Annotated in this window: 111 protein-coding genes, 1 tRNA gene, 1 pseudogene and 1 other annotated feature (1 of these 114 only partly in view); of the genes and pseudogenes, 47 read left to right on the top strand and 66 right to left on the bottom strand. The window is 50.8% G+C overall.

The genetic code is table 11. The features are described 5' to 3' along the window. Window positions 1–56, top strand: partial view of a pantetheine-phosphate adenylyltransferase gene (gene coaD, locus FEK46_RS07310; RefSeq protein WP_001171866.1) — the 3' portion only. The gene continues 424 nt to the left of window position 1, outside the view; only the last 56 of its 480 coding nucleotides appear in the window; its start codon lies beyond the left edge, outside the window; its stop codon occupies window positions 54–56. A 38-nt stretch (window positions 57–94) separates the two neighbouring features. On the opposite strand, the gene mutM is transcribed toward coaD, so the two are convergent. The 4 genes from mutM to radC form a co-directional block, all read right to left on the bottom strand. Continuing rightward, window positions 95–904 carry a bifunctional DNA-formamidopyrimidine glycosylase/DNA-(apurinic or apyrimidinic site) lyase gene (mutM, locus tag FEK46_RS07305; RefSeq protein WP_135560315.1) on the bottom strand — a complete coding sequence of 270 codons (810 nt, stop codon included), beginning with the start codon at window positions 902–904 and terminating at the stop codon, window positions 95–97. Window positions 905–1,001: 97 nt separating this feature from the next. Next, window positions 1,002–1,169 carry a 50S ribosomal protein L33 gene (gene rpmG / locus FEK46_RS07300; RefSeq protein ID WP_001051798.1) on the bottom strand — a complete coding sequence of 56 codons (168 nt, stop codon included), beginning with the start codon at window positions 1,167–1,169 and terminating at the stop codon, window positions 1,002–1,004. A 20-nt stretch (window positions 1,170–1,189) separates the two neighbouring features. Then, window positions 1,190–1,426 (bottom strand): 50S ribosomal protein L28, encoded by a 237-nt coding sequence (rpmB, locus tag FEK46_RS07295; protein ID WP_000091955.1) that lies wholly within the window; start codon window positions 1,424–1,426, stop codon window positions 1,190–1,192. Between the two features lie 216 nt (window positions 1,427–1,642). Next, on the bottom strand, window positions 1,643–2,311 hold the full coding sequence (radC, locus tag FEK46_RS07290; RefSeq protein ID WP_130215158.1) for a DNA repair protein RadC: 669 nt from the start codon (window positions 2,309–2,311) through the stop codon (window positions 1,643–1,645). 171 nt (window positions 2,312–2,482) lie between these two features. Here radC and coaBC point away from each other — a divergent pair, with 171 nt between their 5' ends. The 3 genes from coaBC (at window position 2,483) to slmA (ending at window position 4,842) form a co-directional block, all read left to right on the top strand. Next, window positions 2,483–3,703, top strand: a complete 1,221-nt coding sequence (coaBC, locus tag FEK46_RS07285; protein ID WP_130215156.1) for a bifunctional phosphopantothenoylcysteine decarboxylase/phosphopantothenate--cysteine ligase CoaBC — start codon at window positions 2,483–2,485, stop codon at window positions 3,701–3,703. After that, window positions 3,681–4,139: a dUTP diphosphatase gene (gene dut, locus FEK46_RS07280; RefSeq protein WP_000976070.1), complete on the top strand. Its 459-nt coding sequence runs from the start codon at window positions 3,681–3,683 to the stop codon at window positions 4,137–4,139. The genes coaBC and dut overlap by 23 nt, the downstream gene beginning before the upstream one ends. A gap of 106 nt (window positions 4,140–4,245) precedes the next feature. Next, window positions 4,246–4,842, top strand: a complete 597-nt coding sequence (gene slmA / locus FEK46_RS07275; protein ID WP_130206731.1) for a nucleoid occlusion factor SlmA — start codon at window positions 4,246–4,248, stop codon at window positions 4,840–4,842. A 45-nt stretch (window positions 4,843–4,887) separates the two neighbouring features. Here the strand turns inward: slmA and FEK46_RS07270 are convergent, their stop codons facing one another. The 3 genes from FEK46_RS07270 to rph form a co-directional block, all read right to left on the bottom strand. Then, on the bottom strand, window positions 4,888–5,850 hold the full coding sequence (locus tag FEK46_RS07270) for a reverse transcriptase family protein (RefSeq protein ID WP_135560316.1): 963 nt from the start codon (window positions 5,848–5,850) through the stop codon (window positions 4,888–4,890). A gap of 295 nt (window positions 5,851–6,145) precedes the next feature. Next, window positions 6,146–6,787: an orotate phosphoribosyltransferase gene (gene pyrE / locus FEK46_RS07265; RefSeq protein WP_000806177.1), complete on the bottom strand. Its 642-nt coding sequence runs from the start codon at window positions 6,785–6,787 to the stop codon at window positions 6,146–6,148. Between the two features lie 65 nt (window positions 6,788–6,852). Next, a complete protein-coding gene (gene rph / locus FEK46_RS07260; RefSeq protein ID WP_130206735.1) occupies window positions 6,853–7,569 on the bottom strand; it encodes a ribonuclease PH in 717 nt (238 codons plus the stop codon). A 126-nt stretch (window positions 7,570–7,695) separates the two neighbouring features. Between rph and FEK46_RS07255 the strand changes: the two genes are divergently transcribed. Then, a complete protein-coding gene (locus tag FEK46_RS07255) occupies window positions 7,696–8,559 on the top strand; it encodes a YicC/YloC family endoribonuclease (protein ID WP_135560317.1) in 864 nt (287 codons plus the stop codon). Between the two features lie 251 nt (window positions 8,560–8,810). After that, window positions 8,811–9,428, top strand: coding sequence for a trimeric intracellular cation channel family protein (locus FEK46_RS07250; RefSeq protein ID WP_064526048.1), 618 nt, complete (start codon window positions 8,811–8,813; stop codon window positions 9,426–9,428). Here the strand turns inward: FEK46_RS07250 and ligB are convergent. Beyond that, window positions 9,425–11,110 (bottom strand): NAD-dependent DNA ligase LigB, encoded by a 1,686-nt coding sequence (gene ligB / locus FEK46_RS07245; RefSeq protein ID WP_135560318.1) that lies wholly within the window; start codon window positions 11,108–11,110, stop codon window positions 9,425–9,427. The two genes, FEK46_RS07250 and ligB, sit on opposite strands and share 4 nt — an antisense overlap. Window positions 11,111–11,367: 257 nt before the next feature. On the opposite strand from ligB, the gene gmk reads away from it, so the two are divergent. The 5 genes from gmk to recG are packed head-to-tail and all read left to right on the top strand — an operon-like array spanning window position 11,368 to window position 17,231. Beyond that, on the top strand, window positions 11,368–11,991 hold the full coding sequence (gmk, locus tag FEK46_RS07240) for a guanylate kinase (protein WP_010344504.1): 624 nt from the start codon (window positions 11,368–11,370) through the stop codon (window positions 11,989–11,991). A 54-nt stretch (window positions 11,992–12,045) separates the two neighbouring features. After that, window positions 12,046–12,321, top strand: a complete 276-nt coding sequence (rpoZ, locus tag FEK46_RS07235; RefSeq protein ID WP_000135058.1) for a DNA-directed RNA polymerase subunit omega — start codon at window positions 12,046–12,048, stop codon at window positions 12,319–12,321. A gap of 18 nt (window positions 12,322–12,339) precedes the next feature. Further along, on the top strand, window positions 12,340–14,448 hold the full coding sequence (spoT, locus tag FEK46_RS07230) for a bifunctional GTP diphosphokinase/guanosine-3',5'-bis pyrophosphate 3'-pyrophosphohydrolase (protein WP_130206741.1): 2,109 nt from the start codon (window positions 12,340–12,342) through the stop codon (window positions 14,446–14,448). 6 nt (window positions 14,449–14,454) lie between these two features. Then, the gene (gene trmH / locus FEK46_RS07225) at window positions 14,455–15,144 is read left to right on the top strand and encodes a tRNA (guanosine(18)-2'-O)-methyltransferase TrmH (RefSeq protein WP_001070177.1); all 690 of its coding nucleotides are present in this window, start codon (window positions 14,455–14,457) and stop codon (window positions 15,142–15,144) included. A 5-nt stretch (window positions 15,145–15,149) separates the two neighbouring features. Continuing rightward, entirely contained in the window at window positions 15,150–17,231 is a 2,082-nt protein-coding gene (gene recG / locus FEK46_RS07220) for an ATP-dependent DNA helicase RecG (protein WP_135560319.1), read from the top strand. Window positions 17,232–17,418: 187 nt separating this feature from the next. Here recG and gltS read toward each other — a convergent pair whose 3' ends face one another. Further along, window positions 17,419–18,624, bottom strand: coding sequence for a sodium/glutamate symporter (gene gltS, locus FEK46_RS07215; protein WP_130206745.1), 1,206 nt, complete (start codon window positions 18,622–18,624; stop codon window positions 17,419–17,421). Window positions 18,625–18,903: 279 nt separating this feature from the next. Between gltS and xanP the strand changes: the two genes are divergently transcribed. The 3 genes from xanP (at window position 18,904) to FEK46_RS07200 (ending at window position 22,552) form a co-directional block, all read left to right on the top strand. Beyond that, entirely contained in the window at window positions 18,904–20,295 is a 1,392-nt protein-coding gene (gene xanP / locus FEK46_RS07210; RefSeq protein WP_130261160.1) for a xanthine/proton symporter XanP, read from the top strand. Between the two features lie 121 nt (window positions 20,296–20,416). Then, the gene (locus FEK46_RS07205; RefSeq protein ID WP_130261159.1) at window positions 20,417–22,126 is read left to right on the top strand and encodes an AsmA family protein; all 1,710 of its coding nucleotides are present in this window, start codon (window positions 20,417–20,419) and stop codon (window positions 22,124–22,126) included. A 331-nt stretch (window positions 22,127–22,457) separates the two neighbouring features. Further along, window positions 22,458–22,552 (top strand) — tRNA-Sec (locus FEK46_RS07200). A gap of 162 nt (window positions 22,553–22,714) precedes the next feature. Here the strand turns inward: FEK46_RS07200 and fliB are convergent. Next, a complete protein-coding gene (gene fliB, locus FEK46_RS07195) occupies window positions 22,715–23,929 on the bottom strand; it encodes a flagellin lysine-N-methylase (RefSeq protein ID WP_135560320.1) in 1,215 nt (404 codons plus the stop codon). 205 nt (window positions 23,930–24,134) lie between these two features. Here fliB and FEK46_RS07190 point away from each other — a divergent pair. After that, window positions 24,135–25,059: pseudogene (locus tag FEK46_RS07190) on the top strand (carboxylate/amino acid/amine transporter). A 3-nt stretch (window positions 25,060–25,062) separates the two neighbouring features. Here FEK46_RS07190 and nlpA read toward each other — a convergent pair. Beyond that, window positions 25,063–25,881: a lipoprotein NlpA gene (gene nlpA, locus FEK46_RS07185; RefSeq protein ID WP_130261096.1), complete on the bottom strand. Its 819-nt coding sequence runs from the start codon at window positions 25,879–25,881 to the stop codon at window positions 25,063–25,065. Window positions 25,882–26,102: 221 nt separating this feature from the next. Between nlpA and yicS the strand changes: the two genes are divergently transcribed. Beyond that, window positions 26,103–26,396 (top strand): protein YicS, encoded by a 294-nt coding sequence (gene yicS / locus FEK46_RS07180; RefSeq protein WP_064526021.1) that lies wholly within the window; start codon window positions 26,103–26,105, stop codon window positions 26,394–26,396. A gap of 40 nt (window positions 26,397–26,436) precedes the next feature. On the opposite strand, the gene nepI is transcribed toward yicS, so the two are convergent. Then, window positions 26,437–27,627 (bottom strand): purine ribonucleoside efflux pump NepI, encoded by a 1,191-nt coding sequence (nepI, locus tag FEK46_RS07175; protein ID WP_130206755.1) that lies wholly within the window; start codon window positions 27,625–27,627, stop codon window positions 26,437–26,439. Between the two features lie 233 nt (window positions 27,628–27,860). Here nepI and FEK46_RS07165 point away from each other — a divergent pair, with 233 nt between their 5' ends. Next, on the top strand, window positions 27,861–28,214 hold the full coding sequence (locus tag FEK46_RS07165; RefSeq protein ID WP_130206759.1) for a type II toxin-antitoxin system RelE/ParE family toxin: 354 nt from the start codon (window positions 27,861–27,863) through the stop codon (window positions 28,212–28,214). Continuing rightward, complete coding sequence (locus FEK46_RS07160; protein ID WP_135560321.1) at window positions 28,198–28,521, top strand: DNA-binding transcriptional regulator; 324 nt, start codon at window positions 28,198–28,200, stop codon at window positions 28,519–28,521. Before FEK46_RS07165 ends, FEK46_RS07160 begins: the two co-directional genes overlap by 17 nt. A 122-nt stretch (window positions 28,522–28,643) precedes the next feature. On the opposite strand, the gene FEK46_RS07155 is transcribed toward FEK46_RS07160, so the two are convergent. Both FEK46_RS07155 and adeQ read right to left on the bottom strand, forming a co-directional pair. Continuing rightward, window positions 28,644–29,096 (bottom strand): DUF1198 domain-containing protein, encoded by a 453-nt coding sequence (locus tag FEK46_RS07155; RefSeq protein WP_131161525.1) that lies wholly within the window; start codon window positions 29,094–29,096, stop codon window positions 28,644–28,646. A gap of 52 nt (window positions 29,097–29,148) precedes the next feature. After that, window positions 29,149–30,483, bottom strand: a complete 1,335-nt coding sequence (gene adeQ, locus FEK46_RS07150; RefSeq protein ID WP_016159934.1) for an adenine permease AdeQ — start codon at window positions 30,481–30,483, stop codon at window positions 29,149–29,151. A gap of 174 nt (window positions 30,484–30,657) precedes the next feature. Between adeQ and adeD the strand changes: the two genes are divergently transcribed. Further along, complete coding sequence (adeD, locus tag FEK46_RS07145; protein ID WP_135560322.1) at window positions 30,658–32,424, top strand: adenine deaminase; 1,767 nt, start codon at window positions 30,658–30,660, stop codon at window positions 32,422–32,424. A 46-nt stretch (window positions 32,425–32,470) separates the two neighbouring features. On the opposite strand, the gene uhpT is transcribed toward adeD, so the two are convergent. The 7 genes from uhpT to ivbL form a co-directional block, all read right to left on the bottom strand. After that, window positions 32,471–33,862, bottom strand: a complete 1,392-nt coding sequence (uhpT, locus tag FEK46_RS07140) for a hexose-6-phosphate:phosphate antiporter (protein ID WP_130206773.1) — start codon at window positions 33,860–33,862, stop codon at window positions 32,471–32,473. A 202-nt stretch (window positions 33,863–34,064) separates the two neighbouring features. Then, window positions 34,065–35,384, bottom strand: coding sequence for an MFS transporter family glucose-6-phosphate receptor UhpC (gene uhpC, locus FEK46_RS07135; protein WP_135560339.1), 1,320 nt, complete (start codon window positions 35,382–35,384; stop codon window positions 34,065–34,067). A 9-nt stretch (window positions 35,385–35,393) separates the two neighbouring features. Beyond that, complete coding sequence (gene uhpB, locus FEK46_RS07130) at window positions 35,394–36,902, bottom strand: signal transduction histidine-protein kinase/phosphatase UhpB (protein ID WP_131161589.1); 1,509 nt, start codon at window positions 36,900–36,902, stop codon at window positions 35,394–35,396. Further along, window positions 36,902–37,492 (bottom strand): transcriptional regulator UhpA, encoded by a 591-nt coding sequence (gene uhpA / locus FEK46_RS07125; protein ID WP_000633668.1) that lies wholly within the window; start codon window positions 37,490–37,492, stop codon window positions 36,902–36,904. Before uhpA ends, uhpB begins: the two co-directional genes overlap by 1 nt. Before the next feature lie 72 nt (window positions 37,493–37,564). Beyond that, window positions 37,565–37,855: an acetolactate synthase small subunit gene (ilvN, locus tag FEK46_RS07120; protein ID WP_104920000.1), complete on the bottom strand. Its 291-nt coding sequence runs from the start codon at window positions 37,853–37,855 to the stop codon at window positions 37,565–37,567. Window positions 37,856–37,858: 3 nt separating this feature from the next. Further along, entirely contained in the window at window positions 37,859–39,547 is a 1,689-nt protein-coding gene (gene ilvB / locus FEK46_RS07115) for an acetolactate synthase large subunit (RefSeq protein WP_135560323.1), read from the bottom strand. A gap of 105 nt (window positions 39,548–39,652) precedes the next feature. Next, window positions 39,653–39,751: an ilvB operon leader peptide IvbL gene (ivbL, locus tag FEK46_RS07110; protein WP_001300753.1), complete on the bottom strand. Its 99-nt coding sequence runs from the start codon at window positions 39,749–39,751 to the stop codon at window positions 39,653–39,655. A gap of 564 nt (window positions 39,752–40,315) precedes the next feature. Here ivbL and tisB point away from each other — a divergent pair. Both tisB and emrD read left to right on the top strand, forming a co-directional pair. Continuing rightward, window positions 40,316–40,405: a type I toxin-antitoxin system toxin TisB gene (tisB, locus tag FEK46_RS07105; protein WP_135408417.1), complete on the top strand. Its 90-nt coding sequence runs from the start codon at window positions 40,316–40,318 to the stop codon at window positions 40,403–40,405. 296 nt (window positions 40,406–40,701) lie between these two features. After that, window positions 40,702–41,886, top strand: coding sequence for a multidrug efflux MFS transporter EmrD (emrD, locus tag FEK46_RS07100; RefSeq protein WP_130206777.1), 1,185 nt, complete (start codon window positions 40,702–40,704; stop codon window positions 41,884–41,886). Window positions 41,887–41,893: 7 nt separating this feature from the next. Here emrD and FEK46_RS07095 read toward each other — a convergent pair whose 3' ends face one another. From FEK46_RS07095 to FEK46_RS07085, 3 genes are read right to left on the bottom strand one after another with little or no spacing between them, the layout of a single operon-like run. Continuing rightward, window positions 41,894–42,391, bottom strand: a complete 498-nt coding sequence (locus tag FEK46_RS07095) for a radical SAM protein (RefSeq protein WP_130261105.1) — start codon at window positions 42,389–42,391, stop codon at window positions 41,894–41,896. Continuing rightward, window positions 42,388–42,750 carry a DUF202 domain-containing protein gene (locus tag FEK46_RS07090; RefSeq protein WP_130206779.1) on the bottom strand — a complete coding sequence of 121 codons (363 nt, stop codon included), beginning with the start codon at window positions 42,748–42,750 and terminating at the stop codon, window positions 42,388–42,390. Before FEK46_RS07090 ends, FEK46_RS07095 begins: the two co-directional genes overlap by 4 nt. Then, complete coding sequence (locus FEK46_RS07085) at window positions 42,740–43,087, bottom strand: YidH family protein (protein ID WP_000703955.1); 348 nt, start codon at window positions 43,085–43,087, stop codon at window positions 42,740–42,742. Before FEK46_RS07085 ends, FEK46_RS07090 begins: the two co-directional genes overlap by 11 nt. Window positions 43,088–43,195: 108 nt before the next feature. On the opposite strand from FEK46_RS07085, the gene yidI reads away from it, so the two are divergent. Beyond that, window positions 43,196–43,645 (top strand): protein YidI, encoded by a 450-nt coding sequence (yidI, locus tag FEK46_RS07080; RefSeq protein WP_130206780.1) that lies wholly within the window; start codon window positions 43,196–43,198, stop codon window positions 43,643–43,645. Window positions 43,646–43,722: 77 nt separating this feature from the next. On the opposite strand, the gene FEK46_RS07075 is transcribed toward yidI, so the two are convergent. The 3 genes from FEK46_RS07075 to ibpA form a co-directional block, all read right to left on the bottom strand. Then, on the bottom strand, window positions 43,723–45,384 hold the full coding sequence (locus tag FEK46_RS07075; protein ID WP_130206782.1) for a putative transporter: 1,662 nt from the start codon (window positions 45,382–45,384) through the stop codon (window positions 43,723–43,725). A gap of 195 nt (window positions 45,385–45,579) precedes the next feature. After that, entirely contained in the window at window positions 45,580–46,008 is a 429-nt protein-coding gene (gene ibpB, locus FEK46_RS07070) for a small heat shock chaperone IbpB (RefSeq protein WP_001243426.1), read from the bottom strand. 110 nt (window positions 46,009–46,118) lie between these two features. Next, window positions 46,119–46,532, bottom strand: a complete 414-nt coding sequence (gene ibpA, locus FEK46_RS07065) for a small heat shock chaperone IbpA (protein WP_001243437.1) — start codon at window positions 46,530–46,532, stop codon at window positions 46,119–46,121. Continuing rightward, window positions 46,526–46,598: a sequence feature (ROSE (Repression Of Heat Shock gene Expression) occurs in the 5'-region of heat shock genes and acts as an RNA thermometer to modulate expression.), on the bottom strand. It overlaps the preceding gene by 7 nt. Before the next feature lie 238 nt (window positions 46,599–46,836). Between ibpA and FEK46_RS07060 the strand changes: the two genes are divergently transcribed. Then, the gene (locus tag FEK46_RS07060) at window positions 46,837–47,169 is read left to right on the top strand and encodes a YceK/YidQ family lipoprotein (RefSeq protein WP_130206784.1); all 333 of its coding nucleotides are present in this window, start codon (window positions 46,837–46,839) and stop codon (window positions 47,167–47,169) included. A 1-nt stretch (window position 47,170) separates the two neighbouring features. Here the strand turns inward: FEK46_RS07060 and FEK46_RS07055 are convergent, their stop codons facing one another. After that, window positions 47,171–48,385, bottom strand: a complete 1,215-nt coding sequence (locus FEK46_RS07055) for a DUF3748 domain-containing protein (RefSeq protein ID WP_205714088.1) — start codon at window positions 48,383–48,385, stop codon at window positions 47,171–47,173. Window positions 48,386–48,485: 100 nt separating this feature from the next. On the opposite strand from FEK46_RS07055, the gene cbrA reads away from it, so the two are divergent. Beyond that, window positions 48,486–49,556 carry a colicin M resistance lipid reductase CbrA gene (gene cbrA / locus FEK46_RS07050; protein WP_135490535.1) on the top strand — a complete coding sequence of 357 codons (1,071 nt, stop codon included), beginning with the start codon at window positions 48,486–48,488 and terminating at the stop codon, window positions 49,554–49,556. A gap of 2 nt (window positions 49,557–49,558) precedes the next feature. Here the strand turns inward: cbrA and FEK46_RS07045 are convergent, their stop codons facing one another. The 7 genes from FEK46_RS07045 to dgoR all read right to left on the bottom strand — a co-directional run bounded on the left by FEK46_RS07045 (window position 49,559) and on the right by dgoR (window position 56,501). Next, the gene (locus FEK46_RS07045; protein WP_135560324.1) at window positions 49,559–50,839 is read right to left on the bottom strand and encodes a TRAP transporter large permease subunit; all 1,281 of its coding nucleotides are present in this window, start codon (window positions 50,837–50,839) and stop codon (window positions 49,559–49,561) included. A 177-nt stretch (window positions 50,840–51,016) separates the two neighbouring features. Next, window positions 51,017–51,523 carry a TRAP transporter small permease gene (locus tag FEK46_RS07040; protein ID WP_135560325.1) on the bottom strand — a complete coding sequence of 169 codons (507 nt, stop codon included), beginning with the start codon at window positions 51,521–51,523 and terminating at the stop codon, window positions 51,017–51,019. Between the two features lie 89 nt (window positions 51,524–51,612). Next, a complete protein-coding gene (locus tag FEK46_RS07035) occupies window positions 51,613–52,632 on the bottom strand; it encodes a TRAP transporter substrate-binding protein (protein WP_135560326.1) in 1,020 nt (339 codons plus the stop codon). 64 nt (window positions 52,633–52,696) lie between these two features. Next, complete coding sequence (gene idnO, locus FEK46_RS07030; RefSeq protein ID WP_135560327.1) at window positions 52,697–53,464, bottom strand: gluconate 5-dehydrogenase; 768 nt, start codon at window positions 53,462–53,464, stop codon at window positions 52,697–52,699. A gap of 10 nt (window positions 53,465–53,474) precedes the next feature. Beyond that, window positions 53,475–54,530: an alcohol dehydrogenase catalytic domain-containing protein gene (locus tag FEK46_RS07025; RefSeq protein ID WP_135560328.1), complete on the bottom strand. Its 1,056-nt coding sequence runs from the start codon at window positions 54,528–54,530 to the stop codon at window positions 53,475–53,477. 57 nt (window positions 54,531–54,587) lie between these two features. Continuing rightward, window positions 54,588–55,736, bottom strand: a complete 1,149-nt coding sequence (gene dgoD / locus FEK46_RS07020; RefSeq protein ID WP_135560329.1) for a galactonate dehydratase — start codon at window positions 55,734–55,736, stop codon at window positions 54,588–54,590. A gap of 75 nt (window positions 55,737–55,811) precedes the next feature. Next, a complete protein-coding gene (dgoR, locus tag FEK46_RS07015; protein WP_130261114.1) occupies window positions 55,812–56,501 on the bottom strand; it encodes a D-galactonate utilization transcriptional regulator DgoR in 690 nt (229 codons plus the stop codon). Between the two features lie 277 nt (window positions 56,502–56,778). Between dgoR and FEK46_RS07010 the strand changes: the two genes are divergently transcribed. Beyond that, window positions 56,779–57,435 (top strand): hypothetical protein, encoded by a 657-nt coding sequence (locus tag FEK46_RS07010; RefSeq protein WP_130261134.1) that lies wholly within the window; start codon window positions 56,779–56,781, stop codon window positions 57,433–57,435. A 43-nt stretch (window positions 57,436–57,478) separates the two neighbouring features. Here the strand turns inward: FEK46_RS07010 and yidA are convergent, their stop codons facing one another. The 6 genes from yidA to dnaA form a co-directional block, all read right to left on the bottom strand. Next, the gene (gene yidA, locus FEK46_RS07005) at window positions 57,479–58,291 is read right to left on the bottom strand and encodes a sugar-phosphatase (RefSeq protein WP_130215106.1); all 813 of its coding nucleotides are present in this window, start codon (window positions 58,289–58,291) and stop codon (window positions 57,479–57,481) included. Between the two features lie 114 nt (window positions 58,292–58,405). Beyond that, window positions 58,406–58,804, bottom strand: coding sequence for a YidB family protein (locus tag FEK46_RS07000; RefSeq protein ID WP_205712815.1), 399 nt, complete (start codon window positions 58,802–58,804; stop codon window positions 58,406–58,408). A 239-nt stretch (window positions 58,805–59,043) separates the two neighbouring features. Further along, window positions 59,044–61,458, bottom strand: a complete 2,415-nt coding sequence (gene gyrB / locus FEK46_RS06995) for a DNA topoisomerase (ATP-hydrolyzing) subunit B (protein WP_000072052.1) — start codon at window positions 61,456–61,458, stop codon at window positions 59,044–59,046. A 28-nt stretch (window positions 61,459–61,486) separates the two neighbouring features. After that, window positions 61,487–62,560, bottom strand: coding sequence for a DNA replication/repair protein RecF (recF, locus tag FEK46_RS06990; protein WP_130261115.1), 1,074 nt, complete (start codon window positions 62,558–62,560; stop codon window positions 61,487–61,489). Continuing rightward, window positions 62,560–63,660: a DNA polymerase III subunit beta gene (gene dnaN / locus FEK46_RS06985; protein ID WP_000673464.1), complete on the bottom strand. Its 1,101-nt coding sequence runs from the start codon at window positions 63,658–63,660 to the stop codon at window positions 62,560–62,562. The genes recF and dnaN overlap by 1 nt, the downstream gene beginning before the upstream one ends. A gap of 4 nt (window positions 63,661–63,664) precedes the next feature. After that, a complete protein-coding gene (gene dnaA / locus FEK46_RS06980; protein WP_000059100.1) occupies window positions 63,665–65,065 on the bottom strand; it encodes a chromosomal replication initiator protein DnaA in 1,401 nt (466 codons plus the stop codon). A 606-nt stretch (window positions 65,066–65,671) separates the two neighbouring features. On the opposite strand from dnaA, the gene rpmH reads away from it, so the two are divergent. The 12 genes from rpmH (at window position 65,672) to yieF (ending at window position 76,733) form a co-directional block, all read left to right on the top strand. Further along, the gene (gene rpmH, locus FEK46_RS06970) at window positions 65,672–65,812 is read left to right on the top strand and encodes a 50S ribosomal protein L34 (protein WP_000831330.1); all 141 of its coding nucleotides are present in this window, start codon (window positions 65,672–65,674) and stop codon (window positions 65,810–65,812) included. A 16-nt stretch (window positions 65,813–65,828) separates the two neighbouring features. Further along, window positions 65,829–66,188, top strand: a complete 360-nt coding sequence (gene rnpA / locus FEK46_RS06965) for a ribonuclease P protein component (protein ID WP_000239730.1) — start codon at window positions 65,829–65,831, stop codon at window positions 66,186–66,188. Next, a complete protein-coding gene (gene yidD / locus FEK46_RS06960; protein ID WP_001307474.1) occupies window positions 66,152–66,409 on the top strand; it encodes a membrane protein insertion efficiency factor YidD in 258 nt (85 codons plus the stop codon). Before rnpA ends, yidD begins: the two co-directional genes overlap by 37 nt. A 2-nt stretch (window positions 66,410–66,411) precedes the next feature. Further along, on the top strand, window positions 66,412–68,058 hold the full coding sequence (yidC, locus tag FEK46_RS06955) for a membrane protein insertase YidC (protein ID WP_064525945.1): 1,647 nt from the start codon (window positions 66,412–66,414) through the stop codon (window positions 68,056–68,058). Window positions 68,059–68,163: 105 nt separating this feature from the next. Next, window positions 68,164–69,528: a tRNA uridine-5-carboxymethylaminomethyl(34) synthesis GTPase MnmE gene (mnmE, locus tag FEK46_RS06950; RefSeq protein WP_001282361.1), complete on the top strand. Its 1,365-nt coding sequence runs from the start codon at window positions 68,164–68,166 to the stop codon at window positions 69,526–69,528. Between the two features lie 243 nt (window positions 69,529–69,771). Next, entirely contained in the window at window positions 69,772–69,846 is a 75-nt protein-coding gene (tnaC, locus tag FEK46_RS06945; protein WP_001364348.1) for a tryptophanase leader peptide, read from the top strand. A 222-nt stretch (window positions 69,847–70,068) separates the two neighbouring features. Further along, complete coding sequence (gene tnaA, locus FEK46_RS06940; RefSeq protein WP_130206804.1) at window positions 70,069–71,484, top strand: tryptophanase; 1,416 nt, start codon at window positions 70,069–70,071, stop codon at window positions 71,482–71,484. Window positions 71,485–71,575: 91 nt separating this feature from the next. Further along, window positions 71,576–72,823, top strand: a complete 1,248-nt coding sequence (tnaB, locus tag FEK46_RS06935) for a low affinity tryptophan permease TnaB (protein WP_135560330.1) — start codon at window positions 71,576–71,578, stop codon at window positions 72,821–72,823. 307 nt (window positions 72,824–73,130) lie between these two features. Further along, a complete protein-coding gene (gene mdtL, locus FEK46_RS06930) occupies window positions 73,131–74,306 on the top strand; it encodes a multidrug efflux MFS transporter MdtL (RefSeq protein WP_131161519.1) in 1,176 nt (391 codons plus the stop codon). Beyond that, complete coding sequence (yidZ, locus tag FEK46_RS06925) at window positions 74,281–75,240, top strand: HTH-type transcriptional regulator YidZ (protein ID WP_135560331.1); 960 nt, start codon at window positions 74,281–74,283, stop codon at window positions 75,238–75,240. The genes mdtL and yidZ overlap by 26 nt, the downstream gene beginning before the upstream one ends. Before the next feature lie 155 nt (window positions 75,241–75,395). Next, window positions 75,396–76,145, top strand: coding sequence for a 4'-phosphopantetheinyl transferase superfamily protein (locus FEK46_RS06920; protein ID WP_135560332.1), 750 nt, complete (start codon window positions 75,396–75,398; stop codon window positions 76,143–76,145). 21 nt (window positions 76,146–76,166) lie between these two features. Beyond that, the gene (gene yieF / locus FEK46_RS06915) at window positions 76,167–76,733 is read left to right on the top strand and encodes a class I chromate reductase YieF (RefSeq protein ID WP_130235770.1); all 567 of its coding nucleotides are present in this window, start codon (window positions 76,167–76,169) and stop codon (window positions 76,731–76,733) included. Window positions 76,734–76,786: 53 nt separating this feature from the next. Here the strand turns inward: yieF and adeP are convergent, their stop codons facing one another. Continuing rightward, window positions 76,787–78,124: an adenine permease AdeP gene (gene adeP, locus FEK46_RS06910; protein ID WP_064525932.1), complete on the bottom strand. Its 1,338-nt coding sequence runs from the start codon at window positions 78,122–78,124 to the stop codon at window positions 76,787–76,789. A 166-nt stretch (window positions 78,125–78,290) separates the two neighbouring features. On the opposite strand from adeP, the gene yieH reads away from it, so the two are divergent. Then, a complete protein-coding gene (yieH, locus tag FEK46_RS06905; RefSeq protein WP_135560333.1) occupies window positions 78,291–78,956 on the top strand; it encodes a 6-phosphogluconate phosphatase in 666 nt (221 codons plus the stop codon). Window positions 78,957–79,152: 196 nt separating this feature from the next. Further along, on the top strand, window positions 79,153–79,740 hold the full coding sequence (gene cbrC / locus FEK46_RS06900; protein ID WP_131161516.1) for a PF03691 family colicin E2 tolerance protein CbrC: 588 nt from the start codon (window positions 79,153–79,155) through the stop codon (window positions 79,738–79,740). Window positions 79,741–79,799: 59 nt separating this feature from the next. Here the strand turns inward: cbrC and phoU are convergent, their stop codons facing one another. The 20 genes from phoU to asnC form a co-directional block, all read right to left on the bottom strand. Beyond that, the gene (gene phoU, locus FEK46_RS06895) at window positions 79,800–80,525 is read right to left on the bottom strand and encodes a phosphate signaling complex protein PhoU (RefSeq protein WP_130206818.1); all 726 of its coding nucleotides are present in this window, start codon (window positions 80,523–80,525) and stop codon (window positions 79,800–79,802) included. Between the two features lie 14 nt (window positions 80,526–80,539). Then, entirely contained in the window at window positions 80,540–81,313 is a 774-nt protein-coding gene (pstB, locus tag FEK46_RS06890) for a phosphate ABC transporter ATP-binding protein PstB (protein ID WP_000063126.1), read from the bottom strand. Between the two features lie 90 nt (window positions 81,314–81,403). Then, window positions 81,404–82,294, bottom strand: a complete 891-nt coding sequence (pstA, locus tag FEK46_RS06885) for a phosphate ABC transporter permease PstA (protein ID WP_001251991.1) — start codon at window positions 82,292–82,294, stop codon at window positions 81,404–81,406. Continuing rightward, window positions 82,294–83,253 (bottom strand): phosphate ABC transporter permease PstC, encoded by a 960-nt coding sequence (gene pstC / locus FEK46_RS06880; protein WP_000741620.1) that lies wholly within the window; start codon window positions 83,251–83,253, stop codon window positions 82,294–82,296. Before pstC ends, pstA begins: the two co-directional genes overlap by 1 nt. An 85-nt stretch (window positions 83,254–83,338) precedes the next feature. Further along, the gene (gene pstS, locus FEK46_RS06875; protein WP_130206820.1) at window positions 83,339–84,379 is read right to left on the bottom strand and encodes a phosphate ABC transporter substrate-binding protein PstS; all 1,041 of its coding nucleotides are present in this window, start codon (window positions 84,377–84,379) and stop codon (window positions 83,339–83,341) included. A gap of 444 nt (window positions 84,380–84,823) precedes the next feature. Beyond that, window positions 84,824–86,653: a glutamine--fructose-6-phosphate transaminase (isomerizing) gene (gene glmS, locus FEK46_RS06870; RefSeq protein ID WP_135560334.1), complete on the bottom strand. Its 1,830-nt coding sequence runs from the start codon at window positions 86,651–86,653 to the stop codon at window positions 84,824–84,826. A 162-nt stretch (window positions 86,654–86,815) separates the two neighbouring features. After that, the gene (glmU, locus tag FEK46_RS06865) at window positions 86,816–88,186 is read right to left on the bottom strand and encodes a bifunctional UDP-N-acetylglucosamine diphosphorylase/glucosamine-1-phosphate N-acetyltransferase GlmU (protein WP_130261122.1); all 1,371 of its coding nucleotides are present in this window, start codon (window positions 88,184–88,186) and stop codon (window positions 86,816–86,818) included. A gap of 388 nt (window positions 88,187–88,574) precedes the next feature. Then, on the bottom strand, window positions 88,575–88,994 hold the full coding sequence (locus FEK46_RS06860) for a F0F1 ATP synthase subunit epsilon (RefSeq protein ID WP_001251965.1): 420 nt from the start codon (window positions 88,992–88,994) through the stop codon (window positions 88,575–88,577). Between the two features lie 20 nt (window positions 88,995–89,014). Then, entirely contained in the window at window positions 89,015–90,397 is a 1,383-nt protein-coding gene (gene atpD, locus FEK46_RS06855; protein ID WP_000190506.1) for a F0F1 ATP synthase subunit beta, read from the bottom strand. 26 nt (window positions 90,398–90,423) lie between these two features. After that, complete coding sequence (gene atpG / locus FEK46_RS06850; RefSeq protein ID WP_000896501.1) at window positions 90,424–91,287, bottom strand: F0F1 ATP synthase subunit gamma; 864 nt, start codon at window positions 91,285–91,287, stop codon at window positions 90,424–90,426. Between the two features lie 50 nt (window positions 91,288–91,337). Beyond that, window positions 91,338–92,879, bottom strand: a complete 1,542-nt coding sequence (atpA, locus tag FEK46_RS06845; RefSeq protein WP_001176745.1) for a F0F1 ATP synthase subunit alpha — start codon at window positions 92,877–92,879, stop codon at window positions 91,338–91,340. A 12-nt stretch (window positions 92,880–92,891) separates the two neighbouring features. Further along, on the bottom strand, window positions 92,892–93,425 hold the full coding sequence (atpH, locus tag FEK46_RS06840) for a F0F1 ATP synthase subunit delta (RefSeq protein ID WP_001288587.1): 534 nt from the start codon (window positions 93,423–93,425) through the stop codon (window positions 92,892–92,894). A 14-nt stretch (window positions 93,426–93,439) separates the two neighbouring features. Continuing rightward, window positions 93,440–93,910: a F0F1 ATP synthase subunit B gene (gene atpF, locus FEK46_RS06835; protein ID WP_001052219.1), complete on the bottom strand. Its 471-nt coding sequence runs from the start codon at window positions 93,908–93,910 to the stop codon at window positions 93,440–93,442. Window positions 93,911–93,971: 61 nt separating this feature from the next. Continuing rightward, complete coding sequence (gene atpE, locus FEK46_RS06830; RefSeq protein WP_000429386.1) at window positions 93,972–94,211, bottom strand: F0F1 ATP synthase subunit C; 240 nt, start codon at window positions 94,209–94,211, stop codon at window positions 93,972–93,974. 46 nt (window positions 94,212–94,257) lie between these two features. Beyond that, on the bottom strand, window positions 94,258–95,073 hold the full coding sequence (atpB, locus tag FEK46_RS06825; protein ID WP_000135618.1) for a F0F1 ATP synthase subunit A: 816 nt from the start codon (window positions 95,071–95,073) through the stop codon (window positions 94,258–94,260). A gap of 8 nt (window positions 95,074–95,081) precedes the next feature. After that, entirely contained in the window at window positions 95,082–95,462 is a 381-nt protein-coding gene (atpI, locus tag FEK46_RS06820; protein ID WP_130206826.1) for a F0F1 ATP synthase subunit I, read from the bottom strand. A 616-nt stretch (window positions 95,463–96,078) separates the two neighbouring features. Continuing rightward, window positions 96,079–96,702, bottom strand: coding sequence for a 16S rRNA (guanine(527)-N(7))-methyltransferase RsmG (gene rsmG / locus FEK46_RS06815; protein ID WP_130206828.1), 624 nt, complete (start codon window positions 96,700–96,702; stop codon window positions 96,079–96,081). A gap of 63 nt (window positions 96,703–96,765) precedes the next feature. Beyond that, the gene (gene mnmG, locus FEK46_RS06810) at window positions 96,766–98,655 is read right to left on the bottom strand and encodes a tRNA uridine-5-carboxymethylaminomethyl(34) synthesis enzyme MnmG (RefSeq protein WP_130206830.1); all 1,890 of its coding nucleotides are present in this window, start codon (window positions 98,653–98,655) and stop codon (window positions 96,766–96,768) included. 378 nt (window positions 98,656–99,033) lie between these two features. After that, window positions 99,034–99,477 (bottom strand): FMN-binding protein MioC, encoded by a 444-nt coding sequence (gene mioC / locus FEK46_RS06805; protein WP_130206832.1) that lies wholly within the window; start codon window positions 99,475–99,477, stop codon window positions 99,034–99,036. Between the two features lie 89 nt (window positions 99,478–99,566). Next, window positions 99,567–100,025: a transcriptional regulator AsnC gene (gene asnC, locus FEK46_RS06800; RefSeq protein WP_000432970.1), complete on the bottom strand. Its 459-nt coding sequence runs from the start codon at window positions 100,023–100,025 to the stop codon at window positions 99,567–99,569. Window positions 100,026–100,176: 151 nt separating this feature from the next. Between asnC and asnA the strand changes: the two genes are divergently transcribed. Beyond that, window positions 100,177–101,169, top strand: coding sequence for an aspartate--ammonia ligase (asnA, locus tag FEK46_RS06795; RefSeq protein ID WP_135560335.1), 993 nt, complete (start codon window positions 100,177–100,179; stop codon window positions 101,167–101,169). A 4-nt stretch (window positions 101,170–101,173) separates the two neighbouring features. On the opposite strand, the gene viaA is transcribed toward asnA, so the two are convergent. Both viaA and ravA read right to left on the bottom strand, forming a co-directional pair. After that, window positions 101,174–102,625: an ATPase RavA stimulator ViaA gene (gene viaA / locus FEK46_RS06790; protein WP_135560336.1), complete on the bottom strand. Its 1,452-nt coding sequence runs from the start codon at window positions 102,623–102,625 to the stop codon at window positions 101,174–101,176. Continuing rightward, entirely contained in the window at window positions 102,619–104,115 is a 1,497-nt protein-coding gene (gene ravA, locus FEK46_RS06785) for an ATPase RavA (protein WP_130206836.1), read from the bottom strand. The genes viaA and ravA overlap by 7 nt, the downstream gene beginning before the upstream one ends. Before the next feature lie 222 nt (window positions 104,116–104,337). Between ravA and kup the strand changes: the two genes are divergently transcribed. From kup to rbsR, 7 genes are all read left to right on the top strand, one after another. After that, window positions 104,338–106,206, top strand: coding sequence for a low affinity potassium transporter Kup (kup, locus tag FEK46_RS06780; protein WP_130206838.1), 1,869 nt, complete (start codon window positions 104,338–104,340; stop codon window positions 106,204–106,206). A 168-nt stretch (window positions 106,207–106,374) separates the two neighbouring features. Beyond that, window positions 106,375–106,794 carry a D-ribose pyranase gene (gene rbsD, locus FEK46_RS06775; RefSeq protein WP_130206840.1) on the top strand — a complete coding sequence of 140 codons (420 nt, stop codon included), beginning with the start codon at window positions 106,375–106,377 and terminating at the stop codon, window positions 106,792–106,794. A gap of 7 nt (window positions 106,795–106,801) precedes the next feature. Next, the gene (rbsA, locus tag FEK46_RS06770) at window positions 106,802–108,307 is read left to right on the top strand and encodes a ribose ABC transporter ATP-binding protein RbsA (protein ID WP_130206842.1); all 1,506 of its coding nucleotides are present in this window, start codon (window positions 106,802–106,804) and stop codon (window positions 108,305–108,307) included. A 4-nt stretch (window positions 108,308–108,311) separates the two neighbouring features. Beyond that, a complete protein-coding gene (gene rbsC / locus FEK46_RS06765; RefSeq protein WP_000211858.1) occupies window positions 108,312–109,277 on the top strand; it encodes a ribose ABC transporter permease in 966 nt (321 codons plus the stop codon). Between the two features lie 24 nt (window positions 109,278–109,301). After that, on the top strand, window positions 109,302–110,192 hold the full coding sequence (gene rbsB / locus FEK46_RS06760) for a ribose ABC transporter substrate-binding protein RbsB (protein WP_001056273.1): 891 nt from the start codon (window positions 109,302–109,304) through the stop codon (window positions 110,190–110,192). A gap of 125 nt (window positions 110,193–110,317) precedes the next feature. Next, the gene (gene rbsK, locus FEK46_RS06755; protein WP_135560341.1) at window positions 110,318–111,247 is read left to right on the top strand and encodes a ribokinase; all 930 of its coding nucleotides are present in this window, start codon (window positions 110,318–110,320) and stop codon (window positions 111,245–111,247) included. A 3-nt stretch (window positions 111,248–111,250) separates the two neighbouring features. Next, on the top strand, window positions 111,251–112,243 hold the full coding sequence (gene rbsR, locus FEK46_RS06750; protein ID WP_135560337.1) for a ribose operon transcriptional repressor RbsR: 993 nt from the start codon (window positions 111,251–111,253) through the stop codon (window positions 112,241–112,243). Here the strand turns inward: rbsR and mdtD are convergent. Beyond that, the gene (gene mdtD, locus FEK46_RS06745) at window positions 112,209–113,636 is read right to left on the bottom strand and encodes a multidrug transporter subunit MdtD (protein WP_135560338.1); all 1,428 of its coding nucleotides are present in this window, start codon (window positions 113,634–113,636) and stop codon (window positions 112,209–112,211) included. The two genes, rbsR and mdtD, sit on opposite strands and share 35 nt — an antisense overlap. 22 nt (window positions 113,637–113,658) lie before the next feature. Continuing rightward, the gene (locus FEK46_RS06740; RefSeq protein WP_130222537.1) at window positions 113,659–114,351 is read right to left on the bottom strand and encodes a FadR/GntR family transcriptional regulator; all 693 of its coding nucleotides are present in this window, start codon (window positions 114,349–114,351) and stop codon (window positions 113,659–113,661) included. Window positions 114,352–114,705: the final 354 nt, after the last annotated feature.

Genomic DNA, 114,705 nt, shown 5'->3' with positions numbered 1-114,705 from the left:
TCACCCATTTCCTGCCGGAGAATGTCCATCAGGCGCTGATGGCGAAGTTAGCGTAGCGTTTATGCCGGATGGTATGCCATCCGGCAAGCATCAATTATTTCTGGCAGTGCTTGCAATAAAACGTTGCCCGCTGCGCATGTTTAGACGCCACAATCGGCGTACCGCACACCCGACACGGCTCACCTTTTCGCCCGTAAACCTGCAATTCCTGCGCGAAATAGCCCGGTTTACCATCACTTTGCAGAAAATCTTTCAGCGTTGTACCACCCTGCTCAATCGAGCGCAGCAACACCGCTTTAATCACCCGAGCTAACAATTCACACTCTGCCAGCGACAGTGATGACGCCAGCCGATCCGGATGGATCCCCGCCGCAAACAGAGATTCGCTGGCATAGATATTCCCTACGCCTACCACCAGTTTGTTATCCATCAGCCAGGGCTTAATCGCCGTCTTTTTCTTCGCGCACTTCTGATGCAGGTACTCACCGTTGAAATCGTCGCTAAGCGGCTCCGGTCCAAGATGGACCAGCACGTTGTGCCCTTCCAGCTCTTTGGTCCACAGCCAGGCACCAAAGCGGCGCGGATCGGTGTAGCGCAGCACTTTACCGTTGCTCATCACCAAATCAACATGGTCATGCTTTTCAGGGGGAAGGGCTTCCGTAAGTATGCGCAAACTGCCAGACATGCCCAGATGAATGATAATCCAGCCCTCAGGCAGCTCCAGCAGCAGATATTTAGCACGCCGCTGCACACTTAGCACTGGTTGGTCGCTTAAACGGTAGATCTCTTCCGAAACCGGCCAGCGCAAGCGTCCGTTGCGCACCACCGCATGAAGAATGGTTGCACCAACGAGATGCGGTTCTATGCCGCGACGGCTGGTTTCAACTTCGGGTAATTCAGGCATAGCATCTCCAGGAATGAACAGATGCAGTCAATATGGGGGCAGGCAGATAACAAAAAACCCCGCCGTAGCGAGGTTTTTCGTTACATCAAAGCGAAAATTATTTGATTTTCGCTTCTTTGTAGATCACGTGCTGGCGAACAACTGGATCGAATTTTTTCAGTTCCAGTTTTTCCGGCTTAGTACGTTTGTTCTTCGTAGTGGTATAGAAGTGACCAGTACCAGCAGAAGAAACCAGCTTGATTTTCTCACGAATACCTTTAGCCATGATTTATTTCCTCTAAGTACTTAGTACTTTTCGCCACGGGCACGCAGTTCAGCCAGAACTGTATCGATGCCTTTTTTATCGATTACACGCATACCTTTAGCAGATACGCGCAGGGTGACAAAACGCTTCTCGCTCTCAACCCAGAAACGGTGAGAGTGCAGGTTCGGCAGGAAACGGCGTTTAGTCGCGTTCAGTGCGTGGGAACGGTTGTTACCGGTCACCGGACGCTTGCCAGTAACTTGGCAGACTCGGGACATGTCTATTCTCCAAAAATCAAATTAGCTCGAGCTTCGTATGGGGTATTGGCGCCTCGTCAGGCTTTACAGCCCGGTCATCGCAGTTCTATGTGAACTCTCGATTGCCAGGCCCAAATGCCAAACCCGAGATTCTCAAAGGTGGCGTAGTATACGCTGACTCGGCGATGTGCTCAAGTCCCGAACAGACAAAGATCCCGAAGGATCGCGCATAGCGGATTAAATCCAGCCGCGTTCGGCAAAAGAAACATATTCTCCACGCCCAATCACGATATGGTCGAGCACGCGTAAATCCATGAACTGACAACTTTTTATTATCCGTTCGGTAATGAGTTTATCCGCTTTACTGGGTTCAGCACAACCAGAAGGGTGATTATGGGCAAGGATCAGCGCCGAGGCGTTTATTTTTATCGCTTCACGAATAATTTCTCGTGGATGGACTTCCACATGATTTAACGTGCCGGAAAAGAGTCGGCTGTGAGTAAGGACCCGGTGTTGGGAATCGAGAAAGATCACCATAAAGATCTCTCGCTCCTCTCCCGTAAGTTGGCTTTGTAAAAACTCCCTCGTCATCTCCGGGCTGAGCAACGGGCTTTCTTCGCGCATCCGCACGTTGTAGTAACGCCGCGCCAGTTCCGCAACTCCCTTTAACTGGGCGAATTTCGCCACACCAATTCCATGAACGCCACTAAATTGTTCATATTCAGAGGATAACAAGCCGTAAAGCGACCCAAAATTCTCCAGCATCTCTTTCGCCAGGGTTAACACATCCTTACCGCGCGTACCCGTACGCAGAAATAACGCCAGCAGTTCAACATCCGTTAACGCGCCAATGCCCAACTTCAGCATTTTTTCGCGTGGCATCAACAATTCTACATTGCTTTTCACCTTCACCTCCTTTGTGGAAGGCGCATGCTGTCATAGTCGTTTGGTTAAATCGACGGCCAGTTTTCAATCCTGGAAAGCGCCTCGCAAAGTGATTCTCAGGTGAAAGCACGACAACAAAAGTATTGTGATAAAATCGCCAACTTCTGGTGTCCCCCTACAGGAAAAATCATCATGAGCCTGGCCGGTAAAAAAATCGTTCTCGGCGTCAGCGGCGGTATTGCTGCCTATAAAACCCCTGAGCTGGTGCGTCGTTTGCGCGATCGCGGAGCAGACGTCCGCGTAGCCATGACCGAAGCGGCAAAAGCCTTTATCACCCCACTTAGCTTGCAGGCGGTTTCTGGGTATCCCGTTTCCGATAGTCTGCTGGATCCAGCAGCCGAGGCGGCTATGGGTCATATTGAGCTGGGTAAATGGGCTGATTTAGTAATTCTCGCCCCAGCCACCGCTGATTTGATTGCCCGCGTAGCTGCCGGGATGGCGAATGATCTGGTGTCAACGATTTGCCTGGCCACGCCTGCGCCTGTTGCCGTACTGCCAGCCATGAACCAGCAGATGTATCGTGCTGCGGCTACCCAACATAATTTAGAGGTACTTGCCTCACGTGGTTTACTGATCTGGGGGCCAGATAGCGGCAGTCAGGCCTGTGGTGATATCGGCCCTGGGCGAATGCTCGATCCATTAACCATTGTGGATATGGCTGTCGCACATTTTTCGCCCGTCAACGACCTGAAACATCTGAATATTATGATTACCGCCGGCCCGACGCGTGAACCGCTCGATCCCGTGCGTTATATCTCTAATCACAGCTCCGGCAAGATGGGCTTTGCTATCGCCGCAGCCGCTGCCCGTCGCGGAGCGAACGTTACACTGGTTTCCGGACCGGTTTCGCTACCGACACCGCCGTTTGTTAAACGTGTGGATGTGATGACCGCACTGGAGATGGAAGCCGCTGTGAAGGCCTCTGTACAGCAGCAAAATATTTTTATCGGTTGTGCCGCCGTGGCTGATTATCGCGCAGCCGCTGTCGCCAGTGAAAAAATCAAAAAGCAGGCGACTCAGGGGGATGAATTAACAATAAAAATGGTCAAAAACCCTGATATCGTCGCTGGAGTTGCCGCACTAAAAGACCAAAGGCCTTATGTTGTTGGATTTGCGGCCGAAACAAATAATGTGGAAGAATACGCCCGGCAAAAACGTATTCGTAAAAACCTTGATCTGATCTGCGCGAACGATGTTTCCCGGCCAACTCAAGGATTTAACAGCGACAGCAATGCATTACACCTTTTCTGGCAAGACGGAGATAAAGTCTTACCGCTTGAGCGCAAAGAGCTCCTTGGCCAATTATTACTCGACGAGATCGTGACCCGTTATGATGAAAAAAATCGACGTTAAGATTCTGGACCCGCGCGTTGGGAAGGAATTTCCGCTCCCGACTTATGCCACTTCTGGTTCTGCCGGACTTGACCTGCGCGCCTGTCTCGACGACGCCGTAGAACTGGCGCCGGGCGACACCACCCTGGTACCTACCGGGTTGGCGATTCATATTGCCGACCCTTCACTGGCGGCGATGATGCTGCCGCGCTCCGGATTGGGACATAAGCACGGTATCGTGCTCGGCAACCTGGTAGGATTGATCGATTCTGACTATCAGGGCCAGTTGATGATTTCCGTGTGGAACCGTGGCCAGGACAGCTTCACCATTCAACCAGGCGAACGTATCGCGCAGATGATTTTTGTTCCGGTGGTACAGGCCGAATTTAATCTGGTGGAAGATTTTGACGCCACCGACCGCGGTGAAGGCGGCTTTGGTCACTCTGGTCGTCAGTAACACATACGCATCCGAATAACGTCATAACATTGCCGCAAACATTTCGTTTGCGGTCATAGCGTGGGTGCCGCCTGGCAAGTGCTTATTTTCAGGGGTATTTTGTAACATGGCAGAAAAACAAACTGCGAAAAGGAACCGTCGCGAAGAAATACTTCAGTCTCTGGCGCTGATGCTGGAATCCAGCGATGGAAGCCAACGTATCACGACAGCGAAACTGGCCGCCTCCGTCGGCGTTTCCGAAGCGGCTCTGTATCGCCACTTCCCCAGTAAAACCCGCATGTTCGATAGCCTGATTGAGTTTATCGAAGATAGCCTGATTACTCGCATCAATCTGATTCTGAAAGATGAGAAGGACACCACAACGCGCCTACGTCTGATTGTGTTGTTGCTCCTCGGTTTTGGTGAGCGTAATCCTGGCCTGACCCGCATCCTTACAGGGCATGCGCTGATGTTTGAACAAGACCGCCTGCAAGGGCGCATCAACCAACTGTTCGAGCGTATTGAAGCGCAGTTGCGTCAGGTATTGCGTGAAAAGAGAATGCGTGAGGGTGAAGGTTACACCACCGATGAAACGCTGCTGGCAAGCCAGTTGCTGGCATTTTGTGAAGGTATGCTGTCACGCTTTGTCCGCAGCGAGTTTAAATACCGCCCGACGGATGATTTTGACGCCCGCTGGCCACTGATTGCTGCGCAGTTGCAGTAATTCTCCCCTAAACGTTCAGGCAGAAACGTCTGCCTGACGCTTTTCTTACCATGCCACCAACATTCGCTTTACACTTTCCCTCGCCTGTTTAAAGGCCTCATCCTCAGGGTTGATTTGCAATAACCAGTTTATTCTTCCCTGCAAAGCATACAGATACGCCGTTGCCTGTGCGTGGAGATCGCAAGAAGGATCAAGTTCACCACGATGACTAAGATGCGAAATAACGCCATATTTTTGGCACAAATGCACCTCCTGACGCAGCGCCCGGCGCGCTTCACGGGCAAGCTGTGGTTTGTGATTAACAACAATCCCGGTTACCTGCTGGCGCTTACAGGCCGCGACCAGGCAGCTTTTGCGTTGATTGAGGCTCAGGCCCAGCAGCTCCGCTAACAATCCGCACACTTTATTTTTAACCTGGCGGGCATTGAAGTGACCTGAAAAGGTCATGTCATCGCAGTAGCGGGTATAGATAATTCCTCGTGTCTGGCACCATGCCCCAATGCACTCATCAAAACGGCGCATCACAAGGTTGGAAATGGCAGGCGAAGTTGGCGCCCCCTGCGGTAACGCGTCGTTATAGCAACAAAGCCAGGTCAGTATGGTTACCACATTGCGTGGCAACTGGGCCTGGCTAAACACACGCCAGACCTGTAACCAGCTAATGCTATCGAAAAAGTTTTCGATATCGAGTTTCAGGATCTGCGACTGTTGGCAGTGAGGCTGCGCGTTGCTGACGATTGGGCAACCTGGCCGGTAGGCGGTAGCAAAAGGGGAAAGCGGAAATCGTGAAAGTACGTTCTTAAGAATGTTGCGCTGTACGGTTTTGAGCAAGTAATCAGGGGCTAGCACCATCCGCTGACCACCGTGGCGCTTAGAAAGAATAATGCGTCGGTAATGGCGTCCGACATGATTACTGAGCGCATACAGCCGCTGTATTTCTTTATCGGCACTCCAGCCCGGCGAGCCGAACAAATCGAGCGCCAGAAGGGTTATCCGGGTAGCATCCATTCCACTCTCCACATCACGGCGGCCAAAAGAGGCGCCAACAGCGGCAATACCATCAAACCATCCCGAAGGCGCGTAACTGTACTGAGCGCGTCAGCGCGACGTACGCGAGGCGTACTTAAGTACAATGAAGCGGCTTTGGGTATATGGACATACTACTGGCGTTAAGTCGGCGACTCGCCGACCCTCCCGGACAAAAGGCCGGAAACGCTATTGCCACTGCTGGCGAAAGCAGATTAACACGATATCTTAAAGCGCATCACGCTGCGCACAGCAAAAACCTGCGCAGCGCATATTTTTAAACGCCAAACTCTTCGCGATAGGCCTTAACCGCCGCCAGATGTTCCGCCATTTCTGGCTTCTCTTCCAGGTAGGCAATCAAGTCTTTCAGGGTGATGATAGAGATCACCTTGCAGTTGTAATCACGCTCAACTTCCTGAATCGCCGAAATCTCGCCGCGACCCCGTTCCTGACGATCGAGCGAAATCAGCACGCCAGCAAGCGTCGCGCCATTGGCCTGAATAATTTCCATCGACTCGCGAATCGCCGTCCCGGCGGTGATCACATCATCCACCAGCATCACACGCCCTTGTAACGCGCTACCAACCAGATTGCCGCCTTCACCGTGATCTTTTGCTTCTTTGCGGTTAAAGCAGTACGGCAGGTCCAGGTCATGATGCTCCGCCAGCGCCACGGCGGTTGTGGTGGCAATCGGGATCCCTTTGTAAGCAGGGCCAAACAGCAGATCGAACTCAATGCCGGAATCCACCAATGCTTCAGCGTAAAAACGGCCTAACAGTGCCAGGTCGCGCCCGGTATTAAACAGCCCGGCGTTGAAGAAATAGGGGCTTTTGCGCCCGGATTTCAGCGTAAACTCGCCAAACTTTAACACCTGCTTGCTAAGCGCAAATTCAATAAACTGGCGCTGATATGGTTTCATGCCTTCGCTCCTCATCTTACTTTTCTACAGACAAAAAAAAGGCGACTCATCAGTCGCCTTAAAAATCAGTTTTCCAGCGCCGCCTTCTGCGTCGCTACAATGGATTCGATTCCCCCTCGAGCCAAGGCCAACAAGGTGAGTAGCTCTTCGTGGGTGAACGGTTCACCTTCTGCCGTTCCCTGCACTTCAATGATGCGCCCGTCTTCGGTCATCACCACGTTCATGTCCGTTTCAGCCGCTGAGTCTTCAACGTATTCCAGATCGCAAATCGCTTCGCCGTTAACAATACCGACAGAAACCGCGGCTACCATCCCTTTCATTGGATTGGTTTTCAGCTTGCCATTTTCAACCAGTTTATTCAGGGCATCGGCTAGTGCAACACAAGCACCGGTGATAGAAGCAGTGCGGGTGCCGCCATCGGCCTGAAGTACGTCGCAATCCAGCGTAATAGTAAACTCACCGAGGGCTTTCAAATCTACTGCGGCGCGCAATGCACGAGCGATCAGACGCTGGATTTCCATCGTGCGGCCGCCCTGCTTACCTTTCGCCGCTTCACGGGCATTACGGGTATGAGTAGAACGCGGCAGCATACCGTATTCTGCGGTGATCCAGCCCTGGCCCTGACCTTTCAGGAAGCGCGGCACGCCTTCTTCAATAGAGGCGGTACACAACACTTTGGTATCGCCAAATTCGACCAGCACCGAGCCTTCTGCATGTTTTGTATAGTTACGAGTCAGGGTAACGGGACGCACCTGATTATTGCTACGGCCTGCTGGACGCATATTGAAATCTCCGGCTTGAAACAAATGTGGCTGCGCATTATACGGACTTCCGGCGGTTATTCCTATCCTGACAAGGCATCGATGGCTATAATCCTTCCACCTCTCCTTTTATAAACAGGAACGTCTATGATCCGCAGTATGACCGCCTACGCCCGGCGTGAAATCAAGGGTGAATGGGGGAGCGCAACCTGGGAAATGCGCTCGGTAAACCAGCGTTATCTGGAAACTTACTTTCGTCTGCCGGAGCAGTTCCGTAGCCTTGAACCTGTCGTTCGCGAGCGTATTCGTTCTCGCCTGACGCGCGGTAAAGTGGAATGTACCCTGCGCTATGAGCCAGATGTCAGCGCGCAAGGTGAGCTGATCCTCAACGAAAAACTGGCTAAACAGCTGGTAACTGCTGCGAACTGGGTAAAAATGCAGAGCGACGAAGGGGAAATCAACCCGGTTGATATTCTGCGCTGGCCAGGCGTGATGGCAGCTCAGGAGCAGGATCTCGACGCCATTGCTGCTGAAATTCTTGCGGCGTTGGATGGCACCCTGGACGACTTTATCATCGTGCGTGAAACCGAAGGTCAGGCGCTGAAAGCATTGATCGAGCAGCGTCTGGAAGGCGTCACCGCCGAAGTGGTCAAAGTCCGCGCCCATATGCCGGAAATCCTGCAATGGCAGCGTGAGCGTCTGGTAGCGAAGCTGGAAGACGCCCAGGTGCAACTGGAAAACAACCGTCTGGAGCAGGAGTTGGTTCTGCTGGCACAACGAATTGACGTTGCCGAAGAGCTGGACCGCCTCGAAGCGCATGTTAAAGAGACGTACAACATTCTGAAGAAAAAAGAAGCGGTTGGCCGTCGTCTGGACTTTATGATGCAGGAGTTCAACCGCGAGTCGAACACTCTTGCGTCGAAATCTATCAATGCCGAAGTGACAAACTCCGCCATCGAGCTGAAAGTGTTGATCGAGCAAATGCGCGAGCAGATTCAGAACATCGAGTAAGCGACATATCTCCGTAGGCCGTTGTTAATTACAGCGGCGCTACGCATATAGTTTCGTCCTCATATTTATTTACTCCATACTTTTTCTAATGCATTTTACTTATCACAAAATCAGAAAAATGCATTCCTGCTACAGAAAATAGCAATTTCACATAACTACAAATTATCAATCCATTCTCTCCTTAAAAAATCTCAATCGTGACAATGCACACAAGTCGCTACCCTGCCAGGCAGATTTTTAGGGGGAAAACCATGCTGTTACACATTTTGTATTTGGTTGGCATTACTGCCGAAGCCATGACAGGGGCGCTGGCGGCCGGACGGCGGCGCATGGATACATTTGGCGTAATTATCATTGCGACCGCCACCGCAATTGGCGGAGGGTCAGTGCGCGATATTCTGCTGGGCCACTATCCGCTTGGCTGGGTCAAACACCCGGAGTATGTGATTATCGTCGCCACCGCCGCCGTGTTCACCACTATCGTTGCTCCCGTGATGCCTTACCTGCGTAAAGTCTTTCTAGTGCTCGATGCACTCGGACTGGTGGTTTTTTCTATCATTGGCGCACAGGTTGCACTGGATATGGGGCACGGCCCAATTATTGCCGTTGTCGCGGCAGTAACCACCGGCGTGTTTGGCGGCGTTTTACGCGATATGTTCTGTAAACGCATCCCACTAGTCTTTCAGAAAGAGCTGTACGCCGGGGTTTCCTTTGCTTCCGCCGTGCTGTATATCGCGCTGCAACACTATGTTTCCAACCATGATGTGGTGATTATTTCCACCCTGGTATTCGGCTTTTTCGCTCGCTTGCTGGCGCTGCGTCTTAAACTGGGATTACCGGTTTTTTATTACAGCCACGAAGGTCACTAAGGCACAAAACCTGTGATCTGCTGGGCAGCCAGCCAGTTGCCCAGCATCTTGATTTGCGCATTATCCTTCCATTCCATAACCTGACTTGCACGACGCAGCCCTGTCCCCGGTAGTTGCTGCCAATACTGTTCGCTTCTCTGCAAAAGTTGCGCCCAGGAGCTGAAGTCGTTGGCATTAAGCGCCGTTTGGGTTAACGGTATTCCCATTGCCATCACCCAGCGAGTAAAAGGCTGCTGACGTGCCAGGTTAAACTGATGCCATAACTGCTCACCTTTACTCTTCGCGATCCCCGGCGTGTGCTGCAATTGCTCTGGCGTTAATGAAAGCCAGGAAAAAATATGCTCAAAGCGATGCGTCTGATGTAGCGAGCGCCAACCAGATACACCGATGCCCTCCAGCCCCAAAACCTGTTTTGATCCCAGCCAAACTAATCGCGATATGAATTGTTCCTGACAAACATCAGAAGCAAAGTAGCAGGTCAACGCGTTAAAACGGTTTTCTGGCGGCGTCGGTTTTGTGCGTTCAGCACCGCGCCAGACCACTTCATCAATGCGTGGAATACCCTGACCGGCAAGACTCACAAGGATTTGATCGCCAGGTGCAATGTCCCACTCCTGCCAACGTCTGACGGAACCAATGTTCACCCGCTGGACTTTTTTATCATCCAGCATGACAGGCGCGAGTGACGCCACCACCGAGATTTTTCCGCTCTTACCGACAGCAAACTGTATCGCGTTTACTTCAGTAACCTGGGCCACAGGCTGATATTTCCACGCTATCAGCCAGTCCGCCTGGCCCGGTAGCCAATGACGGGATTCGGCTTCCTTAGCCGCTCGCACCACCACGCCATCGGTGACGAAGGGCAATTTCGCTTTCCACCAATCATTACGTGCTCGCTCAACCTCGTCTGCGCTTTTCACCGCAAGGGTATACTTCTGCGTCAAAGTAAAGCCCGCAGTAGCAAGCTGCTGTAATCGCTCGGCCATCAACTGTGGTCCATCCGGCCACGCCCAGATAAACACGCCCAGTGAATGCAGCGTGTCGCTATTGTCCTGGCGCATCAAAATGCCAGCGACCTTTGAACGGGCATTCATTCCTCCCATTTGTTGTTGGATATGCCCCTCACGCTGGAGAAATATCTCACCCTGCAGGGTGCTGTTGGCCAAAGCTCCGCTAACAGATTGCGGTACAGAAGGAATCAAGCGTATTTTCTGCGTCCAGTCCTCACCTTTAAGCCCATTGCCACGACTGATCGCTTTAATCAGTTTTCCATCACGGTAGACCAGTGTTACCGCAACGCCATCAACTTTTGGCTGTACCCAAAGATCGCTGTGCTCATGCATCCACAGACGTAGCGCATTTTTATCCGCTAACTTACGTACCCCCGTATGCGCAACCGGATGGATAACCGTGCCACTCAACGGCGGCGGCATAGCGTCACCCGTTGTCTCTTCGCCAAAACAGCGTTGCCACTGTGCAAGGCGGGCGCTTAACTGATCGTAAACCCCATCTTCCACGTCACTTTTCCCTTTTTTCCAGTAATCATCGTCCCACTGTTTTACTTGCTGTTGTAGGCGGGAGATTTCTTCATGCGCTCTGGCTGGCGACCAGGCCGGACAGACCGCCTTCGCTGATGATTGCCAGCATAAAATACTCATTAACACTGCAATCCATACTTTCATCGTCACCTCCGCTGTAGTCAGGCGGGCAGATATACAACGAGATGAATGCAAAGCCGAGTGGCAAAAACGGAGTCTACGAGGACGCTTCCAGAGAATCGTTCTTGTTGCAGTAAATGACCGGGAATTGCGGAAACAGGTACGCAAAACGCAACAACTTTGCGCAAAAAGTGTGAGCAAGGGCTACGTCACATGGCCGCGCCGTGTATAATAAGCTCGTATGTAGGCTTTATTTCGCTAATCACATACGAAAGATACTCATGGCTCAAGGCACGCTTTATATTGTTTCAGCCCCCAGTGGCGCGGGTAAATCCAGCCTGATTCAGGCTTTATTAAAAACCCAACCGTTGTACGACACTCAGGTTTCTGTTTCACACACCACGCGCGCACCGCGTCCGGGTGAAGTCCATGGTGAACACTACTTCTTTGTTAATCATGATGAATTTAAAGAGATGATTAGCAGAGATGCATTCCTTGAGCACGCGGAAGTGTTCGGTAATTACTATGGCACTTCACGCGAGGCCATTGAGCAAGTACTGGCGAGCGGCGTGGATGTTTTTCTGGATATTGACTGGCAGGGCGCACAGCAAATTCGCCAGAAAATGCCGCATGCGCGGAGTATCTTTATTCTACCGCCGTCAAAAATTGAGTTAGACCGTCGTTTACGGGGTCGAGGTCAGGACAGCGAAGAGGTCATTGCAAAGCGTATGGCGCAAGCAGTTGCAGAAATGAGCCATTACGCCGAATATGATTATTTAATAGTGAATGATGATTTCGACACCGCTCTGGGTGATCTAAAGACTATCATTCGCGCCGAACGCTTGCGCATGAGCCGCCAAAAGCAGCGTCATGACGCTTTAATCAGCAAATTGTTGGCAGACTGAACCTTCTTTCAGTATCATGCCCAGTCATTTCTTCACCTGTGGAGCTTTTTAAGTATGGCACGCGTAACTGTTCAGGACGCTGTAGAGAAAATTGGTAACCGTTTTGACCTGGTACTGGTCGCCGCGCGTCGCGCTCGTCAGATGCAGGTAGGCGGAAAGGATCCGCTGGTACCGGAAGAAAACGATAAAACCACAGTAATCGCGTTGCGCGAAATCGAAGAAGGTCTGATCAACAACCAGATCCTCGACGTGCGCGAACGCCAGGAACAGCAAGAGCAGGAAGCCGCTGAATTACAAGCCGTTACCGCTATTGCTGAAGGTCGTCGTTAATCACAAAGCGGGTCGCCCTTGTATCTGTTTGAAAGCCTGAATCAACTGATTCAAAACTACCTGCCGGAAGACCAAATCAAACGTCTGCGGCAGGCGTATCTCGTTGCACGTGATGCTCACGAGGGGCAAACACGTTCAAGCGGTGAACCCTATATCACGCACCCGGTAGCGGTTGCCTGCATTCTGGCCGAGATGAAACTCGACTATGAAACGCTAATGGCAGCGCTGCTGCATGACGTGATTGAAGATACTCCCGCCACCTACCAGGACATGGAACAGCTTTTTGGTAAAAGCGTCGCCGAACTGGTAGAGGGAGTATCAAAGCTTGATAAGCTCAAGTTCCGCGATAAGAAAGAGGCGCAGGCCGAAAACTTTCGCAAGATGATTATGGCGATGGTGCAGGATATCCGCGTCATTCTCATCAAACTCGCAGACCGTACCCACAACATGCGCACGCTGGGCTCACTTCGCCCGGACAAACGTCGCCGCATCGCCCGTGAAACTCTCGAAATTTACAGCCCGCTGGCGCACCGTTTAGGTATCCACCACATTAAAACCGAACTCGAAGAGCTGGGTTTTGAGGCGCTGTATCCCAACCGTTATCGCGTAATCAAAGAAGTGGTGAAAGCCGCGCGCGGCAACCGTAAAGAGATGATCCAAAAAATCCTCTCGGAAATCGAAGGGCGTTTGCAGGAAGCGGGAATACCGTGCCGCGTCAGTGGTCGCGAAAAGCATCTTTATTCGATCTACTGCAAAATGGTGCTCAAAGAGCAGCGTTTTCACTCGATCATGGACATCTACGCCTTCCGCGTGATCGTCAATGATTCCGACACCTGTTATCGCGTGCTCGGCCAGATGCACAGCCTGTACAAGCCGCGTCCGGGTCGCGTGAAAGACTATATCGCCATTCCCAAAGCGAACGGCTATCAGTCTTTGCACACCTCGATGATTGGCCCGCACGGCGTGCCGGTTGAAGTCCAGATCCGCACCGAAGATATGGATCAGATGGCGGAAATGGGTGTTGCCGCGCACTGGGCTTATAAAGAGCACGGCGAAACCAGTACTACCGCGCAAATCCGCGCCCAGCGCTGGATGCAAAGCCTGCTGGAGCTGCAACAGAGCGCCGGTAGCTCGTTTGAATTTATCGAGAGCGTTAAATCCGATCTCTTCCCGGATGAGATTTACGTTTTCACACCGGAAGGGCGCATTGTCGAACTGCCTGCCGGTGCAACGCCCGTCGACTTCGCTTATGCGGTGCATACCGATATCGGTCATGCCTGCGTGGGCGCGCGCGTCGACCGTCAGCCTTACCCGCTGTCGCAGCCGCTCTCCAGCGGCCAGACCGTTGAAATCATTACCGCACCTGGCGCTCGCCCGAATGCCGCATGGCTGAATTTTGTCGTCAGCTCGAAAGCGCGCGCCAAAATTCGTCAGTTGCTGAAAAACCTCAAGCGTGATGATTCTGTAAGCCTGGGCCGCCGCCTGCTCAACCATGCGTTGGGTGGTAGCCGTAAGCTCAATGAAATCCCGCAGGAAAATATTCAGCGTGAACTGGACCGCATGAAGCTGGCTACGCTTGACGATCTGCTGGCGGAAATTGGTCTTGGCAACGCGATGAGCGTGGTGGTCGCGAAGAATCTGCAACATGGGGACGCTTCCATTCCACCGGCGACCCAAAGTCACGGACATCTGCCAATTAAAGGTGCCGATGGTGTGCTGATCACCTTTGCGAAATGCTGCCGCCCAATTCCTGGCGACCCGATTATCGCTCACGTCAGCCCCGGTAAAGGTCTGGTGATCCACCATGAATCCTGTCGTAACATCCGTGGCTACCAGAAAGAGCCAGAGAAATTTATGGCTGTGGAATGGGATAAAGAGACGGCGCAAGAGTTCATCACCGAAATCAAGGTGGAGATGTTCAATCATCAGGGCGCATTAGCTAACCTGACGGCAGCGATCAATACGACCAACTCCAATATTCAAAGTTTGAATACAGAAGAAAAGGATGGTCGCGTCTACAGCGCCTTTATTCGTCTGACCGCCCGTGACCGTGTGCATCTGGCGAATATCATGCGCAAAATCCGCGTGATGCCAGACGTGATTAAAGTCACCCGAAACCGAAATTAATGTTTTATGAACCCAACACGTTATGCACGTATCTGCGAAATGCTCGCCAGGCGGCAGCCTGATCTGACCGTCTGCATGGAGCAGGTCCACAAACCCCATAACGTTTCTGCGATTATTCGTACTGCAGATGCCGTTGGCGTACATGAAGTTCACGCCGTCTGGCCTGGCAGCCGGATGCGCACTATGGCTTCGGCTGCGGCTGGCAGCAACAGTTGGGTACAGGTGAAAACGCACCGTACCATTGGCGATGCCGTCGCCCATCTGAAAGGCCAGGGCATGCAGATTCTGGCAACCCATCTTTCTGATAACGCTGTCGATTTCCGCGAAATTGATTACACCCGCCCGACCTGTATTTTGATGGGTCAGGAGAAAACGGGCATCACTCAGGAAGCACTAGCCCTGGCGGATCAGGACATCATCATTCCGATGATCGGCATGGTGCAGTCGCTGAATGTTTCCGTTGCCTCAGCCCTCATTCTTTACGAAGCCCAGCGCCAGCGGCAAAACGCAGGCATGTATCTGCGTGAAAACAGTATGTTGCCGGAAGCAGAGCAACAACGCCTGTTGTTTGAAGGCGGCTATCCGGTGCTGGCGAAAGTCGCGAAACGCAAAGGTCTGCCCTACCCTCATGTCAATCAGCAAGGCGAGATTGAAGCTGATGCCGACTGGTGGGCCACTATGCAGGCCGCAGGGTAAGCACCATGAAAGGTCGCCTGTTAGATGCTGTCCCACTCAGTTCCCTAACGGGCGTTGGTGCAGCGCAAAGTAACAAGCTGGCGAAAATCAATCTGCATACCGTGCAGGATTTACTCTTACACCTTCCCCTGCGCTACGAAGATCGCACCCATCTCTACCCCATCGGTGAGCTACTGCCGGGCGTTTATGCCACGGTGGAAGGCGAAGTGCTGAACTGCAATATCTCCTTCGGCGGTCGGCGAATGATGACCTGCCAGATTAGCGACGGTTCCGGCATTCTCACCATGCGCTTTTTCAACTTCAACGCAGCAATGAAAAATAGCCTGGCGACGGGCCGCCGCGTGCTGGCCTATGGCGAAGCAAAGCGCGGCAAATATGGTGCGGAGATGATCCACCCGGAATACCGCGTGCAGGGCGATCTCAGTACGCCAGAGTTGCAGGAAACGCTCACGCCGGTTTACCCAACCACCGAAGGCGTAAAGCAGGCGACGCTTCGAAAACTGACCGATCAGGCGTTGGATCTGCTCGACACCTGCGCCATTGAAGAACTCCTGCCGCCGGAACTGTCACAAGGAATGATGACGTTACCGGAAGCGTTGCGCACTCTGCATCGCCCACCGCCAACGCTGCAACTTAGCGATCTGGAAACCGGGCAGCATCCGGCGCAACGTCGTCTGATTCTGGAAGAACTGCTGGCGCACAACCTTAGCATGCTGGCGTTACGCGCCGGAGCGCAACGTTTCCATGCTCAGCCGCTTAGCGCCAGTGACGCGCTGAAAAATAAACTCCTCGCCGCCTTACCGTTCAAGCCAACGGGCGCACAGGCACGCGTAGTGGCGGAGATTGAGCGCGATATGGCGCTCGATGTACCGATGATGCGCCTGGTACAAGGCGATGTAGGCTCCGGTAAAACGCTGGTTGCCGCCCTCGCCGCGCTGCGTGCGATTGCTCACGGTAAACAGGTGGCATTGATGGCGCCAACCGAGTTACTTGCCGAGCAGCACGCCAATAACTTCCGCAACTGGTTTGAACCGCTCGGTATCGAAGTGGGCTGGCTCGCCGGTAAGCAGAAAGGTAAAGCGCGACTGGCTCAGCAAGAAGCCATCGCCAGCGGTCAGGTGCAGATGATTGTTGGCACTCATGCCATTTTCCAGGAACAGGTGCAGTTTAACGGCCTGGCGCTGGTGATTATCGACGAACAGCATCGCTTTGGCGTGCATCAGCGTCTGGCATTGTGGGAGAAAGGCCAGCAGCAAGGCTTCCATCCACATCAGTTGATCATGACCGCCACGCCGATCCCCCGCACGCTGGCAATGACCGCGTATGCCGATCTCGACACCTCGGTCATTGATGAACTGCCGCCAGGCCGCACACCAGTGACGACAGTGGCAATTCCTGATACGCGCCGTAACGATATTATCGACCGCGTGCGCCACGCCTGCATGACGGAAGGCCGTCAGGCGTACTGGGTTTGTACGTTGATTGAAGAATCGGAATTACTGGAAGCGCAGGCGGCGGAAGCCACGTGGGAAGAGTTGAAACTGGCGCTACCAGAGTTGAATGTCGGTCTGGTGCACGGGCGGATGAAACCAGCCGAGAAACAGGCGGTGATGGCATCGTTTAAGCAAGGTGAGCTACACCTGCTGGTTGCCACTACTGTTATTGAAGTCGGCGTTGATGTGCCTAACGCCAGTCTGATGATTATCGAAAACCCGGAGCGTCTGGGTCTGGCGCAGTTACACCAGCTTCGCGGGCGTGTAGGTCGTGGCGCGGTGGCTTCTCACTGTGCCCTGCTCTACAAAACACCGCTCTCCAAAACGGCGCAAATCCGCCTGCAAGTGCTGCGTGACAGTAACGACGGTTTTGTGATTGCGCAGAAAGATTTGGAGATACGCGGACCGGGTGAACTGCTAGGCACACGTCAGACGGGTAATGCCGAATTTAAAGTGGCAGATTTACTGCGCGACCAGGCGATGATCCCGGAAGTTCAGCGCCTGGCGCGACATATTCACGAACGTTACCCACAGCAGGCAAAAGCCCTGATAGAACGCTGGATGCCAGAGACTGAACGTTACTCAAATGCGTAAAAGGCGGCGGTGAGAAGACCGCCGTTTCAGGTTGATCTACCTTCCTGCCGGATGCGGCGTGAACGCCTTATCCGTCCTACAAAACCTACAAATTCAATAATTTGCGAATCAATATGCAGGCTTGATAAGCGAAGCGTATCAGGCATTTGTCTTTGTTGCGGCGGCACTTCTACCGCCGCTTCATCGGTTAACCCGCAAAAATCGGCAACATTAAATACAGCTTAATCACCAGGGCGTTAACGATATCGATAAAGAACGCACCGACCATCGGCACCACCAGGAAGGCCATATGTGAAGGGCCAAAGCGTTCAGTAATCGCCTGCATGTTGGCGATTGCCGTTGGTGTCGCGCCAAGACCAAAGCCACAGTGACCCGCAGCCAGCACCGCCGCATCGTAGTTTTTGCCCATCATGCGCCAGGTGACGAAGATGGCATACAACGCCATGAAGATGGTCTGTACCACCAGAATCGCCAGCATCGGCAGCGCCAGCGAAGCCAGTTCCCACAGCTTCAGGCCCATCAGAGCCATCGCCAGGAACAACGACAGGCTAACGTTACCCAGCACCGATACCGCACGTTCAAAGACGCGATAAAAGCCCATCATTGACAGACCGTTGCTCAGAATCACGCCTACAAACAGCACACAAACGAAGGTTGGTAATTCAAAAGCAGTGCCAGCCAAAAGTTGCGCAACGATTTTCCCTACCGTCAGACAGATAGCAATCAGCGCAATAGTTTCAATCAGCACCAGCGAGGTGATCATGCGCCCCACATCAGGCTTTTCGAACGCGGTCGGTACTTCCTGGTCATCCGGAATACCGTCCGGCGTGGTGGAGTGTTTCACCAGATAACGCGCCACTGGGCCACCAATCAGACCGCCCAACACCAGACCGAACGTCGCACAGGCCATCGCTACTTCAGTCGCGTTAGTAAAGCCGTAACGTTCAATGAACAATTTACTCCACGCCGCGCCAGTCCCATGACCGCCAGAAAGCGTAATAGACCCTGCTAACAGCCCCATCAGCGGATCAAGACCTAACAGACTGGCCATACCAATACCGATGGCGTTTTGCATCACCAACAGACCAACCACCACAATCAGGAAAATCCCCACCACGCGCCCACCGGCACGTAAGCTGGCAATGTTGGCGTTCAGGCCGATGGTGGCAAAGAAAGCCAGCATCAACGGATCGCGCAGCGACATATCAAAGTTGACTTCCCAGCCCATACTTTTTTTCAGCACCAACAGCGCCAGCGCCACCAGAAGCCCTCCGGCAACCGGTTCAGGTATGGTGTATTTCTTCAAAAAGGAGACGGAATGGACCAACTTTCGCCCGAGCAGCAACGTTAGCGTTGCGGCAACAAGCGTTGCTAAAGTATCGAGATGAAACATAGTTACTCCTTTGTGTCCGCACCACTCTTTCATACTCGTCATACATCATCGCGCATTTGCAGTAAGGCGAAATATGACGAGTATCGAGTCATGCTTTCCTGGTTCGAATTCTCAGCTGAAAATAGAAAAATGGCATGGATTTTAAGCAGAAAACAACCAAAAGTTATATAAAAAAGTGCATTTATCGCATTTAAATATTTAGAAGAATGGTTGGCAAACGTTTGCTTTTGCCTTTCGGTCAGCTAAAATGCCCGCTTTGCTACCACGGGATTGTTTTCGATGTCTGTTTCCACCCTCGAGTCAGAAAATGCGCAACCGGTTGCGCAGACTCAAAACAGCGAACTGATTTACCGTCTTGAAGATCGTCCGCCGCTTCCTCAAACCTTGTTTGCCGCCTGTCAGCACCTGCTGGCGATGTTTGTCGCGGTTATCACCCCTGCGCTTCTCATCTGCCAGGCGCTAGGTTTACCGGCACAGGACACACAACACATTATTAGTATGTCGCTGTTTGCCTCCGGTGTGGCATCGATTATTCAGATTAAAGCCTGGGGGCCGGTAGGTTCCGGGTTGTTGTCGATTCAGGGGACCAGTTTCAACTTCGTTGCCCCGCTGATTATGGGCGGCACGGCGCTGAAGACCGGTGGTGCTGATGTTCCCACCATGATGGCGGCACTGTTTGGTACCCTGATGTTGGCAAGTTGCACGGAGATGGTGATCTCCCGTGTTCTGCATCTGGCGCGCCGCATTATTACGCCGCTGGTTTCTGGCGTCGTGGTGATGATTATCGGCCTGTCGCTAATTCAGGTTGGATTAACGTCCATTGGTGGCGGCTATGCGGCGATGAGCGATAACACCTTTGGCGCACCGAAAAACCTGCTGCTGGCGGGCGTGGTCTTAGCCTTAATCATCCTGCTTAACCGCCAACGTAACCCTTACTTACGCGTGGCCTCGCTGGTGATTGCGATGGCGGCCGGATATGCGCTGGCGTGGTTTATGGGTATGTTGCCAGAAAGCAACGAACCGATGACGCAAGAACTGATTATGGTACCAACGCCGCTCTATTACGGTCTTGGTATTGAATGGAGCCTACTGCTGCCGCTGATGCTGGTCTTTATGATCACATCGCTGGAAACCATTGGCGATATCACCGCGACCTCTGACGTTTCCGAACAGCCGGTTTCCGGCCCGCTGTACATGAAACGTCTGAAAGGCGGCGTGCTGGCAAACGGCCTGAACTCGTTTGTCTCGGCAGTATTTAACACCTTCCCGAACTCCTGCTTCGGACAGAACAACGGTGTAATTCAGTTAACGGGTGTTGCCAGCCGTTATGTCGGTTTTGTGGTGGCGCTGATGTTGATCGTGCTGGGCCTGTTCCCGGCAGTGAGTGGTTTCGTGCAACACATCCCAGAGCCAGTTCTGGGCGGCGCTACGCTTGTGATGTTTGGCACCATCGCCGCATCCGGTGTACGCATCGTTTCCCGCGAGCCATTGAACCGTCGGGCAATTCTGATTATTGCACTGTCGCTGGCCGTCGGTCTGGGCGTTTCTCAGCAGCCGCTGATTTTGCAATTTGCCCCTGACTGGCTGAAAAACCTGCTCTCTTCAGGTATTGCCGCTGGCGGTATTACTGCCATTGTGCTGAACCTGATTTTCCCGCCGGAAAAACCGTAATTCACTTAACGGCGGTAAGTTTCTTTACCGCCGCAGCGACTCTCTTTCACCATTCCCGCCTTGAGGAATGCGCGTAAATCGTGCATAACTCCCTTATGTGTATTTCGCGGGATGGAAGACTATGAAATTTATTGGGAAGCTGCTTCTCTACATTTTCGTCGCGCTACTCGTAGTGATAACTGGCCTCTATTTTCTTCTGCAAACCCGTTGGGGTGCGGAGCATATCAGCGCATGGATTTCCGAAAATAGCGACTACCATTTGGTCTTCGGGGCAATGGATCACCGCTTTTCCGCGCCGTCTCATATCATACTGGAGAACGTCACGTTTGGTCGTGATGGACAGCCCGCGACCCTGGTGGCAAAAAGTGTTGATATCGCCTTGAGTAGTCGGCAACTGACCGAACCGCGCCATGTCGATACCATTCTGCTGGAAAACGGGACGCTGAATCTCACCGACCAGACCGCCCCGCTACCGTTCAAAGCCGATCGCCTGCAACTGCGCGATATGGCATTTAATAGCCCAAATAGCGAGTGGAAATTAAGTGCTCAGCGGGTAAATGGCGGCGTTATTCCGTGGTCGCCAGAAGCCGGTAAAGTGTTGGGAACGAAAGCGCAGATTCAATTCAGTGCTGGCTCCCTGTCGCTCAATGATGTTCCTGCCACCAATGTGTTGGTTGAAGGCAGTATTGATAACGATCGCGTTACGCTGACCAATCTGGGTGCCGATATCGCGCGCGGTACATTAACCGGAAACGCGCAGCGTAACGCCGACGGTAGCTGGCAGGTGGAAAACCTGCGCATGGCGGATATCCGTCTGCAAAGCGAAAAATCGCTGACTGATTTCTTTGCGCCATTGCGCTCTGTGCCTTCGTTACAGATTGGTCGCCTGGAAGTGATAGATGCTCGCCTGCAAGGCCCGGACTGGGCGGTGACCGATCTCGATCTCAGCTTACGCAACATGACCTTCAGTAAAGATGACTGGCAGACACAGGAAGGAAAGCTGTCGATGAATGCCAGCGAGTTTATTTATGGTTCGCTGCATTTGTTTGACCCGATTATGAACGCAGAATTTTCCCCGCAGGGCGTGGCGCTGCGCCAGTTTACCAGCCGTTGGGAAGGTGGCATGGTGAGAACGTCAGGAAACTGGCAACGCGACGGGAAAACGCTGATCCTCGATGATGCGGCAATTGTCGGGCTGGAATATACCCTGCCAAAAAACTGGCAACAGTTATGGATGGAAACAACACCCGGCTGGTTAAACAGTCTGCAACTGAAGAGATTTAGCGCCAGCCGCAACCTGATCATTGATATCGACCCGGCCTTCCCGTGGCAACTCACCGCGCTCGATGGCTATGGCGCGAATCTGACACTGGTTGCCAATCACCAATGGGGCGTCTGGAGTGGCACAGCGAATCTGAATGCCGCCGCCGCGACGTTCAATCGTGTTGATGTTCGCCGTCCGTCGCTGGCACTGGCCGCCAACAGTAGCACGGTGAATATCAGCGAACTTAGCGCGTTTACCGAGAAAGGCATTCTGGAAGCCACTGCCAGTGTTTCACAAACGCCGCAGCGCCAGACTCATATCAGCCTGAACGGACGCGGTGTGCCGGTGAATATCCTGCAACAGTGGGGATGGCCAGAGCTACCGATTACTGGCGACGGCAATATTCAGCTTACCGCCAGCGGCGATATTCAGGCCGATGCACCACTAAAACCCACGGTTAACGGGCAACTCCATGCCGTGAACGCTGAAAAACAGCAAGTGACCCAAACCATGAATGCTGGCGTCGTTTCCAGTGGCGAAGTTACGTCAACGGAGCCAGTGCAGTAAAAATCAATCTCACCGGGTACGACACAGCCGTACCCGGCATTTTTTCAATAAATAACAAACAGTAGAGTATCCAATTACCATGTTCGTTCCCGCTCATTGCACGGCGTAAACCATCCTTAAGAATACGGATATTGCTATTTTTTGTTATCAACTTACGTTTCTTTTTTCTGGGAGCGCGGTTGTGCCAAAGCGTAACTTATGGATTTGCCGAGAGTTTCTGTGAAGAGGATCATGGCAAGGCGAAACGAAGCGGAAAAAAGTGTGATGGGGGATGTGATAAGGCGAGGAAGTAGCTATAATGCGCCCCGCCTCCATGTAGCAATCGAGGCGCGGAAGATCGTCGTCTCCGGTGAGGCGGCTGGACTTCAAATCCAGTTGGGGCCGCCAGCGGTCCCGGGCAGGTTCGACTCCTGTGATCTTCCGCCAAAATGCCTCTTCTGACGTTCACCAATCCCTTGTAATACCGTTTAAAGCAGATAATTTCTTCTGTTCATGATTCAACCTGCTTTACCGAAGTTGTTCTTAATATTTATTACAGCGGAAGCGACATGCCAGACAAACGCTTAACCCAGTCCCCGACAGGCGAATTTAACGAATCAACAGCAGGCAGGAGAGATCGTCCCCGGCATTGATCATGTCGATCGCTTCATTCATTCGCTGGTTTATCGTTGACGAATGCAAGGTTGACTCGGCAAGGCTCGCCACAATTTTCAGTACCGTTGCCTCATCCAGAGTTGCTTCCAGCGATGTCAGACTCAACAAATGCTTAATATAGAAATAGTCGAGAATTAAACGGTAAACCTGGCGCATGACCGTTGAGAAATCAGCATCCGGAAAATGGCAGTGGTAAATTTTGTAGGTCAGTAAATTGCGCAATACATGCGGGGCGCTAAGGATAGAATCCTGGCAAAGCTGCTGCCACTGTTTATTCAGGACAGCAAACTTATCAGCCAGAGCCTGCTTATCCGGGCTGTTTGCCACGTCTAAATACACCGCCATCTTACGATGCAAGTCAGTAATAATACGATCCCTGCTGCTCTTATTCGCGACAAGCGACCCCAATACCGTCAGCGCACGCACCTTCAATCCCACCGACTCCGTAGGCGTTGATTGACTCATCAGGCTAATACCTGCCGCCAGCTCGCTTAATAGCTCCTGATGGTACTGTTCAGCCTGCGCAAAATGGTTGTGCAGATCGAACTCAATGCGCTGCAGATAAACCATAAACTGTGCCAGCGCCATTAGGTTTTCTTCAACGTTCAACGATGGCGCCTGTAGAAGGTGCCAGGCAAAGAGATGCACAATCTGGTGGATCTGATTAACCGGCTGGCTGGCGGTGCAGGTGTTTTTCGCCTTCGCCAACAGATCATCCTGTTCGTGCACTAACATGCTGTCGGCATCAAACAATACCAGTCGGGCTACTTCTGGACATGAGAGCACCATCGAATGGCGAGTTGTATCCGCGTAGTGTTTTTTGCTACGTGGATAAGTAGAACAGGTTTCTGAAAGTGCTTTTTCTCCCAGATCGCGATGGACCAGGCAGAGTTTATTTTCATCGAGAAACGGACACTGACCCTGCGCGTCCAGTTTGATTATCGAATAGCGGCTTTTACCATTTCGCACCCGTAATAAATTCTCTTTCGCCAACTGGGCAATTTTCGGGTGTTGTTCGTTGAGGTAAGTATGATGGGTTTTCTTGTCGATGTGTATCTGCCATCCCTGACAGCAGGAAATCAGGCAGCTGGGGCCGACGCAGGCAAACTTCTTCACAAACTCGGGGGTTACTACTTTATGGATTTGCATAACATTCTTCGCGTTTAAAAAGCGAACAGTAGCACGCTGTCAGAACAAAATGATAACGTCATAACCTGACGGTTTAACAAGTATTTCACTCGTTTCATAAATGCTCGCCCCCATCAAATGACGGGTTTACCGGAAGGGGTCATTCTCACCATTTTTGCTATCATGCCTGCATACATAAACGACAAAACAGTATGCAGAGGGAAAAATGGGTTCCACCAGAAAGGGGATGATGAACGTTCTGATTGCCGCCGTATTATGGGGAAGTTCAGGCGTTTGCGCGCAATACATCATGGAACAAAGTCAGATGTCATCGCAGTTTCTGACCATGACGCGGCTGATATTTGCCGGATTTATTCTGCTGACGCTCTCTTTTGTCCACGGCGATAAAGTCTTCTCAATCATTAAGAATCATAAAGATGCCATCAGCCTGCTTATTTTTTCCATTGTTGGCGCTCTGACCGTCCAGCTAACTTTCTTACTGACGATTGAAAAATCAAATGCAGCTACAGCAACGGTGCTGCAATTTTTATCACCAACGATTATTGTGGCCTGGTTCTCACTGGTACGAAAATCGCGCCCCGGTATTCTGGTATTTACCGCGATTTTGACCTCCCTGATAGGCACATTTTTGCTGGTCACCCACGGTAATCCAACATCGTTGTCGATCTCTCCTGCTGCGCTGTTCTGGGGAGTTGCTTCAGCCTTTGCTGCCGCATTCTATACGACATACCCCTCAACGCTCATTGCCCGTTACGGCACGCTGCCCGTCGTCGGCTGGAGTATGCTCATTGGTGGGATGGTCCTGCTGCCCTTTTATGCCGGGCAAGGAACAAATTTCGTGGTTAATGGCAGCCTGATCCTGGCTTTTTTCTATCTGGTGGTAATTGGAACTTCGCTGACCTTTAGTCTGTATCTGAAAGGTGCACAGTTAATTGGCGGGCCGAAAGCCAGTATTTTGAGTTGCGCAGAACCATTAAGTAGCGCGCTGCTCTCTTTGCTGTTGCTGGGGATCACCTTCACATTACCAGATTGGCTGGGAACGCTACTGATTCTGTCATCGGTGATTTTGATTTCAATGGATTCCCGCCGCCGCGCCAGAAAAATGTAATCGTCCGGCGCGGTACGGTTGATCATTACCAGCCAGGCACCGCGCCACCGTTAAAGAGGGTTTCTGCCGCTTTAGCAACTTCTGGTGACTGATAAGATTGCAGAAACTCCTTCACGTTTTCTGCATCCTTATTATCTTCCCGCGCCACCAGAATGTTCACATATGGTGAATTTTTATCTTCAATAAATACGCTGTCGTTAACCGGAGAAAGTCCTGTTTGCTGGATGTAAGTGGTGCTGATAATCGCTACATCCACTTTCGGGTCGTCCAGTACACGTGGCAACTGTGCCCCTTCCAGCTCCATTATCTGCAAATGGCGTGGATTCTCAGTAATATCCAACGCCGTTGGCAGTAAACCTTTCCCCTCTTTTAAGGTAATAAGTTTCTCTTTTTGCAACAGTAACAGCGCACGCCCCAGATTGGTCGGATCATTCGGAATCGCTACTGTCGCTCCTTCTTTTAGCTGATCGACTGTTTTAATTTTTTTCGAATAGCCAGCCATGGGGAAGACAAAGGTATTTCCTACCGCCACCAGTTTGTAACCGTGCGCCTGATTATCCTGTTCAAGGAAAGGACGATGCTGGAAGACATTGGCATCCAGTTCACCCTGATTAGTTGCATCGTTCGGCAACAACGAACCACTAAATCCAACCAATTCAACTTCAAGACCATACTTCTCTTTGGCCACTTTTTTAGCGACTTCTGCCACATCCTGTTCGGCACCGTTAATGACGCCAACTTTAATGTGTTTTGCATCGCTGTTTTGCTGGTCGCAGCCTGCCAGCAGGATCCCCGCCAGAAATAATGCTGCCCCTGTCCGTAGATGATGTGTTGTCAGTTTCATTTTTTTATCCTTTTATTAATGATTACCTGACTATAGCGGTAAGGTCGCTGCGGTTTAAAAAACGAAACGCTATCGATAAGAATAAAAAGGAATAAAAGTGGAATATAAGGTCTGGCACTTCTTACTGACCGCGTAAGCGCGTTTCGTACAGCATGATGAGAGCGATAAAAGCAAACTACACTTATGCTTCATTCGATACACATTTGTAAAAGGTTGAATCCATGAAACCAACGACGCTACTGCTTATTTTCACTTTTTTCGCTATGCCAGGCATCGTATACGCCGAGTCGCCTTTTAGCTCACTGCAGTCCGCAAAAGAGAAAAATACGGTATTAGAGGATTTGCGGAAAATTTGCACCCCAAAGGCATCGTTGTCAGATGAAGCGTGGGAAAAGTTAATGTTGTCAGATGAAAACAATAAACAACACATACGCGAGGCCATCGTGGCGATGGAACGTAATAATCAGAGCAATTATTGGGAAGCGTTGGGTAAGGTAGAATGCCCGGATATGTAAGTACGGCAACAACCACTGACCAACGCTTCTTTACCTGATATCAGGATTTCTTCATTTTCACCTTTGCCGTAACCAACAATGCAGTCAGTAACATCAATGTGCCGGACAACATCAGCGGCGAAGTCAGACCAATGTTATCCAACGCATAACCGCCGATTGCCGCACCGCAGGTATTGGCAAGCTGAATAACGGCCACCTGAATAGACCCAGCCTTTTCTGCCTGATCGGCCAATGAGCGAGTGATCCACGTTGACCAGCCAACGGGAATTAAAGCAAAGGTCAGCCCCCAGATAATCGCCACACCGGTAGCAACAATTTTATCGCTTCCCCACAGCGTCAGTACCAGCGCGCTCAGGGCGAGCACAAACGGTGCGCCCGCTAAGGCCAGTTTCACCGAACGTTTGAGAATGAACGACGAAAGCGATGTCCCAACAAAACTGGCGATACCAAAACTCAACAGCACCAGCGTTAAGCCATCAACGCCGAATCCCGCCAGATTCATATACACTGGGCGAATATAAGTGAAAAAAGCAAACTGCCCGGCAAAGGACATAAAGATGGCGATCATCCCGGCCATCACCCCCGGACGCTGCAACAGGCGAAAGGTATTTTGTTTCTGATGTGACGGTTCGCCAGGCAGCGAAGGCAATGATTTGATAATCCAGATAATACACAGCACGCCCATCACCGCCGCCGCATTAAAGACATTGCGCCAACCGATAAGCTCGCCTAAAAAACTGCCCAATGGCGCGGCAATTACCAGCGCAATGGACACCGCGCCGAAGATCACCGACAGCGCCTTCGGCACCGTACGAGGCGGTACCAGGCGCATGGTCAGCGACGCCGACATCGCCCAGAATCCACCCAGTGCCAGCCCCAGACAGGCGCGACCGATTAACAGCAGACTGAATGAGTTGGCAAAGGAAACCAGTAAGCAGGAAAGCGTCAGCAAAACAGCGAACAGAATGACAACGTAGCGGCGGTCAGTGGCCTGAATAGTCTGGGTAATAAACAAACTGGCAAACATCGCCACAAAAGCGGTTACGGTCACCGATTGCCCGGCAACCCCTTCCGAAATGCCTAAATCGTGCGCCATCGGCGTCAACAAACTGACGGGCAAAAACTCAACGATAATCAGACAGGCGACGCAAAACGCCACCGAGAAAACGGCTGACCAGTTCGGTCGGGTAATGGCGTCCGCGCCGCGGTTTTCTGCAATAAATTCACTCATGGTGTTACCCGTGGCATGTTTCAGGGGAAAAGCCGATCAGTTTAACATTGAAATGTGTGACACATTTAACGTTTTTGCAACTTTTACAGTGTTGTGGGAAAAATTCGAGGCTGCTCGAGGAAATAAAAATCATATGGCAAGGTGATATGCATTGACGCGATTTCGTTGGAAACAAGGGATAAAGTATCGCACTTAGTGATATGCTTTAATAACAGGACATCAACGATATGCGTGTGTTTAAAACCAAATGGTTTGCAAGGGAAGCCAAGTCTCATGCAATAACAGATGAAGAGTTATGTCGGGCCATTTTAGAAACAGATCAGGGTAAAGCTGATGCGCTTGGTGGTGGCGTTTTTAAAAAGCGCCTTCACCAAAATCGTGAGCGTGCGATTATTCTGGCGAAAGGGGGTAGCAATTGGTTTTACACGTTTTTATATGCAAAACAGGATATGTCGAACATCAGTAGTCAGGAACTGTCTGGATTTCGTGAACTCGCAAAGCATTATGCCTTCCTGACGAAAGCCCAACTGACAGCAATGATTAACAGTAAAGAACTGACAGAGATCTGCTATGACTGCAAAAACTAAATTCAAAAGCCCTGCATTTGAGGCCATTCACAGCGCGGCTGCTGGATTGTCCAGCGTTGATGCCATTTCTGCCGAAACAATGCGTACTTTTGACAAAGCCTGCCTGACCAGCGTACCAGACTTACAACCTGTTGAGATAAAAGCACTACGGGAAAAATTAAAAGTGAGTCAACCCGTCTTCGCTCACTATCTCAATACCAGCGTTTCAACTGTACAAAAATGGGAAAGTGGCGCTAAACGCCCCAGCGGCATATCATTAAAACTACTTAGTATTGTGCAAAAACACGGGCTAGAGGTGCTGCTGTAAATAGAACGTAGAGAATGCGTCCGTCTACTGTCAGATCCGATAGCGGATGCGGCGTGAACGCCTTATCCGTACTCGGTCTGTAGGCCTGATAAGACGCGCCAGCGCCGCATCAGGCAAGCGTTTTAATGCAGCCAGTAAACGCCCTCAGCAGGCTGAAAAAATGCGTTGTAGCGCATCTGGAATGCATGAATCTCCTGCATTTCAGGCTCTATTTCGCGCAGAAAACCCAGCGCCAGCCTGACCTGAGCATCGGTAATCGGCGCGGCAAGGCGGGCTTTTTGTAAAATCCGATGCCATTGCAGCAGGTTCTGTTCGCTGCCATCGACAATGACAACCTGCCAGATAAGCAACACCTGCGCGGCATTTTGCAGGTGCGACTCATCCGGGCGATGCAGATAACGTAAAAATTCGTCACCGGCTGACTTTCCCATTTGATCGACCATTGACTCAACGGGTACAACATCAATATTCAGCCGATCGCTGAGGCGGCGAATCGCTTTTCTGGCCCCGGATGTCAGCACCCGAAAACCAACCACAAACACCACCGCCAGCGTAGCGAGCATTATCCAGATCATGAGTTCTCCTGCGTAACCGGCACTCATGATATCTGGAAACGCTTATCAGATACTAATCCACCAGGATGATTTTCAGCGCAAACAATGCCGCTACAACCACCACACACAGATTCAGATCGCGCCAGCGCCCGGTGCACACTTTCATGATGCAGTAAGACATAAAGCCGAGCGCAATCCCTTCAGTGATCGAGAAAGTAAAGGGCATCATCACTGTGGTGATAAATGCGGGTACCGATTCGGTAAAATCATCCCAGTTAACGCGTGCCAGGCTCGATGTCATCAATACGCCAACGAAGATTAAGGCCCCGGCGGTGGCGTAAGGTGGAACCATCGCCACCAGCGGTGAGAAGAACATAACCAGCAGGAACATAACGCCAACAACAACCGCAGTCAGCCCCGTGCGACCGCCGACCGCCACGCCAGAAGTACTTTCAATATAGGCGGTAACAGAGGAAGTTCCGATAAACGCGCCAGCCACCGAACTCACGCTATCAACATATAGCGCCTTATTCATGTTAGGGAATTTACCGTTACTATCTATTAAGCCAGCTTTATCAGTTACACCAATTAATGTTCCTGATGAATCAAATAGGTTGATCAACATAAAGGAGAAAATGATACCGGCAAGCTCAAGCGATAATGCCCCGCTCAAATCAACCTCGCCAATAACACCGCTAATATCAGGTGGAATAGAATAGATTCCGCTGAAATGAACATCTCCGAAAAATAATCCACAACAGGAAGTAACGACGATAGAAACCAACACCGCCGCATGAAAATTACGCGATGACAACACGGTTATAATAAAAAACCCTAAAATACCTAACAACACGCCGTGGGAACTTAAATCACCAATCATCACCAGCGTGTCTTTATTGGCGACAATAACACCGGTATTTTTTAATCCCATTAAGGCAATAAATAGCCCGATACCACTGGTGATACCAATACGTAAACTTAACGGAATGTTAGAGATCATCCAGTAACGGATACGAAAAAGAGTCAGCAAAAATAGCCCTATTGCCCCCCAGAATATCGCCCCCATTCCGGTCTGCCAGGAGATGCCCATCGCCCCTACAACCACGAACGCAAAGAAGGCGTTCAGCCCCATTGCCGGAGCCAGCGCCACGGGCAAGTTAGCAAATATCCCCATCGCAATACTACCGATACCGGCAATCAAACAAGTGGTGACAAACACCACTTTCGGGTCCATTTGTGCCGCACCGAGTATTTGTGGGTTAACAAAAACGATGTACACCATAGTTAAAAAAGTGGTCATCCCCGCAATCAATTCTGTGCGGACGGTAGTCCCATGTTGTGGCAGTTTAAATAATCGAGAAAGCGTCCCTGATTCATTACTCACGTAATCGGTATTATCATTATTCATTTTCTTGTCCATTGGAGGAGATTTAATCCTTTGCTTTTGTAAAACAAATGACAACAACGGTTCAGTGATAATTATCACATTTCAATTGCACATTAATGGATATTCTTTAATAATCACGCGATGTTTCTTTATGATAAATAATAATCAAATTGATAAAATCAAAATGAGAAAAATATGAATAATCGTATTAACCATAAATTTCATCACATTAGTCGAGCTGAATACCAGGATTTGCTGGCTGTTTCCCGTGGCGACGCTGTTGCCGATTATATTATTGATAATGTCGTTATTCTGGATCTGATCAATGGCGGAGAAATTCCCGGCCCGATTGTGATTAAAGGACGTTACATTGCCGGTGTTGGCGAAGAATATGCCGACGCTCAGGCTTTGCGGCGGATTGATGCCCGCGGCGCAACGGCGGTGCCGGGGTTTATTGATGCTCACCTGCATATTGAATCCAGCATGATGACGCCGGTCACTTTTGAAACAGCTACCCTGCCACGCGGCCTCACAACTGTAATTTGCGACCCTCATGAAATCGTCAATGTGATGGGCGAAGCCGGATTCGCCTGGTTTGCTCGCTGTGCCAAACAGGCAAAGCAAAACCAGTATTTGCAGGTCAGCTCTTGCGTACCCGCCCTGGAAGGCTGCGATGTTAACGGTGCCAGTTTTACCCTCGAACAGATGCTCGCCTGGCGCAACCATCCGCAGGTTACCGGCCTTGCAGAAATGATGGACTACCCTGGCGTAATTAGCGGACAAAATGCGCTGCTCGATAAACTGGACGCCTTTCGCCATCTGACTCTGGATGGTCACTGCCCCGGTCTAAGCGGTAAAGAACTTAACGCCTATATTGCCGCGGGTATTGAAAACTGCCACGAAAGTTATCAGCTGGAAGAAGGACGCCGAAAATTACAACTCGGCATGTCGTTGATGATCCGCGAAGGGTCCGCTGCCCGCAATCTCAACGCGCTGGCTCCGTTGATCAACGAATTTAACAGCCCACAATGCATGCTTTGTACTGATGACCGTAACCCGTGGGAAATCGCTCACGAAGGGCATATCGACGCCTTAATTCGCCGCCTGATTGAACAACACAATGTGCCGTTGCATGTGGCATATCGCGTAGCCAGCTGGTCGACGGCGCGCCATTTTGGTCTGAATCATCTCGGTTTACTGGCTCCCGGCAAGCAGGCCGACATTGTCCTGTTAAGTGACGCCCGTAAAGTCACTGTGCAACAGGTACTGGTGAAAGGCGAACCGATTGACGCACAAACCTTGCAGGCAGAAGAGTCGGCGAGACTGGCACAATCCGCCCCGCCATATGGCAATACCATTGCCCGCCAGCCAGTTTCCGCCAGCGACTTTGCCCTGCAATTTACCCCGGGAAAACGCTATCGCGTCATTGATGTCATCCATAACGAACTGATCACGCACTCCCGCTCCAGCGTCTACAGCGAAAATGGTTTTGATCGCGATGATGTGTGCTTTATTGCCGTACTTGAGCGTTACGGGCAACGTCTGGCTCCGGCCTGTGGTTTGCTTGGCGGCTTTGGCCTGAATGAAGGCGCGCTGGCGGCGACAGTCAGCCATGACAGCCATAATATTGTGGTGATCGGTCGTAGCGCAGAAGAGATGGCGCTGGCGGTCAATCAGGTGATTCAGGATGGCGGCGGGCTGTGCGTGGTACGTAACGGCCAGGTACAAAGTCATCTACCGTTGCCCATTGCCGGGCTAATGAGCACCGACACGGCGCAGTCGCTGGCAGAGCAAATTGACGCGTTAAAAGTCGCCGCCCGTGAATGTGGCCCGTTACCGGATGAACCGTTTATTCAGATGGCGTTTCTTTCCCTGCCGGTGATCCCCACATTGAAACTGACCAGTCAGGGGCTGTTTGATGGCGAGAAGTTTGCCTTCACCACACTGGAAGTCACGGAATAATAAAAAAAAGCCCGGCGTCATGCCGGGCAAAAGTCACCAGTTACGTTTATGCCACTGTCAACTGCTGAATTTTTTTCTCGCGGCGGATTTTTCGTTCTTCCATCACCGCGACTATCGCCATCAGGCAGATACAGCCAATAGCGGCGATATCCAGTGCAGCGAAGGTGCCTGCCCAGCCGGTGAGGCCGAACACTGGCGTACCATCGGCAATCATTCCCAGACCTAATTTGGCAAAGCTGTCACCAATCAGGTAGGCGAAAGTGCCTTTAATCCCATCGGCAGCGCCGATCGCTTTTTTCGGTACGAAGCCAACAGCCGCTACGCCAATCAACAGTTGCGGACCAAATACCAGGAAACCTAATGCAAAGAGAGAAGCCAGATAGATATATTGGTTGCTGGCGTGTTGATACACACCAAGCGTGGCGATAATCAGCGCCAGTGCAACACACGCCACCAGGCCACGGCGCCCGTTCGCCAGGTCAGAGAGCCAGCCCCACAGCAGCGTGCCAACCAGAGCACCGGCTTCAAATAGCGTAAAGCCCTGAATCGCCACCGATTTAGAAAGTTTCAGTTCCTGAAAAGCGTACACGGTTGACCACTGGTCGATACCAATGCGTACCACGTACAGGAAGATGTTGGCGAAGCACAGCAGCCAGATCACTTTGTTTTTCAAAACATATTCAACAAAGATCTGCCACTTGGTCATGTCGGTGGATTCCGTCTCTTTGTCCTCTTCGCTGATCTCTTCACCGAATAGTTCTTCAGCTTTGCCAAGACCATACGCTTCAGGGGAGTCGCTGCCGTAACGCAGACCGATAAAACCGACAATCAACGCGATAATCGACGGGAAGATAAACATGCCGATCACGTGACCGTCGAACAGGTAATTTGCGCCGAATAGCGCCACACCCGCCGCCCCCGCGCCGCCGAGGTTGTGGGAAATGTTCCAGAAACCGAGGAAGGTCCCGCGCTTACGACGCGGCGTCCATTTGGTAATCGTGGAGTAACTGCATGAACCGCCAGTGCTCTGGAAAAAACCGCTTAAGGCGTAGAAGGCAATCATCAGGAACAGGCTAACCGAGCCGCTGCCCATGCTGGCGCTGAAGCCCAGCATACAAATAGCGGACAAGATCAGCATGAACGGCAGGAATTGTTTGGTATTTTTGCCGTCGGCGTAGTAGGAAACCAGCGTTTTACCCACGCCGTAAGTGATGGAGAAGCCCAGGCCGATCATCCCCAGCTGCGTCATGCTCAACCCGTAGGTCGAGATCATGTCGTTCTGTGCGATGTTGAAGTTCTTGCGAATCAGGTACATCGTCAGGTAGCCAATAAAGACCACCAGATAGGATTGCATGAACGGTTTGAACCACATTTTACGCCGCACTTCGAGCGGAAGATCCAGGGTCGGCTTGCGAACCTGGTTTAAGAAAGCCAGCATGGGTTACTCCTGATTTCCCTTCATACTTCAGGCCGCAGGTGCCTTAGCTGCTCGCGTTCCTGCAACTTGAATTATTTTGAGAAAGAATTAACGAATGATGGCATTGTAAAAACCTGCAGCAAATCAGGCTTGAGATAGCGTCCAGGCAAAACCAGGAAAATTTCTTAGTTTTGCCGGATATGAGGTAGAAAAGTGAGATGCATCACGCTTCGCGTGGTGCCTGGGCGTTCAAAAAGGGCAGTAACAACAGTGCCGAAACCCCGGCAGCAATGGCGATAATCACGAAAAAACCACTCCAGTGCCAGGTATCCAGCACTTTCGCCAGCGGCCAACCGGCAAGCGACGCCCCCAGATAAGCAAACAAGCCGACAAACCCCGTCGCCGCACCTGCCGCCTCTTTGTGAGAACACTCTGCCGCCGCCATACCAATTAACATCTGCGGGCCAAAGACAAAAAAACCAATGGTGAAGAAGCAGGTTGCCTGCATCACGTAGCTGGCAAATGGCATCAACCACAGCGAGCCAACGGAGAGCAAAATCCCCGCAGCAAAAATCAAATTCATCGGCCCACGGTTGCCGTTAAACAGTTTGTCCGAGCCCCAACCGGCTACCAGCGCACCGATAAACCCGCCCAGTTCAAACATCGTTACTGCCGTATTCGCCGTGACCAGATCGACGCCCAGCGTCTCGGACATATACAGGTTGCCCCAGTCGTTGATCGCCGCACGAACCACATAGACCAGCACATAACAGAACGAAAGCAGCCAGATATACGGATTCAACAACACATATTTGGTGAGGATCTCTTTACGCGTCAGCCCCGCCCCTTCTTGTTGTTGGGCGATTTCCAGCGCATCGTGCCGCCATTCTCCGACCGCCGGTAAACCTAACGCCTGCGGGCGATCGCGCAGCCGCCAACAAAGAAAAATCCCCACGACTATCGCCATACAACCGGCAATCATCATCCCGGCACGCCAGCCGTAATGCAGCGCGCTCGCTGCCATCACAATGGGAATGAGCGCACCGCCGACGTTATGCGCCGTATTCCATAGCGCCCACCAACCGCCGCGCTCGGTACGAGAATACCAGGCAGTCAACAGACGCGCACAAACCGGCGAACCCCAGCCCTGGAAAAAGGCGTTCAGCACCCACAACACGGCAAACGCCCACAACGAGGTGGAGAAGCCAAACAGAATGTTGATGATGCCAGTGGCGATAAGCCCAATCCCCATAAAATAGCGGGCATTAGAGCGGTCACTGACAATGCCGGAGACAAATTTCGATACGCCGTAGGTAATGTAAAACAGCGTTGCTAACAGGCCGATATCGCTACGGCTGAGCACGCCGTTGGCAAGGATTTCTGGTACGGCGGCGTTAAAACTTTTACGCGTGAAGTAAAACAGCGCATAGCCCAGCCAGATGGTCAGCAAAATATGCCGACGCCAGTAGCGGTAGCGAGCATCAATTTCACTTTTATCGCTGATCAGCGGTGCGTCGGCAGGTGCTTTCAGAAACGGCAACATCATCAAGCCTTAAACATAACGTTGAGGTAGAGAAACGCTGACACGCGTGCCGTGCAGGCAGGAAATGGTCAATGTGCCGCCCAGCGCCGTTACGCGCTCGCGCATTCCGGTCAAGCCAAAACCTTGCTGCCCGGAACCTGGCGGCAGACCACTACCATCGTCTTCAATCACCAGCATTAAACGCTCATCCTGCTGCCAGCCTTGCAGGATAACCGCACTGGCATCTGCATGTTTCACAATGTTGTTCAGCCCCTCCTGACAGATACGAAATAGGGTTACGCGCTGGTTTTCACTTAGCGCTGATTCATCTATCCGCCATTCGAGATGACTGACAATGCCGCGCCCTTCCAGCTCCATTTCCCGCATCAATGAACGGATGGCCTGCTCCAGGGTCAGATCATCCAACTGGCGCGGACGTAACCGCCCTAACAAGCGGCGAACCGCGTCGTAAACGCCCAGCGACAATTGTTCGATGAGCTGTCCGCTCTGTTTCACACTGGCGTTATCCGCCGCCAGCCGCTGGACAATGCCAGCCTGAGTACGAATGGCAGTGATGGTCTGGCCGATATCATCGTGCAGTTCACGCGCTACGTCGCGACGCACACTCTCTTCGGTTTCAAGCAACCGCTCGGCAAGATGTTGATTACGTGCCAGTTCCTTTTGTAGCGACTGGTTAAGTTCACGCAACCGCTGGATGCCTGCGCCCAGTAACAGGCCAGTGAGGCTTTGCACCAGCAGCGAAAGCAATAAATCGACCGGATGATCGCGCCAGGTCTGACTGGCGATCAGCGCGATGGCGTTCATCAGCGTCGCAATCAGCGCCCCTTGCCAGCCATAATGCCAGGCCAGGGCGATAATCGGCAGCGCCAGACAAAACGGGGTAAAGCGCGAGAGTTCGTTCGGCAGCCCCAGTTGCAACCACAGGCTGATAACAAACAACAGCAAATACCAGACCAGATGCCGCCCACGCCAGTTGATCGGCTGGGAAACCAGCGATGGCCCCAGCGGCAGCCAGGTGTTATTCGCCAGATAGTGCCAGAACACCAGGCAAATGGGGGCCAGCGTCAGGCCGCCGGTTAAGGTCATCAGTAGGGCGTTCCAGGGCTCGTTTCCGTACCCATGCCAAAGCCAGGGTGATGACTGTAATAACGCCGCCGCCGTCAGTGCCGCGCCCTGTAACAGCAACGTGCGCCAGTCGCGCTGGTGGCGATAACGGGAAATCAACGCCACAGGAAGTAACGTCAGCAAACTACCGATCATCAATAACGGATCATGCGTTAACCCAACCGCCTGCGTCAGCCAGTAAATCAGCAGCCATTCTGCGCCCATCAGCACCAGCCAGTATCTGCGCGGGCATTGCAACATCAGCCCCAGTCGCAGACCGAACGGAAACAGCAATACCGCCAGATCCGGTCGTACAACCAGGTGCAGGCTGATACTCCACAGGCAAAACCATGCGGCAGAGAAGATAAAAAAGCAGGAAACTACAGTATTTAAGCGGGAGAAAAATGTCTTCATCACCAGCCATCAAACATGCGCCGCGCCAGTTCAACGTCGTTGCTGACGCCCAGTTTTTCCATCAGATTGGCACGATGTACATGCACAGTTTTTGGCGACAACCCCAGTTCGGCGGCAATCTCTTTCACCGCCATCCCTTGCGCCAGTTTTTCTGCCACCTGGCGTTCGCGTTTGGTTAGCGGGTCCTGACGGCCCGATGCCAGTTTAATCGCGATATCCGGCGTCAGATAACAGCCGCCAGTTGCAACCGTATGCACGGCAGCGATCAGCTCGTCCGGGCTACAGCGTTTAGAGAGAAAGCCGCGCGCCCCCGCGTTAAGCGCCTGTTCAACCAGCGCCGGACTGTCGTGAACGGAGAGCATAATTGTCGCCATACCTTTCGGTAACTGGCTTAGCAGCTCCAGACCGGAGATATCGGGCATGGAGATATCGCAAATACACACCTGCACACCGCGCCCCGGCAGCCCCGCCAGCGCCTCGCGCCCGGAACCAAACTCGGCAACTACCTGCAAATCAGGTTCCAGCCCCAGCAGCTGCGCAAAGCCGGAGCGGACGATAAGGTGATCGTCTATAAGAGCAACGGTTATCATGGTCTTGTCCTGGCGGGTAAAAAAACGCGCTTACCTTAACGATAAGCGCGCCACTGTTCAAGCCTTGAGCGGTTACTGAAAAAATACGGCTATCTTGTTAAACATTGTCGGGTCGGACTGATTACGCTGCACTTTCACCACATCCTCCAGTTTGTCTATCTGGCTTATCATTTGTTCCAGTCGCTGATCGTCATTGACCAGTAGCCAGATGTGGCTTTTGTCGCTGTTCTGAATCGGCAGACAAAGAATGCCTTCGACGTTAAAAGCACGACGGGCAAAAAGCCCACAAACGTGGGTCATTACTCCGGGATGGTTGCGAACGGTGAGTTCCAGAATCACGTTGTCATGAGTTGTGTTTTGCATGGCTTATTCCCCCACCATTTCAGTATTTGCCGCGCCTGGCGGCACCATTGGGTACACTTTTTCTTCAGCATCAATGCGTACGTGGATCAGCGCCGGACCAGGGCGATTGATAATTTCCTGTAATGCCGCCTGCGGATCGGTTTCATTATTCAAATCACAGGTTTCGAGGCCGAACCCGGCAGCGATTTGCATAAAATTGATTTTTCCCGGATAGGTGGCCGCAAAAACACCCTGCTTGTAGAACAGACTCTGTTGCTGATGCACCAGCCCCAGTGCTTCGTTATTCATCAGGATGATTTTGACATCCAGCTGGTTTTCACTGGCGGTCGCCATCTCCTGAATATTCATCATCAGGCTACCGTCGCCGGAGAAACACAACACTTTGCGATCTGGGTTAGCCAGCGCCGCACCGATCGCTGCGGGTAAACCGAAGCCCATCGTTCCCAGCCCACCAGAAGTCAGCCACTGACGTGGTCGATTGAGCGGATAAGCCTGCGCCGTCCACATCTGATGCTGACCCACGTCGGTGGTGATAATCGCGTTGTCATCGACACAGGCGGCAACGGCATTAATCAGCCCGTAATGTGTTAATGGATCGCACGCTTTCGGGATTGGACACGGGAACTCGCGCTGCAAATCCGCCACCAACTGGTGCCACTCTGCACGCGGCTGGGCTTCCACCTGCGGGATCAGCTGCGCCAGCACATCATCAACATCCGCCTGAATCGCCACGTGCGGTTGCTTAACTTTACCCAGCTCCGCGCGGTCGATATCCACATGAATAATTTTGGCGTTCGGGCAGAACTCTTCCGTTTTGCCAATTGCCCGGTCATCAAAACGCGCACCGAGAACAATCAGCAGGTCCGCCTCCTGCAAGATATAGTTGGTGCTGCGCACGCCGTGCATCCCCAGCATGCCCAGCGACAGCGGATGTGCTTTTGGCAACATGCCCAGCGCCATTAAGGTCATGGTGGTGGGCAGCTGCGCTTTCTCAGCCAGTTCACGCACCCGCGCGGGCGCGTTAATGACACCGCCCCCCAGATAAAGCACCGGGCGTTTGGCGGCGTTAATCATTGCCGCAGCGTCACGGATACTCTCTTCGCTAAAGGCGGGCGCGGCGGCTTTTTCTGCTGCCGCGAGCTGTTCTTCAATTTCAAAAACCGCCGTTTGTACATCCTTAGGAATGTCTATCCACACCGGGCCAGGGCGGCCTGATTGCGCAATGCGGAAGGCATCGCTCATGACCTGCGGGAGTTCTTCGATATGTCTGACCAGATAGTTGTGTTTGGTGATGGGGATAGAGATGCCGTAGGTGTCCACTTCCTGGAAGGCGTCGGTGCCGATCATCGAGGCGGGAACCTGGCCGGTGATGCAAATCAGCGGAATGGAGTCCAGCCGCGCATCGGCAATGGCAGTCACCAGGTTAGTCGCACCCGGCCCGCTACAGGCCATACAGACCGCCGGTTTGCCGTCGGTGCGCGCCATTCCCTGGGCGATAAAGCCCGCGCCCTGTTCATGACGGGCCAGAATATGGCGGATTTGCGTGCTTTGGCTTAAGGCGTCGTAAACAGGGAGAATCGAACCGCCCGGAATCCCCGTCACAATCTTAATCCCCTGCTGTTCCAGGAAATGAACGATAAATTCTGCGCCGGTAAAACGCTTACGTGTCGATGGTGTGCCCGAACTTGCCATGCTCCAGTCCTTTTCTTCTGGGCCGACTTTCCGGGAGGTGTTTAAACGAAAAACCCCGCCCGGTTTGCGCCGGCGGGGTTTTGGAATCGTGTGTTGTTCCAGTCCCTACGGCGCATTGCCGACGACCACCACCACACGCACGACGACCACTGCGGCGGATGGCGCAGTTGGTAGTAGTTTTGCGTTGAGCATGGAAGTAGTCATTGGGGACCTTGTTGGTTTTGTGTTTAACAATATTTATACAAGCACAGCTTTACAGGGGAGACAATGGAAAATTTTTCATCAAGGAATAATTGGGGGGTTGATCACATTTTGTACTGAAATGCTGGTAACAAAAAAACCCCGCCGGAGCGAGGTTTTGTCAGCCGCCCGCGGCTGGTAACCGCAAAGCACACTGTGTTATGTCAACACTGAAAGTATACGTGTTCCGCGTAGAACGCGCAATTTCGGCACGAATTTTGACTTATTTAGCGCATAATTGAGTATCGATCACAGTTTGGATTTTGTCTAATTTTTACTGTTTATTTGTACAGTATAATTCTATAATATCACTGTACGCAATGTGTTATGCGGGGTCGCATCGTTACCCGGCGCACTAAGTCCTGGCTGAAACGGGTGGTGCCGTCAGCGCCTTAACCCCGCGTGAGCACACTGTGTTATGTCAACAAGCACAACGTTTCTTCTGAAGAAGCTGCGTGCGCAACAGCTGGCAACAGGCAGCGGAAAGGTACGTCAGCTGGCAGTGCTCCTGAACCACAGGAGACGCGTATGAGCCTGGTGGATATTGCCATTCTTATCCTCAAACTCATTGTTGCTGCACTGCAACTGCTTGATGCTGTTCTGAAATACCCGAAGTGATTCAGATTCAAGCCGCACTAAAGGGGAGCGGGAAACCGCTCCCCTTTCATATTCTGCTGGCAGATTGGTGTCGTATGCGATGCTGACACATCTTTCCGACCTACAGTATTTATTTAAGCTAAAGTCCCTTCCGGCAACATTTATTGCCGCTGTTGTTTATATTTTCTGCCGTTTTGTTATTCATCATTCCGTATATATATCTGGCTAACATTTATCAATGTGATAGATTCCTCTCCTGCATTTATTCGAATGCGTAGTAACTTATTCTAAATATATTTTTAAAAGCGTCCGTGATAATGAAAAGGCATAGAAACGTCAATTTATTATTGATGTTGGTATTACTCGTGGCCGTCGGTCAGATGGCACAAACTATTTATATTCCTGCTATTGCCGATATGGCACAAGATCTCAACGTCCGTGAAGGGGCGGTGCAGAGCGTAATGGGCGCTTATCTGCTGACCTACGGTATCTCACAACTATTTTATGGCCCAATTTCCGACAGAGTGGGACGCCGCCCGGTGATCCTCGTCGGAATGTCCATTTTTATGTTGGCGACACTGGTGGCAGTCACCACTTCCAGCCTGACGGTGTTAATTGCCGCCAGTGCGATTCAGGGGATGGGGACCGGGGTCGGCGGCGTAATGGCGCGTACATTGCCGCGTGATTTATATGAACGGACACAGCTTCGTCACGCTAATAGCATGTTAAATATGGGGATTCTCGTAAGTCCGTTGCTCGCACCACTCATTGGCGGCCTGCTGAATACCCTGTGGAGCTGGCGGGCCTGTTATCTGTTTTTACTGGTGCTTTGTGCCAGTGTGACGTTCAGCATGGCGCGCTGGATGCCGGAAACACGCCCTGTCGATGCGCCGCGTACGCGCCTGCTCACCAGTTATAAAACACTCTTTGGCAATGGCAGCTTTAACTGCTATTTGCTGATGTTAATTGGTGGTCTGGCAGGGATTGCCGCTTTCGAAGCCTGTTCCGGTGTGTTGATGGGGGCAGTGTTAGGGTTGAGCAGTATGACAGTCAGTATTTTGTTTATTCTGCCAATTCCAGCGGCATTCTTCGGCGCATGGTTTGCTGGTCGACCGAATAAACGTTTCTCTACGTTAATGTGGCAGTCGGTTATCTGTTGCCTGTTGGCAGGAATGATGATGTGGATCCCCGGCTGGTTTAGCGTGATGAATGTCTGGACGTTGCTCGTTCCCGCCGCGCTGTTCTTTTTCGGTGCCGGGATGCTGTTTCCGCTGGCAACCAGCGGCGCAATGGAGCCATTCCCCTTCCTTGCTGGCACGGCTGGTGCGCTGGTCGGCGGCCTGCAAAACATTGGTTCCGGCGTGTTGGCGTCGCTCTCCGCGATGCTGCCGCAAACCGGTCAGGGCAGCCTGGGGTTGTTGATGACCTTAATGGGGTTGTTGATCGTGCTGTGCTGGCTACCGCTGGCGACGCGGATGTCACATCAGGGGCAGCCTGTTTAAGCTCACGTCATCGCAGCATCGTCATCAACTCCATAGGAGAACGATGCTGCTTTATCAGGTCACGCATCACCCGCATGTGCGGCGCAGAGTGGGAATAAAAAGCTTGATAGCCAACACAAAGCACGTTGCCAGGAGAATCCTCCTGGGAATGCCGGCACAAGCGACGCCAGTCGCACACCTGACACTCCCGCCGAAGTTGTACGTTTTCGCTCCCACACCATTTTTGCAGCGTGGCGTCAAAAAGTTCGACTGATATACGACCAATATCTGCACGCACCCAACGCTCGAACAGAGCGATTAAAAATTGCCCCCACAGTTCAGCTGTCACCGAAGAAGCTGTCAACTCGCCCCGGTCATCAAATTCTATATGGGGAATAAGTTGCACGGAGCGAAGACCCCGCTGTTTGAAATTCTGATAAAAATCGGCAGGTTGTAGCGCATCTTTATACTCTACAACCAGTTTATGCCTGTCCTCTTCAGCATTTACAACCTGACTTCCTGTCATGCGACTCTCTCAATCAATACGATTAGTTGATGTATATGCGTTACAGCAAACAGTATTGCAAGAGATAACACCGCGAGGGAGATCATAAATTTGTCACGGATGACGTTAAATTGAGAAAAATCACTATTAGTCACATCCATTAAATTACGATTACGGGTATAGCGCCAAAGTATTAATGCCACAATGGCGAGGATGCCAATAGAAATCCAGAACAACGCGCCGGCCTGATGCCAGTTGTGTTTAATTGCCAGCGCCATCAGCGCGCCATAACCCAGCATGGTGCGAAACCACGCCAACGATGTCCGTTCTGGCTGAAGTCCGGGATCAGCAATGCGTCTGGCTTTGCGACTATCCGGCATACAGCACCAGCCCCATGACTATTACCGCTACGATCATCAATATTAAGCTGATGATTAATAAGCTGTTGGTATAGGGTAAGTCCTCTTTCAGACGCATCGCTTTTTCATTGCGTAACCAGCGCAGATAGCCATACATCGCTAATCCGCCGGAAAACAGGCATAACAATAACGCCAGCAGCTCACGAATGACGGGCGTGGCGAAGTCTGGCGCAAGTTGATCCAACCCGACGCCCGCCGCCAGAAATCCCAATGCGGTACGGATCCATGCCAGAAATGTACGTTCATTAGCCAACGAAAAGCGGTAATCAGGCGCTTCTCCAAGGCGGGAAATTTTCATTGTTGCTCCTTTGCACTTTCACTAACGCTCTGCCTTTAGCGGTTATTTTTAAGAATTTCGTCCACCCGTTTCCTGATATGCTTTTGCCATCCACTACAAGGAGGTCTGATGGGTATCATAGCGCAAAATAAAAGCAGTTCACTGGGCATGCTGTTCGGTGCCATCGCTTTATTGATGGGTATTATCCACTTTTCATTCGGCCCTTTTGCCGCGCCACCACCAACGCTGGAAAGCATCGTGGCGGACAAAACGGCTGAAATTAAAAGAGGTCTTCTCGCCGGAATAAAAGGTGAAAAAATTACTACGGTAGAGAAAAAAGAGACGGTTGATGTCGATAAAATCCTCGATCAAGGCGGTATCGCACTGGCCATTGCCGCGCTACTCTGCGCATTTGTTGGCGGTATGCGTAAGGAAAATCGCTGGGGCATTCGAGGCGCACTGGTATTTGGCGGCGGGACGCTGGCTTTCCATACCTTGCTTTTTGGTATCGGCATCGTGTGCAGCATTTTGCTGATATTCCTTATCTTTTCCTTCCTGACCGGCGGTTCACTGGTTTAAGCAACGCGGTAATGTTCAGAAATGCATTGTGAATGCCAGGTGGAGAACCATTTATGGCGACTCCACCCGGAAAAGCGTTAGCCGATACTCCAGAAAAGCACCGCCAGTAACTGTGGTGTGATAATGCGCAGGAACATAACTAACGGATACACCGTGGCGTAAGAGAGCGCTGCTGCGCCACTGGTAGGATGAAGATTATTGGCAAACGCCAGTGCCGGAGGATCGGTCATTGAACCCGCGAGCATCCCGCACATCGTGAGATAATTCATTTTGACTAACATCCGCGCCAGAATGCCAGCCGTGATCAGCGGAATTGCAGTAATCAATGCGCCATAGCCTATCCAGCTTAACCCTTCGCCATCCACCAGTGTATGGATAAAATCGCCGCCGGATTTCAGGCCAACTACCGAGAGAAACAGTACGATACCCAGTTCGCGCAGCGCCAGGTTGGCACTTGGCGGCATAAACCAGTAAAGCTTACCAATGCTGCCGATACGCCCGAGGATCAGCGCCATAATCAGCGGACCACCCGCCAGCCCCAACTTCAACGCAGCCGGGAATCCAGGCACAAACACCGGAATGGAACCCAACAATACGCCAAGCCCAATACCAATAAACACCGGTAACATTTGTACCTGTTGCAATTTTTGCTGCGCATTACCTAATACATTAGCAACGGCATCAATCGCGGACGGGCGTCCAACCAGGTTGAGAATATCGCCAAATTGCAGGCTAATATCGCTACTTGCAACTAATTCAACGCCAGCACGGTTCAGGCGCGAAATAACGACGTCATAGCGCTCCTTAAAGTGCAGGTCGCGAATACGTTTACCAAGCACATTCTCATTGGTGACCACCACGCGTTCGACGCGCAGATCGGTGCCTTTCGTCGACAGCGAGGTATCCACTTCCTGACCAATCACCAATTGCGCATTATGTAAATCCGCAGGCTGCCCCACCAGATGAAGCAAATCGCCCAACTGAATAATGGTTTCCGGAGAAGGTACTTTGAGGGTTTCCTCTCGTTTCAATCGCGAGCAGATAACTTTATCGCCATTGAGAATCGGTACATCTTTAATCGCTAAATTATGTAAGTTAGGGTTATCAACACGGATGTTAATGGTCCTGATCAGCACGCTACCGTTAGTCCGCGTAGACTCGTGTTGCAACGCCTCAGTCTCAACATTGACGCGGAAAATAACCCGCAGCATCCACATAGTGAACAAAATGCCGCAAATCCCAAATGGATACGCCATCGCATAGCTCATCCCCATCTGATCGACCATCTCCATCGGTGTCCCCAGGTCGCGTAAGATCTGCTGACCTGCACCCAGCGCTGGTGTATTGGTGACCGCGCCGGAGAAAATCCCCAGTACCACGGGAAGTGGAATATCGAAAAGTTTATGCAGGATGGCGGTGACCAGACCACCGAGGATGACAACCAAAACAGCAAACAAATTGAGGCGTAATCCGGAGACACGCAACGAGGCAAAGAAGCCCGGCCCCACCTGAATACCGATAGTATAAACGAACAGGATCAGACCAAATTCCTGGATAACATGCAGCATGTCGCTGCTTAATGTCATCCCCGCCTGTGAAACAAAATGGCCGACGATGATCCCACCGAACAGCACGCCGCCAATGCCCAATCCAACACCGCGAAACTTGACGTTGCCGATAAACAACCCGACGACCGCCACCAAAGCCAGAATACTGACCGTTAATGCTATATCACTCATCGTCCATTTCTCTTGAAATAACATTTTAATTGCTACGGATTATGGCTGAATCGGTGAAGCAGATTTGCCTTATGGCGCACATTATCACGGTAAAGAAAGTGCCGGAACATCTTAAATTGGCGAAAATTAAAACATTGTTGAAGATTGCAGGCAAAAAAAGCCCCACCAAACTGGCGGGGCAAAGAGAATAGCTAATTAGCTATTTAACGCGGGACGTTCGCTGATAGCGATACGCTGCGCTGCGATGGGTTCAGGCTCATTACGAATTAAATCAATATGCAGTAAACCATTAACGAAGGTTGCGCCAGAGACTTCCATATTTTCAGCCAGCGTAAAGCTCAGGCTAAACGGCTGATTCATAAGCCCTTGATGCAGCCATTTCTTCTCTTCTTTTGGCTGCTCCGGCGTGCCTTTTACGCTCAGGCGCGTTCCTTCCAGTTGAATATCTAAATCTTCCTGACGAAAACCTGCCAGCGCAAGGGTAATGCGGTAGTGGTTATCGTCGCTTTTCTCAATGTTGTACGGCGGGAAGCTCTGGCTTTCACCGGCGTTTTGCAGTGCGTTGGCCAGTTTGTCAAAACCGATCCATTGACGCATCAGTGGGGATAAATCGAAGTTACGCATAGTCATTTCTCCTTCTAAGAAGCGAGTAAGTACCTGCAAATCCGAAGATTCGCATATGCTCCCTGACGGCGAGCATCAAATGTCAGGCCGCGCACTGCGGCCTTAGAGAATTAGTTGATTTCGATACGGCGCGGTTTTTTCGCTTCAGGAATCACGCGTTCGAGATCGATATACAGCAGACCGTTCACCAGGTTAGCGCCACGAACATGAATGTTCTCAGCTAACTGGAATTTACGTTCAAAGTTGCGTTCAGCGATGCCCTGGTACAGATAGGTGCGCTCTTTTTGTTCGTCGGCGTGAGCACCTTTCACTACCAGCAGATTGTCCTGGGCGGTAATTTCCAGTTCACTTTCGGCAAAGCCAGCCACCGCGATAGCAATGCGGTAATGGTTTTCGTCTACCAGTTCAACATTGTACGGAGGGTAGCCGCCATTACTCTGGCTCTGGTTGTTTTCTAAGTGGTTAAACAAACGATCAAATCCAATAGCAGAACGGTAAAGCGGGGATAAATCAAAGTTACGCATAATTAATAGCTCCTGAAATCAGCGAGAATGTAAGACCTTCCACAATGGACAGGTCGGATAGCCAGAACACCCATCAGGCGTGTTCTCATTGGCTACGGTATAAAAATGGGTCTGGATATGCACTTTTCAAGTCTTTTCGACGGACTTTTTTTTGCAGTTTGTGGTCTATTGCATAGACTGGGGGGCAGCACGAAACGTTAAAGTGCGATAGCCGCCACAGTGCGACATGATGATGATGTTATTTTCAGCAAGGGATCGCTATAACACATCATGCCAACACCCACGATCAACAGATGAATTTATTATGATAAGAAATGTGTTGTTAGCGCTCATGATATGCAGCGGAATGACGTTACTCGGAGGATGCTCCAGCGTAATGTCCCATACCGGGGGGAAGGAGGGAACGTATCCCGGCACCCGCGCCAGTGCCACCATGATTGGTGATGACACAACAAACTGGGGAACCAAATCGCTGGCAATTCTCGATATGCCATTTACCGCAGTCATGGATACGCTACTTCTGCCATGGGATGCGTTCCGCAAAGACAGTTCAGTGCGCTCGCGCGTGGAAAAAAGCGAAGCCGACGCGCAAGCCATCAATGCCGTCATTCCACCAGCCAGAATGCCCGTGAACTGATTTAGCGGCCAGTTTTGGTTATCCACAACTGGCCGGCTTCCATCCACGCCAGCCATTGACCATCCGGCGAGAAGACCACCGCGTCCGCTGAAGGTGAGTTGGCGTGATTTTCGGTTAAATACTCAACTTCGCCGCTTTGCGCGTGTACGCAGGTAATACGGTTATCCAGCACAACGCCCAGCCATTCTCCCGATGGATGCCAGTTGAATGCTGACTGAATATCCGTTTTGTTATGTGTTAACTGGCGCGGTTCGCCGCCCTGTGGCGAGATAAGCCACAGTTGCACAATGCCGTTATCATCACGCATTAAAAACGCGATTTGCGTTCCTTGTGGGTTACACCGCACCCAGTGGCGCGGGACGTTGACTAACCCCGGGTAATTACGATGGTGCGTAAAGGTTAAACGTCGCTGCACGACGCCACGCGGTGGCGCGGGCAGAGTTGATTCCGTTCCGCTTAACGGCACATCACCTGCCGCTTTCCAGCCAATTTCATCTTGCGGCAATTCAACAATAAACAGCTCCGGCACTTTCTCGCCCTTTTGCGAAAGCGTATCGCCAATAAACGCCAGAGCGTGGTTTCCTACCCATCCTTCTTCATAAGCACGATTGATTTCATCACTGCCAGGCTGCGGCGTGGGCGTTGTTTTACTCACCAGCACGCACCAGTGGCTACCGCTGTATTCACGCGGATGCTGTTTTTGCACATTGACCGGACCAAACGGCGCTGCCACCCCGACGTTTCGCAAATCCAGCGCTGGATCGCGTTCATGCAGCACGTGGTCGTTATAGGTAAAACTCACCATTTCACCGTTTGGGCTAAAGACATGTACATGACTGCCGCCGCGTAACGCCCCTGGGGTGTACGGAGCAGTAATATCCATTGCATCGAGATTGCTCACCTTGCCGTCTTCAACAACCACGCCGCGACGGTGATGGAAATCGTAATGCCATGTTTCATCAGGATTTTCAGGGCCGTGGATGAAGATATACTTCTCTGACTTCGGATGAACGGTCACCACGCCGACGTGCGCGCCCTGTGACGCGCAGTAGATAACCTCGACCTCGCCGGTATGGATATTCACACGCTCAATGGTTTCACCGGTAAACGACGCGCCAGAAGGACGCACGTCAAATACCAGCCACTGGCTGTCGGGCGTCCAGGTATTGGTATTGGTGAGCAGGTGATTACGGGGAGCAAAGGTTATCTGTTTCATGGCTCGGTCCTGATACAAAACGGTTCCCGCCATCATACTTCACAAGGACTTCACTTTCAGACATTAGTCTTTTGCCATCGTGATGAATGTGAGTGAAAAGATGGAACATTTTGACGTGGCGATTATTGGCCTCGGCCCGGCAGGGTCGGCGTTGGCGCGAAAGTTAGCAGGCAAAATGCAGGTGATCGCGCTGGATAAAAAGCACCAGCATGGTACAGAAGGTTTCAGCAAACCTTGTGGCGGTCTGCTGGCACCGGACGCGCAGCGATCTTTTATTCGCGATGGACTGACGCTTCCTGTCGATGTGATCGCTAATCCGCAGATTTTCAGCGTCAAAACCGTCGACGTCGCCGCATCGCTCACGCGTAACTACCAGCGAAGCTATATCAATATTAATCGCCATGCTTTCGACTTGTGGATGAAATCGCTGATCCCCGCCAGCGTTGAGGTTTACCACGATAGCCTGTGCCGAAAAATCTGGCGTGAGGATGATAAATGGCATGTCATTTTTCGCGCAGACGGCTGGGAGCAGCATATTACCGCCCGCTATCTGGTCGGTGCCGATGGTGCCAACTCGATGGTACGGCGACATCTCTACCCGGACCATCAAATTCGTAAATATGTCGCTATCCAGCAGTGGTTCGCAGAGAAACATCCGGTGCCGTTCTACTCCTGCATCTTTGATAATGCGATAACTGACTGTTACTCATGGAGTATTAGCAAAGATGGTTATTTTATCTTTGGCGGCGCCTATCCGATGAAAGACGGTCAGACACGTTTCACGGCGCTGAAAGAGAAAATGAGCGCCTTTCAGTTCCAGTTTGGTAAGGCGGTGAAAAGCGAAAAATGCACGGTGCTGTTTCCCTCACGCTGGCAGGATTTTGTCTGCGGTAAGGACAACGCCTTTCTGATTGGTGAAGCAGCGGGATTTATCAGCGCCAGCTCACTGGAGGGGATAAGCTATGCGCTGGATAGCGCAGACATTCTGCGTTCGGTGTTACTGAAACAGCCGGAGAAGAGCAACGCCGCCTACTGGCGCGCCACCCGCAAACTGCGTTTAAAACTCTTCGGCAAGATAGTCAAAAGCCGATGCCTGACCGCACCGGCTTTAAGAAAGTGGATTATGCGCAGTGGTGTGGCGCATATTCCGTCTAATTTGAATAATGGATAAAATCACATCATCCATTTTAGTGGCATTAAGACGATATCAGGGAACAATACCAGTAAAAACATCACTGCAGCTTCTGCCAGTAAAAAAGGTAAAACACCTTTTATTAATTTCTCAATCGGTATTTTACCAACACCACTAACAACATTGAGAATTGAACCAACTGGCGGTGTTAATAATCCAATTGACACGTTCATGATAAATAACACCCCGAAATATACGGGATCAATATGTGCCATTTTCAATACTGGCATTAAAATGGGTGTTAGCACCAGAACAGTTGGTGTTAAATCCATAGCAGAACCAATCGCCAGAATCAGCAACATTAGGGTGAATGTGAGTAGTATTCGATTGTCCATTACCGGCTCAAGAATCTCTATCAATTGAAGAGGAATATTGGCCGCCGTAATAAGCCAGGCTGAGAGAGATGCTGCACAAACAAGGAACATAACAATCGATGTTGTTTTTGCTGCATTTAAAAATAAGGCGTAGAGATCTTTGATTGTGATCTCACGATAAATGACCATTCCAACAAATAAGGAGTACGCTGCCGCTATTATTGCTGCCTCAGTTGGAGAAAAAACTCCCAAGCGTAATCCACCGATGATAATAACAGGTAATAATAATGCCCAAAATCCTTTAGCAATAATACGCCACCTTTTTTTCATCGGAACTCTGGCGGCAGGCTCTACATTTTCATTTTTAACCCCAAAAAATTTCCAGGTTAACACTAATGCAACCGCCATTAAGATACCGGGGACAATTCCTGCCATAAAAAGTTTTGTAAGAGAAACCTGCCCACTTACACCATACAAAATCATAGGTATTGATGGTGGAACAATAGTCGCAATAATACCACTACAACCAATTAATCCACCTGAGCGATTTGTGTTATAACCAGATGATTTCATCAGGGGTAATAGCATTGCTGTCAATGCTGCCGTATCTGCAACTGCTGACCCTGATAATGCGCCCATGATTAAGCCGGTAAAAATAACAACATATCCTAATCCACCACGAATATGACCAACACAAGCACTGGCTATTTCAATAATTCTCCGAGTTATTCCTCCATGATTCATAAACTCGCCAGCTAACATAAAAAATGGTACAGCCAGTAACGGGAAACTATTGGCACCATCCCACATATTTTGCATAACAATTTGTGGGTCGGTAAAGCCGAGCCAGTACATTAGAATAATACCACAGGCCATTAACGCAAATGCAATAGGTAATCCGAGTGCTATCAAACTCAGCAGAGAACCGACAAATATCAAAATAGTCATATTATTCTCTCACATGATATAATTTTCATCCCAGTGAATTTACATTCCGATAAAGCGACAGATACAAGTGCGCAGATTAATTTACCGAAGCAAATTATTAGGGTGAATGAAATTTGCCAACATACATATAACATTAAGTGTCGTTGGCGCAAGTTGCTCATAATTATTAAAAACACGTTATAGACTTACATCTATATCTTTTTCTGTTAATTTTCCAGAAAAAAATTGCATCAGATTACCAGCAGCATTAAACAGCATGGCAAGACCTGAAATATAGCTAACGCCATAGACAAAAATCATACTAATCATCATTACTGGAGATAAATTAAAAAACAATATCTCATGCTGCAGTAACGTACTGTAGAACATATATCCAGCACAGATTATTATTATTATCTGACAAATGACCCAACACGTCATTTTTCCCAAGAGAGATAACCTTGCAGTAATGATGTTTACATTGATATGTGTTTTTTCTCTCAATGCAATTACGGCACCAATAAATGTCATCCAGACAAAAAGAAAACGGGGCAACTCCTCAGCAATATCAATAGAATCATTAAAAATGAAACGCATCATGACATTTATAAAAATAAGAAGAAACATCACAACCATACAAGCAACAAGAATAAAATCCATAAAGGCATAAAAAAAATCATTGAGTTTTTTTAGCACTGATAACATAAATCCTCCATGAATATCATTAACTTATTCAGCAATGAAATATATACACCCAGGTAATTTCGTCAGAAAATTACCTGGATATCGGATCGTTAATGATTTTTTTGTGCTCGAGCTTTTTCAACTTCAGCATAAAACTCTTTAACAAAGGTTTCTCCAACCATTGGAGTATATTTTGCCACTACCGGTTTTACTGCTATACGCAACTTATCTACTTCCTCCGGTGGTAGTGTTACAACCTGAACGCCCGCGTCAGTTAATTTCTTGACAACATCTTTATCAGCTTCACTCATAATATTACGATGAAATTGTTGTACTTCTTTCGCAGATTTTTCAATAACCTGTTGATCTACAGGAGATAATTTATCCCAGAATTTCTTTGAAACTATGATAATACTTGAAGTATAAACGTGATTAGTAATGGTGACGTATTTCTGTACTTCTTGCATTTTATTTGCGTACATATGGATTAGCGGGTTTTCCTGACCATCAATCACCCCCGTTTCAAGAGCAGTGAAGACTTCGGCGAAATCCATAGGCAACGCATTAATCCCCATTGCTTTAAACGTCTCAAGGGCGACCTGGTTTTGCATAACGCGAATTTTCAGCCCCTTCATATCTTCGACTTTATTAATAGGTCGTTTATTATTTGATAATTGCCGGAAACCGGTTTCTACCCATGCAAGGCCAACTAATCCCAACGGTTCAAGAAGTTTGAACAGCCTTTGCCCCATAGCGCCCTGGAAAACATAGTCAACTTCATCCATGTTATTAAAAACAAAAGGGAAATCAAAAATTTGAAGTTCTTTAACTCGACCAGAGATTGGGGCTAAAGAACCATAATAAATTTCCTGTGTTCCGGCCTGAGTCGCACGCAGCATTTTTTCATCGCCGCCAAGCACACCACCGGAGTAAACCTGAATATTAACTCGACCATCCGTTCCTTTTTTAACCAACTCTGCAAACCTTTCCACCGTTCTGGATTGCGGATGCTCATTTGGCATTGAATGCCCCATTTTAGCTACAAATTCTGCAGCCCACGATGTACTGGAAAAACTGGAAACTAACAGGCAAGAACAAGCAATAGCTTTAATACTTTGCATAAAATTCATTAGATACTCTCCTTTAGATATCGTTAACTTCCTCTAATTACATCTGAGTAATCTCAGTACATCGTCAAACAACAGCCAACATTCCACCATCAACAAAAATCATATGACCATTAACAAAATTTGACGCATCCGTTGCCAGAAATACTGCTGCGCCAATGAGTTCATCTGGTTTACCCCAACGCCCTGCAGGTGTTCTTTGACATAACCACTGAGTAAATTCATGATTATTCACCAGCGCCTTATTCATTTCAGTATCAAAATATCCCGGCGCAATACCATTAACCTGAATATTATATTTAGCCAGCTCAGCACACATCCCTCTGGTAAGCATTTTTACCGCACCTTTCGATGCTGCATATGGGATAATGGTTGCTCGTCCTAATTCACTTTGCATCGAACAGATATTTATTATCTTCCCTGATTTACGTTGTATCATATATCTGGCAACGTATTTAGAAAGCATAAAAACAGCTTTTTGATTTACATTAATTATGCTATCCCAATCTGACTCAGGGAACTCTATAAATGGGTGGCGACGCTGAATCCCAGCATTATTAATAAGAATATCAACAGGACCGATTTCATCCTCTATACGCGCTATCTCAGTTTCTATTTGCGAAAAATTCGTCACATCAAAGGGAAAGGAATGAGCAGAAATCCCCATAGAGCATAACTCTAATGCCGTTTTTTCAGCTTTTTCAGCACTGCAATCATTAATAATAATTTCTGCGCCACGCTTACCAAGCCCCTTCGCCAGTAGATAACCGATTCCTTGCGCTGAACCAGTAATCAATGCTCTTTTTCCTGTCAGGTCAAAAATATCCTTTTCCATTTTCGTATCCTTAATTAAAAATAATCTGGACTTTTGCAGAGCGTGTTTTATCAGCAGCTAATCTGATTGCCTCATGAATCTGTAATGCCGGTAATTCAGCTGATATTAACGGGGAGGGATCAATACGCCCAGTTTCAAGCCAACGTACAGCGTTATTAAACTCACTACAAAAACGAAAAGTACCCTTAAGCGTTAACTCCTTTGCAACAATTTGCATTACCGGAACACCTGGCAATCCCCGACTATTACCTACCTGTACAATAATACCTGTTGGTTTAGTGACATGAATAACGCCCTGTAGTGCAGACTCCACACCTGATGCCTCAAAGGAAATATCAAAGAAACCTTTATTATTCAGATATGGCGACAACAATTCCTCATCAACAGGGTTAATTACTTCATCTGCCCCCATAGTACTGGCCAGACCGCAACTCTTTTCACTTACATCAAATGCAGTAACAGAAAGTGCGCCGCACGCTTTAGCTGCTGCAATAATGAGACATCCGATGGGGCCGGCCCCACTTACTAATATATTTTTCCCCACAAGACTTCCGGCTTGATTAATCGCATGTAAAGCAACCGCAAGAGGTTCAGCAAAAACCATAACCTTGTCAGAGCAGTTACAATCATAGGGTACACAGCGCATAGGAGCCACTGATAAATAGTCAGCAAAGCCCCCATGAATATGGGGAGTGCGCATTGCGCTTCCAAAGAAAAGCATATCTGTACAGTGATTACCTTTACCTTCCAGGCAATAATTACAGTTACCACAAGATAGAGACGGATTAATTGCTACCTTTTGTCCAACCATCAAGGTTTGTGATTCACCAGAATCAATTACCGTACCAATAATCTCATGGCCTAATAACATCGGGTGCTGTAATTTTATATCACCAACACCACCATGATAAAAATAATGAATATCTGAACCGCAAATTCCGCCACGGTTAATTTTAATAGCAACATGACCTTTTTCAATTGATGTTATTTTTTGTTCAACAACCAGATCCTGTTCACCTTTGATATAACATGCCAGTCCAGTAAATGTTTTTTCCTGATAAGACATAAACCATTCCTTAGTGATATATTCATATTAATTATATTATTAATATGGTTTAGAATATTACCATTCGGCAACACTACCATCGTTATGACGCCACAATGGATTACGCCAGTCTGGGGCATTTTTACTAAAGTTAATGACTTTTTCTTCGTCAATGTCCACACCAAGCCCTGGTTTGGTTAGCAACTTAAAATAACCGCCAACCATATTAAAATCCTCTTTGTTTTTCACAAAATCGAGTAATTCCGCGCCTTTATTGTAGTGAATCCCCATACTCTGCTCCTGAAATACTGCATTCCAGGAGACAAAATCGATATGCAGGCAGGCTGCCAGTGCAATGGGTCCCAGAGGACAATGTGGCGCAATCATTACGTCATAGGCTTCCGCCATACTGGCAATTTTGTAGCACTCGGAAATACCACCGGCGTGGGACAGGTCTGGTTGCAGAATAGAAATACCACCCGCTTCCAGAACGCGTTTGAAATCGAAACGCGAGAACATACGTTCCCCTGCAGCAATCGGAATATGCGTTGCCGCTGCCAGTTTGGGATAATACTCGGCTTGTTCTGCCAGAACAGGTTCTTCAATAAACAGTGGGCGATACGGCTCCAGTTCTTTGATCAACACTTTCGCCATCGGTGCGCTAACGCGACCATGAAAATCAAGACCAAATTCAATTTCATTGCCAAATGCTTCACGGATTTGCGCTACGGTGTTCACCGCGGCATCAATCGCACGGGAATTATCAACCTGCGCCAGTTCTTCACAGCCGTTCAGTTTGAAGGTATCAAAGCCAATCTCACGCAGAGTCTGGATACCGGAGATAACATCTGCCGGACGATCGCCGCCTACCCAGCTATAGGCTTTAATTTTGTCACGAACCGGGCCACCTAAAAGTTGTGAAACCGGGGCGTTCAGTACCTTACCTTTAATATCCCACAGCGCCTGGTCAATTCCGGCGATGGCACTCATTAAAATGGGGCCACCGCGATAAAATCCGCCGCGGTACATCACTTGCCATAAATCGTTGAGGCGGGATGGATCCTGACCTATCAGATAATCACTCAGTTCATGTACCGCCGCTTCAACCGTGCGGGCACGGCCTTCAATGACCGGTTCCCCCCAACCTACTACCCCTTCGTCTGTTTCAACTTTGAGGAACATCCAGCGGGGAGGTAAACGATATGTGGTGATATTAGTTATTTTCATTGCACTGCCTCTCAATACACCGTGATAAATAACGCGGCAAGGACGCGCCCTGGTTAGAGGCAGTGCAACACGCTATTACGTAATCTCTTTCAGCCTGCGTGTCGAACTGGCAATCATGCTGAGTGCTGCCTGCTCTGCCGCATCGCCGTCCTGATGCCGTATCGCATCGAATAACACTTTATGTTCCAGGAGAGTTTGTGGCATGTTGGCCTCATCCCCTCGCCAGGTTCGTTCAAAAACCGCTCGCTGCAACGAACTGATCGCAATGCTAAGTTGCTGTAATACCGGGTTATGCACCGACTGCAACACCGCCTCGTGATAGCGAATATCCGCTTCGTTAAACGCCTCGCGATCCTGATTGTTGGCAATCATCTCGTTCAGCGCGGACTCAATCTGCGCCAGATCGCTGGAGGTCGCGCGCTCCGCCGCCCAGCGGGCAATCGCCGGTTCCACCAGATTTCGCACTTCGCTCATTGCACTGATAAGCCGTGGGTCGTAGTCGTTTTCCAGCACCCATTGCAGTACGTCAGTGTCGAGGTAATTCCACTGGTTACGCGCTGTCACAAACGCCCCGCGATAACGTTTCATTTCAATCAGCCGCTTCGCCATCAGCGAACGGAACACTTCACGGATGATGTTGCGCGAGGTTGCAAACTCCTCACAGAGTTCCGCCTCGGCCGGAAGCGGTGAGCCAGGCACGTATTTGCCGTGAACGATCTGTTTACCCAGTGTAATGACGATGCGATCGGTTTTATTGAGAGTCATGGAGAGTCCTTGTGCTCTGTATGTTCTTCTCTACTTTACCCCGATCGATGCATAACGCGGCAACTTTGTAGTACCAGCGTGATGACATTCGCGTTTGCCGTGTGTGTAATGTAGTACAGGTTAATGTTGTTGTACTACAATTTAGATCACAAAAAGAACAACGGGTAAGAAAATGTCCTGCCTCAGGCAGAAATCTGAAAAGGGATGTCGGGCGCTAAACAGGGGGGAAATAAGAGTATGCTTTCAACGGCTTAGCCACTCGTTTAAAGGATTAATTATGAAATTGAATTTTAAGGGATTTTTTAAGGCTGCCGGTTTGTGTTCTTTGGCATTCGCGTTGACCGGATGTCTAACAGCAGGACTGCTTTTCAATACCGCAAGCCCTCCACATGCCGAACAATGGCGGTCAGACTCAATTAAGGGTTTATCGCTGGCAGAGGATAGTAATGGTACGAAAGGCTATGTTTTTGTAGGAGAATCGCTGGACTACCTGTTGACCAACGGCGGCGATGAGGTGGTTAAAATGCTGAACGATCCGGCAATTCATGGCGCAAGAATCACCGTTTCCGATAATGCGAAATTTATTTTAAGCAGCGGTCATAAGAATTTTTCTGGTGCTATTACGCTCTATTACGACTGGAACGGTGAGGAAGATAAAGCACTGGCGACACAATATGGTTTTATTTGTGATACCCGGCGTTGTACATGGATGCTGGACAGCCTGAAAGGCTCTATCCACCAGAAAAATAAAAAAGCAGATTACTCAAATATGATGGTTTTCCACCAACCCTTTACGGTGGGATTTTATGCGTACAAAACAACAGATGGAGTTCCGCGCGGCCTCGCTAATGCTCTGCTGCCAGTCACTCTTACGCTGGATATAGTAACGTCACCACTCCAGTTCCTGATTTTATGCACGACCAGAAATTGTTAATCGCTGCGGGCAAACGCGTTCGTGCTGTTTGCCCGCCCACTGATTAATTCAGCACATACTTCTCAATGGCAAACGCCACGCCATCTTCAAGGTTGGATTTGGTGACAAAGTTCGCCACTTCTTTCACCGAAGGAATAGCGTTATCCATCGCCACACCGACGCCTGCATATTCAATCATTGCGATGTCGTTTTCCTGATCGCCAATCGCCATGATTTCTTCCGGTTTAATACCTAACACGTCGGCCAATGATTTCACACCCGTACCTTTGTTAACGCGTTTATCGAGGATTTCGAGGAAGTACGGCGCACTTTTCAGCACGGTATATTTCTCTTTCACTTCCTGCGGAATACGCGCAATGGCCTGGTCGAGGATGGCGGGTTCATCAATCATCATCACTTTCAGGAGCTGTATATTGGGGTCCATTCTTTCCGCTTCGCAGAATACTAGCGGAATGGTGGCAACGAAGGATTCATGCACCGTGTAATAGCTGATATCACGGTTAGCGGTGTACAGCGTGGTGCGGTCCAGGGCGTGGAAATGGGAACCGACTTCGCGAGAGAGTTTTTCCAGGAAACGGTAGTCGTCATAGCTCAGGGCTGTTTGCGCCACAGTGCTGCCATCGGCGGCCTTCTGCACCAACGCGCCGTTGTAAGTAATGCAGTAGTCGCCTGGCTGTTCCATGTGCAGTTCTTTCAGGTAGTTGTGAACGCCTGCATAAGGGCGGCCCGTCGTTAGCACAACATTCACGCCACGGGCGCGAGCTGCAGCAATCGCATTTTTAACGGCGGGTGAAATGGTGTGATCGGGCAGCAGAAGGGTGCCATCCATATCGATAGCAATGAGTTTGATAGCCATGAGTTCCCCAGGTAGATTGATTCCTGACCCATGCTAACGCGATTGCGCTCAAAAATCAGTACAACACCCGAGGGAAAAGGGGGATGCAACGCGCGTTGCGTGTCCCCCTTTTGCTTAGCTGAAAAGTTTTCCTTTTAGCAACTCCATGCCTGCGGAAAGCAGATCGTTATTGGCTTGCGGCGAAACTTCGCCCTGCGGCGATAGAGCATCAATAATCTTCGGTAATTGTTCCGCCAGCATGTTGGAAGCAGCACTGGTATCAACACCGAGTTTTTGTCCAAGATCGGACACCGCATTTGTGCCAAGTGCCGATTCCAGTTGTTCGCCGCTCACCGGTTGATTGCTTTGTTGATTACTCAACCAGGTTGTGAGAATGGCACCTAAGCCGCCACTTTGCAGTTTTTCCAGCAGTACCTGAACGCCGCCCTGCTCCTCGACCCAACTTAAAATCGCCTGATATTTCCCCGCATCGCCTTTCAAAAAGGCACCTACAACTTCATCAAAAAGCCCCATGATAATCACCTGTAAAGCGTTACGTGTTGACTCAAAAAGTATAGTTCTGCGGGATGATAATTGCGGATTACAGGAATAAAAAGGGCGGAGATGATCTCCGCCCTTTTCTTATAGCTTCTTGCCGGATGCGGCGTTAACGCCTTCTCCGGCCTACAAAATCATGAAAATTCAATATATTGCATGAGTCTTGTAGGCCTGATAAGCGTAGCGCATCAGGCACGCTCGCATTGTTAACGCCATTAAATATCGATATTCGCCGCTTTCAGTGCGTTCTCTTCGATAAATGCACGACGCGGTTCAACGGCGTCGCCCATCAGCGTGGTGAACAGCTGGTCGGCGGCAATCGCATCCTTAACGGTAACGCGCAGCATACGACGGCTTTCCGGGTCCATAGTGGTTTCCCACAGCTGTTCCGGGTTCATCTCGCCCAGACCTTTATAACGCTGGATGGAGAGGCCGCGACGGGACTCTTTCACCAGCCAGTCCAGCGCCTGCTCGAAGCTGGCTACCGGCTGACGACGCTCACCACGTTCTATAAACGCATCTTCTTCCAGCAAGCCACGCAGTTTCTCGCCCAGAGTGCAGATACGACGATATTCGCCACCGGTGATGAACTCGTGATCCAGCGGGTAGTCAGTATCCACGCCGTGGGTACGCACGCGAACAATCGGCTCGAACAGGTTTTTCTCGGCATTGGTGTGGACATCAAACTTCCACTGGCTGCCGTGCTGCTCTTTGTCGTTCAGTTCGCTGACCAGCGCGTTCACCCAACGGGTAACGATCTGCTCATCAGAGAGGTCGGCTTCCGTCAGCGTCGGCTGATAAATAAGCTCTTTCAGCATTGCTTTCGGATAACGACGCTCCATACGCACGATCATTTTCTGCGCCGCATTGTACTCAGACACCAGTTTTTCTAACGCTTCGCCCGCTAAAGCTGGTGCGCTGGCGTTGGTATGTAAGGAAGCACCATCCAGTGCGATGGAGATTTGGTACTGATCCATCGCTTCATCGTCTTTAATGTACTGTTCCTGCTTACCTTTCTTCACTTTGTACAGCGGCGGTTGGGCAATGTAAACGTGACCACGTTCGATGATTTCTGGCATCTGACGATAGAAGAAGGTCAACAGCAGCGTACGAATGTGCGAGCCGTCGACGTCCGCATCGGTCATGATGATGATGCTGTGATAACGCAGTTTGTCTGGGTTGTACTCGTCACGACCAATCCCGCAGCCAAGCGCGGTGATCAGCGTCGCCACTTCCTGGGAAGCTAGCATCTTATCGAAGCGGGCTTTCTCGACGTTGAGGATTTTACCTTTCAACGGCAGAATCGCCTGGTTCTTGCGGTTACGCCCCTGTTTTGCAGAGCCGCCCGCAGAGTCCCCTTCCACAAGGTACAGTTCAGAAAGCGCCGGATCGCGTTCCTGACAGTCCGCCAGTTTGCCCGGCAGGCCAGCTAAATCCAGCGCACCTTTACGACGGGTCATTTCACGAGCGCGACGCGCAGCTTCACGGGCGCGGGCAGCATCGATAATTTTGCCAACCACGATTTTCGCGTCGGTCGGATTTTCCAGCAGGTATTCCGCCAGCAGTTCGTTCATCTGCTGTTCAACCGCCGATTTCACCTCAGAAGAAACCAGTTTGTCTTTGGTCTGGGAGGAGAATTTCGGGTCCGGCACTTTCACGGAAACGACCGCAATCAGGCCTTCACGCGCATCGTCACCGGTGGCGCTGACTTTGGCTTTTTTGCTGTAGCCTTCTTTGTCCATGTAGGCGTTCAGAGTACGGGTCATCGCCGCACGGAAGCCTGCCAGGTGAGTACCGCCGTCACGCTGCGGAATGTTGTTGGTAAAGCAGTAGATGTTTTCCTGGAAGCCATCGTTCCACTGCAGCGCCACTTCAACGCCGATACCGTCTTTTTCGGTTGAGAAATAGAAGATATTTGGGTGGATCGGCGTTTTGTTCTTGTTCAGATACTCAACGAACGCCTTGATACCGCCTTCATAGTGGAAGTGGTCTTCTTTACCATCACGCTTGTCTTTCAGACGAATGGAAACGCCGGAGTTGAGGAACGACAACTCACGCAGACGTTTCGCCAGAATTTCATATTCGAACTCGGTCACATTGGTGAAGGTTTCGAGGCTGGGCCAGAAACGCACCATCGTACCGGTTTTATCGGTGTCGCCAGTAACCGCCAGCGGAGCCTGCGGTACACCGTGTTCGTAGATCTGACGGTGAATTTTACCCTCGCGCTGGATAACCAGCTCCAGTTTTTGCGACAGGGCGTTTACTACCGAAACACCAACGCCGTGCAGACCGCCGGACACTTTATAGGAGTTATCGTCAAATTTACCGCCTGCGTGCAGGACGGTCATGATCACTTCCGCCGCCGATACGCCCTCTTCCGGGTGAATACCGGTCGGAATACCGCGCCCGTCGTCCTGTACAGAGACAGAGTTATCGGCGTGAATGGTGACGATAATTTCTTTACAGTGACCCGCGAGCGCTTCGTCGATAGCGTTATCTACCACCTCGAATACCATGTGGTGCAGACCGGTGCCGTCATCCGTGTCGCCGATATACATACCCGGGCGCTTACGCACCGCATCCAGCCCTTTCAGGACTTTGATACTGGAGGAGTCATAAGAATTCGACATCAACGTTTCTCGCTCATTTATACTTGGGTTAATCCGTTATTTTACCCTTTTCCACGGTAAACATCTTCGAATTTTCGTCCGACATGTCTATAACGTGTTCAGCACTGATCGCGCTGACAAAGACCTGTGATTGCGTCGCTTTTAAGCGGCTGGCAAGCAGCCCGCGACGCTCATCATCAAGCTCAGAGGCAAAATCATCTATCAGGTAGAGACACCGCCGCCCGCTTTCACGGGTGAGGAACTCTCCTTGCGCCAGACGTAAGGCGCACATCAGCAGCTTAAGCTGCCCACGCGATAAGGTATCTTCCACCGGTGCACCGTCGGCGCGAATGCGTAAGTCCGCTTTATGCGGGCCGTGCGCGGTGTAGGTTAGCTGGCGATCGCGGTCAAAATTACGTTCCAGCACCTCAGCGTACTCTGTCTCTTTCTCCCAGCCGCGCTGAAAAGAGAAAGTCAGAGAAAACTCAGGGAGAAATTGCTTACAGGTATCAGCCATATCGGCCGCGATACCGGCGCTATACTCCGCGCGCCAGGTGCTGATTTGCTCCGCCAGCGGGATCAATTCTTTATCCCACGGGCGTAGCTGTTCGTAACGTGTCACCTGGCGCAGCGCCGCATTACGCTGCTTGAGCAACCGCTTGAGATTGCTCCAGGCGGTGAAAAATCCAGGTTCGTTGTGAAAGCATCCCCAGTCGAGGAATGCTCTTCTGTATTTGGGGCCACCGTTGAGTAAAGTAAACCCTTCTGGCGTGATCAACTGCATCGGCATCAGGTGCGCCAGCTCCGCGACTTTATGCCCGTCTGTACCGTCGATACGGACTTTGCTGTCGCCCTGTTTGTCTTTGGTTAAGCCAATCGCCGTCTCGCGCTCTTCGCCCTGCAAACGCCCGTGGAGCACAAACGCCTCCTGCTCATGGCGAATAACGCGACCAATCTGCAAACTACGAAACGCCCGACCGTGGCCGAGCGTATAGATGGCTTCCAGCACGCTGGTTTTGCCACTGCCGTTGGCACCTACCAGAAAGTTAAAGCCAGGAGATAAAGCGAGATCCGCGGTTTCGATATTGCGGAAATCGCGGATCAACAAGCGGGTGAGGGACATTACAGTCTCATTGGCATGACAACATAGGCAGCCGACTGTGATGCGGCATCTTCAATCTGCACGCTGGAAACCGAATCGGTCAGCATCATGCGGACGTTTTCGCATTTCAGCGCGTTCAGAACATCCAGCACATAGCTGACGTTGAAGCCGATTTCCATCTCCGCACCGCTATAGGTAACGTCGAGGATCTCTTCCGCTTCTTCCTGTTCCGGGTTGTTGGCGGTGATTTTCAGCTGGTTTTCGCTGACATACAGGCGCACACCGCGGAATTTCTCGTTAGAGAGAATTGCCGCGCGAGCAAACGCCTGCTTGAGCAGATCGCAGCCTGCTTCCAGATGTTTGTCCGGGTTCTTCGGCAGAACGCGGCGGTAATCCGGGAAGCGACCATCCACCAGTTTCGAGGTGAAGATAAAGTCACCAACGTGGGCGCGAATATTGTTGCTACCAATCTGCACGCGCAGCGGATTGTCGCCGCCGTCGAGCATACGCATCAGTTCAATCACGCCTTTACGCGGCACGATCACCGAATGGCTCGGCAAAGACTGACCAATTGGCATTGAACAGACCGCCAGACGGTGGCCGTCGGTCGCCACGGTGCGCAGTTCTTCACCTTCGGTTTCAAACAGCATACCGTTTAAGTAATAGCGAACGTCCTGATGCGCCATAGAAAACTGGGTCGCTTCAATCAGACGCTTCATCGTCGCCTGTGGCAGGGTAAATTCGACTTCGCTCTGCCAGTCATCGAGGTTCGGGAAATCCGCCGCAGGCAGAGTGGAAAGCGAAAAACGGCTACGCCCGGAGCGCACCAACATTCGCTCACCTTCCAGCTGCACGGCAATTTCCGCGCCTTCAGGCAGACCACGGCAGATATCAAAGAATTTGCGCGCCGGAACGGTCGTCGCCCCTGGTTCGTGCGGCTGAACCAGCGCAACGCGTGCCACCATTTCCATCTCGAGATCAGTACCGGTCAGCGACAACGTACCGTCAGCAACCTGTAACAGCAGATTACCGAGAATCGGTAGCGTAGGACGACCACCTAACGGACCGCTCACCTGTTGTAGCGGTTTTAATAAATGCTCACGTTCTACGGTAAATTTCATAGGTTTACGATGACAATGTTCTGATTAAATTAGAGAAATCTTCTTTGATATCGTGACTCTCTTCACGCAATTGCTCGATCTTACGGCAGGCATGAAGCACCGTCGTGTGGTCACGACCACCAAACGCATCGCCAATCTCCGGCAGACTGTGGTTAGTCAGCTCTTTCGCCAGCGCCATCGCCATCTGACGTGGACGCGCTACCGAGCGGGATCGACGTTTGGAAAGGAGATCCGCGACTTTGATCTTGTAGTACTCTGCCACCGTCTTCTGAATATTGTCGATGGTGACCAGTTTTTCCTGCAAAGCCAGTAAGTCGCGCAGCGCCTCACGTACGAAGTCAATCGTGATCGCCCGTCCGGTAAAGTTGGCGTTAGCAATGACGCGGTTCAGCGCCCCTTCCAGCTCACGTACGTTAGATCGTAGACGCTTGGCAATAAAGAACGCGACTTCGCCCGGCAAACGAATGTCGTTTTCGTCGGCCTTTTTCATCAGGATCGCCACGCGGGTTTCCAGCTCTGGCGGTTCGATCGCCACAGTCAGCCCCCAGCCGAAGCGAGATTTCAAACGATCCTCAACACCGTTGATCTCTTTCGGATAGCGATCCGACGTGAGGATGATCTGCTGATTACCTTCCAGCAGGGCGTTAAAGGTATGGAAAAACTCTTCCTGGGATCGTTCTTTATTGGCGAAAAACTGAATATCGTCGATCAGCAGCGCATCAACGGAACGGTAGTAGCGTTTAAACTCTTCGATCGCATTGTTTTGCAGGGCTTTTACCATGTCCTGAACAAAGCGTTCGGAGTGCATATAAACCACTTTGGCATTCGGCTTGCGCGCCATAATGCCATTACCCACCGCATGAAGCAGGTGGGTTTTACCCAGCCCCGTGCCGCCATAAAGGAACAGCGGGTTATAGGCGCCGCCCGGGTTGTCTGCCACCTGGCGAGCCGCCGCGCGCGCCAGCTGGTTAGATTTACCTTCGACGAAGTTATCAAACGTATGTTTAACGTTGACGTTGGAACGATAGGTCGGTTCTGCCGGAGCCGGAACATTATCCCAGCCTGAGCGCGTAGAAGGCGCAGCACGTTGCGGCTGCACCTGCGCTGCCTGAGCGGGTGCAACTGTATTGCTGGCAGGGACTTTCAGCGTTTGTGTCACGGGCTTTGTGCCCACTTCAAAACGCAGCTGTGGGGCATCCGCTCCGCAGAAACTGGTTAGCAGTCCATTGATATTATTAAGGTACTTGTCCCTTACCCAATCGAGGACAAAACGGTTTGGCGCGTACAAGGCCAGCGTGTTATCGCTCAGTTCCGCCTGCAATGGGCGTATCCACATACTGAATTCTGTGGCTGGTAACTCATCCTGCAATCGGGCAAGACACTGCTGCCAAAGCGAAAGTGACACGGCGGACTCCACTCGAACAAAAGTCGATTATGACTAAGGCTGAAACATTCATGATTGTTGACGCACGTCGAAAAGACCCTGCATGAGGGTGACGCACGAACCGCTGTCTGCGGTTATATGCCCGATCAAGATCCTGCAAAACGATCGGGACCGCGGATCATAGCCTAAACTGCGCAAGAGATCTTCTGTTTCTCACAGATTTTCCCGATTTATCCACAGGGCTTTCCAGAACTCGCTAAGTGTAAACGATCCTGCCGCAAGGCGGGCACGATTTACGCCGCATATTGGAAAATTTAATGACCTTAGACAAAATTAGGCTTAATCGATCTAAGAAAGATCCTGGACGATCCTTGCGCTTTACCCGGTAGCCCGTATAATCCTCGCCCCGGCGCGCCATGCTGGTTTTCACTGGTGTGAGGCCGTACATTTTCCCAGCGAAAAGGTGCGGAAAAGCGCGGTAAATAAGGAAAGAGAATTGACTCCGGAGTGTACAATTATTACAATCCGGCCTCTTTAATCACCCATGGCTTCGGTGTCCATCGTTTCATTTTTCGGCGGATATCCAATAAAGCCATTGAATTTATTCAAGTTTAGGTAGAAATCGCCATGAAACGCACTTTTCAACCGTCTGTACTGAAGCGCAACCGTTCTCACGGCTTCCGTGCTCGTATGGCTACTAAAAATGGTCGTCAGGTTCTGGCACGTCGTCGTGCTAAAGGCCGCGCTCGTCTGACCGTTTCTAAGTAATATAGCTAACCCCTGCGTGGTTAAGCTCGCATTTCCCAGGGAGTTACGTTTGTTAACTCCCAGTCAATTCACATTCGTCTTCCAGCAGCCACAACGGGCTGGCACGCCGCAAATTACCATTCTCGGCCGCCTGAATTCGCTGGGGCATCCCCGTATCGGTCTTACTGTCGCCAAGAAAAACGTTCGACGCGCGCATGAACGCAATCGGATTAAACGTCTGACGCGTGAAAGCTTCCGTCTGCGCCAACATGAACTCCCGGCTATGGATTTCGTGGTGGTGGCGAAAAAAGGGGTTGCCGACCTCGATAACCGTGCTCTCTCGGAAGCGTTGGAAAAATTATGGCGCCGCCACTGTCGCCTGGCTCGCGGGTCCTGATAGCCCTCATTCGGGTCTATCAACGCCTGATTAGTCCGCTACTCGGGCCGCATTGTCGTTTCACTCCAACCTGTTCAAGCTACGGAATTGAGGCATTGCGCAGGTTTGGAGTGATAAAAGGCAGTTGGTTGACGGTGAAACGCGTATTAAAATGCCACCCTTTACACCCTGGTGGTGACGATCCCGTCCCGCCCGGACCATTTGATACCAGAGAACACTAACGATGGATTCGCAACGCAATCTTTTAGTCATCGCTTTGCTGTTCGTGTCTTTCATGATCTGGCAAGCTTGGGAGCAGGATAAAAACCCGCAACCTCAGGCCCAACAGACCACGCAGACAACGACCACCGCAGCGGGTAGCGCCGCCGACCAGGGCGTACCGGCCAGTGGCCAGGGGAAACTGATTTCGGTTAAGACCGACGTGCTTGATCTGACCATCAACACCCGTGGTGGTGATGTTGAACAGGCTCTGCTCCCGGCTTACCCGAAAGAGCTGAACTCTACCCAGCCGTTCCAGCTGCTGGAAACTTCACCGCAGTTTATTTATCAGGCACAGAGCGGTCTGACCGGTCGTGATGGCCCGGATAACCCGGCTAACGGCCCGCGTCCGCTGTATAACGTTGAAAAAGACGCTTATGTGCTGGCTGAAGGCCAAAACGAACTGCAGGTGCCGATGACGTATACCGACGCGGCAGGCAACACGTTTACCAAAACGTTTGTCCTGAAACGTGGTGATTACGCTGTCAACGTCAACTACAACGTGCAGAACGCTGGCGAAAAACCGCTGGAGATCTCCACCTTTGGTCAGTTGAAGCAATCCATCAATCTGCCACCGCATCTCGACACTGGAAGCAGCAACTTCGCACTGCATACCTTCCGTGGCGCAGCGTACTCCACGCCTGACGAGAAGTACGAGAAATACAAGTTCGATACCATTGCCGATAACGAAAACCTGAACATCTCTTCGAAAGGTGGTTGGGTGGCGATGCTGCAACAGTATTTCGCGACTGCGTGGATCCCGCATAACGACGGCACCAACAACTTCTACACTGCTAATCTGGGTAACGGCATCGCCGCTATCGGCTATAAATCTCAGCCGGTACTGGTTCAGCCTGGTCAGACTGGCGCGATGAACAGCACCCTGTGGGTTGGCCCAGAAATCCAGGACAAAATGGCAGCTGTTGCTCCGCACCTGGATCTGACCGTTGATTACGGTTGGTTGTGGTTCATTTCTCAGCCGCTGTTCAAACTGCTGAAATGGATCCATAGCTTTGTGGGTAACTGGGGCTTCTCCATTATCATCATCACCTTTATCGTTCGTGGCATCATGTACCCGCTGACCAAAGCGCAGTACACCTCCATGGCGAAGATGCGTATGCTGCAGCCGAAGATTCAGGCTATGCGTGAGCGTCTGGGCGATGACAAACAGCGTATCAGCCAGGAAATGATGGCGCTGTACAAAGCTGAGAAGGTTAACCCGCTGGGCGGCTGCTTCCCGCTGATTATCCAGATGCCAATCTTCCTGGCGTTGTACTACATGCTGATGGGTTCCGTTGAACTGCGTCAGGCGCCGTTTGCACTGTGGATCCATGACCTGTCTGCACAGGACCCGTACTACATCCTGCCGATCCTGATGGGCGTAACGATGTTCTTCATTCAGAAGATGTCGCCGACCACTGTGACCGACCCGATGCAGCAGAAGATCATGACCTTTATGCCGGTCATCTTCACCGTGTTCTTCCTGTGGTTCCCGTCAGGTCTGGTGCTGTACTATATCGTCAGCAACCTGGTTACCATTATTCAGCAGCAGCTGATTTACCGTGGTCTGGAAAAACGTGGCCTGCATAGCCGCGAGAAGAAAAAATCCTGATTCGGTGAGTTTTCGCTAAAATAAGGGCGGTCAGTTGACCGCCTTTTTTCTTTTCGTAGGGCGGATAAGCACCGCGCATCCGCCACACAAAGCAACAGGAACATCATGAGCGATAATGACACTATCGTAGCCCAGGCCACGCCTCCGGGACGTGGCGGCGTTGGCATCCTGCGCATCTCCGGCCTCAAAGCCCGTGAAGTTGCCGAAACCGTGCTGGGTAAACTGCCTAAGCCGCGCTACGCCGATTATCTTCCGTTTAAAGACGCCGACGGCAGCGTGCTCGATCAGGGGATTGCGCTATGGTTCCCTGGCCCGAACTCGTTCACCGGCGAAGATGTGCTGGAACTGCAGGGTCATGGCGGTCCGGTGATCCTCGACCTGCTGTTAAAACGTATTCTGACCATTCCCGGCCTGCGAATTGCCCGCCCTGGCGAGTTTTCAGAACGCGCGTTTCTTAACGATAAACTTGATTTAGCCCAGGCAGAAGCGATTGCCGATCTGATCGATGCCAGCTCGGAACAGGCAGCCCGTTCGGCGCTTAATTCGCTGCAAGGCGCGTTCTCCGCACGGGTTAATCATCTGGTAGAAGCCCTTACCCACCTGCGTATTTACGTCGAAGCGGCGATTGATTTCCCCGATGAAGAGATCGATTTCCTCTCCGACGGCAAAATTGAAGCCCAGCTCAATGACGTGATTGCCGATCTTGACGCGGTACGCGCCGAAGCTCGTCAGGGCAGCCTGTTGCGCGAAGGGATGAAAGTGGTGATTGCCGGACGTCCTAACGCCGGTAAATCGAGCCTGTTAAACGCGCTGGCGGGCCGTGAAGCGGCGATCGTAACTGATATCGCCGGAACCACGCGTGACGTGCTGCGTGAGCATATCCACATTGACGGAATGCCGCTGCATATCATCGACACCGCCGGGCTACGTGAAGCCAGTGACGAAGTGGAACGTATTGGTATCGAGCGTGCGTGGCAGGAAATTGAACAGGCCGACCGCGTGCTGTTTATGGTCGATGGCACCACGACAGACGCCGTGGATCCGGCAGAGATCTGGCCGGAATTTATCGCCCGTCTGCCTGCGAAACTACCGATCACCGTCGTGCGCAATAAAGCCGATATCACCGGCGAAACGCTGGGAATGAGCGAAGTGAACGGTCACGCGTTAATTCGTCTCTCGGCAAGAACTGGTGAAGGTGTGGACGTGCTGCGTAACCATCTCAAACAGAGCATGGGCTTTGACACCAACATGGAAGGCGGCTTCCTGGCGCGTCGTCGCCACCTACAGGCACTGGAACAGGCAGCGGAGCATTTGCAGCAAGGTAAAGCACAGCTGTTGGGCGCATGGGCGGGCGAATTGCTGGCGGAAGAGCTGCGCCTGGCGCAGCAGAACTTGAGCGAGATTACCGGGGAGTTTACCTCTGACGACCTACTGGGGCGGATTTTCTCCAGCTTCTGTATCGGTAAGTAACCGCACTTACGAAGCCGCATCTGGTAGTCAGGATGCGGCTTTGTTTTCCTGTTTGCATTCTTTTTATTAATCAATTCATCTTATAAACATTAAAATTTTAATGCCGCGTATTTTTCTGAAAAAAAACATTTAATAATGCATCTCGAACGATTGTGATTCGATTCACATTTAATAAACTTAGGAATAGATATAAAAATCTTAATGTAATAGTGTAGCAACATGTCTTTCGAGGATAAGTGCATTATGAATATCTTACATATATGTGTGACCTCAAAGTGGTTCAATATTGACAACAAGATTGTCGATCACCGCCCTTAATTTGCCCTTCTGTAGCCATCACCAGAGCCAAACCAATTAGATTCAATGTGATCTATTAGTTTGCCATGCCTTAATTTTACCTTTTAGACAAGCCATTATTGTTTTATCTATTTGCTCGTCTAAATAAATGTACTCGTATACATAATTATGGTGAATTAATGGTTATTGCAGACGCAATATTCACAGGGATCACTGTAATTAAAATAAATGAAGGATTATGCAATGGAAAACTTTAAACATCTCCCTGAACCGTTCCGCATTCGTGTTATTGAGCCAGTAAAACGTACGACTCGCGCTTACCGTGAAGAAGCGATTATTAAATCTGGTATGAATCCGTTCCTGCTGGATAGCGAAGATGTGTTTATCGATTTACTGACCGACAGCGGCACCGGGGCGGTAACGCAGAGTATGCAGGCTGCGATGATGCGCGGCGACGAAGCCTACAGTGGCAGCCGCAGCTACTATGCGTTAGCCGAGTCAGTAAAAAATATCTTTGGTTATCAATATACTATTCCGACCCACCAGGGCCGTGGCGCAGAGCAAATCTATATTCCAGTACTGATTAAAAAACGCGAGCAGGAAAAAGGTCTGGATCGCAGCAAAATGGTGGCGTTCTCTAACTATTTCTTCGATACCACTCAGGGCCATAGCCAGATTAACGGCTGTACCGTGCGTAACGTCTATATCAAAGAAGCCTTCGATACTGGCGTACGTTACGACTTTAAAGGCAACTTTGACCTCGAAGGATTAGAACGCGGTATTGAAGAAGTTGGCCCGAATAACGTGCCGTATATCGTTGCGACCATTACCAGCAACTCCGCAGGCGGCCAGCCGGTTTCACTGGCAAATATGAAAGCGATGTACAGCATTGCGAAGAAATACGATATTCCGGTGGTAATGGACTCCGCACGCTTTGCCGAAAACGCCTATTTCATCAAACAGCGTGAAGCGGAATATAAAGACTGGACTATCGAGCAGATCACTCGCGAAACCTATAAATATGCCGATATGCTGGCGATGTCCGCCAAGAAAGATGCGATGGTGCCGATGGGCGGCCTGCTGTGCGTGAAAGACGACAGCTTCTTCGATGTCTACACCGAATGCAGAACGCTGTGCGTAGTGCAGGAAGGCTTCCCGACTTATGGTGGTCTGGAAGGCGGTGCGATGGAGCGTCTGGCGGTGGGGCTGTATGACGGCATGAACCATGACTGGCTGGCTTATCGTATTGCGCAGGTGCAGTATCTGGTCGATGGTCTGGAAGAGATTGGCGTAGTATGCCAGCAGGCGGGCGGTCATGCGGCGTTCGTTGATGCCGGTAAACTGTTGCCACATATCCCGGCAGATCAATTCCCGGCACAGGCACTGGCGTGCGAGCTGTATAAAGTTGCCGGTATCCGTGCGGTAGAAATTGGTTCCTTCCTGTTAGGTCGCGATCCGAAAACCGGTAAACAACTGCCTTGCCCGGCAGAACTGCTGCGTTTAACCATTCCACGCGCAACATATACCCAAACACATATGGACTTCATTATTGAAGCCTTCAAACATGTGAAAGAGAACGCGACAAATATTAAAGGATTAACCTTTACCTACGAACCAAAAGTATTGCGTCACTTCACCGCAAAACTGAAAGAAGTTTAATTAACACTACAGAGTGGCTATAAGGATGTTAGCCACTCTATTTCCCCTACATCCTCAATAACAAAAATAGCCTTCCTCTAAAGGTGGCATCATGACTGATCAATCAGAAAAAAAGCACTCTGCATTTTGGGGTGTTATGGTTATAGCCGGTACAGTAATTGGCGGTGGGATGTTTGCTTTACCTGTTGACCTTGCCGGTGCCTGGTTTTTTTGGGGCGCTTTTATTCTTATTATCGCCTGGTTTTCAATGTTACATTCAGGGCTATTATTATTAGAAGCAAACTTAAATTATCCCGTCGGCTCCAGTTTTAACACCATCACCAAAGATTTAATTGGCAACACCTGGAACATTATTAGCGGTATTACCGTTGCCTTCGTTCTCTATATTCTCACTTATGCTTATATCTCTGCTAACGGCGCAATCATTAGCGAAACGATATCGATGAATTTGGGTTATCACGCTAATCCACGCATTGTCGGGATCTGTACGGCCATTTTCGTTGCCAGCGTATTGTGGAGAAGCTCTTTAGCCGCCAGTCGTATTACCTCGTTGTTCCTCGGGCTGAAGATTATCTCCTTTGTGATCGTGTTTGGTTCTTTCTTCTTCCAGGTCGATTATTCCATTCTGCGCGATTCCACCAGCACGACGGCGGGGACGTCTTACTTCCCGTATATCTTTATGGCTTTGCCGGTGTGTCTGGCGTCATTTGGTTTCCACGGCAATATTCCCAGTCTGATTATTTGCTATGGCAAAAAGAAAGATAAACTAATCAAAAGCGTGGTTTTCGGCTCGCTGCTGGCACTGGTGATTTATCTCTTCTGGCTTTATTGCACGATGGGGAATATCTCGCGAGAAAGTTTTAAAGCGATCATCTCCTCGGGCGGCAACGTTGATTCACTGGTAAAAACGTTCCTCGGCACCAAACAGCATGGCATTATCGAATTTTGCCTGCTGGTGTTCTCCAACTTAGCTGTCGCCAGTTCGTTTTTTGGCGTCACGCTTGGGCTGTTCGATTACCTGGCGGATCTGTTTAAGATTGATAACTCCCACGGCGGACGTTTCAAAACCGTGCTGTTAACCTTCCTGCCACCCGCTTTGTTGTATCTCATCTTCCCGAATGGCTTTATTTACGGGATTGGCGGTGCCGGACTGTGCGCCACCATCTGGGCGGTCATTATCCCTGCGGTACTGGCAATCAAAGCTCGCAAGAAGTTTCCCAATCAGATATTCACGGTCTGGGGCGGCAATCTTATTCCGGCGATTGTCATTCTCTTTGGTATCACCGTGATTTTGTGCTGGTTCGGCAACGTATTTAACGTGTTACCTAAATTTGGCTAAGCCCTTAAAGAAGCCAGCGGTCATTCGCTGGCTTAAGACTGATGACAAACGTAAAATTGCCTGATGCGCTACGCTTATCAGGCCTACCTTATCTCTGTAATGTTTTGAATTTGCGTATTTTCGTAGGCCGGATAGGGCGTCCACGCCGCATCCGGCATGAATAAAGTGCACTTTATCAACAACCTGAAGCCAGCCATCCACTGGCTTCTTGCCTGAAAGGAAATCTCTTTTGTCCAAATAGCAACTCGCCTGATTCTCCTTCACCACGTATGCTTTGCGTCACCTTCCCGTCAGGACGCTTTATCCCATGTCCCGCTTTTTAATTTGTAGTTTTGCCCTGGTTTTACTCTATCCCGCAGGTATTGATATGTACCTGGTCGGCTTACCGCGCATCGCAGCCGATCTCAATGCCAGCGAAGCGCAATTGCATATTGCGTTCTCCGTTTACCTTGCGGGGATGGCAGCAGCAATGTTATTTGCCGGCAAGGTGGCCGACCGTTCAGGGAGAAAACCTGTCGCCATCCCCGGAGCGGCGCTATTTATTATCGCCTCTGTGCTCTGTTCACTGGCTGAAACCAGTGCGTTATTTCTTGCAGGACGCTTTCTGCAGGGACTCGGCGCGGGCTGTTGTTACGTGGTGGCATTCGCGATTTTACGCGACACGCTGGACGATCGACGTCGGGCAAAAGTGCTGTCATTACTCAACGGCATTACCTGCATCATTCCGGTGTTAGCGCCAGTGCTTGGCCACCTGATTATGCTTAAGTTCCCGTGGCAGAGCCTGTTCTGGGTAATGGCGCTGATGGGTGTCGCGGTACTCATGTTGTCATTGTTTATTTTAAAAGAAACCCGCCCTGCGGCACCTGCCGCTTCGGGCAAAACACGAGAAAATACCGAGTCGTTGCTTAACCGCTTTTTCCTCAGCCGAGTGCTTATCACCACCCTCAGCGTCTCAGTCATCCTTACCTTCGTGAATACGTCGCCAGTATTGCTGATGGAAATCATGGGCTTTGCGCGCGGAGAATACGCCACCATTATGGCGTTGACCGCTGGCGTCAGCATGACCGTTTCATTTTCTACGCCATTTGCGCTGGGAATTTTTAAGCCACGTACGTTGATGATCACCTCGCAGGTGTTATTTCTGGCGGCGGGAATCATCCTTGCGGTTTCGCCTTCCCATGCAGTTTCGCTGTTTGGCATCACGTTGATTTGCGCTGGTTTTTCGGTGGGATTCGGCGTGGCAATGAGTCAGGCATTAGGGCCGTTTTCATTACGCGCGGGCGTAGCCAGTTCGACATTAGGCATTGCACAGGTTTGCGGTTCATCACTGTGGATTTGGCTAGCGGCGGTAGTCGGCGTAGGCGCATGGAATATGCTGATCGGGATTCTGATTGCCTGTAGCATAGTGAGCCTGTTGCTGATTATGCTCGTCGCGCCTGGACGCCCCGTTACCGCTCATGAAGAAATCCATCACCACACTTGATCTGAATTTGCTGCTCTGCCTGCAACTGCTGATGCAGGAGCGCAGCGTGACCAAAGCGGCGAAACGGATGAACGTGACGCCTTCGGCGGTGAGCAAATCTCTGGCAAAGCTTCGGATATGGTTTGATGACCTGCTCTTTGTGAACTCACCGCTGGGCCTGACGCCAACGCCGCTGATGGTCAGCATGGAGCAAAATCTGGCGGAGTGGATGCAAATGAGCAATTTGCTGCTGGATAAACCGCACCACCAAACGCCACGTGGTCTGAAGTTTGAGCTGGCAGCAGAATCGCCGCTGATGATGATTATGTTTAATGCGCTGTCGAAACATATTTACCAACGTTACCCACAGGCGACGATTAAACTACGCAACTGGGATTATGACTCGTTGGATGCAATTATTCGTGGCGAAGTGGATATCGGCTTTACCGGACGAGAAAGCCACCCCCGCTCGCGAGAACAGCTTAGTCTTCTGCCGTTGTCTATTGATTATGACGTATTATTTACAGACTTACCGTGCGTCTGGTTACGCAAAGATCATCCGGCGCTGCGTGAAGAATGGGATCTGGATACTTTTTTACGTTATCCACATATCAGCATTTGCTGGGAACTGAGCGATACCTGGGCGCTGGACAATGTGTTGCAGGAATCAGGACGCGAACGCACGATTGCCATGAGTCTGCCGGAATTCGAGCAGTCACTATTTATGGCAGCGCAGCCCGACAATCTGCTACTGGCGACCGCACCGCGCTACTGTCAGTACTACAACCAACTCCACCAGCTTCCACTTGTTGCACTCCCTCTCCCGTTTGACGAAATCCAGCAAAAAAAGCTGGAAGTGCCGTTTACTCTGCTGTGGCACAAACGGAACAGCCATAACCCGAAGATCGTCTGGTTACGGGAAACCATTAAAAATCTTTACGCCTCGATGACATAATTAAATCGTATAAAATGCGACCACATTTCGCGATAAAATGTAAAAAACATGTAATAAATTTGTCTAAATCGAACTTTTCGCCGCTTTAGTCTGTCCATAATTTCAGTAAATGATTACTCTGTATTCATAATGGACCATTAAGCATGGAGCGAAAAATGGCGACTCACTTTGCCCGAGGGATTTTAACGGAAGGACACCTGATATCTGTTCGTCTACCCTCCCAGTGTCATCAAGAAGCCCTAAATCTTCCCCCTCATCGTCAAAGCCGTTTCCTGGCGTCCAGAAGTTTACTCGCAGAACTGATGTTCTTGCTGTACGGCATTAGTGAATTGCCGGAAATCGTCACCCAGGCTAAAGGAAAACCGGTTTTCCACGATAAAAATTTACCATCTTTTTCAATAGCCTATGCCGGAAACATGGTCGGAGTGGCGTTAACAACTGAAGGTGAATGTGGCCTCGATATGGAACTACAGCGCGCGACTCGCGGGTTTCATAGCCCTCACGCGCCCGATAACCATGCTTTTTCCAGCAATGAATCACTATGGATCAGTAAGCAAAACGATCCTAACGAAGCGCGAGCGCAGCTCATCACGCTGCGCCGAAGCGTGCTAAAACTTACCGGTGATGTTTTGAATGACGACCCGCGAAATCTGCAGTTGATGCCCATTGCGGGACGCCTGAAATGTGCCCATGTAAATCATGTAGAAGCGATATGCGACGCAGAGGAAGTGCTGGTATGGTCCGTGGCGGTCAGCCCAGCGATTGAAAAGCTCAATGTCTGGGAGTTTGATGGCAAGCAAGGCTGGAAAAGCCTGCCGGATATTCACAGCCGCGCCAATAATCCAACCAGCCGGATGATGCGTTTTTCCCAGCTCTCTACCGTGAAGTCATTTTTGCCAAATTGATAGACAACCACAGGAGTCATCATGTCTGAAAAATTGAAGGTGGTTACGTTATTGGGAAGCCTGCGCAAAGGTTCATTTAATGGCATGGTTGCACGTACGCTGCCGAAAATTGCCCCAGCGGGTATGGAAGTTAACGCGTTGCCATCTATTGCTGACATTCCCTTATATGACGCAGACGTACAGCAGGAAGACGGTTTTCCAGCAACGGTTGAAGCTCTGGCGGAACAGATTCGTCAGGCAGATGGTGTGGTGATCGTGACGCCGGAATATAACTACTCGGTGCCGGGTGGACTGAAAAATGCCATCGACTGGCTTTCCCGCCTGCCCGATCAGCCATTGGCCGGTAAACCGGTGTTGATTCAGACCAGCTCAATGGGCGTAATTGGCGGCGCACGCTGTCAGTATCATCTGCGCCAGATTCTGGTCTTCCTGGATGCAATGGTGATGAACAAACCAGAGTTTATGGGCGGTGTGATTCAGAACAAAGTCGATCCGCAGACAGGAGAAGTGATTGATCAGGGAACGCTAGACCACCTGACCGGGCAGTTGACCGCATTTGGAGAGTTTATTCAACGCGTTAAGATCTAAATAAAAAACCCGCCAGCAATCATGCATGGCGGGTTTTTAACGCGCTATCGATTTTAGTGGGCGTCGATAAAGACAATTTTCAGCACAAACAGCAGCGCCACGATAATCACGCACGGGCTAAGGTCGCGCAGACGGCCTGTACCGATTTTCATCACGCAGTAGGAGATAAAGCCCAGCGCAATACCTTCGGTAATCGAGAAGCTAAACGGCATCATCACGGCAGTAATAAACGCCGGAACGGATTCGGTGAGATCCTGCCATTTCACACGCGCAAGACTTGAGGTCATCAGTACGCCAACGTAAATCAGCGCGCCAGCCGCGGCGTAGCCAGGCACCATCCCCGCCAGCGGCGACAGGAAGATAACCAGCAGGAACAGCAAACCAACAACCACTGCCGTCAGACCAGTACGCCCACCAACGGAAACGCCGGAAGAAGATTCAATATACGCCGTAACAGAAGACGTACCGATAAACGAACCGGTCACGGAAGAGATACTGTCGACATACAGCGCCTGCTTCATGCGCGGGAATTTACCTTTCTCATCCGCCAGACCTGCTTTATCAGTCACGCCAATCAGCGTACCGGAGGAGTCAAACAGGTTAACCAGCATGAAAGAGAAAATCACGCCAGCCAGTCCGAGGTTGAATGAACCAGCTAAATCCACATGCCCCACCACGGTCATCACGCTCGGCGGCGCGGAGACAATGCCGTTGTAGTGCACATCACCCAACATCCAGCCCAGCAGCGTTGTCACCACGATAGAAACCAGCACCGCTGCGTGAATGTTACGTGAAGCCAGAATGGCGATGATGAAGAAGCCGAGGATACCCAGCAGCACACTGTGAGAAGTCAGATTACCGATACTCACCAGCGTTTCCGGATTAGCGACAATCACACCTGCGTTTTTCAGCCCCATCATGCCAATGAACAGGCCGATACCGCTGGTGATCCCCACACGCAGACTCACCGGAATGTTGGCAATCATCCAGTAGCGAACACGGAAGATTGTCAGTAACAGCAGACCAATTGCGCCCCAGAAGATTGCACCCATCCCGACCTGCCACGGTAAGCCCATCGCCTGCACAACGACAAAGGCGAAGAATGCGTTCAGGCCCATAGCTGGTGCTAGCGCAACTGGAAGATTAGCAAACAGCCCCATCAGAATACTGCCGAACGCAGCAATCAGACAGGTGGTGACGAAGACGGCGCTGGTGTCCATGCCAGCAACGCCGAGAATTTGCGGGTTAACAAAAACGATGTAAACCATCGTCAGGAAGGTGGTAAAACCGGCGATCACTTCGGTCCGTGCCGTCGTGCCATGTTCGCGCAGTTTAAACACGCGTTCCAGCATCCCCTGGCCAGAAGCCTGGGTTGTGTGTTGTTGACTCATTATCTATTTCCGAACAAGGAGGGAAAATACGTCGCTATCGTATACCAAAATGAGACAATATGGACGGCTGAAGATAACTTTTTTTCATTGTATTTGCTTATACGGCAACGATTGCGTCATGCGAATATGCCTGACGAAAACGTTAAACTAACGATAAAGGAAAGACATGTCCCAGATAGAAGCGGTATTTTTCGACTGCGACGGTACGCTGGTCGACAGTGAGGTTATTTGCTCTCGAGCCTATGTCACGATGTTCAGGGAATTTGGCATTAACGTTGACCTTGAAGAAATTTTTACCCGCTTTAAAGGCGTAAAACTCTACGAAATCATCGACATCATTAGCAAAGAACAGGGCGTAGAAATAGTCCGTGCCGATGCCGAACACGTTTACCGTGCGGAAGTGGCGCGCCTGTTTGATAGCGAGCTTGAGGTGATTGCAGGAGCGAACGAATTGCTGGCTAGTGTGAAAGTGCCGATGTGCGTCGTCTCTAACGGTCCGGTCAGCAAGATGCAGCATTCGCTTGGTAAGCTCAATATGCTGCACTATTTCCCGGAAAAGTTGTTCAGTGGCTATGACATCCAACACTGGAAGCCCGACCCGGCGTTAATGTTCCATGCGGCAAAAGCGATGAATGTGAACGTTGAAAACTGCATTCTGGTCGATGACTCCAGCGCCGGTGCGCAGTCAGGAATCGATGCCGGTATGGAGGTGTTTTACTTCTGCGCTGACCCGCACAATAAGCCGATCGTTCATCCGAAAGTCACCACCTTTACCGAGTTGGCGCAGTTACCTGCACTCTGGAAGGCACGAGGCTGGGATATTACGGCATAACGCTTCAAACTCCCTTCACTTACTCCACCCGGCAAGGCGCTCAAAGGTAAGCAAAGGGAGTTTGATATGTCAGTTCAACGTCGGGTAATGCATCACGCGTCTACCAGGATTCGGTATTTAATGTCCGAAAACAGACTCTTTAAGCTAAGCGGGATACTTTATCTTGGGGCTACTCAAAAGCAGACAGGATGTTTCTATGACTCAAAATATCAGGCCGTTACCCCTATTCAAATATCATCCAAAATCACTGGAAACAGGCGCGTTTAAGCAGGATAAAACCGTAGAGTGCGATTGCTGTGAACAACCGACGTCAGTTTATTACTCTGGTCCTTTTTATTGTGTTGATGAAGTTGAATATCTCTGTCCGTGGTGCATTGCGGACGGTTCTGCGGCAGAAAAGTTTGCAGGTAGTTTTCAGGATGATACAAATATCGAAGGCGTTGAATTTGAGTATGATGAAGAGGACGAATTTGCTGGTGTTAAGAACACATATCCTGACGAAATGCTGAAAGAGTTGGTTGAACGCACGCCAGGTTATCATGGATGGCAGCAGGAATTCTGGCTCGCACATTGTGGCGATTTCTGTGCTTTTATCGGCTATGTGGGCTGGAATGAGATAAAAGATCGCCTCGATGAATTTGCCAATCTTGAAGAAGATTGTGAAAATTTCGGTATTAAAAATTCAGATCTAGCTAAATGTTTGCAAAACGGCGGTGATTGTCAGGGGTATCTGTTCCGCTGTCTCCACTGCGGCAAGCTGAGACTGTGGGGCGATTTTTCGTAATGCTACTCTGTCCGGTAAGTTTTACCGGACAGAGTGCCTGGTGCAGCGCACGCTTAGCGTTACGCTTTCGAATCTTTCTCTGCCAGCAATTTATCCAACTCATCGCCGCCGACGTGGCGGAAATCCTGCCCCTTCACGTAGTAGAAGATGTACTCGCAGATATTCTGGCAGCGGTCGCCAATACGTTCGATTGAACGTGCGCAGAACAACGCAGTAAGTACGCTCGGAATGGTGCGCGAATCTTCCATCATGTAGGTCATCAACTGACGAACAATCCCTTCGTACTCCTGATCGACTTTTTTATCTTCACGATAAATACGCACCGCTTCGTCAATATCCATGCGCGCAAACGCGTCCAGCACGTCATGCAACATCTGGATAGTGTGACGCCCCAGTGATTCCAGGCTTACCAGCAACGGCTGATGCTGCTGGGAGAATTTCTCCAGTGCAGTGCGACAGATTTTATCCGCCACGTCGCCAATACGCTCCAGCTCGGAAATGGTTTTACTGATAACCATCACCAGACGCAGGTCGCTCGCCGTCGGCTGACGTTTGGCAATAATGCGCACGCAGGCTTCATCGATTGCCACTTCCATCATGTTGACGTTTTTATCGCCTTCGATGACCCGCTTCGCCAGATCGCTGTCCTGGTTGTGCATCGCGGTGATTGCATCAGAAAGCTGCTGCTCCACCATGCCGCCCATGGTCATCACCTGCGTGCGGATGCTTTCCAGTTCGGCGTTGAACTGGCCGGAAATATGTTTATTAAGATTGAGACTGTCCATAACGCACTCCTGAATCAACCGTAACGACCGGTGATGTAGTCTTCTGTTTGTTTCTTCGCTGGCTTGGTGAACAGATCGTCCGTGTTGCTGAACTCAATCAATTCGCCCAGATACATAAACGCCGTGTGGTCGGAACAACGCGCGGCCTGCTGCATGTTGTGGGTTACGATCACCACGGTGTAATCCTGCTTCAGTTCGGTGATCAGCTCTTCAATACGCCCGGTAGAGATGGGGTCGAGCGCCGAACACGGTTCGTCGAGCAGCAGCACTTCCGGGCGAATGGCGATACCACGCGCAATACACAGACGCTGTTGCTGACCGCCAGAGAGAGAGTAACCGCTCTGGTGCAATTTATCTTTGGTTTCGTTCCACAATGCGGCTTTGGTCAATGCCCACTGCACGCGCTCGTCCATGTCAGCACGGGAGAGCTTCTCAAACAGACGCACGCCAAAGGCGATGTTGTCGTAAATGGACATCGGGAACGGCGTCGGTTTCTGGAACACCATGCCCACTTTCGCACGCAGCAGAGCGATATCCTGAGTGTTGGTCAGGATGTTGTCGCCATCGAGCAGAATTTCACCTTCCGCGCGCTGCTCTGGATACAGTTCAAACATTTTGTTGAAGGTACGCAGCAGCGTCGATTTACCGCAGCCGGACGGCCCGATAAACGCCGTAACCTGGTTTTTAGCGATATCCAGGTTGATGTTTTTCAGGGCATGGAATTTGCCGTAGTAGAAGTTCAAATTACGAACCTGAATTTTACTCGGGGCAGTTTCAACCATACTCATTGCAATCTTTTCCTCATCGTGCCTGATGCACTTCGCTAATCAGGCTTACCGTAGGCCGGATAAGGCGTTCACGCCGCATCCGGCAAAGTGTTAACCGTGTTTATTCTTCGCAAATACAACGCGCGCCAGAATGTTCAGCAGCAGTACGCACAGGGTAATGATCAACACCCCGGCCCAGGCCAGTTGCTGCCATTCCGCAAACGGACTCATCGCAAACTTAAAGATCGTTACCGGCAGGTTGGCGATCGGTTGCATCATGTCCGTGCTCCAGAACTGGTTGGAGAGCGCGGTAAACAGCAGCGGCGCGGTTTCACCAGCAATACGGGCAATCGCAAGCAGGATACCGGTCATAATCCCGGACACCGACGCTTTCAGCGTAATCGCGGAGATCATCTTCCACTTCGGCGTACCCAGCGCATAAGCCGCTTCACGCAGGCTGTCCGGCACCAGTTTCAGCATGTTCTCGGTGGTGCGGATAACAATCGGCACCTGTAACAGCGCCAGTGCAATCACACCCGCCCAGCCGGAGAAGTGCTCCATCTGCGCCACCACGATGGTGTAAACAAACAGACCAACCACAATCGACGGCGCGGAGAGCAGAATGTCGTTAATAAAGCGAATCACTTCTGCCAGCCAGGATTTACGACCATATTCCGCCAGATAAATCCCCGCCATAATGCCCAGCGGCGTACCGAATACCGTGGCCCACAAAATTAACAGCCCGCTACCCGCCAGGGCGTTCGCCAGACCACCGCCTTCCGTATTTGGCGGCGGCGTCATTTCAGTGAACAGCGCCAGCGACATACCATCGATACCGCGAGTGATGGTGGACATTAAAATCCAGATCAGCCAGAACAGACCGAAGGCCATCGTCGCCATCGAGAGCGTCAGTGCAATACGGTTTTTGAGGCGGCGACGCGCCTGCATTTTGCGGCGGGATTCTGCCAGCGCCGCAGTGGTTTGCATTTCAACCATAGCCATTAGCGTGCCCCCTCATTCTTAGCCAGGCGCATAATCATAAACTTCGATGCGGCGAGGACGATGAAGGTAATCACAAACAGGATCAGGCCCAGTTCCATCAGTGCGGCAACGTGCAGACCGGATTCCGCTTCGGCAAATTCGTTGGCCAGCGCAGAGGTGATACTGTTGCCCGGCATGTACAGAGAGGCGCTGTCGAGCTGGTAGGTGTTACCGATGATAAAGGTCACCGCCATAGTTTCACCGAGCGCGCGCCCCAGACCCAGCATAATGCCGCCGATGACCCCATTTTTGGTGAACGGAAGAACGATACGCCAGATAACTTCCCAGGTGGTGCAGCCGATACCGTAGGCCGACTCTTTCATCATCACCGGGGTTTGTTCAAACACATCGCGCATAACTGCCGCAATGTACGGAATGATCATGATGGCGAGGATCACGCCTGCTGCGAGGATACCGATACCAAAGGCCGGGCCGGAGAACAGCGCGCCGACAATCGGGATATTCGACATGATATTGCCGACCGGCTCCTGGAAGTAAACAGCAAACAGCGGCGCGAAGATAAACAGGCCCCACATGCCGTAAACGATACTTGGAATGGCTGCCAGCAGCTCAATGGCGATACCCAGCGGGCGTTTCAGCCAGCCAGGCGCAAGCTCAGTCAGGAACAGGGCGATACCGAAACTCACCGGAACGGCGATCAGCAGCGCGATAAACGAAGTCACCAGCGTACCGTAGATCGGCACCAGCGCCCCGTAGATATCGTTCGGTGCATCCCACTCTTTGGTCCACAGGAAAGCCAGACCAAATTTCTGAATGCTCGGCCAGGAGGAGATGATCAGAGAGACAATAATGCCACCCAACATCAATAGCACAATCAGCGCCGCCAGTTTTACCAGCACGCTGAAAATTATGTCGCCCTTTTTACCCGGTGGGTTAAAAGCAGGCTTGGTTGCAGCCATAAGTTACTCTTCAGTTAAACGCGTTTACAAAGTCATTTTGTAATGCCGGATGCGGCGTTAACGCCTCATCCGGCCTGGAGTTTTATTAGTACAGCGGCTTACCGCTACTGTCTTTAATATTGGTCTTCCACGCAGCGCGAACCTGTTCAACTACGCTATCCGGCAGACTGGCATAATCCAGGTCGTTCGCCTGTTTAGCCCCGGTTTTGTACGCCCAGTCGAAGAATTTCAGCACTTCTGTGCCTTGTTCTGGTTTCTTCTGATCTTTGTGGATCAGAATGAACGTGGTAGAGGTAATAGGCCACGCATCTTCGCCTTTCTGGTTGGTCAGATCCTGAGCGAATGTTTTGCTCCAGTCTGCGCCTTTTGCCGCATTGGCGAAGTTTTCTTCAGTCGGCGCAACAGGTTTACCATCAGCGGAGATCAGTTTGGTGTACGCCAGGTTGTTCTGCTTAGCGTAAGCATATTCAACGTAACCAATCGCACCCGGCAGACGCTGAACGAACGCAGCAATACCGTCATTACCTTTGCCGCCCAGACCGGTTGGCCAGTTTACGGTAGAGCCAGAACCAATTTTGTTCTTCCACTCTTCGTTCACTTTTGCCAGGTAGCTGGTGAAGACGAAGGAAGTCCCGGAGCCATCTGCGCGGCGCACCACGGCGATGTTCTGTGAAGGCAGTTTCAGACCCGGATTCAGTTTGACGATCGCTTCGTCATCCCACTTTTTAATTTTACCCAGGTAGATGTCACCGAGGGTTTTACCATCCAGAACCAGTTCACCAGATTTCAGACCAGGCAGGTTAACCGCCAACACCACGCCGCCAATTACGGTCGGAAACTGGAACAGACCTTCCTGAGCCAGTTTTTCGTCAGACAGCGGCGCGTCAGAAGCACCAAAATCAACGGTGTTGGCGATAATCTGTTTTACGCCACCAGAAGAACCGATACCCTGGTAGTTAACTTTATTACCGGTTTCTTTCTGGTAAGTGTCAGCCCATTTGGCATACACCGGCGCAGGGAAGGTTGCACCTGCGCCTGTCAGGCTTGCTTCTGCAAATACAGAGAAAGCGCTCATCGATAAGGTCGCGGCGACAACAGTTGCGACGGTGGTACGCATAACTTTCATAATGTCTCCTGGGAGGATTCATAAAGCATTGTTTGTTGGCTACGAGAAGCAAAATAGGACAAACAGGTGACAGTTATATGTAAGGTTTATGACAGTTTTATGACACGAAAGAAAACTCTTTTTGGCTGGTGAAAAATCAATAAGTTAGAAGTGAAAGTGACAATAGCTTGGCAGAAAAATTTTCTTTCTGTGACAGTTTAAAAATAGCTGAAGATGAGACGATGAGAGAGGGGATCGAAAAATGCCCTGCGAAAGCAGGGCATCAGATTATTGACAAAGTGCGCGTTGTTCATGCCGGATGCGGCGTGAACCTCTTATTCGGTCTACAAAATAGTGCAAATTCAATATATTGCAGTAACCACGTAGGCCTGATAAGCGTAGCGCATCAGGCAGTTTTGCGTTTGTCAGCAGTCACATGCCCTACTTACGCAGGGCATCCATTAATTACTCAACCGTAACCGATTTTGCCAGGTTACGCGGCTGGTCAACGTCGGTGCCTTTGATCAGCGCGACGTGGTAAGCCAGTAGCTGCAGCGGAACGGTGTAGAAGATCGGTGCAATAACCTCTTCCACATGCGGCATCTCGATGATGTGCATGTTATCGCTACCGACAAAACCTGCATCCTCATCGGCGAAGACGTACAACTGACCGCCACGCGCACGAACTTCTTCAATGTTGGATTTCAGTTTTTCCAACAGTTCGTTGTTCGGTGCAACGACGATAACCGGCATATTCGCGTCAATCAGCGCCAGCGGACCGTGTTTCAGTTCACCTGCAGCGTAGGCTTCAGCGTGAATGTAAGAGATCTCTTTCAGCTTCAATGCGCCTTCCAGCGCGATCGGGTACTGATCGCCACGGCCCAGGAACAGCGCGTGATGTTTGTCAGAGAAATCTTCCGCCAGGGCTTCAATTCGTTTGTCCTGAGACAGCATCTGCTCAATACGGTTCGGCAGCGCCTGCAGACCATGCACGATATCATGCTCAATGGAGGCATCCAGACCTTTCAGGCGAGACAGTTTCGCCACCAGCATCAGCAGTACGGTTAACTGAGTGGTGAATGCTTTGGTGGACGCCACGCCAATTTCCGTACCGGCGTTGGTCATCAGCGCCAGATCGGATTCGCGCACCAGAGAAGAACCCGGAACGTTACAGATTGCCAGCGAACCAAGGTAACCCAGCTCTTTCGACAGACGCAGGCCAGCCAGGGTATCCGCGGTTTCGCCAGACTGCGACAGGGTGATCATCAGGCTGTTACGACGCACGGCAGATTTGCGATAGCGGAATTCAGAGGCGATTTCAACGTCGCACGGAATACCTGCCCGCGATTCAAACCAGTAACGGGAAACCATACCGGAGTTGTAAGAAGTTCCGCAGGCGAGGATCTGAATATGCTCAACCTTCGACAGCAGTTCGTCGGCGTTCGGCCCCAGCTCGCTTAAATCCACCTGGCCGTGGCTGATACGCCCGGTAAGGGTGTTTTTGATCGCGTTCGGCTGTTCGTAGATCTCTTTCTGCATGTAGTGACGGTAAATACCTTTATCGCCCGCGTCATATTGCAGATTGGATTCGATATCCTGACGTTTCACTTCCGCGCCTGATTTATCGAAGATAGTTACCGAACGGCGAGTCACTTCGGCAATATCGCCTTCTTCGAGGAAGATAAAGCGACGAGTCACTGGCAGCAGCGCCAGCTGGTCAGAAGCGATAAAGTTTTCGCCCATACCGAGGCCAATCACCAACGGACTACCAGAACGTGCCGCCAGCAGGGTATCCGGGTGACGGGTATCCATAATTACCGTGCCATAAGCGCCACGCAGCTGCGGAATAGCACGCAGAACAGCTTCACGCAGAGTGCCGCCCTGTTTCAGTTCCCAGTTCACCAGATGAGCAATAACTTCGGTGTCGGTTTCAGACACGAAGGTATAGCCACGCGCTTTTAACTCTTCACGCAGCGGTTCATGATTTTCGATGATGCCGTTATGCACCACCACAATGTGTTCAGAAACATGCGGATGCGCATTCACTTCTGAAGGTTCGCCGTGCGTCGCCCAGCGAGTATGAGCAATACCCGTACCGCCATGCAGAGGATGTTCTTCCGCTGCCTGAGCCAGCATCTGGACTTTACCGAGACGACGCAGACGGGTCATATGACCTTCTGCGTCAACAACGGCCAGACCAGCAGAGTCATAACCGCGGTATTCCAGACGACGTAAACCTTCAAGAAGGATTTCTGCTACATCACGTTGCGCGATCGCGCCAACAATTCCACACATAGTTTTTGATTCCGGTTTATATCGTTGTCGGTCAACCTGTATGCCCGTTTTTTCGGGCGCCCCGAGCCTTGTAGAGAGTGGGGTTATTTTTATAGTTACTGCTTGTGGGAGGGAGATTATGTTATCTCCTCATCCCTGGAGGCCGGATTTACCCAGCCAGAATTACTTTTTCTTTACCGGACGACGCCAGCCTTCTTTTTGCGACTGCGGCACGCGGCTGATCGCCAGGGCGTTTTCGCCAACATTACGCGTCACAGTTGTACCGGCAGCAATCGTCGCACCTTTACCCACCGTTACAGGAGCCACCAGCTGGGTGTCGGAACCGACAAAGACATCATCGCCGATAATGGTTTTGAATTTATTCGCTCCATCATAGTTGCAGGTAATAGTTCCCGCACCGATGTTAACGTTATCGCCGATCTCCGCATCGCCCAGGTAAGTCAGATGACCGGCTTTCGAACCTTTACCCAGACGCGCTTTTTTCATCTCAACGAAGTTACCGACGTGTGCGCCTTCCAGCAACTCAGCACCGGGGCGCAGACGGGCAAACGGGCCGATGGTACAGGCTGCTGCCAGATTAGCATCTTCCACTACGGTATACGGGCTAATTTCGCAATCATCGCCAATCACGCTATTTTTAATCACGCATCCGGTGCCGATTTTCACGCGATTACCGAGAGTAACGTTGCCCTCGATGATAACGTTAGTATCAATTTCAACATCGCGCCCGTGAGTTAGCGTACCGCGCAGATCAAAACGGGCTGGATCGCGCAACATAACGCCTGCTAACAACAGTTTTTCAGCCTGTTCGGACTGGTAAACGCGCTCCAGACGAGAGAGTTGCAGGCGGTTATTCACGCCTTCAACTTCGCTTAAACGTTGCGGGTGAACGGCAACGATTTCACGTCCTTCCTGATACGCCAGCGAAATAATATCGGTGATGTAGTATTCGCCCTGAGCGTTATTGTTGGTCAGCTTCGCCAGCCAGCGTTTCATATCTGCGCCGTTGGCGATCAGAATGCCGGTGTTGATCTCCTGAATCTGACGCTGCTCGTCGGTGGCATCTTTGTGCTCAACAATGCCGGTAACTTTGCCGTTTTCACGGGTGATACGTCCATAACCGGTCGGATCATCCAGTTTCACTGTCAGCAGGCCAATGCCGCCCTGCGGTTTAGCATCACGCAGGCGCTGGAGTGTTTCAACAGAGATCAGCGGCACGTCGCCATAGAGCATTAAAATGTCTTCATCATCGGCAAAGAAAGGTGCGGCCTGCTGCATTGCATGACCCGTACCCAGCTGTTCTGCCTGAAGCACCCAGTTAAGGTTGTCATCTTTCAGCGCCTGTTTAAGCAGATCGCCGCCGTGGCCGTAAACCAGGTGAACGTGCGCTGCACCTAATTCATTCGCGGCATCAATGACATGCTGAACCATCGCTTTCCCGGCAAGGGTATGCAGCACTTTCGGAAGATCGGAATACATGCGAGTGCCTTTGCCTGCTGCAAGGATCACTACGCTCATAGCATTATTCAACATACGCGTCCTGACTGTAATTTGAGAACGAATTTAAACCGCTTCACATTGAAAAAACTACATTTTTTTCATCGTGAAATGGACAGGGGATAAATTGCTCAATAACGGATTATCCCCGCTGGCGAAAGAGCCATTTTCGACCATCGTCACGCCTTTTGTCTTCATAAATGTAAGACACCACCTTCATTTAAGCGTCAGGCTGATGTTTTTGCTCTTATTTCGATCAATGAATAAACAGGAAAATCAGCGAAGGATTTCGCGTAATTATAAAAATGAGTTTAATTGCGGGATATAAAAATGCGCAGGATATAGCAGAACCAATCTCGCTGCGGCGCGCGAAAAAAAAAGCCAGCCTGTTTCCAGACTGGCTTTTGTGCTTTTCAAGCCGGTGTTACATCGCTTTTTTGGTCAACTCGATAACGCGCAGCTGCGCGATCGCTTTGGCCAGTTCCGCAGACGCCTGAGCGTAATCTACGTCGCCGTGAGAGCTGCTAATGTGCTCTTCAGCCTTACGTTTCGCTTCCATGGCTCGCGCTTCGTCGAGATCCTGGCCGCGAATTGCGGTGTCGGCCAGAACGGTCACGTTGCCAGGCTGCACTTCAAGAATGCCGCCAGACAGATAGATAAACTCTTCGTGACCGTGCTGTTTCACGATGCGAATCATACCAGGCTTAATGGCGGTGAGCAGCGGTGCGTGGCCCGGGTAAATTCCCAGTTCACCTTCGCTACCCGTTACCTGGATTTTCTCGACCAGACCAGAGAACATTTGTTGCTCTGCGCTGACGACGTCCAGGTGGTAAGTCATTGCCATATCACCCTCCGATTAAGGCGTTAAAGTTTTTTGGCTTTTTCCACAGCTTCTTCGATGGAACCGACCATGTAGAACGCCTGCTCCGGCAGGTGATCGTATTCGCCTTCCATGATGCCTTTAAAGCCACGGATGGTGTCTTTCAGGGAGACGTATTTACCCGGAGAACCGGTGAATACTTCTGCCACGAAGAACGGCTGGGACAGGAAGCGCTGGATCTTACGAGCGCGCGCTACCACCAGTTTGTCTTCTTCAGACAGTTCATCCATACCCAAGATGGCGATAATGTCTTTCAGTTCCTGATAACGTTGCAGGATGGACTGAACGCCACGCGCAGTGTCGTAGTGTTCCTGGCCAACCACCAGCGGGTCCAGCTGACGGCTGGTGGAGTCCAGCGGGTCAACGGCCGGGTAAATACCCAGAGACGCGATCTGACGGCTCAGTACCACGGTTGCGTCAAGGTGCGCAAAGGTGGTTGCCGGAGACGGGTCAGTCAAGTCATCCGCAGGTACGTATACTGCCTGTACGGAGGTGATAGAACCGGTTTTGGTGGAGGTGATACGTTCTTGCAGAACGCCCATCTCTTCCGCCAGGGTCGGCTGATAACCTACCGCTGAAGGCATACGGCCCAGCAGTGCAGATACTTCCGTACCGGCCAGGGTGTAACGATAGATGTTGTCAACGAACAGCAGAACGTCACGACCTTCGTCACGGAATTTCTCAGCCATGGTCAGACCGGTCAGAGCAACGCGCAGACGGTTTCCCGGCGGCTCGTTCATCTGGCCATACACCAGGGATACTTTGTCGATAACGTTGGAGTCGGTCATTTCGTGGTAGAAGTCGTTACCCTCACGAGTACGTTCACCTACGCCCGCAAACACAGAGTAACCGGAGTGCTCGATCGCGATGTTACGAATAAGCTCCATCATGTTTACGGTTTTACCTACACCCGCACCACCGAACAGACCAACTTTACCGCCCTTAGCGAACGGACACATCAGGTCAATAACTTTGATACCGGTTTCCAGCAGTTCCTGAGAGTTTGACAGCTCTTCGTAGGAAGGTGCTGCGCGGTGAATCGCCCAACGCTCTTCTTCACCGATCTCGCCTTTCATGTCGACCGGTTCGCCCAGTACGTTCATGATACGGCCCAGAGTCGCTTTACCTACCGGGACTTCGATCGGGTGTTCGAGGTCTTTTACATCCAGACCGCGACGCAGACCGTCGGAGGAACCCATTGCGATGGTACGCACGATACCGCCGCCGAGCTGCTGCTGAACTTCCAGCACCAGACGCTCATTACCATTTTGCACCTCAAGAGCATCGTACACGCGCGGTACGGCATCCTGAGGGAATTCGACGTCAACTACGGCGCCGATTACCTGGACAATCTTTCCAGTAGCCATCTTAAATCCTCTACGAAATAACCTGTTTAAACCGCGGCGGCCCCCGAGACGATCTCGGTGAGTTCCTGAGTAATGCTGGCCTGACGAGCTTTGTTGTATACCAACTGCAGCTCTTTAATCAGGCTGCCGCCATTGTCGGTCGCGGCTTTCATCGCCACCATACGGGCGGCCTGCTCGCTGGCCAGGTTTTCAACCACGCCCTGATAAACCTGAGATTCGACATAACGACGCAGCAGGGTATCCAGCAACGCCTTCGGATCGGGTTCGTACAGGTAATCCCAGGATTTGTGTTTCAGATCATCATCATCTGATGCCGGTAACGGCAGCAGCTGGCTGATGGTCGGAACCTGAGACATGGTGTTAATAAATTTGTTGCTGACAATGTAAAGCTTGTCCAGACGGCCTTCGTCGTAGGCCTGCAACATCACTTTTACCGGACCGATCAGTTCGGACAGGGAAGGGTTATCCCCCATGCCGGTGACCTGGGCAACAACATTGCCGCCCACAGAGTTGAAGAACGACACACCTTTCGAGCCGATCATTGCGAGGTCGCATTGAACGCCTTTATCGGTCCAGGTCTTCATTTCCGCCAGCAGTTTTTTGAACAGGTTAATGTTCAAACCACCGCACAAACCACGGTCGGTCGACACCACCAGGTAGCCCACGCGTTTAACGTCGCGTTCTTCCAGGTATGGGTGCTTATATTCCAGATTACCGTGCGCAAGGTGACCAATCACTTTGCGCATGGTTTCTGCATAAGGACGGCTGGCCGCCATGCGATCCTGCGATTTACGCATTTTGGAAGCGGCGACCATCTCCATCGCTTTAGTGATCTTTTGCGTGTTCTGGACGCTTGCGATCTTACTACGTATCTCTTTTGCGCCGGCCATGAGCTTCTCCTCAATGCCTTGCGGCCTGCCCTAAGGCAAGCCGCCAGACGTTACCAGGATTGGGTTGCTTTGAAGGAATCGAGGATGCCTTTCAGCTTGCCTTCGATTTCGTCGTTGTAGCCACCGGTCTGGTTGATCTCTTGCATCAACGGAGCGTGATCACGGTCGACGTAAGCCAGCAGAGCGGCTTCGAAGCTGCCGATTTTCGACAGTTCAACATCCGCCAGGTAACCACGTTCTGCTGCGAACAGAACCAGAGACTGCTGCGCAACGGACATCGGCGCATACTGTTTCTGTTTCAACAGTTCGGTCACTTTCTGACCGTGGTCAAGCTGCTTACGAGTTGCATCGTCAAGGTCGGATGCAAACTGAGAGAACGCTGCCAGTTCACGATACTGCGCCAGAGCGGTACGGATACCACCGGACAGTTTTTTCATGATCTTGGTCTGTGCTGCACCACCAACACGGGATACGGAGATACCCGGGTTAACCGCAGGACGAATACCGGCGTTGAACAGGTTGGTTTCCAGGAAGATCTGACCATCGGTAATGGAGATTACGTTGGTCGGAACGAACGCAGAAACGTCACCCGCCTGAGTTTCGATTATCGGCAGTGCGGTCAGAGAACCGGTTTTCCCTTTCACTTCACCTTTGGTGAAGGCTTCAACGTATTCGGCGTTAACACGCGCAGCACGCTCCAGCAGACGAGAGTGGAGGTAGAATACGTCGCCCGGGAATGCTTCACGTCCTGGCGGACGACGGAGCAGCAGGGAGATCTGACGGTAAGCAACAGCCTGTTTAGACAGGTCATCGTAAATGATCAGCGCATCTTCACCGCGGTCACGGAAGTATTCGCCCATTGCGCAACCGGCATATGGCGCCAGGTATTGCAGTGCAGCGGATTCAGACGCGGTTGCTACCACAACAATGGTGTTAGCCAGAGCGCCGTGCTCTTCCAGTTTACGTACCACGTTAGAAATGGTGGACGCTTTCTGGCCGATAGCGACATAGATACATTTGATACCGGAATCGCGCTGGTTGATGATGGCATCGATTGCCAGTGCGGTTTTACCGGTCTGACGGTCACCGATGATCAATTCACGCTGACCACGACCGATTGGGATCATGGAGTCAACGGCTTTATAACCGGTCTGTACCGGCTGATCTACGGACTGACGTTCGATAACGCCCGGAGCGATTGCTTCTACAGCAGAGAAGCCGTCGTGATCCAGCGGACCTTTACCGTCGATTGGTGCACCCAGAGTGTTAACCACACGGCCCAGCAGGCCACGGCCAACCGGAACTTCCAGGATACGGCCAGTACACTTAACTTTCATGCCTTCGGCAAGGTCAGCGTACGGACCCATAACAACCGCACCTACAGAGTCGCGCTCGAGGTTCAGTGCGATAGCGTAACGGTTACCCGGCAGGGAGATCATTTCACCCTGCATACAATCGGCCAGGCCGTGAATGCGGATAACACCGTCACTTACAGAAACAATAGTACCTTCGTTGTGAGCTTCACTCACAACATTGAACTGAGCAATGCGCTGCTTGATCAGTTCGCTGATTTCGGTGGAATTCAGTTGCATGCTCCAGTCCCCTTAAGACTGCAAGACGTCTGCAAGGCGCTCAAGACGACCGCGTACGCTGCCATCAATGACCATATCACCCGCTCGGATGATAACGCCTGCCATTACAGACTTATCGATTTTGCAATTCAGCTTAACTTTGCGTGACAGACGTTTTTCCATCGCAGCAGAAATTTTCGCGAGCTGTTGTTCACTCAATGCAGCAGCGGAAATGACGTCTACCTCAGCGGTAGCCTCACTCACGGCACGCAGGTGAATAAACTGCTCCAGAACATCCGGGAGCGCGTTAAGACGACCATTTTCAGCCATAACCCGAATCAGGTTCTGACCGTTTTCGTCCAGTTGCTCACCACAAACTGCGATAAACGACTCGGCGAGCGTTTCTGGCGCCAGTGCACCAGAGAGAAGCTCTGCCATCTGTTCGTTTTTGGTTACCTCGGCGGCAAACGCCAGCATGTCCTGCCAGCGTTCTACACTTTGGTGTTCGACGGCAAAGTCAAAAGCTGCTTTGGCGTAGGGGCGAGCTACCGTAATAAATTCAGACATCAGCCCCTCCCTCCTTACAGTTCAGCGACAAGTTTATCCACGATGTCGCTGTTAGCAGCTTCATCCACGGAACGTTCGATGATCTTCTCGGCGCCAGCAACAGCCAGGATAGCAACTTGCTTACGCAGCTCTTCACGGGCACGTTTACGCTCGGCTTCAATTTCCGCCTGCGCCTGGGCCACGATTTTAGTACGTTCCTGTTCTGCCTCAGCTTTCGCTTCGTCCAGAATCTGCGAGCGGCGTTTGTTCGCCTGCTCGATGATTACCTGGGCTTCCGCTTTCGCTTTTTTCAGCTGGTCGGTCGCGCTGGCCTTTGCAAGGTCAAGGTCCTTATGTGCTCGTTCTGCGGAAGCAAGACCGTCAGCAATTTCTTTTTGACGTTTTTCGATGGCTGCCATTAATGGCGGCCATACGTACTTCATGCAGAACAGAACGAACAGGACAAACGCGATGGCCTGGCCGAGGATTGTTGCGTTAAGATTCACAGCACAATGCCTCTATTTAGTTAACGTTCTGATATTGCTCTTTAAATAAAAGCAACGCTTACTACGCGACAGCGAACATCACGTACAGACCCAGACCTACAGCGATCATCGGGATAGCATCCACCAGACCCATAACGATAAAGAACTGAGTACGCAGCAGAGGAATCAGATCAGGTTGACGCGCTGCGCCTTCCAGGAATTTACCCCCGAGGATGCCGATACCGATCGCAGCACCGATTGCCGCCAGACCCATCATCACAGCGGCAGCCATGTACAGCAGATCCATATTCAGGTTTTCCATGACAGTCTCCAGTTTGTTTCAGTTAAAACGTAGTAGTGTTGGTAAATTAATGCTCTTCAGACGCCATCGACAGATAGACGATCGTCAGAACCATGAAGATGAAGGCTTGCAGCGTAATGATCAGGATGTGGAAAATGGCCCACGGCACATTCAGGATCCACTGTGACCACCACGGCAACAGACCAGCAATCAGAATGAAAATCAGCTCACCGGCATACATGTTACCGAACAGTCGCAAACCGAGTGAAACTGGTTTGGACAGCAGGCTTACCCCTTCAAGGATTAAGTTGACAGGAATGAACGCCCAGTGATTGAACGGCTGCAGCGTCAACTCTTTCGTGAAGCCGCCGATGCCTTTCATTTTGATGCTGTAGAACAGAATCAGGATAAATACGCCCAGTGCCATAGACAGTGTTACGTTCACGTCCGCAGACGGAACCACACGCAGTGCAGGCAGACCCAGTACATGTTCAGCAATGTACGGCAGCAGGTCGATAGGCAGTAAATCCATCAGGTTCATCAGGAACACCCAGACGAAGATCGTCAGGGCCAGCGGAGCAATCAGCTTGCTTTTGCCATGGTACATGTCTTTCACGCTACCATTAACAAAGCCGATCACCAGCTCAATCGCGGTCTGAAACTTACCTGGCACGCCGCTGGTTGCCTTTTTGGCTACGCTACGGAATAAAACCAGGAACAACAGACCCAGCACCACCGAGAAGAACATGGAGTCAATATTAATTGTCCAGAAGGTGGCTGGGGGGTTATGCGGATCCACCAGCGAGAATGTACGCAGGTCCAGCTGAAGGTTATTCAGGTGGTGTCCTATGTAATCCTGCGGCGTCATATTTTCTGAAGCCATGATGCCTTTTACCCTTTGTTGTTAATTACAGCCGGTGCCAGTATCTGAACCACCAGCACCAAAACCCACGTAACGATCAGCGGCAAGAATACCGCCTTTAAAACAGCCAACGCCACCACCAGTAACACCAACATAGCCAGAACTTTGAAAGCTTCGCCAAATGCGAACGTCCAGGCCACCCGGCCTTTCGCTGGTGTATGCGCCTGGTGACGCCAGGCAAATATCATAAAAAAAACGTTAGGCAGAAAGACTGCCAGGCCTCCACTTAACGCAGAGACGCCCCAGAAGGGGTCTTTGAGGCTGAACAGCAATCCACTTGCTATCACCACCAGTAACTGAACGAGCAGAAGCTTCCGAGCAACGTTTCGACTCAAGAGCGACACAGACATCACGTTTTTCACTCCTGCTCCCTTCGAGGTATGCCGCGTGTCGTATAAAACTTTCTTTAAGGCTTAGAGTCAAGCATCAAAAAGCGGTCAAATTATACGGTGCGCCCCCGTGATTTCAAACAATAAGTAGCCAAAAGGTGAATAAATGTTTAAATATTTTTCCAGTGCATACAATTGCGACTTTTCTGCTAACCGTGGTGGATCATGAAAAACTGTAAATAACGCGTAAACACTAGTGGTAAAGCGTGCTTCAGATCACATATCGAGCATGTTCACCCGTAGCATATTTATTTACTTGGCAAATGATGCCTTTGCAAGCTTCTGATATTTAAGTCTAAAAACAGATACTCTTTTCACAAATAGCATTTACACAACAAAAACCACCCATTGACATTCTTAATAAAACTTTAACAGACAATTATGGTTCTTAGCGCCGATTTTTAGCAGCCTGATATTTTCACTAATGACTTATTTTCTGCTTACCAAAAAAAGCCACGTTACTTTGTTGATACAAAATAGTGAACGTGGCGTTAAATGTAACCAGTTATATCAGTAGAAAACCTGGTTGTTGTTAACAGTCTAACCGGTCAATTTTTTATTATTTTTTTGATAAAAATTAAATTTTATTTGCTTTAATAACCACCAGATGACGTTCGCCATCCAGGGCTGGAACCTGAAGTTTAATCACTGATTCAACCTGATATTCTTCGGGCAACAAAGCGATTTCATCTTCCGGCATTTGCCCTTTCAGCGCGTAGAAACGGCCTTGCTCACCAGGAAGATGATGGCACCAGCTCACCATATCGTTCAGAGAGGCAAAAGCGCGGCTAATTACGCCATCAAATGGTGGCTCTGACGGAAACTCTTCTACCCTGCTTTGTACTGGCTCAATATTCTCCAGTTTAAGCTCATGTTGCACCTGACGGAGGAAACGCACGCGTTTACCAAGGCTATCCAGCAATGTGAAATGGGCTTCAGGACGCACGATGGAAAGCGGTATGCCAGGCAACCCCGGTCCGGTTCCCACATCAATAAAACGCTCACCTTGCAGATATGGAGCAACGACAATGCTGTCGAGAATATGGCGTACCAGCATCTCGTTAGGATCGCGGACCGAGGTCAGGTTGTACGCTTTATTCCATTTATGCAGCATATTTACGTAGGCAATAAGCTGATTTTTCTGGTGATCGGTAAGCGAAATTCCTGCGTCTTTCAGCAGTGAAGAGAGTTTGTTGAGCACGGTGATTACCTGTTCTTGATGCGTTGCCAGGTAAGCGGGTGCTTACCTGGCATTTTTAATGCGTTATGCGCTACGACGCAGCATACCCTGTTTTTTCAGCCACACCAGAAGAATGGAGATGGCCGCAGGCGTAACGCCAGAAATACGCGAAGCCTGACCGATAGAGGCCGGTTTGTGATCGTTAAGTTTGGCGATCACTTCGTTAGACAGACCGGATACCTGGCGGTAATCCAGCGTCGCAGGCAGCAGCGTGTTCTCGTTACGCTGTTGCTTTTCGATCTCATCTTGCTGGCGCGCAATATAACCTTCGTATTTAACCTGAATCTCAACCTGTTCCGCCGCCTGTTCGTCTGTCAACGCAGGGGAAAACGGCGTCAGCGTGGTTAATTTTTCATAAGTCATTTCCGGACGACGCAGCAGATCTTCACCGCTGGCTTCACGGGAAAGCGGCGCAGTCAGGTGAGCATTCACTTCGGCTGCAGCTTCCGCTGACGGCGTTACCCAAGTTGACTTCAGGCGCTGACGCTCACGCTCGATGTTCTCAAGCTTCTCGTTAAAGCGCGCCCAGCGTTCGTCATCTACCAGACCCAGTTCACGACCGATTTCAGTCAAACGCAGATCCGCGTTATCTTCGCGCAGCATCAGACGATATTCTGCGCGGGAGGTAAACATACGGTACGGTTCTTTGGTTCCTAAAGTGCACAGGTCATCAACCAGTACGCCGAGATACGCCTGAGAACGCGCCGGAGCCCAACCTTCTTTGTCAGCAGACAGACGGGCAGCGTTAAGACCGGCCAGCAAACCTTGCGCAGCGGCTTCTTCATAACCGGTAGTGCCGTTAATCTGACCAGCAAAGAACAGGCCCTGGATAAACTTACTCTCCAGCGTTGGCTTCAGGTCACGCGGATCGAAGAAGTCATATTCGATGGCATAACCAGGACGCACGATCTTCGCATTTTCCATCCCCTGCATGGAGCGGACGATTTGCATCTGCACATCGAACGGCAGGCTGGTGGAGATACCGTTCGGATAAATTTCGTTAGACGTCAGCCCTTCCGGTTCAAGGAAGATCTGATGCTGATTTCTGTCGGCAAAGCGCATGACTTTGTCTTCGATCGACGGGCAGTAGCGTGGGCCAACACCTTCGATCACCCCTGCGTACATTGGGCTGCGATCGAGGTTACTGCGGATCACATCGTGGGTTTTCTCGTTGGTATGGGTGATATAACACGGAACCTGCTGGGGATGCTGGGCCGCATTGCCCATGAACGAGAATACCGGCATTGGGTTATCGCCATGCTGTTGCGCCAGCACGCTGAAGTCGATAGTGCGCGCATCGATACGCGGCGGCGTCCCGGTTTTCAGACGACCAACGCGCAGCGGCAGTTCACGCAAACGGCGAGAAAGCGGAATGGATGGCGGATCACCAGCACGGCCACCGCTGTAATTATCCAGACCGATATGAATTTTACCGTCGAGGAACGTCCCAACGGTGAGCACGACGGCTTTGGCACGGAACTTCAGTCCCATTTGGGTAACTGCACCGACCACGCGATCGTTTTCGACAATAAGATCTTCAACCGCCTGCTGGAAGATCATCAGGTTCGGTTGGTTCTCCAGCGCCGTTCGTACCGCCTGACGGTAGAGCACACGATCCGCCTGAGCCCGGGTAGCGCGAACCGCCGGCCCTTTGCTGGCGTTTAGTATCCTAAACTGGATACCCGCCTGATCGATCGCTTTCGCCATCAGACCGCCGAGTGCATCCACTTCTTTTACCAGATGTCCCTTCCCAATACCGCCGATCGCCGGGTTGCAGCTCATCTGCCCCAGAGTGTCGATATTGTGTGTCAAAAGCAGAGTCTGTTGACCCATACGCGCCGCGGCCATCGCGGCCTCGGTGCCTGCATGACCCCCGCCAATGATGATGACGTCAAAAGGATCCGGATAAAACATGGTGATTGCCTCGCATAACGCGGTATGAAAATGGATTGAAGCCCGGGCCGTGGATTCTACTCAACTTTGTCGGCTTGAGAAAGACCCGGGATCCTGGGTATTAAAAAGAAGATCTATTTATTTAGAGATCTGTTCTATTGTGATCTCTTATTAGGATCGCACTGCCCTGTGGATAACAAGGATCCGGCTTTTAAGATCAACAACCTGGAAAGGATCATTAACTGTGAATGATCGGTGATCCTGGACAGTATAAGCTGGGATCAGAATGAGGGGTTATACACAACTCAAAAACTGAACAACAGTTGTTCTTTGGATAACTACCGGTTGATCCAAGCTTCCTGACAGAGTTATCCACAGTAGAACGCACGATCTGTATACTTATTTGAGTAAATTAATCCACGATCCCAGCCATTCTTCTGCCGGATCTTCCGGAATGTCGTGATCAAGGATGTTGATCTTCAGTGTTTCACCAATCTGTTTTGCACCGGAATTTTTGAGTTCTGCCTCGAGTTTATCGATGGCCCCACAAAAAGTGTCGTATTCACGACTGCCAATACCGATTGCGCCAAAGCGCACCGCAGAAAGATCGGGCTTTTGTTCCTGCAATGCTTCATAGAAAGGAGAAAGGTTGTCCGGAATGTCTCCGGCACCGTGGGTTGAGCTGATAACCAGCCAGATCCCAGAGGCAGATAAATCTTCTAACAGCGGACCGTGCAGCGTTTCGGTGGTAAAACCCGCCTCTTCCAGCTTTTCAGCCAGGTGTTCTGCTACATATTCGGCACCGCCCAGGGTGCTGCCGCTGATAAGAGTGATATCTGCCATAAACCGCCACCTTTATTAAGAGTGGCGTATTGTACGCTGTGAACGCGCTGGGATCTACCTGTGGAAAAGTATGGGATTAAAAAAGCTGATCATGGCTTGATGGTGCGCATGATCGGGTTCTGCAGGACGATCAGTGTCTCAGTGGACTGAATTTCATCAATTGTTTGGATCTTGTTGATAAGTACATGCTGGAGGGCGTCGATCGAGCGGCACATTACTTTTATAAAGATGCTGTAGTGGCCGGTGGTGTAATAGGCTTCGGTGACTTCGTCGAGACTTTCCAGCTTTGCCAGCGCGGAAGGATAGTCTTTTGCGCTCTTCAGGATAATGCCGATAAAACAGCCTACGTCATAACCGAGCTGTTTTGGGCTGACGTCGATACGGGCGCCGGTAATGATCCCCGCCTGCTTCATTTTCTCTACACGAACGTGAATCGTCCCCGGGCTTACGCCAAATTGTTTCGCCAGTTCGGCGTAAGCGGTGCGTGCATTGCCCATTAATGCTTCCAGGATGCCGCGGTCCAGATTGTCGATCAGATAATTTTCCATAGGATTTTCTTATGTGTATTGATGATTTGTTCTATTTTAGCCTTCTTTTTTAACGAATCAAAAGTGTGTGAGGCTTTTTGTTGAATGATTATTGCATGTGTGTCGGTTTTTGTTGCTTAATCATAAGCAACAGGACGCAGGAGTATAAAAAATGAAAACCGCTTACATTGCCAAACAACGTCAAATTAGCTTCGTGAAATCTCACTTTTCTCGTCAACTGGAAGAACGCTTAGGGCTGATTGAAGTCCAGGCGCCGATTCTTAGCCGTGTGGGGGATGGCACGCAGGATAACTTGTCGGGCTGTGAAAAAGCGGTACAGGTAAAAGTGAAAGCTCTGCCTGATGCCCAGTTCGAAGTGGTTCATTCACTGGCGAAGTGGAAACGTCAGACATTAGGGCAACACGACTTCAGCGTGGGCGAAGGGCTGTACACGCACATGAAAGCCCTTCGCCCCGATGAAGACCGTCTTTCCCCGCTGCACTCGGTCTATGTTGACCAGTGGGACTGGGAACGCGTAATGGGCGACGGTGAGCGTCAATTCTCCACTCTGAAAAGCACAGTAGAGGCGATCTGGGCGGGAATTAAAGCAACCGAAGCTGCTGTTAGCGAAGAGTTTGGTCTGGCACCGTTCCTGCCGGATCAGATCCACTTCGTACACAGCCAGGAGTTACTGTCTCGTTATCCGGATCTCGATGCCAAAGGGCGTGAGCGGGCGATTGCGAAAGATCTTGGCTCGGTATTCCTCGTAGGGATTGGTGGCAAGCTGAGCGATGGTCATCGCCACGACGTGCGCGCACCGGATTATGATGACTGGAGCACCCCGTCAGAGCTGGGCCATGCGGGTCTGAACGGCGATATTCTGGTATGGAACCCAGTACTGGAAGATGCGTTTGAGCTTTCTTCCATGGGGATCCGCGTGGATGCCGACACGCTGAAGCATCAACTGGCGCTGACCGGTGATGAAGATCGTCTACAGCTGGAATGGCATCAGGCGCTGCTGCGTGGTGAAATGCCGCAGACCATCGGTGGCGGTATTGGCCAGTCTCGTTTGACTATGCTGCTGCTGCAACTGCCGCATATCGGCCAGGTTCAGTGTGGTGTATGGCCGGCAGCTGTTCGCGAGAGCGTCCCTTCTCTGCTGTAATCGTTTATCGCCGCCAGCGTCTGAGCAGGCGGCTTCGCATCCCGGTATCAAAGCGCCAGATATGATCGAAAATGCGCATGATGCCGGGTTTGCCGTGTGCTGACATCGCCACGGCGTGAAAGCGATGCTGATGTACCCGCTGCAACTCTTTCACTTTACTCGTCACATCGTCAGGCAACCGCTGGGCGATAAAATCAGAAATCACCACCGCATCAGCGTCAAACCATTCCCGACTTTGTAAGCGTTCCATAATGGCGCGAAAACAACTGGCCAGATTGGTGCCGCCACGAAACTGCTGACTTAAAAAGCGGATCGCTTGTTCAAGACCTTGTGGGCCTGAAAGCTCGTAACGGACGATCTCGGTGGAAAATAACATAATATAGCAGCGTCGATTTTCAGCGAGGGCTATGCGCATCAAGGCCAGGCAGAACGCTTTCGCACACTGCTCATTAAAACCGCCCATTGAGCCGGAAGTATCTACGCAGACAATAAACGGTCCACGCGGTTGTTCGTCGTAATCTTTATGTACCACCGGGCGTTCGATCACTTTTTCACGCCATGATTCACCGTGCAGACGATAGGTGAGCAACTGTTTTTCCACCAGCCGACGATAAAATTCATATTCCAGTTCAGTGATGCCCAGTGTCGCCAGTTCCGGCGGCAGAAGGCGTAAAATATCATCGCTTTGTTGCAGGCCATCAACCTGCTCAGGAACGGTTGCCGGTTCGCGCACCATAGTGCGGAAGGTTTCCATCTGCGCATCGTTGCGGGGTATTGATTTGGCCTCCCGCGAACGTCCCAGCTGTTCCGCCAGACGTTTCAGTTCCGGCTGTTCGTTAAGAAATTCCCCGTATTTCACAATCAACTGATAGTCGCCGCGTTTAAGCTGACCGGCGCTCATATCCCACAGACGACCGGCTGCGGTGTTGTTATCTGCCAGAACTGGTTCGAGCTGTCCGCTTAATGTCATGCGTTCCTGAACTTCGCTCAACAGTTGTTCGCGTTCTTCTTCTAATAACTGCTGATTCAGGGTCGTCGCTTGCACAATCAGGCTTAAGCGCCAACGCTGGAGAAAAAGCGTATGCAATGACGGAGTGATAGTGCTGTTAGCATCAACCAGCTGTCGGGCTTGTTCGGCCCACGGGGAATTCAGACGATGCAGTAAGTCCAGAATCTGCGGCAGCTGCACAATAAACTGCGGCGTGGAGAGAAGCTGGCTTTGCTGATAGCACATGACCTCTTCAGTGAGTTCCGGCGGGACACGCGTATCTTTCAGACGGCTATGCAGCACCTCACGCCAGCGGGGAATATCATCGGTGATTGCCGCCTTGAGGCGCGGGAATTTTTCAAAGAATACCACCAGCTGCGGTGAGGCCAGCAGCGCGATGATCATCTCTTCGATCAATCCCTCTTCGCTGACGGCCAGCATCACATTGAGCGTATCCAGTGTTAGCATTGTTGCGCCTGGCGAATCTGGGCACCGACATCCTGTAGGCTGGCTTCAATGCGACCTAACCAGTCGCCAGGGATAAACAGACATTTTTGCTGTTCGCTGAATAAAATGTGTTGCTTACGCCAGTCGCTTTCAAGCTCTTCCAGTTGTTGTTTTATTTCATCTGGTAGACCTTCAGCCGATGAACCGGGGAGCGCCAGCATACTGCCTTGTAAACTTACATCGCGTACAACCAGATGTTGGGCGCTATCAACTTCCAGATTCAGTTTCTGGGCAAAGCCGATACCGTTCAGTTTGCCACGAATTTCACCACCTTTGCTCAGCCACTGTTCCAGCGCGCTACGCTCAAAGGAGATATGAACTACTTCCATATCATGCAGTTTTAACGGTTTTTGCAGCAGCAGAGTCAGATTGGAAGCTGTAACGTTGACAGGAAGCTGATACTGCTGACGACGGCTGAAAATGCCGCCCAGACGAATTACCGTTAAGGCTGTTTTATCGCTTTGTTGCTGCTGGAGTTGCAGACGACGTTGCACAATCGCGCCCAGGCGGGTCAACATCCCCTGCTGTTGCCAGGCATGACCGGTCATCAATAAATCAATTTGTTGTTGAATCAAATTCAGGCTTTGCGCGTCATACCACAGGCAATCTTTCAGCAAGATAAGATCAACCGGGGCAACAGCACTGCGACCACTAAAAAAAGCGCTGGCCTGCAATAAGCGGATCGCTTTTTTCCAGCGACGATCGGAGACGTAAGGCGCATCTGGTAATTTATCCAGTTGCTGGCGCAGCATAAAAATCAGCTCAAATACATGATCGGGCAGCGTAATTTCACTAATCTCTTTCTGCCAGCGTTCATATTCTTCATCAGTGACCTGCAAGGCGGCAGGAACCGGATTGTTATTTTCATCTTGTTGGCTGGTCAGCATGGAGCGGAAATTCGCTTTATCCTGCACTTTATCTAACCACAGACGAATCAGCATGCGGTCATATAACGCTTCCAGACTGCTGTCTGCTTCCGGCAGCTCGTTGGAGGCCGCCACGAGCAAGCGCATCGGGATTTTTTCGACATGAGCACCGTTACGGAATTGACGTTCGTTAATAGCGGTTAGCAGGGTATTAAGAATTGCCGGGCCAGCTTTCCAGATTTCATCCAGAAAGACGATTTCTGCTTCCGGCAGGTAACCGCTGGTTAAGCGTTCATAGCGTCCCTCATCTTTTAACGCCTGAATGGAAAGGGGGCCAAAAACTTCTTCCGGGGTGGAGAAGCGGGTCATCAGATATTCAAAATCGCGCGCATTCTGGAAGGCGAATTTTAAGCGACGGGCGATCAGACTTTTAGCAATACCTGGGGGGCCAAGCAGGAACACGCTTTCACCACTTAATGCCGCTAACAAACACAGGCGGATGGCGTGGCTACGTTCATAAAGCCCCTTTTCCAGCGCGCTGCTCAGGCGGGAAATTCTTTCCGCTAATAAATGAGGGTGAGCCATAATGAAGTGGCGTCCTTTCGTCAAAAGTTCTGCGTAAATTGCGAGTATAGACGTTTCTTGCTGGTGGCAAAAATAGTCTCAAAGAAGGGATATTTTTCTTTGAGCCAGGTTAATGTGGCCGCATTTAGGAGTACGATTTTGCCGTTAATCGTGCATACTGAGCGCTTTTTTGTGGGCCAAGGGACTACGCACACATTTCATATTTCAACGAAAGACTAGTCTATGAGCACTGATAATAAGCAATCGTTGCCCGCGATAACCCTCGCGGCGATTGGAGTTGTCTACGGCGATATTGGTACCAGCCCGTTATATACACTTCGTGAATGTTTGTCCGGCCAGTTTGGTTTTGGCGTTGAACGCGATGCCGTGTTTGGCTTTTTATCGCTGATCTTCTGGCTGCTAATCTTTGTGGTTTCCATCAAATACCTTACCTTCGTGATGCGCGCGGATAACGCCGGTGAAGGGGGGATCCTGACGTTGATGTCGCTTGCCGGGCGTAATACGTCGGCGCGAACCACATCAATGCTGGTGATTATGGGGCTAATCGGTGGCAGCTTTTTCTATGGCGAAGTCGTCATAACACCCGCCATTTCGGTGATGTCTGCCATTGAAGGTCTGGAAATCGTCGCCCCGCAACTGGATACCTGGATAGTTCCCCTCTCAATCATCGTTCTTACTTTACTGTTTATGATTCAAAAACATGGCACTGCTATGGTCGGTAAGCTGTTTGCGCCGATCATGCTGACCTGGTTTTTGATTCTGGCAGGGTTGGGGTTACGTAGCATTATTGCTAACCCGGAAGTGCTGCATGCGCTGAATCCGATGTGGGCAGTGCATTTCTTCCTTGAATACAAAACGGTTTCTTTTATTGCATTAGGGGCAGTTGTGCTGTCGATTACCGGAGTCGAGGCACTGTATGCCGATATGGGGCATTTTGGTAAGTTCCCGATTCGCCTGGCGTGGTTCACTGTCGTCTTGCCTTCCTTAACCCTTAACTACTTCGGCCAGGGAGCGCTGTTGTTAAAGAACCCGGAAGCGATTAAGAACCCGTTCTTCCTGTTAGCACCGGATTGGGCGCTAATCCCGCTGCTGATCATCGCTGCACTGGCAACGGTGATTGCCTCGCAGGCAGTTATCTCTGGCGTTTTCTCATTGACGCGTCAGGCGGTACGTCTGGGATATCTTTCGCCGATGCGTATCATTCACACCTCCGAAAGGGAGTCAGGGCAAATCTATATTCCGTTTGTGAACTGGATGCTCTATGTCGCGGTCGTGATTGTGATTGTCAGCTTTGAGCACTCCAGTAACCTGGCGGCGGCGTATGGGATTGCGGTGACCGGAACGATGGTACTGACGTCTATTCTTTCGACTACCGTGGCGCGTCAGAACTGGCACTGGAATAAGTATTTTGTTGCGCTGATCCTGATAGCCTTCCTTTGTGTCGATATTCCATTGTTCACCGCTAACCTCGATAAACTGCTCTCCGGCGGCTGGTTGCCATTGAGCCTCGGTACGGTGATGTTTATCGTGATGACCACCTGGAAGAGCGAGCGTTTCCGCCTGCTGCGACGGATGCATGAACATGGTAATTCTCTGGAAGCGATGATTGCTTCGCTGGAGAAATCACCGCCCGTTCGCGTTCCCGGAACCGCGGTGTACATGTCGCGTGCAATCAACGTCATTCCCTTTGCGCTGATGCATAACCTTAAACATAACAAGGTATTGCATGAGCGGGTGATTCTGTTAACTCTGCGTACCGAAGACGCGCCATATGTCCATAACGTCCGTCGGGTACAGATTGAACAACTGTCGCCCACTTTCTGGCGCGTGGTGGCAAGTTACGGCTGGCGGGAAACGCCAAACGTGGAAGAAGTCTTCCACCGCTGTGGCCTGGAAGGGTTAAGTTGCCGGATGATGGAAACCTCCTTCTTTATGTCCCATGAGTCGTTGATCCTCGGCAAACGCCCGTGGTACTTACGTTTGCGTGGCAAACTGTACTTGCTGTTGCAGCGTAATGCACTGCGTGCACCAGATCAGTTTGAAATCCCACCAAACAGGGTTATTGAACTAGGTACTCAGGTCGAAATCTAACGCCAGACGCCTCCTTTCTCCATAAAGGAGGCGTTTTTGTTTTTCATGCTTAATCACGATGTAAAACGTTTCGATGTTGATCACATTTCAGTAACGTTGCGATGGTTTTCTCTGTTCAGTCAGGATTAAACTGCTGGTCAGCGAAACGTTTCGCTGATGGAGAAAAAAATGAAAAAAGGCACCGTTCTTAATTCTGATATTTCGTCGGTGATCTCCCGTCTGGGGCATACCGATACGCTGGTGGTGTGTGATGCTGGTTTACCCATCCCAAAAAGTACAACGCGTATCGATGTGGCATTAACCCAGGGCGTACCTTCTTTTATGCAGGTACTGGGAGTTGTTACGAGTGAAATGCAGGTTGAGGCAGCCATTATCGCGGAAGAGATCAAACAACATAATCCGCAACTCCACGAAACGTTGCTCACTCACCTTGAGCAGCTGCAACAACACCAGGGAAACACCATTGAAATTCGTTACACCACGCATGAACAATTCAAACAACTAACCGCAGAAAGTCAGGCGGTAATTCGCAGCGGAGAATGTTCTCCGTATGCGAATATCATTCTCTGTGCTGGCGTGACGTTCTGAGGTCGTCATGGAAGCATTACTACAGCTTAAAGGCATTGATAAAGCCTTTCCGGGCGTAAAAGCCCTCTCGGGCGCCGCGTTAAATGTCTATCCGGGCCGCGTAATGGCGCTGGTAGGCGAAAACGGCGCGGGTAAATCCACCATGATGAAAGTGCTTACCGGTATCTATACTCGCGATGCCGGTACGCTTTTATGGCTGGGGAAAGAAACGACATTTACCGGGCCGAAATCTTCCCAGGAAGCCGGGATTGGGATTATCCACCAGGAGCTGAACCTGATCCCGCAGTTGACCATTGCCGAAAACATTTTCCTCGGTCGTGAGTTTGTTAATCGCTTTGGCAAAATTGACTGGAAAACCATGTATGCCGAAGCGGATAAATTGCTGGCTAAACTTAACCTGCGCTTTAAAAGCGACAAGCTGGTGGGAGATCTTTCCATCGGTGACCAGCAAATGGTTGAAATCGCCAAAGTGCTGAGCTTTGAGTCGAAAGTCATCATTATGGATGAACCGACAGATGCGCTGACTGATACCGAAACCGAATCCCTGTTCCGCGTCATTCGCGAGCTGAAATCGCAAGGGCGCGGCATTGTCTATATCTCCCACCGCATGAAAGAAATCTTCGAGATTTGCGATGACGTTACCATTTTTCGTGACGGGCAATTTATTGCCGAGCGTGAAGTGGCATCACTGACCGAAGATTCGCTGATTGAGATGATGGTGGGCCGCAAGCTGGAAGAGCAGTATCCACACCTGGACAAAGCGCCGGGAGATATCCGCCTGAAAGTCGATAATCTCTGCGGACCTGGTGTTAACAACGTCTCTTTTACCCTACGCAATGGCGAAATCCTTGGCGTCTCTGGTTTAATGGGCGCGGGGCGTACCGAATTAATGAAAGTGCTCTATGGCGCACTGCCGCGCACCAGCGGTTATGTCACGCTGGATGGGCATGAAGTTATTACTCGTTCACCGCAGGATGGCCTGGCAAACGGCATTGTGTATATCTCTGAAGACCGTAAACGCGACGGTTTAGTACTGGGCATGTCAGTAAAAGAAAATATGTCGCTGACTGCGCTGCGCTACTTCAGCCGTACTGGCGGCAGTTTGAAGCATGCCGATGAACAACAGGCAGTGAGTGATTTTATTCGCCTGTTCAATGTGAAAACGCCGTCAATGGAACAGGCAATTGGCCTGCTCTCCGGTGGCAATCAGCAAAAAGTGGCGATTGCCCGCGGTCTGATGACGCGCCCGAAAGTACTTATCCTTGATGAACCTACCCGTGGTGTAGATGTCGGCGCGAAAAAAGAGATCTATCAACTGATCAACCAGTTCAAAGCCGATGGCTTGAGCATCATTCTGGTGTCATCAGAGATGCCAGAAGTATTAGGCATGAGCGATCGCATCATCGTCATGCATGAAGGGCATCTCAGCGGGGAATTTACTCGTGAGCAAGCCACCCAGGAAGTGTTAATGGCTGCCGCTGTGGGCAAGCTTAATCGCGTGAATCAGGAGTAAAAAAATGACAACCCAGACTGTTTCTGGTCGCCGTTATTTCACGAAAGCGTGGCTGATGGAGCAGAAATCGCTTATCGCTCTGCTGGTGCTGATCGCGATTGTCTCGACGTTAAGCCCGAACTTTTTCACCATCAATAACTTATTCAATATTCTCCAGCAAACCTCGGTGAACGCCATTATGGCGGTAGGGATGACGCTGGTGATCCTGACGTCGGGCATCGACTTGTCGGTAGGTTCTCTGTTGGCGCTGACTGGCGCAGTTGCTGCGTCTATCGTCGGCATTGAAGTCAATGCGCTGGTGGCTGTCGCTGCCGCACTGGCATTAGGTGCCGCAATTGGTGCGGTAACAGGGGTGATTGTGGCGAAAGGCCGCGTCCAGGCGTTTATCGCTACCCTCGTGATGATGTTATTGCTGCGCGGCGTGACCATGGTTTATACCAACGGTAGCCCAGTGAATACCGGCTTTACTGAGAACGCCGATCTGTTTGGCTGGTTTGGTATTGGTCGTCCGCTGGGCGTACCGACGCCAGTCTGGATCATGGGGATTGTCTTCCTCGCGGCCTGGTACATGCTGCATCACACGCGTCTGGGGCGTTACATCTACGCGCTGGGCGGCAACGAAGCGGCAACGCGTCTTTCTGGTATCAACGTCAATAAAATCAAGATCATCGTCTATTCTCTTTGTGGTCTGCTGGCATCGCTGGCCGGGATCATTGAAGTGGCGCGCCTCTCCTCCGCACAACCCACGGCGGGGACTGGCTATGAGCTGGATGCTATTGCGGCGGTGGTTCTGGGCGGTACGAGTCTGGCGGGCGGAAAAGGTCGCATTGTTGGGACGTTGATCGGCGCATTAATTCTTGGCTTCCTTAATAATGGATTGAATTTGTTAGGTGTTTCCTCCTATTACCAGATGATCGTCAAAGCTGTGGTGATTTTGCTGGCGGTGCTGGTAGACAACAAAAAGCAGTAATAACGACTACAGGACATCTTGAATATGAACATGAAAAAACTGGCTACCCTGGTTTCTGCTGTTGCGCTAAGCGCCACCGTTAGTGCGAATGCAATGGCAAAAGACACCATTGCGCTGGTGGTTTCCACACTCAATAACCCGTTCTTTGTATCGCTGAAAGATGGCGCGCAGAAAGAGGCGGATAAACTCGGCTATAACCTGGTGGTGCTGGACTCCCAGAACAACCCGGCGAAAGAGCTGGCGAACGTGCAGGACTTAACCGTTCGCGGCACCAAAATTCTGCTGATTAACCCAACCGACTCCGATGCGGTGGGTAACGCCGTGAAGATGGCAAACCAGGCTAACATCCCGGTTATCACCCTTGACCGTCAGGCCACGAAAGGCGAAGTGGTGAGCCACATTGCTTCTGATAACGTACTGGGCGGCAAAATCGCCGGTGATTACATCGCGAAGAAAGCGGGCGAAGGTGCCAAAGTTATCGAGCTGCAAGGCATTGCCGGTACATCCGCAGCCCGTGAACGTGGTGAAGGCTTCCAGCAGGCTGTTGCTGCTCACAAATTTAACGTCCTTGCCAGCCAGCCGGCAGACTTCGACCGTACCAAAGGTTTGAACGTAATGCAGAACCTGTTGACCGCTCATCCGGATGTGCAGGCAGTGTTCGCGCAGAATGATGAAATGGCGCTGGGCGCACTGCGTGCGCTGCAAACTGCTGGTAAATCGGATGTGATGGTCGTCGGATTTGACGGTACACCTGATGGCGAAAAAGCAGTAAATGATGGCAAACTGGCAGCGACTATCGCTCAGTTACCCGATCAGATTGGCGCGAAAGGTGTCGAAACCGCGGACAAAGTTCTGAAAGGCGAAAAAGTTCAGGCGAAATATCCGGTTGATCTGAAACTGGTTGTTAAGCAGTAGTCTTAGTCGGGTTTTATAACCTGATAGTGGCATCAATACGTCATCGACAGATGAACGTGTAATATAAAGAAAAGCAGGGCACGCGCCACCCTAACCCGGTGGCGCATTTTATGGACATCCCGAATATGCAAAACGCAGGCAGCCTCGTTGTTCTTGGCAGCATTAATGCTGACCATATCCTTAATCTTCAATCTTTTCCTACTCCAGGCGAAACCGTAACCGGTAACCACTATCAAGTCGCATTTGGCGGCAAAGGCGCGAATCAGGCGGTGGCAGCAGGGCGTAGCGGCGCGAATATCTCGTTTATAGCCTGCACGGGCGATGACAGTATTGGCGAGAGCGTACGTCAGCAGCTCGCTACTGATAACATTGATATTTCACCTGTAAGCGTGATCAAAGGTGAATCAACAGGTGTGGCGCTGATTTTTGTTAATAGTGAAGGCGAGAACGTCATCGGTATTCATTCCGGTGCTAACGCTGCCCTTTCCCCTGTGCTGGTAGAAGCACAACGCGAGCGTATTGCGAATGCCTCAGCATTATTAATGCAGCTGGAATCACCACTCGAAAGTGTGATGGCAGCAGCGAAAATTGCCCATCAAAATAAGACTATCGTTGCGCTTAACCCGGCCCCGGCTCGCGAACTTCCTGACGAACTGTTGGCGCTGGTGGACATTATTACGCCAAACGAAACGGAAGCAGAAAAGCTCACCGGTATTCGTGTTGAAAATGATGAAGATGCGGCGAAGGCGGCGCAGGTACTGCATGAAAATGGTATCCGTACTGTACTGATTACTTTAGGAAGTCGTGGTGTATGGGCTAGCGTGAATGGTGAAGGTCAGCGCGTTCCTGGATTCCGGGTGCAGGCTGTCGATACCATTGCTGCCGGAGATACCTTTAACGGCGCGTTAATCACGGCGTTGCTGGAAGAAAAACCATTGCCAGAGGCGATTCGTTTTGCCCATGCCGCCGCTGCGATTGCCGTAACACGTAAAGGCGCACAACCTTCCGTACCGTGGCGTGAAGAGATCGACGCATTTTTAGACAGGCAGAGGTGACGCTTGGCTACAATGAAAGATGTTGCCCGCCTGGCGGGCGTTTCTACCTCAACAGTTTCTCACGTCATCAATAAAGATCGCTTCGTCAGTGAAGCGATTACCGCCAAAGTTGAAGCGGCGATTAAAGAACTCAATTACGCGCCATCAGCTCTGGCGCGTAGCCTCAAACTCAATCAAACACATACCATTGGCATGTTGATCACTGCCAGTACTAATCCTTTCTATTCAGAACTGGTGCGTGGTGTTGAACGCAGCTGCTTCGAGCGCGGTTATAGTCTTGTCCTTTGTAATACCGAAGGCGATGAGCAGCGAATGAATCGTAATCTGGAAACTCTGATGCAAAAGCGTGTTGATGGCCTGCTGTTACTCTGCACCGAAACGCATCAGCCTTCGCGTGAAATCATGCAACGTTATCCGACGGTGCCTACCGTGATGATGGACTGGGCGCCGTTCGATGGCGACAGCGATCTTATTCAGGATAACTCGTTGCTGGGAGGCGATTTAGCGACGCAATATCTGATCGACAAAGGTCATACTCGTATCGCCTGTATTACCGGGCCTCTGGATAAAACGCCTGCACGATTGCGGCTGGAAGGTTATCGGGCGGCGATGAAACGTGCTGGCCTCGACATTCCCGATGGCTATGAAGTGACTGGCGATTTTGAATTTAACGGCGGGTTTGACGCGATGCGACAGCTGTTATCACATCCTCTGCGTCCTCAGGCGGTCTTTACCGGAAATGACGCAATGGCAGTGGGTGTTTACCAGGCGTTGTACCAGGCTGGATTGCATGTCCCGCAGGATATCGCGGTGATTGGTTATGACGATATTGAACTGGCACGTTATATGACGCCACCGCTCACCACTATCCATCAACCGAAAGATGAATTGGGAGAGCTGGCGATTGATGTACTCATCCACCGAATGGCGCAGCCAACCTTACAGCAACAACGATTACAACTTACTCCGATTCTGATGGTGCGCGGCTCGGCTTAGATTTTTGCTGGCGTTTAATCAAATTATTACCATCAGTTGCCTTCAGGAGCATGAACATCGCTGCTGAAGCAACCGTAATCATCCCCATCGTAATAAACGTATAGTGGAATTGTTCAACAATCGTCGTACCTTCCATCCCTTCGTAAACGCGAAGAACGGCTGCGCTAACGGCTACACCTAAACTGATCGACAACTGTTGCGTGACAGCCAGAACGCTATTACCACTGCTGGCGTTGTCATCGGTCAGATCGGCAAGTGTTATGGTATTCATCGCGGTAAATTGCGTCGACATCGCCATCCCTAAAATAAACAACGGCAAAATTAGCATCCAGATCGCCATTGCCGGAGATTGCAATGAGAACTGGGCGATCATCAAACCAATAATCACCGTAATTCCCACTAACGTATGGCGATAGCCCAGACGCCGTAAAACCTGCGTAACCATCGATTTCGCAATAATGGAGCCTAACGCTATCGGTGCCATCATGCAGCCAGCAATAAACGCCTGATAACCAAATCCTACCTGTAACATCAATGGCATAAGGAACGGTACACAGCCGGTCCCCAGACGGGTTGCAATATTGCCTACGATACCGATCGAGAAAGTGTGGGTTTTAAATAAATTTAATGAAATTAATGGGTTTGGCGTTCGTCGCGCATGGAGGATATAGAGAAGCAGTAACACTATGCTGGCCACAATGACCGTCAAGGCTATCCAGGTTTCAACAATTTTCTCACCAAACAGCTCTATTCCACTTGAGAAGAGCACAAGGCTAAGACCAAACAGTAAGAAACCAGTGATATCAAATTTTCGACGTGCTGTGGTGAAGTTGGGCATATGTTTGCGAGCGTAAAGAAGGCCCGCAATACCAATGGGAATATTGATTAAAAAGATCCAGTGCCATGTTGCCCACGTGACTAACATGCCCCCAAGAACGGGCCCTAAAATCGGCCCTACCAGACCCGGCATAGCGACAAAATTCAGTACAGGGAGGAGTTCATTGCGTGGGTATGCGCGTAGTAACGCCAGGCGAGCAACCGGCATCATCATTGCGCCGCCTATCCCCTGAATAACACGGAAGACAACCAGTTGTGGCAGCGAGTTTGAGAGTGCGCAGGCCAGAGAACCCAACGTGAACAAGCTAACGGCAATGGTAAAAACGCGGCGTGTGCCGAAGCGATCGGCCAGCCATCCGCTGACCGGAATAAGCATCGCCACCGTCAGCGTGTAACTGATGATGGCCGATTGCATAGCGAGGGGGGAGCGATTAAGACTATGAGCGATATCGGGGAGGGCTGTATTCAGGATAGTGGCATCAAGTGCCTGCATGAAGAAAGCCATCGCCGCAATCCATGGCAAACCCGCCATACTGCGCTTCTTTTTCTCGCTCATTCAATGTCCCTTTGTCTGGTTATCACTTATCCGGAGTGTGTAGTAGCGCCTGACAAGCCTTAAATGCCGCGTTGCCATCGCTTTGGATAATCGCATCGACGATCGCCTGGTGCAGATCCAGCTTTATCACGGTGTCACTGGTTATTGACGTGAAGTAAGTGTGATAAACCGAATGGAATAGCGAGGCGAAAGAGGTCAAAAACGGATTGGCGCTCATTTCATAGATGTGCTCATGCCAGGCCATATCGACCTCAACCCAACGTTCTCGGCGAAAGTTATCTTTTAATGCGACCATTTCGGCCATTAGCGTGTTGAGATGCGCCTTCTGTTCTGCTGTTCCTACCGTTGCAGCCAGTAAACAGGCTTGCGGCTCCAGACAGATACGCATAACCAAAAAGTGATCAATGACCTGATGAAAGTTCTCTTCTGTCATCCACCAGGTGAGTAATTCCTGATCAAGAAAGTTCCAGTTGGATTGTGGCATGACCCGAGTACCAATTCGTGGACGCGGTAAAACCATCCCCTTTGCTGTTAACGTCTTGACCGCTTCGCGTACCGCAGTACGACTCACACCAAATTGCTCACCCAGTTCAATTTCACCCGGCAAAATGGTGCCAGGTGCGTATTCACCTTTTAAGATTCGTTGTGCCAGCTTCTCAGCCAGAACATATGAAAGGTTTTTCTGTGCAGCTAACTGTTGTGCGCTTAAAGGCATTACTTATCTTCCTTTTTCTTTTTATTCCTCTTTAGTATGCCACCTGGAAGTGTGATTGCGGTTGCAAAAACGGCAAATTGCTTGTTTTATGGCACGCTCACAGGTGTTTTGCTGAAAAAACGCGCATTCGGAAAATTATTTTAAATTTCCTCTTGTCAGCTCAGAATAACTCCCTATAATGCGCCACCACTGACACGGAACAACGGCAAACACGCCGCCGGGTCAGCGGGATTCTCCTGAGAATCTCAACAGAGAAAAGCAAAAAAATGCTTGACTCTGTAGCGGGAAAGCGTATTATGCACACCCCGCGCCGCTGAGAAAAAGCGAAGCGGCACTGCTCTTTAACAATTTATC

The organism is Escherichia sp. E4736 (assembly GCF_005781225.1).
Lineage (GTDB): Bacteria > Pseudomonadota > Gammaproteobacteria > Enterobacterales > Enterobacteriaceae > Escherichia.
This window is presented reverse-complemented; position numbering and strand designations above follow the sequence as displayed.

What these genes read in the sequence shown, in the direction of transcription:
- rpmH (WP_000831330.1), top strand. Translation starts at nt 65,672, where the DNA reads ATGAAACGCACTTTTCAACCGTCTGTACTGAAGCGCAACCGTTCTCAC.
- FEK46_RS07255 (WP_135560317.1), top strand. Translation starts at nt 7,696, where the DNA reads ATGATCCGCAGTATGACCGCCTACGCCCGGCGTGAAATCAAGGGTGAA.
- FEK46_RS07055 (WP_205714088.1), bottom strand. Translation starts at nt 48,385, where the DNA reads ATGAAACAGATAACCTTTGCTCCCCGTAATCACCTGCTCACCAATACC.
- mdtL (WP_131161519.1), top strand. Translation starts at nt 73,131, where the DNA reads ATGTCCCGCTTTTTAATTTGTAGTTTTGCCCTGGTTTTACTCTATCCC.
- ilvB (WP_135560323.1), bottom strand. Translation starts at nt 39,547, where the DNA reads ATGGCAAGTTCGGGCACACCATCGACACGTAAGCGTTTTACCGGCGCA.
- recG (WP_135560319.1), top strand. Translation starts at nt 15,150, where the DNA reads ATGAAAGGTCGCCTGTTAGATGCTGTCCCACTCAGTTCCCTAACGGGC.
- atpE (WP_000429386.1), bottom strand. Translation starts at nt 94,211, where the DNA reads ATGGAAAACCTGAATATGGATCTGCTGTACATGGCTGCCGCTGTGATG.
- rbsA (WP_130206842.1), top strand. Translation starts at nt 106,802, where the DNA reads ATGGAAGCATTACTACAGCTTAAAGGCATTGATAAAGCCTTTCCGGGC.
- kup (WP_130206838.1), top strand. Translation starts at nt 104,338, where the DNA reads ATGAGCACTGATAATAAGCAATCGTTGCCCGCGATAACCCTCGCGGCG.
- FEK46_RS07025 (WP_135560328.1), bottom strand. Translation starts at nt 54,530, where the DNA reads ATGTCTTATCAGGAAAAAACATTTACTGGACTGGCATGTTATATCAAA.
- uhpC (WP_135560339.1), bottom strand. Translation starts at nt 35,384, where the DNA reads ATGTTGCCGTTTCTGAAAGCACCTGCCGACGCACCGCTGATCAGCGAT.
- FEK46_RS07000 (WP_205712815.1), bottom strand. Translation starts at nt 58,804, where the DNA reads ATGGGGCTTTTTGATGAAGTTGTAGGTGCCTTTTTGAAAGGCGATGCG.
- atpI (WP_130206826.1), bottom strand. Translation starts at nt 95,462, where the DNA reads ATGTCTGTGTCGCTCTTGAGTCGAAACGTTGCTCGGAAGCTTCTGCTC.
- FEK46_RS07205 (WP_130261159.1), top strand. Translation starts at nt 20,417, where the DNA reads ATGAAATTTATTGGGAAGCTGCTTCTCTACATTTTCGTCGCGCTACTC.
- ligB (WP_135560318.1), bottom strand. Translation starts at nt 11,110, where the DNA reads ATGAAAGTATGGATTGCAGTGTTAATGAGTATTTTATGCTGGCAATCA.
- FEK46_RS06920 (WP_135560332.1), top strand. Translation starts at nt 75,396, where the DNA reads ATGGCGACTCACTTTGCCCGAGGGATTTTAACGGAAGGACACCTGATA.
- xanP (WP_130261160.1), top strand. Translation starts at nt 18,904, where the DNA reads ATGTCTGTTTCCACCCTCGAGTCAGAAAATGCGCAACCGGTTGCGCAG.
- uhpA (WP_000633668.1), bottom strand. Translation starts at nt 37,492, where the DNA reads ATGATAACCGTTGCTCTTATAGACGATCACCTTATCGTCCGCTCCGGC.
- atpD (WP_000190506.1), bottom strand. Translation starts at nt 90,397, where the DNA reads ATGGCTACTGGAAAGATTGTCCAGGTAATCGGCGCCGTAGTTGACGTC.
- FEK46_RS07035 (WP_135560326.1), bottom strand. Translation starts at nt 52,632, where the DNA reads ATGAATTTTATGCAAAGTATTAAAGCTATTGCTTGTTCTTGCCTGTTA.
- nepI (WP_130206755.1), bottom strand. Translation starts at nt 27,627, where the DNA reads ATGAGTGAATTTATTGCAGAAAACCGCGGCGCGGACGCCATTACCCGA.
- FEK46_RS07155 (WP_131161525.1), bottom strand. Translation starts at nt 29,096, where the DNA reads ATGATCTGGATAATGCTCGCTACGCTGGCGGTGGTGTTTGTGGTTGGT.
- FEK46_RS06860 (WP_001251965.1), bottom strand. Translation starts at nt 88,994, where the DNA reads ATGGCAATGACTTACCACCTGGACGTCGTCAGCGCAGAGCAACAAATG.
- yidZ (WP_135560331.1), top strand. Translation starts at nt 74,281, where the DNA reads ATGAAGAAATCCATCACCACACTTGATCTGAATTTGCTGCTCTGCCTG.
- yidD (WP_001307474.1), top strand. Translation starts at nt 66,152, where the DNA reads ATGGCGCCGCCACTGTCGCCTGGCTCGCGGGTCCTGATAGCCCTCATT.
- rbsD (WP_130206840.1), top strand. Translation starts at nt 106,375, where the DNA reads ATGAAAAAAGGCACCGTTCTTAATTCTGATATTTCGTCGGTGATCTCC.
- yieF (WP_130235770.1), top strand. Translation starts at nt 76,167, where the DNA reads ATGTCTGAAAAATTGAAGGTGGTTACGTTATTGGGAAGCCTGCGCAAA.
- recF (WP_130261115.1), bottom strand. Translation starts at nt 62,560, where the DNA reads ATGTCCCTCACCCGCTTGTTGATCCGCGATTTCCGCAATATCGAAACC.
- rpmB (WP_000091955.1), bottom strand. Translation starts at nt 1,426, where the DNA reads ATGTCCCGAGTCTGCCAAGTTACTGGCAAGCGTCCGGTGACCGGTAAC.
- adeQ (WP_016159934.1), bottom strand. Translation starts at nt 30,483, where the DNA reads ATGAATAATGATAATACCGATTACGTGAGTAATGAATCAGGGACGCTT.
- rpoZ (WP_000135058.1), top strand. Translation starts at nt 12,046, where the DNA reads ATGGCACGCGTAACTGTTCAGGACGCTGTAGAGAAAATTGGTAACCGT.
- gltS (WP_130206745.1), bottom strand. Translation starts at nt 18,624, where the DNA reads ATGTTTCATCTCGATACTTTAGCAACGCTTGTTGCCGCAACGCTAACG.
- fliB (WP_135560320.1), bottom strand. Translation starts at nt 23,929, where the DNA reads ATGCAAATCCATAAAGTAGTAACCCCCGAGTTTGTGAAGAAGTTTGCC.
- FEK46_RS07010 (WP_130261134.1), top strand. Translation starts at nt 56,779, where the DNA reads ATGAAATTGAATTTTAAGGGATTTTTTAAGGCTGCCGGTTTGTGTTCT.
- rbsB (WP_001056273.1), top strand. Translation starts at nt 109,302, where the DNA reads ATGAACATGAAAAAACTGGCTACCCTGGTTTCTGCTGTTGCGCTAAGC.
- glmS (WP_135560334.1), bottom strand. Translation starts at nt 86,653, where the DNA reads ATGTGTGGAATTGTTGGCGCGATCGCGCAACGTGATGTAGCAGAAATC.
- gyrB (WP_000072052.1), bottom strand. Translation starts at nt 61,458, where the DNA reads ATGTCGAATTCTTATGACTCCTCCAGTATCAAAGTCCTGAAAGGGCTG.
- yidI (WP_130206780.1), top strand. Translation starts at nt 43,196, where the DNA reads ATGGGTATCATAGCGCAAAATAAAAGCAGTTCACTGGGCATGCTGTTC.
- pstC (WP_000741620.1), bottom strand. Translation starts at nt 83,253, where the DNA reads ATGGCTGCAACCAAGCCTGCTTTTAACCCACCGGGTAAAAAGGGCGAC.
- ilvN (WP_104920000.1), bottom strand. Translation starts at nt 37,855, where the DNA reads ATGCAAAACACAACTCATGACAACGTGATTCTGGAACTCACCGTTCGC.
- slmA (WP_130206731.1), top strand. Translation starts at nt 4,246, where the DNA reads ATGGCAGAAAAACAAACTGCGAAAAGGAACCGTCGCGAAGAAATACTT.
- atpB (WP_000135618.1), bottom strand. Translation starts at nt 95,073, where the DNA reads ATGGCTTCAGAAAATATGACGCCGCAGGATTACATAGGACACCACCTG.
- glmU (WP_130261122.1), bottom strand. Translation starts at nt 88,186, where the DNA reads ATGTTGAATAATGCTATGAGCGTAGTGATCCTTGCAGCAGGCAAAGGC.
- yidA (WP_130215106.1), bottom strand. Translation starts at nt 58,291, where the DNA reads ATGGCTATCAAACTCATTGCTATCGATATGGATGGCACCCTTCTGCTG.
- mdtD (WP_135560338.1), bottom strand. Translation starts at nt 113,636, where the DNA reads ATGAGCGAGAAAAAGAAGCGCAGTATGGCGGGTTTGCCATGGATTGCG.
- tisB (WP_135408417.1), top strand. Translation starts at nt 40,316, where the DNA reads ATGAGCCTGGTGGATATTGCCATTCTTATCCTCAAACTCATTGTTGCT.
- dnaN (WP_000673464.1), bottom strand. Translation starts at nt 63,660, where the DNA reads ATGAAATTTACCGTAGAACGTGAGCATTTATTAAAACCGCTACAACAG.
- yidC (WP_064525945.1), top strand. Translation starts at nt 66,412, where the DNA reads ATGGATTCGCAACGCAATCTTTTAGTCATCGCTTTGCTGTTCGTGTCT.
- mutM (WP_135560315.1), bottom strand. Translation starts at nt 904, where the DNA reads ATGCCTGAATTACCCGAAGTTGAAACCAGCCGTCGCGGCATAGAACCG.
- mioC (WP_130206832.1), bottom strand. Translation starts at nt 99,477, where the DNA reads ATGGCAGATATCACTCTTATCAGCGGCAGCACCCTGGGCGGTGCCGAA.
- FEK46_RS07040 (WP_135560325.1), bottom strand. Translation starts at nt 51,523, where the DNA reads ATGTTATCAGTGCTAAAAAAACTCAATGATTTTTTTTATGCCTTTATG.
- cbrA (WP_135490535.1), top strand. Translation starts at nt 48,486, where the DNA reads ATGGAACATTTTGACGTGGCGATTATTGGCCTCGGCCCGGCAGGGTCG.
- atpH (WP_001288587.1), bottom strand. Translation starts at nt 93,425, where the DNA reads ATGTCTGAATTTATTACGGTAGCTCGCCCCTACGCCAAAGCAGCTTTT.
- atpA (WP_001176745.1), bottom strand. Translation starts at nt 92,879, where the DNA reads ATGCAACTGAATTCCACCGAAATCAGCGAACTGATCAAGCAGCGCATT.
- tnaB (WP_135560330.1), top strand. Translation starts at nt 71,576, where the DNA reads ATGACTGATCAATCAGAAAAAAAGCACTCTGCATTTTGGGGTGTTATG.
- uhpB (WP_131161589.1), bottom strand. Translation starts at nt 36,902, where the DNA reads ATGAAGACATTTTTCTCCCGCTTAAATACTGTAGTTTCCTGCTTTTTT.
- rbsC (WP_000211858.1), top strand. Translation starts at nt 108,312, where the DNA reads ATGACAACCCAGACTGTTTCTGGTCGCCGTTATTTCACGAAAGCGTGG.
- FEK46_RS07060 (WP_130206784.1), top strand. Translation starts at nt 46,837, where the DNA reads ATGATAAGAAATGTGTTGTTAGCGCTCATGATATGCAGCGGAATGACG.
- yieH (WP_135560333.1), top strand. Translation starts at nt 78,291, where the DNA reads ATGTCCCAGATAGAAGCGGTATTTTTCGACTGCGACGGTACGCTGGTC.
- tnaA (WP_130206804.1), top strand. Translation starts at nt 70,069, where the DNA reads ATGGAAAACTTTAAACATCTCCCTGAACCGTTCCGCATTCGTGTTATT.
- FEK46_RS07270 (WP_135560316.1), bottom strand. Translation starts at nt 5,850, where the DNA reads ATGGATGCTACCCGGATAACCCTTCTGGCGCTCGATTTGTTCGGCTCG.
- dgoR (WP_130261114.1), bottom strand. Translation starts at nt 56,501, where the DNA reads ATGACTCTCAATAAAACCGATCGCATCGTCATTACACTGGGTAAACAG.
- mnmE (WP_001282361.1), top strand. Translation starts at nt 68,164, where the DNA reads ATGAGCGATAATGACACTATCGTAGCCCAGGCCACGCCTCCGGGACGT.
- coaBC (WP_130215156.1), top strand. Translation starts at nt 2,483, where the DNA reads ATGAGCCTGGCCGGTAAAAAAATCGTTCTCGGCGTCAGCGGCGGTATT.
- dgoD (WP_135560329.1), bottom strand. Translation starts at nt 55,736, where the DNA reads ATGAAAATAACTAATATCACCACATATCGTTTACCTCCCCGCTGGATG.
- pstS (WP_130206820.1), bottom strand. Translation starts at nt 84,379, where the DNA reads ATGAAAGTTATGCGTACCACCGTCGCAACTGTTGTCGCCGCGACCTTA.
- cbrC (WP_131161516.1), top strand. Translation starts at nt 79,153, where the DNA reads ATGACTCAAAATATCAGGCCGTTACCCCTATTCAAATATCATCCAAAA.
- rbsK (WP_135560341.1), top strand. Translation starts at nt 110,318, where the DNA reads ATGCAAAACGCAGGCAGCCTCGTTGTTCTTGGCAGCATTAATGCTGAC.
- emrD (WP_130206777.1), top strand. Translation starts at nt 40,702, where the DNA reads ATGAAAAGGCATAGAAACGTCAATTTATTATTGATGTTGGTATTACTC.
- pstB (WP_000063126.1), bottom strand. Translation starts at nt 81,313, where the DNA reads ATGAGTATGGTTGAAACTGCCCCGAGTAAAATTCAGGTTCGTAATTTG.
- asnA (WP_135560335.1), top strand. Translation starts at nt 100,177, where the DNA reads ATGAAAACCGCTTACATTGCCAAACAACGTCAAATTAGCTTCGTGAAA.
- FEK46_RS06740 (WP_130222537.1), bottom strand. Translation starts at nt 114,351, where the DNA reads ATGCCTTTAAGCGCACAACAGTTAGCTGCACAGAAAAACCTTTCATAT.
- rph (WP_130206735.1), bottom strand. Translation starts at nt 7,569, where the DNA reads ATGCGTCCAGCAGGCCGTAGCAATAATCAGGTGCGTCCCGTTACCCTG.
- uhpT (WP_130206773.1), bottom strand. Translation starts at nt 33,862, where the DNA reads ATGCTGGCTTTCTTAAACCAGGTTCGCAAGCCGACCCTGGATCTTCCG.
- ivbL (WP_001300753.1), bottom strand. Translation starts at nt 39,751, where the DNA reads ATGACTACTTCCATGCTCAACGCAAAACTACTACCAACTGCGCCATCC.
- adeP (WP_064525932.1), bottom strand. Translation starts at nt 78,124, where the DNA reads ATGAGTCAACAACACACAACCCAGGCTTCTGGCCAGGGGATGCTGGAA.
- ravA (WP_130206836.1), bottom strand. Translation starts at nt 104,115, where the DNA reads ATGGCTCACCCTCATTTATTAGCGGAAAGAATTTCCCGCCTGAGCAGC.
- gmk (WP_010344504.1), top strand. Translation starts at nt 11,368, where the DNA reads ATGGCTCAAGGCACGCTTTATATTGTTTCAGCCCCCAGTGGCGCGGGT.
- rpmG (WP_001051798.1), bottom strand. Translation starts at nt 1,169, where the DNA reads ATGGCTAAAGGTATTCGTGAGAAAATCAAGCTGGTTTCTTCTGCTGGT.
- viaA (WP_135560336.1), bottom strand. Translation starts at nt 102,625, where the DNA reads ATGCTAACACTGGATACGCTCAATGTGATGCTGGCCGTCAGCGAAGAG.
- nlpA (WP_130261096.1), bottom strand. Translation starts at nt 25,881, where the DNA reads ATGAAACTGACAACACATCATCTACGGACAGGGGCAGCATTATTTCTG.
- FEK46_RS07045 (WP_135560324.1), bottom strand. Translation starts at nt 50,839, where the DNA reads ATGACTATTTTGATATTTGTCGGTTCTCTGCTGAGTTTGATAGCACTC.
- FEK46_RS07095 (WP_130261105.1), bottom strand. Translation starts at nt 42,391, where the DNA reads ATGACAGGAAGTCAGGTTGTAAATGCTGAAGAGGACAGGCATAAACTG.
- ibpB (WP_001243426.1), bottom strand. Translation starts at nt 46,008, where the DNA reads ATGCGTAACTTCGATTTATCCCCACTGATGCGTCAATGGATCGGTTTT.
- idnO (WP_135560327.1), bottom strand. Translation starts at nt 53,464, where the DNA reads ATGGAAAAGGATATTTTTGACCTGACAGGAAAAAGAGCATTGATTACT.
- ibpA (WP_001243437.1), bottom strand. Translation starts at nt 46,532, where the DNA reads ATGCGTAACTTTGATTTATCCCCGCTTTACCGTTCTGCTATTGGATTT.
- trmH (WP_001070177.1), top strand. Translation starts at nt 14,455, where the DNA reads ATGAACCCAACACGTTATGCACGTATCTGCGAAATGCTCGCCAGGCGG.
- dut (WP_000976070.1), top strand. Translation starts at nt 3,681, where the DNA reads ATGATGAAAAAAATCGACGTTAAGATTCTGGACCCGCGCGTTGGGAAG.
- phoU (WP_130206818.1), bottom strand. Translation starts at nt 80,525, where the DNA reads ATGGACAGTCTCAATCTTAATAAACATATTTCCGGCCAGTTCAACGCC.
- FEK46_RS07085 (WP_000703955.1), bottom strand. Translation starts at nt 43,087, where the DNA reads ATGAAAATTTCCCGCCTTGGAGAAGCGCCTGATTACCGCTTTTCGTTG.
- mnmG (WP_130206830.1), bottom strand. Translation starts at nt 98,655, where the DNA reads ATGTTTTATCCGGATCCTTTTGACGTCATCATCATTGGCGGGGGTCAT.
- asnC (WP_000432970.1), bottom strand. Translation starts at nt 100,025, where the DNA reads ATGGAAAATTATCTGATCGACAATCTGGACCGCGGCATCCTGGAAGCA.
- pyrE (WP_000806177.1), bottom strand. Translation starts at nt 6,787, where the DNA reads ATGAAACCATATCAGCGCCAGTTTATTGAATTTGCGCTTAGCAAGCAG.
- FEK46_RS07075 (WP_130206782.1), bottom strand. Translation starts at nt 45,384, where the DNA reads ATGAGTGATATAGCATTAACGGTCAGTATTCTGGCTTTGGTGGCGGTC.
- FEK46_RS07250 (WP_064526048.1), top strand. Translation starts at nt 8,811, where the DNA reads ATGCTGTTACACATTTTGTATTTGGTTGGCATTACTGCCGAAGCCATG.
- atpG (WP_000896501.1), bottom strand. Translation starts at nt 91,287, where the DNA reads ATGGCCGGCGCAAAAGAGATACGTAGTAAGATCGCAAGCGTCCAGAAC.
- yicS (WP_064526021.1), top strand. Translation starts at nt 26,103, where the DNA reads ATGAAACCAACGACGCTACTGCTTATTTTCACTTTTTTCGCTATGCCA.
- FEK46_RS07090 (WP_130206779.1), bottom strand. Translation starts at nt 42,750, where the DNA reads ATGCCGGATAGTCGCAAAGCCAGACGCATTGCTGATCCCGGACTTCAG.
- pstA (WP_001251991.1), bottom strand. Translation starts at nt 82,294, where the DNA reads ATGGCTATGGTTGAAATGCAAACCACTGCGGCGCTGGCAGAATCCCGC.
- FEK46_RS07160 (WP_135560321.1), top strand. Translation starts at nt 28,198, where the DNA reads ATGACTGCAAAAACTAAATTCAAAAGCCCTGCATTTGAGGCCATTCAC.
- adeD (WP_135560322.1), top strand. Translation starts at nt 30,658, where the DNA reads ATGAATAATCGTATTAACCATAAATTTCATCACATTAGTCGAGCTGAA.